Origin of the sequence: Algoriphagus aquaeductus (assembly GCF_003253485.1) — a bacterium.
Lineage (GTDB): Bacteria > Bacteroidota > Bacteroidia > Cytophagales > Cyclobacteriaceae > Algoriphagus > Algoriphagus aquaeductus.
This window is the reverse complement of record NZ_QKTX01000002.1, coordinates 57,672-173,014: the sequence shown is the minus strand read 5'-3', so window position 1 is coordinate 173,014 and position 115,343 is coordinate 57,672. Positions and strand designations below refer to the sequence as shown.

At 44.8% G+C, this 115,343-nt stretch carries 106 protein-coding genes and 1 riboswitch (2 of these 107 cut by a window edge); of the genes, 63 read left to right on the top strand and 43 right to left on the bottom strand.

The genetic code is table 11. The features are described from left to right. Positions 1-34 carry the final stretch of a hypothetical protein gene (locus CLV31_RS21775; RefSeq protein WP_181452560.1) on the top strand. The gene continues 137 nt to the left of window position 1, outside the view, so the window shows 34 of its 171 coding nt (coding positions 138-171); its start codon lies off the left edge, out of view; its stop codon occupies positions 32-34. Positions 35-100: 66 nt separating this feature from the next. Beyond that, complete coding sequence (locus CLV31_RS03100) at positions 101-682, top strand: RNA polymerase sigma factor (protein ID WP_111391417.1); 582 nt, start codon at positions 101-103, stop codon at positions 680-682. A gap of 409 nt (positions 683-1,091) precedes the next feature. On the opposite strand, the gene CLV31_RS03095 is transcribed toward CLV31_RS03100, so the two are convergent. Both CLV31_RS03095 and CLV31_RS03090 read right to left on the bottom strand, forming a co-directional pair. Further along, positions 1,092-3,416 carry a PKD domain-containing protein gene (locus CLV31_RS03095; protein WP_111391416.1) on the bottom strand — a complete coding sequence of 775 codons (2,325 nt, stop codon included), beginning with the start codon at positions 3,414-3,416 and terminating at the stop codon, positions 1,092-1,094. Between the two features lie 239 nt (positions 3,417-3,655). Next, positions 3,656-5,221: a M20/M25/M40 family metallo-hydrolase gene (locus CLV31_RS03090; RefSeq protein ID WP_111391415.1), complete on the bottom strand. Its 1,566-nt coding sequence runs from the start codon at positions 5,219-5,221 to the stop codon at positions 3,656-3,658. A 161-nt stretch (positions 5,222-5,382) separates the two neighbouring features. Between CLV31_RS03090 and CLV31_RS03085 the strand changes: the two genes are divergently transcribed. Together CLV31_RS03085 and CLV31_RS03080 are read left to right on the top strand one after the other, a co-directional pair. After that, on the top strand, positions 5,383-5,586 hold the full coding sequence (locus CLV31_RS03085; protein WP_245943318.1) for a type II toxin-antitoxin system HicA family toxin: 204 nt from the start codon (positions 5,383-5,385) through the stop codon (positions 5,584-5,586). Then, the gene (locus CLV31_RS03080) at positions 5,583-5,930 is read left to right on the top strand and encodes a type II toxin-antitoxin system HicB family antitoxin (RefSeq protein ID WP_111391413.1); all 348 of its coding nucleotides are present in this window, start codon (positions 5,583-5,585) and stop codon (positions 5,928-5,930) included. The genes CLV31_RS03085 and CLV31_RS03080 overlap by 4 nt, the downstream gene beginning before the upstream one ends. A gap of 6 nt (positions 5,931-5,936) precedes the next feature. Here CLV31_RS03080 and CLV31_RS03075 read toward each other — a convergent pair whose 3' ends face one another. After that, positions 5,937-6,512 (bottom strand): sugar O-acetyltransferase, encoded by a 576-nt coding sequence (locus CLV31_RS03075; RefSeq protein ID WP_111391412.1) that lies wholly within the window; start codon positions 6,510-6,512, stop codon positions 5,937-5,939. Positions 6,513-6,902: 390 nt separating this feature from the next. Continuing rightward, on the bottom strand, positions 6,903-7,043 hold the full coding sequence (locus tag CLV31_RS21770) for a hypothetical protein (RefSeq protein ID WP_181452559.1): 141 nt from the start codon (positions 7,041-7,043) through the stop codon (positions 6,903-6,905). 168 nt (positions 7,044-7,211) lie between these two features. Between CLV31_RS21770 and CLV31_RS03065 the strand changes: the two genes are divergently transcribed. From CLV31_RS03065 to CLV31_RS03015, 11 genes are all read left to right on the top strand, one after another. Continuing rightward, on the top strand, positions 7,212-8,099 hold the full coding sequence (locus tag CLV31_RS03065; RefSeq protein ID WP_111391410.1) for an EboA domain-containing protein: 888 nt from the start codon (positions 7,212-7,214) through the stop codon (positions 8,097-8,099). A gap of 45 nt (positions 8,100-8,144) precedes the next feature. Then, complete coding sequence (locus CLV31_RS03060; protein WP_111391409.1) at positions 8,145-9,062, top strand: TatD family hydrolase; 918 nt, start codon at positions 8,145-8,147, stop codon at positions 9,060-9,062. A gap of 3 nt (positions 9,063-9,065) precedes the next feature. After that, positions 9,066-9,980 carry a UbiA-like protein EboC gene (gene eboC, locus CLV31_RS03055; protein WP_111391408.1) on the top strand — a complete coding sequence of 305 codons (915 nt, stop codon included), beginning with the start codon at positions 9,066-9,068 and terminating at the stop codon, positions 9,978-9,980. Positions 9,981-10,050: 70 nt separating this feature from the next. Further along, entirely contained in the window at positions 10,051-11,205 is a 1,155-nt protein-coding gene (locus tag CLV31_RS03050) for a 3-dehydroquinate synthase (RefSeq protein ID WP_111391407.1), read from the top strand. 15 nt (positions 11,206-11,220) lie between these two features. Continuing rightward, positions 11,221-12,438, top strand: a complete 1,218-nt coding sequence (gene eboE, locus CLV31_RS03045) for a metabolite traffic protein EboE (RefSeq protein WP_111391406.1) — start codon at positions 11,221-11,223, stop codon at positions 12,436-12,438. Between the two features lie 183 nt (positions 12,439-12,621). Then, the gene (locus tag CLV31_RS03040) at positions 12,622-13,992 is read left to right on the top strand and encodes an alkaline phosphatase family protein (protein WP_111391405.1); all 1,371 of its coding nucleotides are present in this window, start codon (positions 12,622-12,624) and stop codon (positions 13,990-13,992) included. A 72-nt stretch (positions 13,993-14,064) separates the two neighbouring features. Further along, positions 14,065-15,207, top strand: coding sequence for a DUF4221 family protein (locus tag CLV31_RS03035; RefSeq protein WP_111391404.1), 1,143 nt, complete (start codon positions 14,065-14,067; stop codon positions 15,205-15,207). Between the two features lies 1 nt (position 15,208). After that, a complete protein-coding gene (locus CLV31_RS03030; RefSeq protein WP_111391403.1) occupies positions 15,209-16,357 on the top strand; it encodes a DUF4221 family protein in 1,149 nt (382 codons plus the stop codon). A 4-nt stretch (positions 16,358-16,361) separates the two neighbouring features. Further along, positions 16,362-17,468 carry a DUF4221 family protein gene (locus tag CLV31_RS03025; protein ID WP_181452558.1) on the top strand — a complete coding sequence of 369 codons (1,107 nt, stop codon included), beginning with the start codon at positions 16,362-16,364 and terminating at the stop codon, positions 17,466-17,468. 6 nt (positions 17,469-17,474) lie between these two features. Beyond that, entirely contained in the window at positions 17,475-18,617 is a 1,143-nt protein-coding gene (locus CLV31_RS03020) for a DUF4221 family protein (RefSeq protein WP_111391401.1), read from the top strand. Beyond that, complete coding sequence (locus CLV31_RS03015) at positions 18,614-19,735, top strand: DUF4221 family protein (protein ID WP_111391400.1); 1,122 nt, start codon at positions 18,614-18,616, stop codon at positions 19,733-19,735. Before CLV31_RS03020 ends, CLV31_RS03015 begins: the two co-directional genes overlap by 4 nt. On the opposite strand, the gene CLV31_RS03010 is transcribed toward CLV31_RS03015, so the two are convergent. The 5 genes from CLV31_RS03010 to CLV31_RS02990 all read right to left on the bottom strand — a co-directional run bounded on the left by CLV31_RS03010 (position 19,732) and on the right by CLV31_RS02990 (position 23,773). Continuing rightward, a complete protein-coding gene (locus CLV31_RS03010; RefSeq protein WP_111391399.1) occupies positions 19,732-20,313 on the bottom strand; it encodes an HD domain-containing protein in 582 nt (193 codons plus the stop codon). The genes CLV31_RS03015 and CLV31_RS03010 overlap by 4 nt on opposite strands. After that, entirely contained in the window at positions 20,313-21,206 is an 894-nt protein-coding gene (locus CLV31_RS03005; protein WP_111391398.1) for a YitT family protein, read from the bottom strand. The genes CLV31_RS03010 and CLV31_RS03005 overlap by 1 nt, the downstream gene beginning before the upstream one ends. Before the next feature lie 139 nt (positions 21,207-21,345). After that, positions 21,346-21,948, bottom strand: coding sequence for a trimeric intracellular cation channel family protein (locus CLV31_RS03000; RefSeq protein ID WP_111391397.1), 603 nt, complete (start codon positions 21,946-21,948; stop codon positions 21,346-21,348). 321 nt (positions 21,949-22,269) lie between these two features. After that, the gene (locus CLV31_RS02995; RefSeq protein WP_111391396.1) at positions 22,270-22,884 is read right to left on the bottom strand and encodes a class I SAM-dependent methyltransferase; all 615 of its coding nucleotides are present in this window, start codon (positions 22,882-22,884) and stop codon (positions 22,270-22,272) included. Then, the gene (locus CLV31_RS02990; RefSeq protein WP_111391395.1) at positions 22,871-23,773 is read right to left on the bottom strand and encodes a patatin-like phospholipase family protein; all 903 of its coding nucleotides are present in this window, start codon (positions 23,771-23,773) and stop codon (positions 22,871-22,873) included. Before CLV31_RS02990 ends, CLV31_RS02995 begins: the two co-directional genes overlap by 14 nt. Before the next feature lie 58 nt (positions 23,774-23,831). Between CLV31_RS02990 and CLV31_RS02985 the strand changes: the two genes are divergently transcribed. Genes CLV31_RS02985 through dinD form a run of 4 tightly spaced genes read left to right on the top strand, consistent with a single transcriptional unit; the run spans position 23,832 to position 27,450 of the window. After that, a complete protein-coding gene (locus CLV31_RS02985) occupies positions 23,832-24,254 on the top strand; it encodes a VOC family protein (protein WP_111391394.1) in 423 nt (140 codons plus the stop codon). Between the two features lie 8 nt (positions 24,255-24,262). Further along, positions 24,263-25,327, top strand: a complete 1,065-nt coding sequence (locus CLV31_RS02980; RefSeq protein ID WP_111391393.1) for an aminotransferase class I/II-fold pyridoxal phosphate-dependent enzyme — start codon at positions 24,263-24,265, stop codon at positions 25,325-25,327. Continuing rightward, complete coding sequence (locus CLV31_RS02975) at positions 25,324-26,556, top strand: serine hydrolase (RefSeq protein ID WP_111391392.1); 1,233 nt, start codon at positions 25,324-25,326, stop codon at positions 26,554-26,556. The genes CLV31_RS02980 and CLV31_RS02975 overlap by 4 nt, the downstream gene beginning before the upstream one ends. 57 nt (positions 26,557-26,613) lie before the next feature. After that, on the top strand, positions 26,614-27,450 hold the full coding sequence (gene dinD / locus CLV31_RS02970; RefSeq protein ID WP_111391391.1) for a DNA damage-inducible protein D: 837 nt from the start codon (positions 26,614-26,616) through the stop codon (positions 27,448-27,450). 316 nt (positions 27,451-27,766) lie between these two features. On the opposite strand, the gene CLV31_RS02960 is transcribed toward dinD, so the two are convergent. Next, positions 27,767-29,209, bottom strand: a complete 1,443-nt coding sequence (locus CLV31_RS02960; protein WP_111391389.1) for a DASH family cryptochrome — start codon at positions 29,207-29,209, stop codon at positions 27,767-27,769. A gap of 171 nt (positions 29,210-29,380) precedes the next feature. Here CLV31_RS02960 and CLV31_RS02955 point away from each other — a divergent pair, with 171 nt between their 5' ends. Further along, complete coding sequence (locus CLV31_RS02955) at positions 29,381-31,786, top strand: alpha-L-rhamnosidase-related protein (protein WP_111391388.1); 2,406 nt, start codon at positions 29,381-29,383, stop codon at positions 31,784-31,786. Positions 31,787-31,824: 38 nt separating this feature from the next. On the opposite strand, the gene CLV31_RS02950 is transcribed toward CLV31_RS02955, so the two are convergent. From CLV31_RS02950 to CLV31_RS02940, 3 genes are all read right to left on the bottom strand, one after another. After that, on the bottom strand, positions 31,825-34,065 hold the full coding sequence (locus CLV31_RS02950; protein ID WP_245943307.1) for a DUF5916 domain-containing protein: 2,241 nt from the start codon (positions 34,063-34,065) through the stop codon (positions 31,825-31,827). A 68-nt stretch (positions 34,066-34,133) separates the two neighbouring features. Continuing rightward, positions 34,134-34,562: a secondary thiamine-phosphate synthase enzyme YjbQ gene (locus CLV31_RS02945; RefSeq protein WP_111391386.1), complete on the bottom strand. Its 429-nt coding sequence runs from the start codon at positions 34,560-34,562 to the stop codon at positions 34,134-34,136. Between the two features lie 4 nt (positions 34,563-34,566). Further along, entirely contained in the window at positions 34,567-35,412 is an 846-nt protein-coding gene (locus tag CLV31_RS02940) for a fumarylacetoacetate hydrolase family protein (protein WP_111391658.1), read from the bottom strand. A gap of 92 nt (positions 35,413-35,504) precedes the next feature. Then, a riboswitch (TPP riboswitch) is annotated at positions 35,505-35,601 on the top strand. Positions 35,602-35,743: 142 nt separating this feature from the next. On the opposite strand from CLV31_RS02940, the gene CLV31_RS02935 reads away from it, so the two are divergent. Continuing rightward, positions 35,744-38,131, top strand: coding sequence for a TonB-dependent receptor (locus CLV31_RS02935; RefSeq protein ID WP_111391385.1), 2,388 nt, complete (start codon positions 35,744-35,746; stop codon positions 38,129-38,131). 300 nt (positions 38,132-38,431) lie between these two features. On the opposite strand, the gene CLV31_RS02930 is transcribed toward CLV31_RS02935, so the two are convergent. From CLV31_RS02930 to CLV31_RS02905, 6 genes are all read right to left on the bottom strand, one after another. Next, entirely contained in the window at positions 38,432-39,499 is a 1,068-nt protein-coding gene (locus tag CLV31_RS02930; protein WP_111391384.1) for a Fic family protein, read from the bottom strand. 465 nt (positions 39,500-39,964) lie between these two features. Then, positions 39,965-40,597: a YceI family protein gene (locus CLV31_RS02925; RefSeq protein ID WP_181452557.1), complete on the bottom strand. Its 633-nt coding sequence runs from the start codon at positions 40,595-40,597 to the stop codon at positions 39,965-39,967. Next, a complete protein-coding gene (locus CLV31_RS02920) occupies positions 40,590-41,237 on the bottom strand; it encodes a dioxygenase family protein (RefSeq protein WP_111391382.1) in 648 nt (215 codons plus the stop codon). Before CLV31_RS02920 ends, CLV31_RS02925 begins: the two co-directional genes overlap by 8 nt. A 59-nt stretch (positions 41,238-41,296) precedes the next feature. Further along, positions 41,297-42,133 carry a LytR/AlgR family response regulator transcription factor gene (locus CLV31_RS02915; RefSeq protein ID WP_111391381.1) on the bottom strand — a complete coding sequence of 279 codons (837 nt, stop codon included), beginning with the start codon at positions 42,131-42,133 and terminating at the stop codon, positions 41,297-41,299. A gap of 105 nt (positions 42,134-42,238) precedes the next feature. Then, positions 42,239-43,351 (bottom strand): amidohydrolase family protein, encoded by a 1,113-nt coding sequence (locus CLV31_RS02910; protein WP_111391380.1) that lies wholly within the window; start codon positions 43,349-43,351, stop codon positions 42,239-42,241. A gap of 94 nt (positions 43,352-43,445) precedes the next feature. Beyond that, the gene (locus CLV31_RS02905) at positions 43,446-45,998 is read right to left on the bottom strand and encodes a M14 metallopeptidase family protein (RefSeq protein ID WP_111391379.1); all 2,553 of its coding nucleotides are present in this window, start codon (positions 45,996-45,998) and stop codon (positions 43,446-43,448) included. 93 nt (positions 45,999-46,091) lie between these two features. Here CLV31_RS02905 and CLV31_RS02900 point away from each other — a divergent pair, with 93 nt between their 5' ends. Genes CLV31_RS02900 through CLV31_RS02890 form a run of 3 tightly spaced genes read left to right on the top strand, consistent with a single transcriptional unit; the run spans position 46,092 to position 46,739 of the window. Continuing rightward, the gene (locus CLV31_RS02900; protein ID WP_111391378.1) at positions 46,092-46,340 is read left to right on the top strand and encodes a PLDc N-terminal domain-containing protein; all 249 of its coding nucleotides are present in this window, start codon (positions 46,092-46,094) and stop codon (positions 46,338-46,340) included. 2 nt (positions 46,341-46,342) lie between these two features. Beyond that, complete coding sequence (locus CLV31_RS02895) at positions 46,343-46,570, top strand: PLDc N-terminal domain-containing protein (protein ID WP_111391377.1); 228 nt, start codon at positions 46,343-46,345, stop codon at positions 46,568-46,570. 1 nt (position 46,571) lies between these two features. Then, a complete protein-coding gene (locus CLV31_RS02890; RefSeq protein ID WP_111391376.1) occupies positions 46,572-46,739 on the top strand; it encodes a PLDc N-terminal domain-containing protein in 168 nt (55 codons plus the stop codon). Here the strand turns inward: CLV31_RS02890 and CLV31_RS02885 are convergent. After that, on the bottom strand, positions 46,736-47,632 hold the full coding sequence (locus tag CLV31_RS02885; RefSeq protein ID WP_111391375.1) for a TIGR01777 family oxidoreductase: 897 nt from the start codon (positions 47,630-47,632) through the stop codon (positions 46,736-46,738). The genes CLV31_RS02890 and CLV31_RS02885 overlap by 4 nt on opposite strands. 156 nt (positions 47,633-47,788) lie before the next feature. Between CLV31_RS02885 and CLV31_RS02880 the strand changes: the two genes are divergently transcribed. Both CLV31_RS02880 and CLV31_RS02875 read left to right on the top strand, forming a co-directional pair. Continuing rightward, entirely contained in the window at positions 47,789-48,997 is a 1,209-nt protein-coding gene (locus CLV31_RS02880) for a voltage-gated chloride channel family protein (RefSeq protein WP_111391374.1), read from the top strand. A gap of 2 nt (positions 48,998-48,999) precedes the next feature. Beyond that, positions 49,000-49,452 carry a GNAT family N-acetyltransferase gene (locus tag CLV31_RS02875; protein ID WP_111391373.1) on the top strand — a complete coding sequence of 151 codons (453 nt, stop codon included), beginning with the start codon at positions 49,000-49,002 and terminating at the stop codon, positions 49,450-49,452. Here CLV31_RS02875 and CLV31_RS02870 read toward each other — a convergent pair. Genes CLV31_RS02870 through CLV31_RS02855 form a run of 4 tightly spaced genes read right to left on the bottom strand, consistent with a single transcriptional unit; the run spans position 49,449 to position 54,566 of the window. Further along, complete coding sequence (locus CLV31_RS02870) at positions 49,449-50,258, bottom strand: ion transporter (protein ID WP_111391372.1); 810 nt, start codon at positions 50,256-50,258, stop codon at positions 49,449-49,451. The two genes, CLV31_RS02875 and CLV31_RS02870, sit on opposite strands and share 4 nt — an antisense overlap. 22 nt (positions 50,259-50,280) lie before the next feature. Then, entirely contained in the window at positions 50,281-52,752 is a 2,472-nt protein-coding gene (locus tag CLV31_RS02865) for a bifunctional UDP-N-acetylmuramoyl-tripeptide:D-alanyl-D-alanine ligase/alanine racemase (protein WP_111391371.1), read from the bottom strand. After that, positions 52,753-53,814, bottom strand: coding sequence for a lysylphosphatidylglycerol synthase transmembrane domain-containing protein (locus tag CLV31_RS02860; protein ID WP_111391370.1), 1,062 nt, complete (start codon positions 53,812-53,814; stop codon positions 52,753-52,755). It abuts the gene before it with no gap. A gap of 2 nt (positions 53,815-53,816) precedes the next feature. Further along, positions 53,817-54,566 (bottom strand): segregation and condensation protein A, encoded by a 750-nt coding sequence (locus CLV31_RS02855; protein ID WP_111391369.1) that lies wholly within the window; start codon positions 54,564-54,566, stop codon positions 53,817-53,819. A gap of 179 nt (positions 54,567-54,745) precedes the next feature. Between CLV31_RS02855 and dxs the strand changes: the two genes are divergently transcribed. Continuing rightward, a complete protein-coding gene (gene dxs, locus CLV31_RS02850; protein WP_111391368.1) occupies positions 54,746-56,659 on the top strand; it encodes a 1-deoxy-D-xylulose-5-phosphate synthase in 1,914 nt (637 codons plus the stop codon). Between the two features lie 14 nt (positions 56,660-56,673). After that, positions 56,674-57,435, top strand: a complete 762-nt coding sequence (locus CLV31_RS02845; RefSeq protein WP_111391367.1) for an alpha/beta fold hydrolase — start codon at positions 56,674-56,676, stop codon at positions 57,433-57,435. On the opposite strand, the gene CLV31_RS02840 is transcribed toward CLV31_RS02845, so the two are convergent. The 6 genes from CLV31_RS02840 to CLV31_RS02815 form a co-directional block, all read right to left on the bottom strand. Continuing rightward, positions 57,407-57,814: a HEPN domain-containing protein gene (locus CLV31_RS02840; RefSeq protein ID WP_111391366.1), complete on the bottom strand. Its 408-nt coding sequence runs from the start codon at positions 57,812-57,814 to the stop codon at positions 57,407-57,409. The two genes, CLV31_RS02845 and CLV31_RS02840, sit on opposite strands and share 29 nt — an antisense overlap. Further along, positions 57,811-58,128, bottom strand: a complete 318-nt coding sequence (locus CLV31_RS02835) for a nucleotidyltransferase domain-containing protein (protein WP_111391365.1) — start codon at positions 58,126-58,128, stop codon at positions 57,811-57,813. The genes CLV31_RS02840 and CLV31_RS02835 overlap by 4 nt, the downstream gene beginning before the upstream one ends. Positions 58,129-58,155: 27 nt before the next feature. Beyond that, positions 58,156-58,638 (bottom strand): GAF domain-containing protein, encoded by a 483-nt coding sequence (locus CLV31_RS02830; RefSeq protein ID WP_111391364.1) that lies wholly within the window; start codon positions 58,636-58,638, stop codon positions 58,156-58,158. Then, positions 58,631-59,650: a bifunctional diaminohydroxyphosphoribosylaminopyrimidine deaminase/5-amino-6-(5-phosphoribosylamino)uracil reductase RibD gene (gene ribD / locus CLV31_RS02825; protein ID WP_111391363.1), complete on the bottom strand. Its 1,020-nt coding sequence runs from the start codon at positions 59,648-59,650 to the stop codon at positions 58,631-58,633. Before ribD ends, CLV31_RS02830 begins: the two co-directional genes overlap by 8 nt. Then, on the bottom strand, positions 59,647-60,441 hold the full coding sequence (locus tag CLV31_RS02820) for a DUF4382 domain-containing protein (protein ID WP_181452556.1): 795 nt from the start codon (positions 60,439-60,441) through the stop codon (positions 59,647-59,649). The genes ribD and CLV31_RS02820 overlap by 4 nt, the downstream gene beginning before the upstream one ends. Positions 60,442-60,578: 137 nt before the next feature. After that, positions 60,579-61,388, bottom strand: coding sequence for a DUF4382 domain-containing protein (locus tag CLV31_RS02815; RefSeq protein WP_111391361.1), 810 nt, complete (start codon positions 61,386-61,388; stop codon positions 60,579-60,581). 108 nt (positions 61,389-61,496) lie between these two features. Here CLV31_RS02815 and dgt point away from each other — a divergent pair, with 108 nt between their 5' ends. Then, complete coding sequence (gene dgt, locus CLV31_RS02810) at positions 61,497-62,840, top strand: dGTP triphosphohydrolase (protein WP_111391657.1); 1,344 nt, start codon at positions 61,497-61,499, stop codon at positions 62,838-62,840. Between the two features lie 121 nt (positions 62,841-62,961). On the opposite strand, the gene hflX is transcribed toward dgt, so the two are convergent. Next, positions 62,962-64,230, bottom strand: coding sequence for a GTPase HflX (gene hflX, locus CLV31_RS02805; RefSeq protein ID WP_111391656.1), 1,269 nt, complete (start codon positions 64,228-64,230; stop codon positions 62,962-62,964). 199 nt (positions 64,231-64,429) lie between these two features. Between hflX and rfbC the strand changes: the two genes are divergently transcribed. From rfbC to purU, 8 genes are all read left to right on the top strand, one after another. Beyond that, the gene (rfbC, locus tag CLV31_RS02800; RefSeq protein ID WP_111391655.1) at positions 64,430-64,984 is read left to right on the top strand and encodes a dTDP-4-dehydrorhamnose 3,5-epimerase; all 555 of its coding nucleotides are present in this window, start codon (positions 64,430-64,432) and stop codon (positions 64,982-64,984) included. Next, positions 64,984-65,733: a tyrosine-protein phosphatase gene (locus CLV31_RS02795; RefSeq protein WP_111391360.1), complete on the top strand. Its 750-nt coding sequence runs from the start codon at positions 64,984-64,986 to the stop codon at positions 65,731-65,733. Before rfbC ends, CLV31_RS02795 begins: the two co-directional genes overlap by 1 nt. 7 nt (positions 65,734-65,740) lie before the next feature. Further along, positions 65,741-66,700, top strand: coding sequence for an NAD-dependent epimerase/dehydratase family protein (locus tag CLV31_RS02790; protein ID WP_111391359.1), 960 nt, complete (start codon positions 65,741-65,743; stop codon positions 66,698-66,700). 164 nt (positions 66,701-66,864) lie between these two features. Further along, a complete protein-coding gene (locus CLV31_RS02785; protein ID WP_111391358.1) occupies positions 66,865-68,280 on the top strand; it encodes a tetratricopeptide repeat protein in 1,416 nt (471 codons plus the stop codon). Positions 68,281-68,409: 129 nt separating this feature from the next. Beyond that, positions 68,410-69,180 (top strand): phosphosulfolactate synthase, encoded by a 771-nt coding sequence (locus CLV31_RS02780; protein WP_111391357.1) that lies wholly within the window; start codon positions 68,410-68,412, stop codon positions 69,178-69,180. A 60-nt stretch (positions 69,181-69,240) separates the two neighbouring features. Beyond that, positions 69,241-70,176 (top strand): DUF368 domain-containing protein, encoded by a 936-nt coding sequence (locus CLV31_RS02775; RefSeq protein WP_111391356.1) that lies wholly within the window; start codon positions 69,241-69,243, stop codon positions 70,174-70,176. Then, positions 70,173-70,910: a shikimate dehydrogenase family protein gene (locus CLV31_RS02770; protein ID WP_111391654.1), complete on the top strand. Its 738-nt coding sequence runs from the start codon at positions 70,173-70,175 to the stop codon at positions 70,908-70,910. The genes CLV31_RS02775 and CLV31_RS02770 overlap by 4 nt, the downstream gene beginning before the upstream one ends. A 24-nt stretch (positions 70,911-70,934) precedes the next feature. Continuing rightward, positions 70,935-71,789, top strand: a complete 855-nt coding sequence (purU, locus tag CLV31_RS02765; RefSeq protein WP_111391355.1) for a formyltetrahydrofolate deformylase — start codon at positions 70,935-70,937, stop codon at positions 71,787-71,789. Here the strand turns inward: purU and alr are convergent. Further along, positions 71,786-72,964, bottom strand: a complete 1,179-nt coding sequence (gene alr / locus CLV31_RS02760) for an alanine racemase (RefSeq protein WP_317048770.1) — start codon at positions 72,962-72,964, stop codon at positions 71,786-71,788. The genes purU and alr overlap by 4 nt on opposite strands. Positions 72,965-73,042: 78 nt before the next feature. On the opposite strand from alr, the gene CLV31_RS02755 reads away from it, so the two are divergent. Continuing rightward, positions 73,043-73,621 carry a DNA-3-methyladenine glycosylase I gene (locus tag CLV31_RS02755; protein ID WP_111391354.1) on the top strand — a complete coding sequence of 193 codons (579 nt, stop codon included), beginning with the start codon at positions 73,043-73,045 and terminating at the stop codon, positions 73,619-73,621. Here the strand turns inward: CLV31_RS02755 and CLV31_RS02750 are convergent. From CLV31_RS02750 to CLV31_RS02740, 3 genes are all read right to left on the bottom strand, one after another. Next, positions 73,618-75,144, bottom strand: a complete 1,527-nt coding sequence (locus CLV31_RS02750; protein WP_111391353.1) for a sodium:proton antiporter — start codon at positions 75,142-75,144, stop codon at positions 73,618-73,620. The two genes, CLV31_RS02755 and CLV31_RS02750, sit on opposite strands and share 4 nt — an antisense overlap. A 180-nt stretch (positions 75,145-75,324) precedes the next feature. After that, complete coding sequence (locus CLV31_RS02745) at positions 75,325-76,551, bottom strand: Glu/Leu/Phe/Val dehydrogenase dimerization domain-containing protein (RefSeq protein WP_111391352.1); 1,227 nt, start codon at positions 76,549-76,551, stop codon at positions 75,325-75,327. Between the two features lie 75 nt (positions 76,552-76,626). Beyond that, on the bottom strand, positions 76,627-77,700 hold the full coding sequence (locus tag CLV31_RS02740; RefSeq protein ID WP_111391351.1) for an anhydro-N-acetylmuramic acid kinase: 1,074 nt from the start codon (positions 77,698-77,700) through the stop codon (positions 76,627-76,629). A 91-nt stretch (positions 77,701-77,791) separates the two neighbouring features. Between CLV31_RS02740 and CLV31_RS02735 the strand changes: the two genes are divergently transcribed. From CLV31_RS02735 to CLV31_RS02685, 11 genes are all read left to right on the top strand, one after another. Beyond that, positions 77,792-78,508: a type III pantothenate kinase gene (locus CLV31_RS02735; RefSeq protein WP_111391350.1), complete on the top strand. Its 717-nt coding sequence runs from the start codon at positions 77,792-77,794 to the stop codon at positions 78,506-78,508. Continuing rightward, positions 78,498-79,781 carry a hypothetical protein gene (locus CLV31_RS02730; protein ID WP_111391349.1) on the top strand — a complete coding sequence of 428 codons (1,284 nt, stop codon included), beginning with the start codon at positions 78,498-78,500 and terminating at the stop codon, positions 79,779-79,781. The genes CLV31_RS02735 and CLV31_RS02730 overlap by 11 nt, the downstream gene beginning before the upstream one ends. A gap of 79 nt (positions 79,782-79,860) precedes the next feature. Then, positions 79,861-81,162 (top strand): hypothetical protein, encoded by a 1,302-nt coding sequence (locus CLV31_RS02725; protein WP_111391348.1) that lies wholly within the window; start codon positions 79,861-79,863, stop codon positions 81,160-81,162. A gap of 88 nt (positions 81,163-81,250) precedes the next feature. Then, positions 81,251-81,796 carry an LPS export ABC transporter periplasmic protein LptC gene (gene lptC, locus CLV31_RS02720; protein ID WP_111391347.1) on the top strand — a complete coding sequence of 182 codons (546 nt, stop codon included), beginning with the start codon at positions 81,251-81,253 and terminating at the stop codon, positions 81,794-81,796. A gap of 284 nt (positions 81,797-82,080) precedes the next feature. Beyond that, entirely contained in the window at positions 82,081-82,293 is a 213-nt protein-coding gene (locus CLV31_RS02715; RefSeq protein ID WP_111391346.1) for a hypothetical protein, read from the top strand. Positions 82,294-82,295: 2 nt separating this feature from the next. Next, entirely contained in the window at positions 82,296-83,576 is a 1,281-nt protein-coding gene (locus CLV31_RS02710) for a hemolysin family protein (protein WP_111391345.1), read from the top strand. Between the two features lie 86 nt (positions 83,577-83,662). Beyond that, entirely contained in the window at positions 83,663-85,771 is a 2,109-nt protein-coding gene (locus CLV31_RS02705) for a peptidylprolyl isomerase (protein WP_111391344.1), read from the top strand. 82 nt (positions 85,772-85,853) lie between these two features. Continuing rightward, the gene (locus tag CLV31_RS02700; protein WP_111391343.1) at positions 85,854-86,120 is read left to right on the top strand and encodes a DUF493 domain-containing protein; all 267 of its coding nucleotides are present in this window, start codon (positions 85,854-85,856) and stop codon (positions 86,118-86,120) included. 10 nt (positions 86,121-86,130) lie between these two features. Further along, on the top strand, positions 86,131-86,364 hold the full coding sequence (locus tag CLV31_RS02695; RefSeq protein ID WP_111391342.1) for a 4a-hydroxytetrahydrobiopterin dehydratase: 234 nt from the start codon (positions 86,131-86,133) through the stop codon (positions 86,362-86,364). Further along, entirely contained in the window at positions 86,361-87,107 is a 747-nt protein-coding gene (rsmI, locus tag CLV31_RS02690) for a 16S rRNA (cytidine(1402)-2'-O)-methyltransferase (RefSeq protein WP_111391341.1), read from the top strand. The genes CLV31_RS02695 and rsmI overlap by 4 nt, the downstream gene beginning before the upstream one ends. A gap of 86 nt (positions 87,108-87,193) precedes the next feature. After that, complete coding sequence (locus CLV31_RS02685) at positions 87,194-88,024, top strand: inositol monophosphatase family protein (protein WP_111391340.1); 831 nt, start codon at positions 87,194-87,196, stop codon at positions 88,022-88,024. Here CLV31_RS02685 and CLV31_RS02680 read toward each other — a convergent pair. Both CLV31_RS02680 and CLV31_RS02670 read right to left on the bottom strand, forming a co-directional pair. Then, on the bottom strand, positions 87,999-88,907 hold the full coding sequence (locus tag CLV31_RS02680; protein WP_111391339.1) for an AEC family transporter: 909 nt from the start codon (positions 88,905-88,907) through the stop codon (positions 87,999-88,001). The genes CLV31_RS02685 and CLV31_RS02680 overlap by 26 nt on opposite strands. A gap of 327 nt (positions 88,908-89,234) precedes the next feature. After that, positions 89,235-89,609, bottom strand: a complete 375-nt coding sequence (locus tag CLV31_RS02670; RefSeq protein ID WP_111391652.1) for a UDP-glucuronosyltransferase — start codon at positions 89,607-89,609, stop codon at positions 89,235-89,237. A 445-nt stretch (positions 89,610-90,054) separates the two neighbouring features. Here CLV31_RS02670 and CLV31_RS02665 point away from each other — a divergent pair, with 445 nt between their 5' ends. Genes CLV31_RS02665 through rpiB form a run of 3 tightly spaced genes read left to right on the top strand, consistent with a single transcriptional unit; the run spans position 90,055 to position 92,637 of the window. Continuing rightward, positions 90,055-91,323 (top strand): serine hydroxymethyltransferase, encoded by a 1,269-nt coding sequence (locus CLV31_RS02665; RefSeq protein ID WP_111391651.1) that lies wholly within the window; start codon positions 90,055-90,057, stop codon positions 91,321-91,323. A 16-nt stretch (positions 91,324-91,339) separates the two neighbouring features. Continuing rightward, a complete protein-coding gene (gene tatC, locus CLV31_RS02660; protein ID WP_111391337.1) occupies positions 91,340-92,194 on the top strand; it encodes a twin-arginine translocase subunit TatC in 855 nt (284 codons plus the stop codon). A gap of 5 nt (positions 92,195-92,199) precedes the next feature. Beyond that, the gene (gene rpiB, locus CLV31_RS02655; RefSeq protein WP_111391336.1) at positions 92,200-92,637 is read left to right on the top strand and encodes a ribose 5-phosphate isomerase B; all 438 of its coding nucleotides are present in this window, start codon (positions 92,200-92,202) and stop codon (positions 92,635-92,637) included. 62 nt (positions 92,638-92,699) lie between these two features. Here rpiB and CLV31_RS02650 read toward each other — a convergent pair whose 3' ends face one another. Then, positions 92,700-94,325: a S8 family peptidase gene (locus tag CLV31_RS02650; RefSeq protein WP_111391335.1), complete on the bottom strand. Its 1,626-nt coding sequence runs from the start codon at positions 94,323-94,325 to the stop codon at positions 92,700-92,702. 94 nt (positions 94,326-94,419) lie between these two features. Next, positions 94,420-95,685: a hypothetical protein gene (locus CLV31_RS02645; RefSeq protein ID WP_181452555.1), complete on the bottom strand. Its 1,266-nt coding sequence runs from the start codon at positions 95,683-95,685 to the stop codon at positions 94,420-94,422. A 211-nt stretch (positions 95,686-95,896) separates the two neighbouring features. Between CLV31_RS02645 and rbfA the strand changes: the two genes are divergently transcribed. Then, positions 95,897-96,277, top strand: coding sequence for a 30S ribosome-binding factor RbfA (rbfA, locus tag CLV31_RS02640; protein ID WP_111391333.1), 381 nt, complete (start codon positions 95,897-95,899; stop codon positions 96,275-96,277). A gap of 14 nt (positions 96,278-96,291) precedes the next feature. Beyond that, positions 96,292-97,518: an FtsX-like permease family protein gene (locus CLV31_RS02635; RefSeq protein ID WP_245943306.1), complete on the top strand. Its 1,227-nt coding sequence runs from the start codon at positions 96,292-96,294 to the stop codon at positions 97,516-97,518. A gap of 172 nt (positions 97,519-97,690) precedes the next feature. On the opposite strand, the gene CLV31_RS02630 is transcribed toward CLV31_RS02635, so the two are convergent. Beyond that, on the bottom strand, positions 97,691-98,890 hold the full coding sequence (locus CLV31_RS02630; RefSeq protein ID WP_111391332.1) for a tetratricopeptide repeat protein: 1,200 nt from the start codon (positions 98,888-98,890) through the stop codon (positions 97,691-97,693). A 222-nt stretch (positions 98,891-99,112) separates the two neighbouring features. On the opposite strand from CLV31_RS02630, the gene CLV31_RS02625 reads away from it, so the two are divergent. The 3 genes from CLV31_RS02625 to CLV31_RS02615 all read left to right on the top strand — a co-directional run bounded on the left by CLV31_RS02625 (position 99,113) and on the right by CLV31_RS02615 (position 102,908). Beyond that, the gene (locus tag CLV31_RS02625) at positions 99,113-99,712 is read left to right on the top strand and encodes a hypothetical protein (protein WP_111391331.1); all 600 of its coding nucleotides are present in this window, start codon (positions 99,113-99,115) and stop codon (positions 99,710-99,712) included. A 203-nt stretch (positions 99,713-99,915) separates the two neighbouring features. After that, positions 99,916-101,034: an N-methyl-L-tryptophan oxidase gene (gene solA / locus CLV31_RS02620; RefSeq protein WP_111391330.1), complete on the top strand. Its 1,119-nt coding sequence runs from the start codon at positions 99,916-99,918 to the stop codon at positions 101,032-101,034. Between the two features lie 86 nt (positions 101,035-101,120). After that, positions 101,121-102,908 carry an ABC transporter ATP-binding protein gene (locus CLV31_RS02615; RefSeq protein WP_111391329.1) on the top strand — a complete coding sequence of 596 codons (1,788 nt, stop codon included), beginning with the start codon at positions 101,121-101,123 and terminating at the stop codon, positions 102,906-102,908. Here CLV31_RS02615 and CLV31_RS02610 read toward each other — a convergent pair. Further along, complete coding sequence (locus tag CLV31_RS02610; RefSeq protein ID WP_111391328.1) at positions 102,905-103,576, bottom strand: methyltransferase domain-containing protein; 672 nt, start codon at positions 103,574-103,576, stop codon at positions 102,905-102,907. The genes CLV31_RS02615 and CLV31_RS02610 overlap by 4 nt on opposite strands. A gap of 156 nt (positions 103,577-103,732) precedes the next feature. Here CLV31_RS02610 and CLV31_RS02605 point away from each other — a divergent pair, with 156 nt between their 5' ends. Beyond that, positions 103,733-105,103, top strand: coding sequence for an exopolysaccharide biosynthesis polyprenyl glycosylphosphotransferase (locus CLV31_RS02605; RefSeq protein ID WP_111391649.1), 1,371 nt, complete (start codon positions 103,733-103,735; stop codon positions 105,101-105,103). 116 nt (positions 105,104-105,219) lie between these two features. On the opposite strand, the gene CLV31_RS02600 is transcribed toward CLV31_RS02605, so the two are convergent. Next, the gene (locus CLV31_RS02600) at positions 105,220-106,134 is read right to left on the bottom strand and encodes a universal stress protein (protein WP_111391327.1); all 915 of its coding nucleotides are present in this window, start codon (positions 106,132-106,134) and stop codon (positions 105,220-105,222) included. A 104-nt stretch (positions 106,135-106,238) separates the two neighbouring features. Here CLV31_RS02600 and CLV31_RS02595 point away from each other — a divergent pair, with 104 nt between their 5' ends. The 4 genes from CLV31_RS02595 to CLV31_RS02580 all read left to right on the top strand — a co-directional run bounded on the left by CLV31_RS02595 (position 106,239) and on the right by CLV31_RS02580 (position 112,346). Continuing rightward, complete coding sequence (locus CLV31_RS02595; RefSeq protein ID WP_111391326.1) at positions 106,239-106,793, top strand: 2'-5' RNA ligase family protein; 555 nt, start codon at positions 106,239-106,241, stop codon at positions 106,791-106,793. Positions 106,794-107,281: 488 nt separating this feature from the next. Beyond that, positions 107,282-110,356, top strand: coding sequence for a SusC/RagA family TonB-linked outer membrane protein (locus CLV31_RS02590; protein WP_111391325.1), 3,075 nt, complete (start codon positions 107,282-107,284; stop codon positions 110,354-110,356). A gap of 25 nt (positions 110,357-110,381) precedes the next feature. Then, positions 110,382-111,926 carry a RagB/SusD family nutrient uptake outer membrane protein gene (locus CLV31_RS02585; protein WP_245943305.1) on the top strand — a complete coding sequence of 515 codons (1,545 nt, stop codon included), beginning with the start codon at positions 110,382-110,384 and terminating at the stop codon, positions 111,924-111,926. 105 nt (positions 111,927-112,031) lie between these two features. After that, on the top strand, positions 112,032-112,346 hold the full coding sequence (locus CLV31_RS02580) for a DUF202 domain-containing protein (RefSeq protein ID WP_111391324.1): 315 nt from the start codon (positions 112,032-112,034) through the stop codon (positions 112,344-112,346). A gap of 327 nt (positions 112,347-112,673) precedes the next feature. Here CLV31_RS02580 and CLV31_RS02575 read toward each other — a convergent pair whose 3' ends face one another. Further along, a complete protein-coding gene (locus CLV31_RS02575) occupies positions 112,674-113,924 on the bottom strand; it encodes an Ig-like domain-containing protein (protein WP_111391323.1) in 1,251 nt (416 codons plus the stop codon). A 1,202-nt stretch (positions 113,925-115,126) separates the two neighbouring features. Between CLV31_RS02575 and CLV31_RS02565 the strand changes: the two genes are divergently transcribed. Then, on the top strand, positions 115,127-115,343 hold the start of the coding sequence (locus tag CLV31_RS02565) for a S8 family serine peptidase (RefSeq protein WP_111391321.1). It continues 1,169 nt past the right edge of the window; 217 of the gene's 1,386 nt are visible here — the first part of the coding sequence; the start codon lies at positions 115,127-115,129; its stop codon lies off the right edge, out of view.

The following is a 115,343-nucleotide window of genomic DNA, read 5'->3' as shown; positions in this document are numbered from 1 at the left end:
AAAAGCCGTATCCCAACCCAGACAAAAAGCGTGAAAACGCTATCAGCCAAAGCCCTTTTGAAAATGAAACCAACTTTTGAAAACTATCCAACTATCTATTATGAAAACTACTTTGGCAACTCAGGAGGCTTGTGCCTCCTTTGCCCCACAACCCCTAGAGCAGCTTTTTTTGGGCTGTTTGGCACAAAATCCCCGGACCCAGCGGGAACTGTTTGAGAGACTCTCACCGAAAATGCTGGGAATTTGCCTCAGGTACATGAGAAGTTCAGCAGCAGCCGAAGATGTGCTTTTGGTAGCATTCCGAAAGGTTTTTGACCGAATCGGACAGTTTAAGCAAACGGGAAGCTTTGAAGGCTGGATCCGGAGAATCGTAGTCAATGAATGTCTGATGGCTCTGGAAAAGGAAGCCCATTGGAAAAATCAGACAGACCTTGATAAAATACATACTCCCGCAAATCAATCAGGCCCTGAGGATATGCTTTATTGGGAGGATTTGATCAAAACGATGGAGCAGCTTCCTACCGGTTATCGCTGTGTTTTTAAGCTGTTTGTGTTGGAGGGGCTGAGCCATGAAGAGATCGGTAAGCGATTGAGTATTTCCGAAAACACGTCCAAATCTCAATTGAGCAGAGCAAGGCTTCAGCTTCAGCGTATGTTGAAGTTGGATCCAAGACAGAATTGATTTAGGCTTTAACCTGACTTTTTATTTTAAATTTTTGATCCGAGGGCGTCTTTTGAAGTCCTCGGATTTTTTTTGGGGAGTTCCTTGGCTTTCCAGCAGGTTAAGAATGCAGACCTTAACTCATCCATTGGCAAACAGGCACTAGGCATGAAGGTCATTCAGGACTCAATGATTTTTCCTGACCTTCGAACCTGGAGTTAGGCTTGCTGTGTTTCTTAGGGTTTCATTGCAATAGGTAGGGATTCGCAGAAGAATAAGTGGAATACCCGGAAAGTAGGTCTGAGCATTTCATAATCGAAGTCACTTTGCGACTTAAAACCATTCAGAAAGTTGGCCGGGCTATCTTAATTCCACAAAAAAGCCTCTACCCAAGGGCAGAGGCTTTCGAAAAACAAAAACCCAAAAACGCTTACTCCCAGGCGTAGACTTCCTGACCGGAGATGCCTTCAAAACTCAGATTGCTAATCCGTAAGAAATCCTGGAACTGTTTGGATACAGCCAGTCCGTGTTGGCCTGATTTGATCAACTTGGAATTTCTGATCATCAGCGAACCCTGGGGCACATTGTCCACGGTAATGGCCGCGGAGAAATTGTTGCTCATCGTTTTGCCGGCATTTTGGATGATGGCTTGATTGATCACATTTTGAGCGTGATTGGTAGAATAGGTAATGCCGTACCAAGACCCCGCTTGATCGTTTACGCCTTTGATGATCACCGGCCGACCTTCTATTCCCTCGATATTTAGGTAAGCAAGTCTGCCATTGGCATCTTGGACATCCATGCGGGAACCGTCTTGCATTTTGATGACCACCCCGGCTTTGATCCGCATGCCGGACTGGATGCGGAGGTCTTTTCCAAGTCCTTTGATGACAAAAGGAATCTGCTCGGCAAATCCTTTCCAGATGATTTCTCCCCCGTCTTTGGCCAAAGGATTGAACCCATCCACGGCTACTTCATGAACTTCATTGTTTTCAAATCGGGTCAGATAGTCCAAGTGCTCGACCAATTGGGCCGTGACAGAAATAGGATAGCTGAGGTGATTTTTGATCGAGTTATCGGTCATTTCCAAAGTCACATTACTGGCGACCGCCTCAAGCCCGATTCCTTTGCCCTGGTCAAGTATGCTCTTGAAAAGAGTTAATCTACCCCCATTCCCAAGTTTGATGGTCGCTGGTGCTTGACCGGCAATGGGATTGCTTCCTGCATGGCGAATTTCAGCGAAACAGATACTGCTGATTCTGGACTGAGAATTTTCAATAAATATGCCGCGCCAAGCGCCGGGAGATTTCGTTTTTCCTTCGATAATTACCGGATTATTTGCTTCTCCCAAAATCCTTAGCACAGAACCGGAGATGACACGAATGGCTTTGTCATTGGCCATGTTGAGTTTTGTCCCAACGGTTAATACCAAGCTCGATCCATTGTAAATCACTAAGTCCTCGAGGATATCATAACCTACAGCAAAGCTTGGCCAGAAGTTTTCCAATCCGCTTAAGATTTTTCCCTCTGTGACCTGAATGGCATTACCCTCGATTACTGAATCCCAGAAAATGGACTCCATTAATCGGGCAGGTATTCGCAATGGAGCTTCTGTGTTTTCGTTGATTTTGTTCGATTTGAATTCCGTAATCAAAGACCCGATTTCAAAGAGGATACCTACCCCACTGTTGTGATGGATTGTAGAGTGGGTCAGGAAAAGTTTAGCACCAGCTCCCACTTTAAGTCCATATCCCAATTTTCCTGCGTCCCGAATCGTAATTCCGCTGATATATTCTGCCGGGTTTTGAGACAGTATCTGGATTCCGTCCCAATAGCCCTTTTGGGCTTCTTTACCCTGGAAAATGATCGGCAAAGTTTCGAAGAGCATGGTATAAGCTTTTAAGGAGCCGTTTTCTGCAATTACCAATCCGGCACCTTCCTCAAAACCAATCCTAACTCCGGGCTCAATGGTAAGTTTTGCCCCGCGAACTGCAACATCTTTGGTGACCAAATAGTCCAGTTTTTCTGAGTCCGTCACAAAGACATTGGTCAAGGTTCTGTCCTGAAGAATATCCGAATTGATGATAATCGGACCTTGTCCGGAATTACTTTCCAAAACCGTAATTTTTACCAGATCCTGAGACTTAAGGTTACCTGAAGTCAGGCTAAGTTTGAACAGGTATTCTCCGGCGATACTTGGCTTAAATGAAGCCTCCAATAAGCCTTGATTTTGAATGGTCACCGTACTGTTTTCCGGTTTTGACACATTTTCCCAGAGGATTTGAACTCCTGTACCTTTCAAGACAGACGCAGATCCATTTAATGCGATTGATTCGCCGATTTCTTGAGAGCGATCTTCCCCAGCTACCGCCAAGAGGTCTGGTTCTGCACCATCACTGAGGATGATTTGCACCATATCTGTGTCGGTCCAGGTCAGATAGGTGATCGTGAGCTTGACTGTATATTGTCCCGGGAGATCCCCAAAGAACTTGGCCAACATTTGATCTTGACCTTCGATAGTCACTACCGCTCCGGAAGGTTTGGAAGTAACTTCCCAACGGAAGTTCATTGGCTTTCCGGTAGAATTGGTAGAAAGGCTACCGTCCAAGATGGTAGAATAGTCTACAAGTCCGGCGGTTTCTTCTCCGGCATCTGCTTGAAGAGGATTGATGGGGATGTTTTCCTCTTCTTGACAACTTGCTAAGGCGAAAATGGCCACCAGCAATAGCGCCAAGGGTTTTAGAATGAGTTTCATTGAATAAGTTGGTTTAGTTGGTGAAAAGTAGTTTCCAGTTGGAGATTGGAAAAACCCAAAGCAGGTTGCTTCTAAACCAAAAAATTCTGAAAAGAAAGAGGCTGTCTCATAAAGGAATATAAGTGTCAGACTAAGCACATGACTAACTCTTGTTAGTCATGTGCTTAATGCGACAAGATTCCTTGTAAGACAGCCTTGTTCAAAGATTCAGCCGGTGGAAATTCTCGGATTGACCGGTTTTATCTCGCGATACGTTGAAACAGAATTCCGCCTTGGCGAGTAGGAGATCTCTTGCTCGGCCATTCGGTAGGTTCGCCGGTGCGGAAATCAACCGGAATTCTCATTTTTTTGGATACCATGTTTTCCTCTTCGCAAGCCATATAGACCATGATGGCGGTTAGGATGGCGTTATTTTTAATGTCGTCGAAGACCAATTTGTCGTAGGTATCCAGGTTGGTATGCCAAGTGATCGTGCCATAATCCCAAGCCAAAGAGCTTAGGTTAAAGGCAGGAACTCCAGCAGCCACAAAGGAAACGTGGTCTGTTCCGCCCGAACCCGGATTGCCAGGAAATGAAGTCTCGATGTCTCTGGTGATTTCTCTTGGCACTTTGTTGAGCCAGCGACCGAGGTATTCGTAGCTGTCCACGAAACCTTGGCCTGAAATATTGGCAATTCGGCCAGTTCCATTGTCTTGGTTGAAGAGTACTTGGATTTTTTCCAACATCTCAGGATGATCTTCTACGAAAGCTCTGGAACCGTTAAGTCCTTGCTCCTCAGAACCCCAATGTCCGACCAAGATGGTGCGTTTGGGATTTGGGTAGACTTTTTTCAGGATACGCATCACTTCCATCATCAAAATGGTACCGCTACCGTTGTCCGTGGCTCCGGTGCCGCCCTGCCAAGAATCCAAATGTGCAGAAAGCATGACATATTCCTCTGGCTTTTCGGTTCCTTTGATCTCTGCGATGGTGTTAAATGTAGGCTGCAATCCGGTCTCTTTGGATTGGGCGTTGACATGTATTTTCGGTTTTTTGCCGCTTTCCACTAATCTAAACAGCATCCCATAGTCCTCGATCGAAAGATCAATAGTGGGCACTTGTCTGGTCGAGGCAGAGAAAATTTTATTTGCACCCAGAGCCCTAGACCAATAGGAAGTGACCACACCGACCGCACCGGCATTTTCCAATGCTATCGGAAGTGAGGTTCGGTTTTTTCCGGTCTTTTGGGTGCGGTCAAGCCAGGCTCTTTCCAAGGCAGCTCTTTTCTCTTTGATGGCTTCGAAAGATTCTTCGGTTCCCCATTTTTCCCAGTTGTCATCAGGACGCCCGGTAAGCTGTGGAGCAGAGATCATGACATATTTCCCTTTTACGGACGGTAGCCATTTTTGGAAAGCCACCGAGTCCTCCAAATCAGGCAAAACGATTACTTCGGCAGTCAAGCCACCCTCAGGCGAGGAAGGACTCCAGGAAAGCTGGGTTCCAGCCAAGGTTCGAACCCATGGTTCGATCATATCGATGTGGGTGGTACCACGATCCCAACCTCTCCATTCCCCCCATTTTTCATTTTTGGCTTCGATTCCCCAGTTTTGGTATTGCTTCACAGTCCAGTCATGAGCCTGCTGCATTTGAGGCGTACCCACGAGCCTTGGGCCAATCCCGTCCAGAAGTTCATGGGCAAGCGTTTCCAATTGGGAATTTTCTTTGGCCTCTTTGATAATGGCGTCAATGACTTGTTGATTTTGGGCCTGTACTTTGACAGACACCAAAAGCAAAAGCCCAAGGCCGTAGCGATAGATTTTTTTCATAGGAATCTAGTTTAGGTGCTAAAAATAAAAGTGTGGGGTAGATTTCGGCTAACCGTTGGTGGATATCAATCGAATTCTAAAATTATTTTTGCTTTTGCAACTATATATAGTTACATTAGGTTGTGTCAAAAAAAGAAAAACTTCTAGCTCGATTTCTGGAAATGCCAAAAGACTTTCATTTCGATGAGTTGGTAAGTCTATTAGGATACTTCGGTTATCAAGAAGTCCGAAAGGGAAAGACAGGAGGATCTAGAGTCCGTTTTGAAAGTGAAGAGGGTGCACCAATCATGCTACATAAGCCACATCCTAGTGGCATTTTGAAACATTATCAACTGAAGCAAATCAAAGAATTATTGAATCTATGAAGTATTTGGAATATAAAGGATATACAGGAAGCATCGAATACAGCCCCGAGGATAAGCTGATGTTTGGGAAAGTTGTTGGTATCCGTGGCTTGATTTCTTATGAGGGAGAAACAGGTAAGCAGTTGGAAGAGGATTTCAAATCTGCTATAGATGAGTACTTGGCGATTTGTAAGGAGGAAGGAAAAACTCCTGAGAAGCCATTTAAGGGGAGTTTTAATGTTAGGATTTCTGCCTCTTTACATCAAAAAGCAGCTTTAAAGGCAATGGAAGAAAAAACTTCTTTAAATAATTTGGTTGCAGAGGCTATTCGGTCTCATTTGAGCCGAGAAGAAGAAATGGCTTAATTTTTCTTATAACTTTCTAACCATCCGACAGGGATTCCCAAAGGCCAGCACATCATCCGGAATGTCATTGGTCACCACCGAACCCGCTCCGATGGTCACGTTATTTCCGATTGTGACACCGGGAAAAATGATCGAATTTCCTCCAATCCAAACATTATCTCCGATGGTCACGGGTTTGGTGGAGGTATGGTATCGAGTGCTGTCGCCCTCCTGATAGATCCGGTCGGAAGCTTTTAGCGGATGGGTCGCGGTATAAATCTGCACATAGGGAGCGATCAGTCCATTTTTTCCAATGGTGATTTTGTTGTCATCGAGGAACATGCAATTGGTGTTCACAAAGGTGTTTTCACCGATTTTGATGTTGACCCCGTAGTCGCAGAAAAAGGGAGTTTCGATCCAGACGCCCTTTTCCACTTTTCCCAAAAGCTGAGACAAAAGCTCATTTCTCCGCTCCAAATCCCGGCTATCACACGTATTGTAAGCTAAAATTAAGGCCCGGGCTCGATGGTAAAGCTCGAGGAGTTCGGGATCACGGGAGTCATAAGCCTCTCCGTCTAGCATTTTTTGGAGGTTGGTTTTCATCTGTTTATAATTTGATTTTTAATGGCCAGATGGAATGCCCCGGATAATCATTCCCCTGTGTGAGAAGCATTTTCTCATGGGCATTTCATGAGTAAGAAATTTATGATCGAAGACAAATCCAGCCTTTCCCTTTTGGGAAAAATAAACTTTAATTCTTTAATGGTTCAAAATGATCGATGGAAAAAGGCTTTCACCATTAAGAAATTAAGGCTAGGGAAGTTTTATGAATTGAAAATTACGCCAATCTTTTCCCCCAGGGAATGGAAATTCTTAATTCTCTCAATTTTCTTAATGGTTCATAATCATACGGAAAAAGTAATTCTAGGAAATACTTTACCACCTCCAAGAATTTCGGTTTAATCCATCTTCATACTATCCTTTCTACGAATTTTATTTTTCAAAAAGGGTTTTTCTGTCACGAAGGATATCTAAATCGACAGGAAGTTCAATTGTTCCTTTTGCCTGAATCAACCTTTCGACCTGTTTTCTTCGCTCTTGATTATCAGAAGGGCTTACTTTTTTCTTTTTCATCGGAAATGCGTTTCTCTTCAGAAAGTTAATTTTTTCAGGCAAAACTACTCTCCTAAATACCTGATCTTTATCAGAAACAGCCCTTTTTCACTCCTTTCACCAAATTTCCCTTGGCTTTTCTAAGGCTTTTGGATTTACTTTAACTCCGCTTCAAACCCGGAGGAAAACATGCAAACCCAAACTGACTTACTTGCTTTTTTTGAAAGCGTCTTGGCGTCACGAGCAGAGACCAAAGCGCTTGATTGGCTAAGCCCCCAAACCGAAAAAATCAATGCTGACGCATCGCTCACCAAGTTTTTCTTGGCGTTTTCCCAAGCTTCCCGGTTTTTCAAAAAGGACAATCTCAATTTATCAGAGACCGAGAAAGAAACTTCAGGTAGCTTGGTCTCAGGTTTCGATCCAAGTCATTGGGATGTGCTACAGACAGCAAGAACGTATTTACTATTAAAATTTGCCCCGGGAAAAGAGGCTTGGCTGAAAGCAATCAATCAGCTCTTTGAGACCGGCGATATGCATGAGCAGCAGGCGCTTTATGCAGCCTTGCCTGTCATGCCGTATCCAGATGACTTGTTGACAAGGGCGATTGACGGCTGCCGAACCAATATGACCCTGATCTTCGATGCGATTGCACTGAACAATCCGTATCCATCGGCCCATTTCCCTGAGGCCAACTGGAATCAACTGGTTTTGAAGTCCATCTTTATGCAGCGCCCGATTTATCGAATTCAGCAATTGGACGAAAGGAGAAATCAGGCTTTGGCGGAAATCGCTTCTGATTTTGCACATGAGCGCTGGGCGGCTGGACGACCTGTGATGCCGGAACTTTGGCGTTTGGTGGTTCCTTTTCTCAATGAGCATTTGCTGGAAGACTTGAAAAAAGTCGTCTTTTCAGAAGACCAATTGGAATGCGAAGCCGGAGTCTTGGCCGCTTATCAATCGGGCTTTGCACCAGCCAAAGACCTGCTCAAATCTTTCCCTGAGACGGTCTCTGCTATTGAATACGGAGAAATCTCTTGGGAGAAAATCGGTAAGGATTTTCAGGACAAAAAAGCCTAAACAGGCCAAATTCGATTAATTTTAAAAAACTAATTCCCCAAAGCCATGAGCAAGGAAATGTATATCGATCCACATATTCACCTCGTCTCCCGTACCACAGATGACTACGAAGCCATGCGAAAAGCTGGTATCGTTGCCACTATTGAACCTGCCTTTTGGCTGGGTCAGCCTCGTACGGAGGTAGGATCCTTCAAAGACTACTTTTCCACTTTGGTCGGCTGGGAGCGGTTCCGCGCCAGTCAGTTTGGAATCGTGCACTATTGCACCATGGGATTGAATTCCAAGGAAGCCAACAATGTACCTTTGGCCGAGCAAGTGATGGAATTGCTTCCGCTTTATGCCGGAAAAGAAGGCGTAGTAGCTATCGGGGAGATCGGTTATGATGACCAAACGGAAGCCGAAGACCGATTCTATCGTCTTCAACTGGAGTTGGCGAAGGATGTCAACTTGCCAGTACTCATCCACACTCCTCACCGAGATAAAAAGAAAGGAACAACCCGCTCTATGGACGTGGCCGAAGAGCATGGCATGGACCCAGGATGGGTGGTCGTCGATCACAATAATGAGGAGACAGTTAAAGAAGTGCTGGATCGTGGATTCTGGGCAGCATTTACTATTTATCCACATACCAAAATGGGTTCGGAGCGGATGGTCGAGATCGTCAAGCAATATGGACCTGAACGGATCATCGTGAACTCAGCAGCGGATTGGGGGATTTCTGACCCGATCGCGGTGCCAAAAACGGCGGCCTTGATGCGCAAAATGGGAATTCCTGAGGAGCATGTGCGTCTGACTACTTATCAAAATGCATTGACGGTATTCGGTCTTAGCGGTCAAATGCATGAAGACGATTGGCTCAAGGCGCCTCCGATTGATCAGACCAAAAAATTGGGAGGAAATTCCGTACTTCGCGGAGGTCAGGTGCCCCGTGTCGAGGGTCCTGCCGATCGGGTAGAAAATTAATCCATGAAAAATACCAAGCTTTTCGCTTATCTACAGCTAACCCGCCCAGCCAATGTGATCACTGCGATCGCAGACATCTGGGCGGGTTTTGCCATTGCAGGTGCCTGGGATTATATGGCCACCAACTGGATCTATGGTGACCAGCAATTTTGGTGGAATTTGCTCTGGCTTTCATTGAGTACAATTGGTTTGTATGCAGGTGGAGTAGCCTTCAATGATGTCGCAGATGCAGACTTGGATGCCATCGAGCGGCCTGAGCGCCCTATTCCGAGTGGAAGAGCTTCTAAAAAAACTGCTTTTTGGATGTCTTCCTTGCTTTTGGTTTTTGGAATTTTCTGTGCCTTTCAAGTCAATCAAGTGGCCGGATTTTTAGCTATCTCCGTGGCCGCCTGTGCTGTGCTTTATGATTATTGGGGCAAGCATCAGCGGATCCTCGGCCCGATCAATATGGGGCTTTGTCGCTCTGGTAATTTATTGCTGGGCGTCAGTGTGGCTCCGGAAGTGCTGGAAAAAATCTGGCCTATCGGTCTTTTACCTTTGATTTATGTAGCTGCCATCACCATGATCAGCCGGGGAGAGGTGCATGGAAAAAACCGAAAAGCACTTTTCGCAGGTGCAGGAATGTATGCATCCATTTTCGTGGCAATTTTTGGCTTGGCCTATCTGGAGAGTCCGGGATACCTGCAAGTGATTCCTTTTTTAGCTTTGCTGGGCTATATGATCTTTCCTCCTTTGGCAAAAGCCATCCGAACTCAAGAACCCAAATTCATCGGCAAATCGGTGAAAGCAGCTGTGATTTCACTCATCATTGTCAATGCTTCTTTGGCTTCGGCCTTTTCGGGATGGCCCATTGGAATCATCGTTTTGCTGCTTCTTCCCATTTCCCTTTGGTTAGCCAAAAAATTTGCTGTAACCTAGGCCTGATTTAAACCTATTTCTTTCACAACTTGTATTGAAAGAAAACCCGAATAACCTATTGCCTTAAGCCATGAATACGATTCTCGAACAGTCCTTTTCGGTTCCCTTTCGCTACCCGGTAGCTTTTACCGAGAATCTATTTGATCCACAAAATCAAATCCTAGCCAATGTCCTTCGTGGCGAGCGCGTGCCCAAAGTACTCTTTGTCATCGACAGCGGCGTGGCCGATACGCATCCCCATTTGATCACTGAGGTGAAAAACTATGCTTTGGCACATGCAGATGTCTTCACCTTAGCCGCCGAACCAATGATTGCAATCGGGGGGGAAGCCTGCAAAAATGAGGAATCCGAATATCAAAAGATCGTAGAAGCGACGCATCTCTATGGCATCGACCGTCATTCCTACATTGCAGCCATCGGTGGGGGTGCCGTGCTGGATATGGTGGGCTTTGCAGCGGCTATTTCCCATCGGGGCATTCGTCTGATTCGGATTCCGACCACCGTTTTGTCGCAAAATGACTCCGCTGTAGGAGTCAAAAACAGTGTCAACGCCTTTGGTAAAAAGAATTACCTCGGCACGTTTGTTCCTCCTGTGGCCGTTTTGAACGATTTCAACTTCCTCAAAACATTGGATGATCGGGATTGGAGAGCAGGAATCTCAGAAGCCATCAAAGTGGCTTTGATCAAGGATTTGAGCTTTTTCGAGTGGTTGGAAAATGCGGGAGAAGCACTTGCCCGCCGAGAAATGGAACCCATGAAAGTCCATATCATTCGCTCTGCGAAAATGCACATGGACCATATCGCTGGCGAGGATCCATTTGAGTTTGGAAGTTCCAGACCCCTGGATTTCGGACATTGGGCCGCACATAAATTGGAAAAATTGAGCGATTTCCGCATCCGTCACGGGGAGGCTGTGGCCATCGGGATTGCCTTGGATTCTGCCTATTCCTATTTACAAGGCCGAATCACCGAGTCGGATTTCAACCGAATCATTCAACTGATGCATACACTGGGTTTTGAACTTTTCGCTCCGGAACTACAAGGTGAAAATCTGATTCAAGGGCTAAAAGAATTCCAAGAGCACTTAGGCGGTCAGTTGACCATCATGCTCTTGGAAAAGTTGGGCAATGGCGTGGAAGTCCATGAAATGGATCACGACTTGATCTTTAAATCTGTGGAAATTCTCCGTAGGTTAGAGAAAAAGTCTGCCGTTCACGCTTCCTGATTTTTTTCCCAGCCTATGAAAATCCATGACTTTCACCTCAGCTATTGCAGCAATATCCATCCCGGAGAAACCTGGGATTCGACCTTCGAAAACCTCAAGATCTATATTCCTGAGGTCAAAAATCGCCTCAAACATAAAGGCTCTTTTGGCATCGGGCTTAGGCTTTCCCACGAGGCTTCCTTGATTTTGCAGCGTCCGGAGCGGATGCGGGAGTTTCAGGACTGGCTGAAAAAGGCCAATGCCTATGTGTTTACCCTGAATTGCTTTCCCTATGGAGGCTTTCACCGGACCAAGGTGAAAGAAAATGTCCACATGCCAGATTGGACTACACCGGAACGAAAGGATTACACCATCCGGAGTTTTCGGATTTTAGCCCAACTGCTTCCTGAGGGAATGGAGGGAGGTATTTCCACTTCCCCACTTTCTTACCGGCATTGGTTTTCCTCCGAAAAGAAAAAAAATGAAGCGATCCAAAAATCTACGGATCACCTGATCGAGGTAGTGGAGGAGTTGGTGAAAATCCATCAGGAAACCGGCAAGCTCTTGCATTTAGATATTGAGCCCGAACCGGATGGGATTTTGGAAAATTCCGACGAGTTGGTCAGCTACTTCCAAAATTGGCTGTTGCCAAAAGGGAAAATGGCTTTAGCCGAAAAGCTAGGAGTTTCAACTGTTGAAGCGGAAGAGCTGATCAAAACCCACATTCAGGCTTGCTACGATGTGTGTCACTTTGCGATCGTGTATGAAAATCCGGCCGATACTTTCCAGAAATTGGCATCCGCAGGGATTCAAATCGGAAAGATACAGATTTCGGCTGCGCTGAAGGTGATGATTCCGGAGTCCGCCGTGGAGCGGTTTACACTCAGCAAACGATTGGAAGAATTTGCCGAATCGACCTACCTGCATCAAGTCGTCGCTCGAAAAAAAGACGGGCAGTTTGCCTCTTATCCCGACTTGCCTCAAGCCATCGAACACTTGGGAAAAACCAAGGATTTGGAGTGGAGAATTCACTTTCATGTTCCGGTCTTTTTGGAAAATTATGGCTCATTCCAATCCACGCAGCGCGATATTTCCCTTGTACTCAATCAAATTTTAACCAACCCAACCCTCACTAAACACTTGGAGGTCGAGACCTATACCTGGGAAGTTTTGCCTGAGGACACACACCTGACCCTAGGCGAGTCGATTGCCAGGGAACTCAGCTGGGTGATCGAAGAGATGAGGAAAGAGTAACCTTTGAGGTTTATTTCTTAACCTCGAAGGTTTTAGCTAAAAGTGAAGTGTAAGTTTATTTTAAACATTAAGAAATTAAGGGAATTAAGATTTGAGGCTTATAAAAAGATTAAGTAATTGATTATCAACCCTTAATTTCCTTAACTCCCTAATTGGTTCAAAACCCGTCAGGGTATTAGAAAAATGAAAAAAACCGTAGTCCTGGATATTGTTGCTTTGTCTCCCCGAGTAATCGGAGAGCACACGCCTTTTTTGAAAAAATGGATCGCCTCCAAAAATCAAGCCGTGGTCGAACCCGTACTTCCTGCAGTGACTTGCTCGGCTCAATCCGTGTATCTGACCGGAAAGTGGCCCGCCGAAAACGGCATCGTGGGCAATGGTTGGTACTTTCAGGATGAGTGCGAAATCAAATTTTGGCGTCAATCCAACAAGCTGGTGCAGGCTGAAAAAGTGTGGGAAGTCCTTCGGAAAGAGAATCCTGGGTTTACTGTAGCCAATATGTTCTGGTGGTACAATATGTACTCCTCCGCCGACTATGCCGTGACTCCCCGTCCGCTGTATCCGGCAGATGGGCGCAAATTGCCTGATTGCCATAGCCAACCCATGGAACTTCGGGACCGGCTTCAGGCCGAGTTGGGCCAGTTTCCGCTTTTCACTTTTTGGGGGCCGAATACGAGCATCGAATCCAGCAAGTGGATCGCCGAGGCAGCCAAGAAGGTGGAGGAATGGTACAATCCCACGCTCAATCTGATCTACATTCCGCATTTGGATTACAACCTGCAGAAGTACGGCATTGACTTTTCCAAAATCTCCAAGGATCTCCGTGAAGTGGATGACTTGGCCAAGGACCTGATCACCTTCTTTGAAAATCGGGGTGCCGAGGTCCTGCTACTTTCTGAATATGGCATTACGAGTGTGAGTAAGCCGATTCACCTCAACCGGATTTTCCGTGAAAAAGGCTGGATTCAGGTGAAAAATGAGTTGGGTCGGGAGACTCTTGATGCCGGCACCTCCGCTGTATTTGCGGTAGCGGATCATCAAGTCGCCCATGTCCATGTCAACGATCCCTCCAAACTTGCCGAGGTCAAAGCCCTGCTGGAAAAGACTCCTGGTGTGGAAAAAGTCTTGGACGAAGCCGGAAAAAAAGCCTATCACCTAGACCATGAACGATCCGGGGATTTGGTTGTCGTGGCTCACCAGGATTCCTGGTTTACCTACTATTTCTGGCTGGATGATGCCAAAGCGCCTGACTATGCTAGGTGTGTGGATATCCATCGCAAACCAGGGTACGATCCTGTCGAGCTGGTTCTCGATCCCGCAATCAAAATTCCGATTCTGAAAATCGGCTCCAAGGTGCTTAAGAAAAAACTGGGTTTTCGCTACCTGATGGATGTGATTCCCTTGGATGCGACTTTGGTGAAGGGAGCTCACGGGCGAATTCCCGAGTCTGACTTGGACAAGCCGCTTTTGGTGGGAAATTCAAGTATTATCGACTCCGACCGTATTCAACCCACAGCCGTTTTTGACTTGATTATCAAGACCGTGAATCGTTGAAATTTGAAATAATCTGAGCTAATTCTTTGATCTTAGTTTATTCTCGCTTTCTTAGTAGAAAACTTATTTTCTATGAAAAAGCTTTTTTTGTTTCTTTTAGCGCCCTTCATTTTTTCCTGTGGAGGGAATACTTCTGAAAAGGCCGAAACAGGCAATATTTTGGAGAACCTGACTTTTGCGGTAGATACCATAGTCATGGATCCGGGTGATCAAGTGGTCAATGTCCAATTTGGACCTTCTCTTTTTGGACTTTCTCCAGACCAAAAGCGCTATTATTTTATGCATCGGAATTCGGGAGAATTGACCGTTTTCGATTTGGATGAAAAGAAATGGATCAAGAAGATTCAGTTTGAAAAAGATGGACCCAATGCCATTCCCAACTTTGTGTATGGTTTTCAGCTTTTTGACGAAAACCGCTTTTTAATTCTAGACTCCCGAGATATCGCTGTCTATGATTCCTCAGCAGTAAAAGTGAGTAGTATTCCTTTTGGAAAAGACAAGTTTCAGGACTTAACAGAGGAGGAAGGGTATAGTTTGGTCACTGGTATGCAGGCAGATCAAAAGAAACAGTTGTTCGTCTCTCTGCCCAATGATCCTGAGAAGGAACGGATTAGTTTAGCAATTTGGGAAAATGCAAATTCTCAAAGCCGGTTGGTCCTTCTGCCTGAATTTGGATTTTTGACCAAGTTTACGCTGATATTTCAGGAAGGAAACTCTTTCAGTGCTGCGGGTTTTGCCAGTCAAAATCTGAAAGTCGAAAAAGACCGGCTACTGGCCTTCTCTTCAGGCACAAGTAGTATTTATACCTACGATCTAGGTATGGATTCCCTTTCCTACAAAACTTATAGTCCCAAATTGATTCCTTCTCAAGCTGCAACACCTGAGGTAAGTAAATTTTCTACAAAGGAATCTTTCGATGAAGGGATAAAACTAGCCCAAGCTCAGATTTTCTTTGGGGACTTGCTGTGGGACGAAAGCAGAGGAATTTATCTTCGGTTTGCTTCTATTACCAAACCCGTTACTAATCCAGAGCTTCCCAAAAGAAGCGAAGTGTTTCTGCTTGCCTTTGATCGGGAGCTGAATCTGATCGGTGAATCCAAAGTGGAGGAACTTCCTTCCCAACCCAGTTGGCCATTTTTCAAAGACGGCAAGCTCTGGTCTTATGTCAATGTGGCCGATGAATTGGGCTTTGCAGTGATTGACTTTAAATTTTAAGATGATGAGAAAACTGGCTGTACTCTTTTTGCTTCCCTTGATTTTTTCCTGTGGAGGCAGTTCTTCTGAAAAAGCTGAATCTGGAAATATCCTTGAAAATCTGACTTACACTGTGGATACCGTGGTTGTGAATGCTAAAGGAAGAATTTTTGATTTGTCGATGGGAATTCATAATTCCTCCATTTCTTCAGATCTAAGCACTTTTTACCATTTTGACATTAAAAAATTCTTCATGAACGAGGTGAATTTGAATCGCCTCGAACTGACCGGAATTCACCCATTCACTACCGAAGGTCCTGATGGAGTAGGTTTTAATCCTCCGAGAATTCAATCGCTCGGGAATGATCGGGTTTTTATGGCATCGACAGGAATTGGCGCAGGCATTTTTTCTAAATCCGGGAAAAAAGAAAAGAGTCTGAAATTCAATTTTAGAGAAATAGATGGCTTGACCCAGTTTGAGGAGGGCTTGATCACCAATCAGGTGATTTTAAGCGATGATGAAAAGTACATGTTTTCTACAACGAGAAATCTGCCTTCAAACGAGGAGGTCTTTTTATATGTGATTGATACAGAAAATAAGTCTGGAAAAAATATTGCTCTCCCTGCCCTGAATTTAGCTTTGGAATCGACGATTTGGTTAGTTAGCGGAAATAGCGGTACTGTTCATCAAGAGGCGATTTTTACTCAACTAGTGGATGGAAAAATTTATATCAGTAGTACGGTAACTTCAGACGTGTACTACTACAATTATCTACAGGATTCATTGCAGCTTTTTGAATTTCCACATCAATTAGTAAATCCAAAAAAAACCGGTTCCGTCCAAAGGCAATATTCTGACGAAAAGCCATTCGATCTTGAGCGTGCGAAATTACTTTATCAAACAGGTTTTGAAAAGCTCCTTTGGGACGATGAGAGGAATCAGTTTTTCCGTTTTGCCCGGAAGCCAATTCCAGATGAAGAGAGAAAATGGTACGAAAGAGCTGACATTTACCTTTTTGCTTATGATAAAGATTTGAATTTACTAGGCGAAAAATATTTACCCGAATTGAATGAAGTCCCTGAATTCCCCTTCTTCAAAGACGGCAAGCTTTGGTCTTATGTGAATGTGGAAGATGAGTTGGGCTTTGCAGTGATTGACTTTAAATTTTAAGATGATGAAAAAACTAGCAGTACTTTTTTTGCTTCCTTTGATTTTTTCCTGTGGAGGCACTTCTTCTGAAAATGCCGAATCAGGCAATTTCAAGGTATCAATTGACACTGTTCTTATCGATGCTGGCGATCAATTAATATTTCACCAGTCTGGTTTGAGTCATACCAGTCTGTCAAAGGATCAAAAGAAGTTGTACATTTTTAGTCCACGGGATCAAATTCAAATTATTGATCTAGATAGTCTAAAGTTGGACCAGGTTATTCCCACCCAAAAAGAAGGCCCTCTTGGTACTGGCATGTCTTATGCCATTCACCTAGATCAAACAGGAAGGTTGATTTTTCTTGGCTTTAGTGAAGTGAGGTTTTTTAGTTCGGACTTAAGTTCCATGGATCTTTATCGAATTGGTTCTGAATCATTAACAGGCCTAGACCCATCGGATGTTTTTGGGGTTAATACTAAAATGGCAGCTGACGGGAAAGATTTTTACATTATCTATGAAAATTCTGAGCGGCTTCCTCAAGGATTAGCAAGGATTTCATTTGAGAATAAGCAAGTCAAAAAGATTCCCTTCGATATAGCCAGTAAAGTCCAGCCATACATTTATTCCTTAGTAATGGATGGAAGGTTGATGTCCCGAGGTCATGATGGTTTGTTTTTAGAATTGATAGAAAATCAACTCCTACTTTCCACACCGTATTCCAATGAGGCCATTCTCTTTGATTTGGAAAAAAGTACCGTAACCATCAAAAAATTTAACTCTGAATTGACTCAGGATTCAAAACCTATTCCCGTCAAAACAGAGGGCGGATCATTTTCAGAACTCCAAAATCTTCGACAAGAGGCTAAGAAAAGTGTCACTTTTGGCCCATTTATTTTTGATAAAAAAAGTCAAAGGGTGTACAGGTTTTCCCAAGATTTAGATCGGGAAATCGGCGACTCCTTGGTTTTTAAAAGTATTCTTACCGTTTTTGATCAGGATTTTAATCAACTCGTCGAGCAGGAGGTTTCTGTTGATCCGCTTTCAAAAAAATTCTTCAAAGACGGCAAGCTCTGGTCCTATGTCAATGTGGCCGATGAATTGGGCTTTGCGGTGATGGAGTTTAAGTTTTGATAGCTTATGAAAAACTTCCCTTTAATTCTTTTGGCAATAGTCCTACTTTTTGATTCTTGTAAGCACTCAGAAAAGCAATCTAGCCAAAGTTCTGTAGTGGTCGAATCTTTCGAGATCGATACGGTGATGATCGATTCCAAGGGTTATTTCTTTTACCTTAAAGAGGCCTTAGGCAAATCTTTCCTCTCCAGGGATACCGACATTCTATACAATTTAAACCAAAAAATCCCGCTACTGGAGCTAGTTGATCTTAACTCCCTATCTCTGTTGGACTCCATTCCATTGGAAAGGGAAGGACCCACTGGAATCGGGAATTATCCGGTTTTTGATGGGTTTCAACTCACCGAGAATGGAGATATCTTCTTTTTTGCCTGGGAGGAATTGGTCAAATTAACCCATGATCGAACCCAAGTGGTCAAGTATAGATTTGACAATCTTCCCTTGCAGGGAGATGTTCCCTTACCTGGAGAAGTCATTCGGTATAGAGGATTGGTCACGGATGACGGAAAGTATTACATCGGTTTTTATGGAAGTGCTGAGGATACCCACTCCAGGTATGGATTGGTGAAAATCGATCTGAAAGAATTCACCGTGGAGAAAATAAACCTCCCTATTTTCCAAGAATTGGTGTCTTATGAAATTAAAACCAAGATCTCAAGCGACTATCCATCCACGTATGTCGAGCCTGTTTTTTTGACTCAAGCTGGGGATAAGCTTTTGGTATCTGCTGCACCTGTCAATGAAGTTTATCGAGTGGATTTGGAATCCGGAGAATTTGACCGGATTTCCTTCAACTCAAAACTGACGTCAAATAAAGTAGAAATCACCTATCCCACGGTCAACCCCCAGAACGAAGGATTGTACGAGCGCTGGAAACAGGTTTCTTTTTATGGATTCCATTGGGACGAACAATCCCAACTGTTTTGGAGAAATACCAATCAGACATTTGTAGAGTCGGAAACTAGTCCAAACAAGGTTCATCTTACCTTTTTCGATAAAAATCTAAATCAAGTCGGTGAATTTGCGCTTCCGGATGACTGGAAAATTCAAGGAGCTCAATTCTTTACGCAGGGGATGTACTGGCAATTTATCAATATCGAAGACGAAATGGCCTTTGTGCGCTTAAAACCAAAATTTGAAACACCATGAAATACGCATTTTATATCCTTTTAGCGATGCTCTTGTGGGAATGCGGTGAGCAAAAAGCCGGCAATGAGTCCGCAAAGTTGGATTTTATAGTAAATCTTGACACGGTCAAAGTTGATGCGGGAGATGAGCTGATTTATGTCGCTTGGAATCTCTCTTCATCCGGAGAGTCACCCGATGGGAAATACTTATACAATTTCAATCGAACCAAGCCAGTTAGATTGGAAGTGATCAATCTGGAGAATCTAACCTTGGAAAAGGTCATTCCTATGGAAGTGGAAGGGGCAAACGGTTTGGGTACCCAGTATATTTCAAAGGTTCATCGTACTGCCGGGGGCAGTTTCATTTTCACTGATGGATATCAGGTTTTAGTTTTTGACGACCAACTCACCAAAATCCGAACCTACCGTCTGGATAAAGACGAATTTATTCTTCAAGCCCTCCCCGAAGGAAAAAGAATCTGGCTTGATCAGGATCTGTCTGATGATGGCAAAAAGTTAGTGGCATTCTATGGAGGACAAGAAATGATGGATCCCAAAGAAGGTGTAATCTGGGTTGATTTTGAGCGTGAAAAAGCTCAAATTTTCCCCTTGGCCGTGTTGAGTGACTGGACAAAGTTTCAGACTACCTTTTTATACAATGGCGAATTTCCCGTTAATGCAATTTTCTCCCCAGCCAATCTTCTCATAGGAAAGGACTCCGTAATCTTTTCGGTAGGAGCGGAAAATAAAGTTTACTTTTTGGACGTCAATACTGACTCAATCAGTTCAAAATCCTTCGAAAGTAAGTTTACAAGTCCTGTATCGCGAAATGTATTTCCCAAAACTGTGGACTCAGAAGAAGAATTCAAGAAGATTTCAGATGAAAAACTGAAGGAGGTTCGATACGGAAATTTCCTCTTTGACGAAAAAAATAAAATTTACTGGAGAATTACCCAAGAGGCTGAAAAAGCTGTTTTAACCGCATTTTCTCGGGATTTTGATCAACTGGGAGAATTACTTTTACTTGAGAATTTTAAGCTGCCTTCTAAGGTTTTTATCCGCGATGGCATGATCTACACCTATCTCAATCAGGAGGACGAAGTGTATTTTGTCCGTCTCAAGCCAGAGTTTAAAAACTAAACCAACCCCAACCGCTTCTTTACCAATAGCAGGTTCTCCTGCTTTTTGGGCTCGCGGTTTTGGCGGCAATACTCAGTATGGTAGTGATGCTTTTGCATAAAGACCAGCTGAAGTTCATCCCAAGCCTGCTCGGTAAAGTTGGGGTTGAAGTGCTTTAGTTCTTGGAAGAGGTTCTCACCGATTTGTTCAAAAAGATCCGTACCCAAGTACTCCAAGTCGGCATCCGCTAAAATATTTTCCAGGTGATTGGTTGGACTTTGGGGGATTTTGGTGGCCATGATCATCCCGCTGATTTTGAGAAGTTGCTCCTCAGAATACTCCTCTGAAAGATACGATCGTGCGATCACACAGCCCTTTTCTTCGTGGTCTTTGGGATTATCGATGAATCCGGTATCATGGAATAGGGCCGCCAATTTGAGCAATTCCAAGTCAGAAGCATCCACTTGGGATTGATTTGCCAAAAAAATCGCCTTTTCCAAGACATAGGCGGTATGGTCCAGATTATGGTAAGTAAGGTGGGAAGGCAATTTTTCCAAAATGTCTTCGTAAATCCTGTTTTTTATTTCTTCGAAAACCATCAGCTGTGTTTGCTTCCTATTTGTTTGATGACTCCTCCTTTGACTTCTTTTATGGTTTGCACGTAGAAGAACGCCTTAGGATCGATTTGTTGTATGGCTAGTTTGATTCGGTGGACTTCCAATCGGGTCACCACGGTCATAATGATATCACAGGGGTGGTGAATATCAAACGTGTCCGGGAGGTATCCCCGTTCGCCTTTATAGACTGAAATGGCTTTGCCGAATTCCTTTACAATCAGCTCTTTTACTTTATCATCCTCTTTGGATATGATTGTCAGCGCGGTGTACTCTTCGAATCCTTCTACCACGTAATCGGTCATTTTGATGGCAGTAAAATAAGTCAAAATCGAGTACATCGCGGCTTCAATTCCAAAGAACAAAGCTGCAAACAGCATGATCAGGGAATTGAGGAAAATCGTGATTTCACTTGCTGATAAGGCTGAATTTTTTTGGAAGTAGGTCGTAATTACCTCAAACCCATCGATCAATCCACCTCCCCGAATAATCAGTCCAATGCCCACCCCCATCATCACTCCTCCAAATACAGCGATGAGCACCTTATCATCGGTTACAGTTGGGATTTCCAAAAATTCCAAGACAATCACCAGCAAGAACACAGAGAAAATGGACTGTACGGTAAAGGTCTTTCCAATTTTTTTCCAAGCAATAAAGAAGAATGGGGCATTGATCAACACCAAAAGCAAATTGAGATCGACATCATAATGCAGATTGACAATGATGGCAATACCGGTGACTCCTCCGTCCAAGAAGCTGTTGGGAAGCATGAATGCTTCGAGGGCAACAGCAGCACAAAACACGCCCAAAATGATTAAAATCAAGGAACGGGGATCAAATACGGCTTTCCAGTTTACTCTTTCGATTTTTGGACTCATGCAGTGAGTTGAGAAAAATGGCCTGATTAAAGCTTGATAAAGTTCATTTCAATCAAGGAAAGTGATTGTTTTTTGGGAAATTAATTCTTTAAACTATTAAAAAATAAACAGGACTGAAAAAAAATAACCAAGCTTCCTATCAATCTAGCGTAGGTAGGCTCAATTTGTACTTCATGGCAATCAGTCGGATAGCAATAATCACACTCATCGACAGCAGCAGATTATAGTCCCGATCCATGCCCCAATAGTTGAGCAGGAGGTAAATCACGGCCCCTGCAAGACAAGCAGAAGCATAGATCTCCTTTCTGAACAAAATCGGAAGGTCATTGGTCAGCGTATCCCGAAATACTCCCCCCATCACCGCGGTAAACATGCCCATAATAGCAGCGATCTCCGGTCGTACACCCAGGCTGAGTGCTTTTTCTACTCCCAAAACAGTGAAAAACCCGATACCCAAAGTGTCAAAAAGAAAAAAAGTTTTCCGCAATCGACTGAGCAGATTGGGGAAAATAAACGCCGCCAAAATGCCCAAAAGTATCGCATAGAGAAAGTGAATGTCACCAATCCAAACCAGCGGATAGCTGTCCAGCAAAATATCCCGAAGTGTACCGCCTCCGATTGCCGTGATAAATCCTGTAAACCCAGCCCCAAACATGTCATGTTCTTTTTCTCTTACAGCCAATGCCCCCGAAATGGCAAAGACGAATGTACCGATCAGTTCAAGGGCGTATTGAAGGGTCATGAATTTTGAAAAGATTAAAGGGCGAAGATATTGAAATTGAAGCTATTTCATAGAACCAAGAGATTGGATGCAAGATACCAGAACCAAGATGCAAGACATAAGACACTAGCTATCAATATTCAGTTGGCAGTCGCAATAAAAAGGTTTCCAATGAACAATTCTCAATGATCCATTTCCAAGGGAAAAGGGGATTATCTCTTAACATTGAGCTTGTTCATCGAAAATTGAAAAGCTCTAACCTTTCCAACCTATCTAGTTTAAGAAGCAAGACCAAGATTGAAGACAAGATCAGTCTTGTTTCTGGTCTCTCGCTTCTTGTCTCTAAATTCTCTCCAACACAAAAACTCCCATTTCCCGCTGCCCCGGAATCAAGACAGTTTTTAATGGTTCTAGAAACTTGAAGCCAGTTTTTTCCAACTTATCCACATACTCAGGAAGAAACAAAAACCGCTCTGAACCATCAGGAAGCCCATATTTTCCATTTCCAAGGTCTTGGCTTTGGTCCAGAATCCCTCCAAAAGCCGTGGTCATTCGGAACCAAAATAAACCTCCTGGTTTTAGCACTCGGTGAATTTCGTGGATCATTTCCCAAAAGTTATCCACACTATCTGCAAAGTGTAAAACAGCCGAGCAAATCACCGAATCAAAAGCTTCGGCATGAAATGGGATTTCCTCCAGCCTTCCGACTTGAAATCGGTGGATATCAAAATTTGGATTTAAACTCCTGGACAAAAAGCGACAATATTGGATCGCGGTCTCATTCGTGTCTATGCCAAAAATCTGATAGCCTTTCTGAATAAAATAGACTGCGTTTCTCCCTTCCCCGCATCCGGCATCAAGAATTCTTGTTCCTTTGGGGAATCGACCCTTAAGAATTTGATCCAAGAGGTAGATATCCACATTGCCCAAAAGACGGTTCAGTTCATTGATTTCCATTTTCGAGTTGGTCTAGGGCTTCTTTGGCTTTTATACGACCTATTTCGATCATTTCAGAGGAACGATAAAACTCTAAAGTTCCCGCCTGTTTTCTGGATACTTTGATACTGACATCCACAGGATATTTTTCCAAAATCAATTCACAAAATCGGTCTTGGAGCAAGTCAAATGAGCGGGTGACCAAATCCAGCGCAGAATATGATTCCTGTTTTTCCGTTTTTTTCTCATCGGGGAAAAACTGCTTCATTTTTTGTTGATACTCCTTGACCCACGAAGGTAGTTTGATGAAGGACTTTCCCTCCGAGTCCTTTTTGGGAGGGCTGATGTAATCTGCCGCCGGACCGTTGACGTCCACTACTACCAAAAGAGTGTTGGCGGGGTCCGAAATCAGCGAAATCGGAACGGGATTTAAAACGCCACCATCCACATAGTGGTACTTATCCACCCGAGCCGGTAAAAAAACGGAAGGAATACTGCCTGAGGAGCGAATGGCCTTATAAAGGCTGCCTTGACGAAAAATATGCTCTTTTCCACTGTGTATTTCTACGGCATTGCAAGAAAAGGGAATCGATAAATCTTCAATTTGGCAATCCTGTACCACTTTCTTCAAGGCGTTGTACACTTTCTCCCCTTTGATAAATCCCCTGCTCGAAAAGGTAAAATCCATCAGTGAAAATACATCCACCCGATCCAGATTGCAGATCCAGTCTTTGAATTCCGGCATTTTGCCGCTCGCATACATGCCTCCTACCAAAGCGCCGGCGGAGCAGCCGGCGATTTCTCCGATGGTATAGCCTCTTCGTTCCAACTCCTCGATTACACCCACATGCGCCAAACCTCTTGCTCCACCACTGCTCAAAACCAATGAAACTGTTTTCTTTTTTGACATATATTTAGGCTTCAAAAGTTGTCAGAATATTCAAAAATCACCTACAATACTAAGCAAAATGAGCGAATTTAAACCTTTTCACCTTGCTTTCCCGATCCGTGATATCGAAGAAACCCGCCAATTCTACGGAGACTTGTTGGGTTGCGAAATCGGCCGAAGCACCGACAAATGGATCGATTTCAACTTTTTCGGACATCAGCTTTCTGCCCATATCAAGCCTGAAGAATTGGCCAATGCCAAGACCAATGAAGTCGACGGCAAGAATGTTCCCGTCCGTCATTTTGGAGCCATTTTGGGCTGGGACGAGTGGCATCAGCTTGCTGACAAACTGAAAGCCCATGGGATGGAGTTTGTCATCGAACCCTATATCCGGTTCAAGGGAGAAGTCGGCGAACAGGCCACCATGTTCTTCCTCGATCCTTGTGGAAATGCGCTGGAGTTTAAATCCTTTCAGGATCCTTCACAGATATTTGCCAAATAGGCCCATCGGTGAAAAATATTAACCTCGATCAGCGTATTGGCCCGACTATTCAGGTCGGGAAAAAGAGTTACCTCTTTTTCAGTGGGACGTCCTATCTGGGTATTGATCATGATCAACATTACCAAGCAGTATTATTAGACTGCATCCGACAATACGGATTCAGCCATGGGCTAAGCCGTGTCAACAATGTTCGATTGAAGGTTTATGAAGCGTTTGAGCAGTATTTCGCAAAAAAAGCTCAGGCTGAAGATGCTGCAGTGATGAATTCGGGATACCTGTCGGGGATTACCGCCATTCAGTATTTGTTTCCAAAATCGGATCTCTGTTGGGCAGCACCGGACACGCATCCTGCTATTCTGCCGGCAAGCTTTAAACCTGATGTTCAATTGAATTTTACACAATGGAAAATTCAGTGTTTGGACCAATCAGAGCAGCTTTCACCTAGGAAAATTCTTATTTTAGGGAATGTGGTTGATCCGCTTCGAGCCGAGATTCATGACTATTTATGGGTTCAGGAAGTAGCCAAAAAGCATGAGGTCACACTCCTGATTGATGACAGTCATGCCTTTGGGGTTTTGGGAAAAAATGTTTTCGGTACTTATGCTGAAAATTCATTTCAGAATGTGAATTTGGTCATCTCCGGATCCTTGGGTAAAGGCTTGGCCATGCCGGCTGGTATTATTTTGGGAAAAAAGGAAGTGATTGAGGGAATCAAAGCACAGGCGATCTTTGCAGGAGCTTCGCCTTGTCCTCCAGCTAATCTTCAGGCATTTCTGGAAACTCAGGATATCTACAAAGCCCAAAGTCAAAAAATCAAAGACTTCTCCGCTATTTTTCATCAGGAAACAGCCGACTTATCTACAGTTTCAGGTTTGGCAAAATTCCCGGTTTTTGTGCTGAAAGATCCCACTTGGTCGGATGAGTTGGAGAAAATGGGATTTATCACGTCCTCTTTTTCCTACCCCACCCCGGAAAGTCCCCGTATCAGTCGTATCGTCCTTTCCGGTTTTCATTCGCTTTTTGACCTTATGGCACTTGTTGAAGCGATACATTATCTCGACGAAGAATTATGAAAAAGCTACTCTATCTCCTCGCCGTTTCTTTTGGGATGATTTCTTGCGAGAGCAAAGATCCTGTGCTTTTTGAGGAAGGATTGGAAAACTACCCGACTTTGAAAAAAGTACTTTCGGATACTGCTAAGTTCCAGGTTCAGATTATCTATACGCAGATTGACCGCAATGAACACGGGAATCCGCTTTTTACAGACCATTCCTTTAATCTGAACGATAATCACTATTTCTATCCCGCATCCACGGTGAAGCTACCGATTGCTTTGTTGGCCTTGGAGTGGCTCGAGGAGCGAAATATCGAGGGCTTGACCTTGGAAACAACCATGCTTACCGATTCGGTAAGGCCCTCACAACTTCCTGCATTTACTGATTCCACTTCACAAAATGGTCTTCCTAGCATCGGGCATTACATCAAGAAGATTTTGCTGGTTTCTGACAATGATGCTTCCAACCGACTCTATGAGTTGATGGGGATGGACTATATCAATCAAAAGCTAAGGGAAAAGGGTCTATTGAACACGGTCATCACCCAGCGCTTGAGCTTTCCGATTTCTCCGGATGAAAACAGGCATTTCAACCCGGTTCGATTTGTGGATAACTCTGGAAAGACCTTGTTGGAACTTCCCGAAAGACATTCGGACAGTGTCTTTGTGGTGCCGGGGAATCCAAAAATAGGTCAGGCTTTTTACCGCAATGATTCTTTGATTCAGGGAGGAATGGATTTTTCCTATAAAAACAAGTTTGCCCTCTCGGATCTTCATGGAGTAGTTAAGCGAATCGTCTTTCCAGAAGCTTTTGTAGGGATCGAGCGGTTTAATCTGAATGAGGAGCATCGCAACTTTGTATTGAAGTACATGCGTATGCTACCCCGAGAAAGTAGTTTTCCCAAGTACGACACTATGGAATACTATGATAGCTATTCGAAGTTTTTCAAGTTTGGGGCCGACAAAACCCCGATTCCTTCCAGATTTCGGATTTTCAACAAAACAGGCTGGTCTTATGGATTCCTGATTGACGGGTCCTATTTTGTGGATTATGAAACAGGCGTGGAGTTTTTTGTTTCCGCAGTGGTCTATGTCAACGAGGATCAAATTCTCAACGACGACAAGTACGAGACCAAAGAAATCGGATTACCTTTTTTCGCAGAGTTGGGAGACTATCTGTACCAGAGAGAATTGAAAAGAAAAAAGCAGATACCGGCGAAGCTGCCGAATATTAGTTGGAATGATTAAATTGGTTAATCCTATTAAGTAGGAATTAAGCTATTTTTCAAACAAACTTTTATTGCTATGAAGTCCGATGAAATTAAAAAACTGTTTGCTCAGTTTGAAGCTGCGGCTGCTGAGTTGGAAGGTGTAGAATGTTGGAGTGCCAGGGAATTGCAAAAGCTCTTAGGCTACAGCAAATGGGAGAATTTTGAAAAGGTAATTCAAAGAGCAAAGGAAGCTTGCCAACATGCCGGAGAGGAAATACAATACCATTTTCCTGACGTCAGGAAAATGGTCAAAATTGGTTCTGGGGCAGAAAAAGAAATCGATGATATTCTTTTAACCCGATATGCCTGCTATCTGATAGCACAAAATGGGGATAGCCGTAAAGAGGAAATCGCCTTTGCTCAAAATTACTTTGCTGTTCAGACAAGAAGGGCAGAACTAGTTGAGCAGCGATTATTGGCTTATGAACGTGTAAAAGCAAGGGAAAAATTGAGCCAAACCGAAAAACAACTCTCAGGGATTTTGTATGAAAGAGGAGTCGACAGTCAGGGCTTTGCGTTGATTCGAAGCAAAGGAGACCAAGCTCTTTTCCGTCTATCCACCCAGCAGTTAAAAAAGAAATTGGGAATACCTGATAGCCGCCCGGTTGCTGATTTTTTGCCCACGATAAGTATTAAAGCCAAAGATCTAGCCAATGAAATGACGGGGTTGAATGTGCAAGCCAAAGACTTGAGAGGCCAGAACAAAATCGAAGCGGAACATGTGGATAACAATTTGGCTGTGAGAGATATGCTAACTCAAAGGGGGATTATTCCTGAAAATTTGCCTCCGGCCGAAGATGTTAAAAAATTGAGGAGAAGGCTTGAAGGGGATGAGAAAAGTGTGTTGAAAGAAACTAAGAAGAAAAAGTAGTAACTCATCATTCAAGACCGAATTTAAAATTTAGATAGAAAAATGAGAGATTTCATCGACTACCTTAAATGGAAACCAACTTGGATAGGAATAATAACTTTCAGTATATTTTTCTTTCTTCTTGGACAAGCTTATGTTTATCCCACGCTCAGTTTTGATTTTTCGGTGATATATGAATGGGAGACTTGGTTTCAGTTAATTTTTATAAATACAGGAATGACTGTTTTGAATTACTTATGGATTGGAAGGTTTAACAAGGATAAATTCCAAAAGAAAAAACCCCAGAACTCTGAGGTTTAATGGGTAATCAGCAACCTTAATAAGACTTTTCAAGCGTCGGAATTTTTACTTGAGGCTGTGGATAAGTATGGCCGAGTTGAATCTTTAATGCCCTCAATTGGGATGTGGATAACTCCCAAGGCTGATGGATATCAAATCCCTTAATCGACTGTAATTCAGGAATCCAAAGCCTTACAAAATCACCTTTTTTATCGTAATTATTTGCCTGTCGGAGAATATTGAAATACCGATTTTCCCTAGGGTCATTTCCTACGCCTCCCACATACATCCAGTTGCCCCAGTTAGAGCAGACATCGTAATCAATCAGCTGACTTTCGAAGTAGCTTGCTCCCCAAGTCCAATCCATCCCCAGGTCATTGACCAAGTAGCTTGCCACATTTTGCCGACCTCGGTTGGACATAAATCCAGTCGTTTTCAGTTCCCGCATATTGGCATCCACAAAAGGAACTCCCGTCAACCCCTCTACCCAGCGCTGAAACTGCGCCTTGTCTCTCCTCCAGGAGTCCTTTTGAGATCGGATGCCTTGAATTTCAAATATTTTGTCTCCGTGTTTCTTTGCGATAAACCGGAAATAATCTCTCCAAATCAGCTCGAAAATCAGCCAATAGGTACTGTCGTTTTTCTTTCTCTCCCGCTCGTACTTTTTGACTTCTTCATAAATCGTCCGAGGCGAAATACAGCCCAAAGCCAACCAAGGAGAAAATTTGGAACTGTAGTCCATTCCGATCAGCCCATTTCTGGTTTCCTTGTACACTTTGAGCAAATCTTTTTCCCAGAAATAGGACCGGAGTCGCCCCAGCGCAGATGTCTCTCCACCTTTCATCTCCAACCACGATTTGACATCCTGCTTTGGTTCCTCCAGTCCATAGGTTTTTAGGTTTGGCAATTCTGATGCTACAGAACTCAGTGCCTTACTTGGGTAATTTATTTGGGTAGGCTCAGGAAAAGTCAGTCGAATTTTGCTCTGTTTTTCAACTTCCTTTCTGAACTGGGTAAATACTTCGGGAGTTTGTTTAGCCGGAAATGGAAGATCGTCCAAATGGTAAAGCGTACTCTGCCAGAAGCTTTCGCAGGCAATTCCATTTGAAAATGCAGCTTTTTCCAAAGACTTATCCACATTTCGTTCTTCGGAAGTGACTTCTTTCGAGAAGAAAATGGCCTTGGCTTCCACTTTTTTGGCCAGCTCAATGACGGCTTCTTCCGGCTTCCCCTGAAGAATCGCCAAATCTCCGCCAAGCCTGCGAAAAGACTGACGCAAATCGGCAACAGATTCCAACAGGAATTTGGCTCGAATGGACCCCGTTTTCGGAAATCCCAATTCGGTTTTTCCAAACATCCCAGGATCAAAGCAATAAACAGGAATAACTTCAATTCCCTGCTGAATTGCCCGGGAAAGTGTTTCATTATCTCTTAGCCTTAGGTCGTTTCTAAACCAAACCAGGATCCTGTTGTACTTCATGATTGGCGAACAGGCTGTTTAAGAAAAGTGTTTGGAAACTTCCACAAAAAATATTTTTGGCTTTTTTGGGGCCGTGAGGAAATCGATTTCTCCAGTTCTTACGCATTTTATTTTTTGGTAGAACCTCCATTATTCAACCCTATGGCCTAATTTGAGACAAATTGATGAAGGATGATACGACATATTCTCTTTGTAGTGGTAGTGGGATTCCTGCTTTCTTGCCAGCCCACCTATTCTCCCGAACAAATCTTGTTTGAGGATTTAACTGCTCAAGAAGGGCTTAAAGGAAAATCCGAATACCTCGCTTCCCCATTCGTGGCTGCCGGTGATCGGGTATATCTGATCGGTCATCAAAACGGTTCTTTCCCGGATTTGGGTTGGCACGTGGAGGGCGAGATGGGTGGTATTTGGCTTCATCCGATCAAACTGATGGATGGATTTACAGCCTCTATAAATGTGGATGGTGAAAATTATTGTCTGGACAAAGCCACCTCATTTACCAATTATCCTTTTTCGAATGTACTTCAGTTTCCACTGGAAAGCTCAGGGATAGAAATAGAACGCTTGCATTTTGTGCCCGATGGGAAGGAAGGTATGACCGTTCTTTTCAGGATTAAAAATGTGGATAAGTCTGAAAAAACAATCCAATTTCAATTCAACGCATTCGTGGATTTGATGCCGGTTTGGCTTGGAGAGCGAACCGGAATGATTGATCAAGCCGATGTCATTTCATTCGATGAAATGACAAATACCTTTTCGGCAAAAGATCAAGGGAATCCTTGGTTTGCCGTTTTGGGTACAGCTGAGGGAATTTCTCTTCTTCCTCAAGATGAACTGGCTTGTACCTATTCTCCCAAAGGAAATGGGGCGACTGCTGGATTTTCTCTGGAAGTGAACTTGCCTGCAGGGTCTGAGCAAATTATTCCTGTCTTTATTGCTGGTTCTACCGAAAGCGAATTAAAAGCCATGGAAACCTTGGTAGATCTTAGGCAAAACTTGGATACCGACTGGTTTGCCAAGAAGAAGCGTTATGAAGATCTAGCCCAACAAGCGGAAATACAGATTCCCGATGCGGAATTGCAGCAAACCTTTCAATGGATCAAGTATAACACAGATTGGCTGGTGCGTGAGGTACCGGGTATAGGTCGGGGTTTCGGAGCAGGCCTGCAGGATTATCCTTGGTTTTTTGGAGTCGATAGCGAATACACGATTCAGGGATTGATTGCTACAGGTAGAAAGGACCTCGTTTACTCTACGCTCCAACTTATCCGCAATCTCTCCGAAAAAGAAAACGGAAACGGCCGAATCATCCATGAGGTAAGTACCAATGGAGCGGTATTCAATCCAGGAAATATCAATGAAACTCCGCAATGGGCATCCACGATTTGGGAAGTGTATCGATGGACAGGAGATCGGGAATTCTTGGAAAAGTATTTTCCATCGATTGAAAAAGGATTGGATTGGCTACTTCGTGAAAATGACAAAGATGGGAATCTCCTAGCCGATGGCTATGGAATGATGGAAATCCACGGGCTCAAATCCGAAATGATTGACGTAGCCGCTTATTCCCAAAAAGCCTTTGCAGACGCCTCGAAAATGGCCGAAATCCTAGGAAAAACAGAACTTTCCAAAAGTTATCAACAGACTGCTGATGCCTTGGTTGTAAAGATCAATTCTGATTTTTGGGTGGAGGAATTCGGGAGCTATGCGGATTTTATTGGGACGGTAGACGAGGCTTTGCACCTGATTGATGACGCGATTATTCGTGCGGATACGCTGAAAAAACCTTGGGCGGTTGAGGAATTGAAAGCAACTAAAGCCAAGTTATCCACATTGCCCAAGAATCAGAAACAGGGTTTTGTGCTCTTCCACAACTGGGTAGTCAATACCCCGATGGAAACCGGAATCGCTGATCGGGAAAAGGCTAAAATCGCTTTGGCCACTGCTAAAAAATACACCAATCCTTTCGGCACTTTTGTGACGGGTATCGATCGGGACGAACAGGCGGAAAATGAAGATGGGTCCTTTGCAGGAAGCAAGAGCTTTTCCTACACGGGTGCAGTAATGACCTTGCCCACGGGAGTTTCTGCCATTGGAGAAAATAACTATGGCAATCCGGATGCAGCTCTGGACTACCTGAAGCGGATGACCCGAAGTTTTGGCTTTGCTTTGCCGGGATCGATGTATGAGGTTTCTCCGGATTACGGCATGTTTACGCAGGCGTGGAATATGTACAGCTTCGGGGTGCCGATTGTGATGCAGTTTTTTGGCATACAGCCTGATGCCGGAAATAAGGTGATCCACATCCGCCCTCAGATGCCTTCGGCTTGGAAAGAAGCCGCCATTCAAAAAGTCATCGTGGGAGACAATGAAATCAAACTTACTTATGTGGATAAGTCTGGTGTTCGAGCCATTGAAGTGGAACAGATCCAATCGAAATGGGGCATTTCCATTGAGATTCCTGATGAATTTTCGAAAGTGAAAGTCCTTGGGAAAGAAGTCAGCTCGGATACCAAAGATGGCTATCGAAGGATTTTGATGACGGGGAAAAAAGTACGGGTGGAGGCGAGTAGGTAATTTTCAGACCTTCCAGGTTTTCAAAACCTGGAAGGTCTTCACCGTTTCAAATTCAACCAATAATTCAGCTTAAACACCAGCGAGCGCTGCTTCGGCATAAAATCCCCCGGGAAATAATTGTCGGTGTACACCAGGAAGAAATCCGAAACCGGAGCGTATCTCCATTGCAGTCGGGTGTTGATATTCAGGTTGTCGATCTGATTGTTGTACTGGATAAAGGTCGTCCAGAATAGATTTTTTGTAAAAGTCAGGTCAATTCTAGGCCCTACAAGGATCAAATCCGCATCGTTTTGTGGCTTGGGCATCCGGATTCGGGCATAATTAAAATTCATGGAAATATTGGCCAAATAACCCAATCGAATTCCGGTTTGCGTAGTGACACGCTGGATATTTCCTGTAAAGTATTGCCCAAATTCCCCAAGCAATTGAAGGTTGAACATATTTCTGGGGTTGCTTCGGTAATCCACCAGAAAATTTCTGAAAGTATAGTCGGTTCCGGCAGCTAAGGGTTCTCCACCGGTTCGTGTGGGATCAAAATTTCCGAAAAGATACACATAGCGATTTCGCTGAGTCACCTCCAGTTCGGCAAGAGAATTGAACCTGACAATATACCCCAAATTGATATCGCGGTCTGTGGTTCCCAGGGTTTCGTTCCAATAGCCTTCAAACTCCAGTTTCGGGCCATGTCGGTTGATCAGTTTGGATTGAGGATAGAAAAGGTAAGCCAAATCAGGATTGATTCGCTTAAAGTCGACCCGGGGGACAAAACCTACCTGTGGGTTAAAGGATTTTCCCACATCCTGAATACTCAGTGACCAGTTCCAATGGATATCGGTAAAGAGTAAATAGGCATTGAAAGAATAGGGCTTGTCCACCTCGACTGATTCAAACGTACGGTGGTAAAAAACCTTGCCCGTCCATTTCCCATTGGCCGAATTCAGGTTGTAATCTACTCCCAGCAGCCGATTGTAGGCTGTCGGATCAAACAATTGCCGGAATTCATCTAAAGCCAAGGACTCCTTATTCACATAGATCAGCCCGATATTGGATCGGGTAAACACCTTTTTTTGAAGGGCAAGGACGGTAAAATTTTTTCCGACAATCCCGGCACTTTCGTCGGTGGCGGTTTGCATGTTCATCGCACCGATGCGTAGATTTTCATTCAGTTTTCCACTGATTCTTGCCCCATAGATAATCTTGCTTTGGACATTTTGGCCGGTGGCTGAGTCAATATCTACGCCGATTCTTCTGGAGAAAAACGGGCGGGAACGCATCTGTCCAAAACTTTCGAAGAGGTCGGCATTCTCTAAGAAAAATTGTCTTCGTTCCGGGAAGAAAATCTCAAATCGATCCAAGTTGGTTACCTGCTGATCTACTTCCACTTGGGAAAAGTCCGGGTTGAACGTCAAGTCCAAATTCAATGCAGGTCCAATTCCGATTTTGGCATCCCCCCCAATGGCTGGGGTGAGATTTTCCTGAGTTCCTTCCAAAAAATTTCTGGAAGTCCTTCCTGCGACATAAGGAATAACAGAAATATTCGAGGAGCCCTTCTTCATCAGGGGTTCTTCGAAAATTAACTTTCTCAGAAAAGCGGTACTGATGATTGGGATATTTCTTGGAATAGGCGACCAGGTACTTCGCTCCCCATAATGGCTGTCGATGCGATAGAAATTGACATTCCAGTTTTGTGTACCCTCATTAAATCGAATCGTGGATAGAGGAATGATCACTTCGACTTGCCAATGGTTTTCGAATATTTTTGACTCAGAAAACCATTTGTTATCCCAGGCCAAGCTTAGATCTTCTGATCGAGTACCCCCGTTAGATACCAATCCTTCCCGCTGTACGCCATAGGGGTTGACTCCAAACTGGAAAGCATTGGTCTTGTCGTTGAAGGTGTCCAATACAAAAACGATGGCATCGTTTTGTTCTCCACGAAAGTCTCGTCTCAGGGAAGTGGAGACATAGTTTCGGGGACCGTTATTTTCCATCACCGCAGCGATATACAGGTTGCTTTCGTCAAAGGCAACTTTAACACGGGTGCTGACGTGGGATTTGGAGGTGTCAGAGGGGAAATACTGTCTAAAGTTTCCATTCCACCCCTTTGAATCTATCCATATCGGTTCATCAAGAATTCCATCTAATGTGATGGGTTCCTGAAGCTTGAAAGCAAAGGCATTCTCTTGTGTCAAACTTTGGGCATATACTTTTGAAACCAAAAGAACAAACGCCAAAGCGGCAACTATTCGGGTACTTTTCATGTAAGGTCGGAGCTTCACAAAAGTAAGTTTGCCGATCGACCCAATCCAAGGAATTTTATCAGTGGTGATCTTGGATTTTCAACGGATCAGGGAGTGCCAAATGCCGTGAGCACCAGGTTTCTAGCCCCTCCTTCATGACGGAACTCGCAGAGGTAAATGCCTTGCCAAATCCCCAGGGCGAGTTTTCCACCAGCGATCGGCACTTGTACATTCGTACCGAAAAAAGCACTTTTGATATGCGCAGGCATGTCGTCTGCCCCTTCGTAGTTGTGGACAAAACGTGGATAAGTCTCTGGTATTAATTCATTTACGAAGGTTTGGAAGTCTTTTCTTACCGTGGGATCGGCATTTTCATTGATACACAGACCCGCGGAAGTATGCTGGATGAAAACCTGCAAAAATCCGATTCTGATTTCCCGGATTTCCGGGATAGCACGCACCACCTGATCAGTAATCAGGTGGTAGCCCTGTGGATAACTCGGTAGTCGAAGCTGTTTTTGGAAATAAAGGGACATGATATTAGATCAAGCCAACTTTGTTTTCTAAAGTCCCGATACCATCAATCGTGATTTTCACCAGATCTCCTTTCTGCAAAGTAAAATTATCCGGCACGATGCCTGTACCGGTCATCATCAGGCAACCGATCGGAAACGTATTTGCCCGGAAAAGCCAATCGGCAAGTTCCTGTGGTTTGCGCTTCATTTGTGCCAAAGTCGTCTCGCCCGAAGCTTCGGTTTTTCCATTGCGAAGGATTTCCAATCGGATTTGGGTGGAATCATCCAGCATTTCTTCCTGAATCAAAATGCAAGGTCCAACTGAGGCGCATCCCTGATAGACTTTTGCCTGTGGCAAATAGAGTGGGTTTTCTCCCTCGATGCTTCGGCTGCTCATGTCATTTCCGACGGTGAAGCCCTGCACTTTTCCCGAAGGGGAAATCAAAAGGGTCAACTCCGGCTCGGGCACATCCCAAGTGGAGTCTTTGCGGATATTGACCGTCTCTCCGGGATTGGATACCCGACTGGCAGTGGCTTTGAAGAATAGCTCGGGTCTATCGGCTACATACACTTTGTCATAAAAATCAGCCCCGCCTGCATCTTTGGATTCCTCTATGCGTGCGGTTCGGCTTCGGTAGTACGTCACTCCCGCTGCCCAGATTTCCTGATTACCCATCGGCGCCAAAAGGCCTTCTGACTTCAGTTGCTCGGCCTCTTTTTCGGAAATTTTCTCCCAATGTGCAGCCTCAGACTTGAGCAACTTGGGTAGATGTTCCCGTCCAAGAAGTTGATCCCAATCGAGCTCGGGTCCCAGAAAAATCTCAGTATCAGTTTCTAAAAGCGTTCCAGCGGTCAGTTTGTAAAGGCGCATAAGGTTATGGGTTTGAGGTTTGGATTTGAAGTTATAAAAAAGCGATTGATCAGCAGGCCTTGGAAAAAAACTTTTCGCTCGTACCTTTGCTTCCAGATCATAAGGGGTGCCTTAATACAACGGGCTGAGATCATACCCATACGACCTGATCCGGGTAATGCCGGCGAAGGGAAATGAGAAAGCAGAGTAAGAAGTCTGGAAAACAAGCCGAAGCGGTACCATTCGTGCCTGATTCTGATTTTGTGCTTTGCATGCGGGTAAAACAATCACGGAGAGCCTCCCCTGGGTTTTCTAATGTTTCACTCAAACACCCGAAAGGGGAAAAGTAATCATGAAAAAAATAGTAGTTGGCCTTGTTTTGTACTTGGCCAGTTTGACCGCTTGGGCTCAAAATAGCCTCAGTGGAAAAGTAGTGGATGCCCAAAGCAATTTGCCTTTGGTAGGTGCATCGGTATGGACCGAAACCGCCAATCGAGGTACGGTCACTGATGCAAATGGTCTGTTTACACTCAGCAGATTACCCAATGGGAATGTGGAAATCCGGATTTCCTATTTGGGTTATGAGACAGAAAGAGTCACGGTTTCAGTTCCTTTCTCAGGAGATTTGGAAGTCAGGTTGGAGCCCAAAGATTTCCTCACAGAGGAGTTTATCGTATCGGCAACAAGGGCTTCGGCAAGTACGCCTACGACCTTTTCCAATGTGGATAAGTCCGAAATCGCCAAACGAAATTTGGGACAGGATATTCCCATTTTGCTCAATTTCACACCCTCGGTGGTAAGCTATTCCGATGCCGGTGCAGGCGTGGGCTATACCGGATTGCGGATTCGGGGCTCAGACCAAACCCGCATCAACGCCACGGTCAACGGGATTCCGCTCAATGATGCGGAGTCGCATGGAGTTTTCTGGGTAAACATGCCAGACTTTGCCTCTTCGGTAGAAAATGTCCAAATCCAGCGCGGGGTAGGCACTTCCACCAACGGGGCAGCTACATTTGGCGCCAGCCTAAATTTCCAGACAGACACCAGACGGGATGAAGCCTATGCCGAGTTGGACAATGGTTTCGGGTCGTTTAATACCTGGAGACATACGGTCAAGGCAGGAACTGGCTTGTTGAATAATCGCTTTGCAGTCGATGCCCGACTTTCCAAAATCACATCGGATGGCTATGTGGATCGGGCATTTTCCGATCTGAGCAGCTGGTTTGTTTCCGGAGGATATTATGGAGAAAAAAGCGTGATCAAACTCGTGGCTTTCTCAGGAAAGGAACAAACGTATCAAAGTTGGTATGGCCTTCCTGAGTCAAAGCTCAAGGACGATCGAACCTACAATTTCTACACCTACGACAACGAAACTGACAATTACCAACAGGATCATTACCAGCTGATCTACACCGGAAAAGTAGGCTCTAACTGGAAGACAAACCTCGCACTTCACTACACCTATGGCCGAGGCTATTATGAGCAATTCCGGGAAAATGATCGCTTTTCCCGCTACAATTTACCTGATGTAGTAGTAGGTGATCAGGTAATTTCCAGGTCTGATATTATTCGCCGCCGGTGGCTGGACAATGATTTCTATGGCTTTGTCGGTTCCGTCAATTATGTCTCTACAGATGGAAAGCTGGATTGGATCATCGGAGGCGGGGCCAATCGCTACGATGGCGGGCATTTTGGCGAAATTATCTGGGCTAGATTTGCAGGCAATACCAATATCCGTGATCGCTACTATGACAACAATGCCATCAAAGATGACCGGAATATCTACACTAAAGCCACTTATGAGATTAAACCCGGTTTGAATTTGTTTGGTGACTTGCAGTTGAGAGGGATCAATTATTCCTTTATCGGTGTCAATGATGACTTGCGTATTGTGGATGGGCGAGCCGATTACACCTTTTTCAATCCCAAGTTTGGATTCTCTTACGAAAAAGGAAATCAAACTTGGTATGCGAGCTATGCGGTTGCTAACCGTGAGCCCACCCGGTCGGATTTTACAGACAATCCCATCACCGAAGTGCCTAGACCTGAGCGCTTGAACAACGTGGAAGCTGGTGTTCGTACCAAAGCCGGAAGCTTCAGTTATAACGCCAACTTCTACTACATGGGCTACCGGGATCAACTTATCCTGACTGGGCAAATCAACGATGTGGGTGCCTATATCCGTGAAAACGTAGCCGCTTCCTACCGTGCAGGGATCGAAGTGGATGGAGCGTATCAGCTTTCAGGTTCTTGGACTTTGGGTGGAAATATTGCCCTGAGTCAGAATAAAATCCGTGAGTTTACGGAGTATATCGACGACTACAGCGTGGAGGATTTCCGCCAGGAAACCTTTACCTACACCAATACGGACATTGCTTTTTCTCCCAATGTGGTGGGTTCAGCGATCATCGAGTACAAGCCAAGCAAAAATTTGTCCCTCAACTGGCTGAGTAAGTATGTAGGCCGACAGTTTTTGGACAATACGGCCAATGAAGCAAGATCTCTGGATGCGTTCTTTACCAATGACCTGCGAATCAGCTATGCGGCAGCTCCAAGATTCTTCAAAGGATTGGAGGTCAACCTACTGATCAACAATATCTTCAATGAGCTGTATGAGCCAAACGGATATACGTTCAGTTACTTTGTACCGGGAGGAAATGGTCGTGAACTGGTAACGGAGAACTTCTATTATCCACAGGCAGGGACCAACTTCCTGTTGGGTTTGAGGATGAAGTTTTAAAGGAAAAAAGCCACAGATGCCCGGATAAGCAAAAGATCTGTGCATCTGTGGCAACTCTTCCAGGCTGTCCTGCTTTTCCGAAAGCAGGATTTTTTTATTCAATATTTTCCCACAGATCTTCACGGATTAAAATCACAGATTCTGTTTGCTCCCCATCAAAAAATCAGTGATCATCTGTGTACTTTTCTGTGGAAATCTGTGAGGAAGAAGTAGTTTCAATAGCTTTTTATGATCATCCAACACTGTTTGAGATCTGCGATGATCAGTGAGGTTAATCCTCGCAAATCAGCGGGAAATCCATCATCGACTACTCAACAGCTCAAAGAGCTTTTCATTCACATAATAATTTCCTGTTCCCAGCCTTTCTTTTCGAAGTACTCCATCGGCAGCCAACTGATTCAGATAATTGGCGGCGGTGATCCGGGAGACGCCCAGATCGCGCACGAGAAACTCGATCTTGGTGTAGGGATGTGTGAAGAGATTGTTGAGCAGCTCTTGGGAGTAGAATTTGTAATTATCCCTCAACTGATTTTTCATTTCTGCCATTAGGACTTTCAATTCTTCAATCAGCAGAATGGTCTCCTTGGCGGTATTTTCCACACCTTTGATCATGTAGCTGATCCAGCTTTCCCAATCTCTGTTTTCTCTCACTCCCTGCAACAATCGGTAATAATCCGGTTTGTTTCGGATGATATGACTGCTGAGGTAGAGGATCGGAAGTTTTTGCAGGCCGGTCAAGACCAAATAGAGAATATTCAGAATCCTTCCTGTTCGTCCGTTTCCATCGTAGAATGGGTGGATGCTCTCAAACTGAAAGTGAATAATAGCCATCTTCACCAAGGGATCGTAGTCGCTCAGCTCCGGATCGTTGATAAACTGCTCTAGATTGGTCATCATGCTGAGGATTTCATTTGGATCCTGAGGAGGAAGATAGACTGTTTCTCCGGTTTGGACATTTTTCAAGGCAGTGCCGGGCAGCTTCCGAAACCCCGCATTGTTACCTTCCAAGGTCTCCTGAATCTTCAGGATCGTCTGATTGGTGAGTAGTCCCTGAGTCTGAACCAGTTCAAATCCGCGCTTCATCGCGGCCACGTAGTTTTGTACTTCTTTGACATCCGGAGAGATGCTGACCTCAAAATTCAGATTGGCTTTGTACAAGTCGTCGTGTGTAGTAATGATGTTTTCCACGGAGGAGCTATCCTTTGCTTCCTGGATTCCCAGCGTGTTGAGCAGGATGATTTGATTGGGAATGGATTGGACTATTCCTTTCAATTCTGCCAAAGCTGCATGCGCGGCCGGCAGCTGCTTGAGTATGGATTTGGTTTCCAAATCCTCGGAATAGGGTAAAGGGATCAGCTTCCAAGTCATACTTTGTATAGAAAAGTCAAATTTCTTTACAAAGAAAGATCTTTATGTAAAGAAAACAAGCATTTGCTTTACATATCCTTTGATATTTGTAAAGATTTTTCGATTTTCTTTACAGAGTAAGTGCGTGATGTAAAGCAACTTATCATTTAAGAAAAAAGCCACAGATGCCCGGATAAGCAAAAGATCTGTGCATCTGTGGCAACACTTTCGGGCTGTCCTGCTTTTCCTCCGATGGCTATCGGAGCAGGATTTTTTATTTAAAGCCTTTTTATTGTTCCCGCAGATCTTCGAAAAAAAAGTCGCGGATTTTAAGAGATTTTCTAAAATCTGCAGATATCAGCGAAAGCAATCCGCGAAGATCAGCGGGAAAGAAGTAATTCCAGCTGACCTGAACTTCCCAATCCTGCCTTCAAAAAAGCTGGACTATTCCGTCACAGAGGCCAGGGAATCTTCCTCCAAATCCCTTTACACTGGAATCAATTTTACCCGAAAGAGGATGTCCGGATCCACCAGCGTTTGGTCTACCCACGAGCCGCGATAAGCAATATCCCAGTCAAATCGATTGATCTGAAATTCGCCTTCAAGAATGTTTCCTTTCCGTTGGACAGTAAGCTGTAAGGGTTTGGAGATTTCTTTGATTTTCATCTTCCCCCGAATGTTCCACACATTTTCTCCCACCAGACTACATTCGGTCCACTCAAAAGAAGCGATTGGGAAGTTATCCACATCAAAAAAATCCTCATTTTTCAAGTGTTCGGTCAGATTCTTTCTCGGAATTGGATCGGTTTCAGGAATGTCGGTGACTTGGATAGTCTGCATGTTGACCTGAATCAAGCCCGATTGGGGCATGCCTTTTTCAAAGATGAGGTGTCCATATTCGATGTTTACCACCCCTTCATGGCTTCCCAATCCACGCATTTTGGTTCCTTTCCAATACACCAAGCTTTTTGTGCTGATCGACAGCGAATCCGTAAGATTTTCAAGCCTTGTACTTGCGTTAGAATTGTGGATAAGTTTAGCCTCATCCGATGAAATCTTTTGCTCTTTTCCACACGCTACTATTGATGCCATGAGTAAAAACCAGAGAATTCTATTCATAATCCGGAATATTGAGGCCAAGGACGATGTCACGCTTGATCTGAAAAATCCCATCTTGGTAGATGGGAAGAAAAACTCCGCTACCGCCTCTTTGGGGAAAAGATTGTTTCTTTTCAGGTGTAAGCAAAGGATCATCTTCGAAGAGAAAATCATCTAAATAGTAGGCGGTTTTCCCGGGCTCCTTGACGGTGAGATGAATGTGTTCGGGTTCGCTGCGATCCTGATATGCTGCTGGGCGAAAAGTGTAAAAGGCATAGTTCCCGCTTTCATCCGTTTTGACCCACCCTCTGAGATAGCCGTGTCTTTTTCCCCAACCGGTTTCATTGCCTTTTCGTGGATAAACACCGGTCCGATCAGTATGATAGATGTAAAGGATTACTCCACCAGCTGGAGTCTTGCCGTCCTTTTGATAGACCTTTCCGAAAAGTTTCAATTTGGGATCGCTGAACATAAATCCAGGCAGGGTATCCACCGGGTTCAAATCCCGGTCACCAAATTCAAACACTGCCTCGCAACCTTCGCAGGCACCGCCTATTGGTTTGTCGCTTTTCGAGAACTTTGGACTTTGACCATTGCAACTGATGGATGTAAAACCCAACAGTGTAATAAGTGTCCATGAGAGAAATGCTTTTGTGACCATCGCCTTGAAATTTTTCTTACAAGTTGGTGGAGTATTTTAAGGCTAAAAAAGAGATTGGTTCAACCTGAGTACTTTTCGGCTTGTGAGGAGGACCGGTCTTGTTTCGCTCTAAATCCTGCCACATAGTTTCGGCTCAGTCGAAGGATTTCGCCTGTGCTGAGTAGGACGTCATAATCTCCGTTTAGACGTGATTTTAGTTGCTGAACCTTGTCTAGGTTGACCAACGTGGATTTGTGAATTCGGACAAAAGAGCTTTGATCCAGTTTTTTCTCCAAGGATTTAAGGGTATCCGTATGCAGGTATTTTTTTCCTTCAAGATAGATTTCCACGTAAGGAGTGCTGGCCTGGATATAAGTGATCTCCCGGGTAGAAATTTTTTCAGATTTTCGGCCAGATGTGACCCAAATAAATTCAGTAAAATCCAGAGGTTCTGTGTGTTTCTTTTTTTCTATGGAAATAGGGAGAAGGGAAATAGCCGAATAAACAAAAAGATATTTGTATAGGTCCTGAGAAAGTGTGTAAGTAAGGTTTCGCCAGAAGTGGAAGGTGTGGGACATGAAAATCCACGAAATCAGGTGGATGAGCAGGGCATAAAAAACAATATGAATCACCACCGTGGAAAGGATAAAGAAAGTTCTGTAAGTCCACTTATTCTGTAATAGTCGGGGAGATTTTTGAAAAAAATGTCGGGTTCCTAAAGTAATCGGAACAAAGAGGATCCAAAGAATGCTGAAAAGCAAAGATTCTGAAAAGTAAAAAGAGTAGGATTGGTAGCGGGATTGCAAAAAATCCTGGACGACTGTAACTCCCAAAATCCCAATCAACACCAAAAGAAAGATTTTGGTCTTCTTGATCTTGGACATTTTATGCTCGAATAAGGCTCTTTGGGCATCCATTATTTAATCATAGGGTTTTTGAAAGTTATAAGTTTGCTTGAGTAAATTTCAAAAAAAGAGGCATTCCTTGAAAGAAACGCCTCTTTTATACTCGGTTTTGATGAGTTAGTCCGGAAAAAGTGTCTTATCTAATCCCGGAACGATCCGTAGAGCATTTTTGTAATACACTTTTTTCAAGACTTCGTCAGGTAGGCCCAAGCCATACATGCTCCAGAAGGCGTGGTACTTTTTGTAGTAGGGGAAATACTCGTCCTCGGTCTCCAACACGCGGAAATAGGTGTAAAACTCCTCCTTGTTGTAGGCATCTTTTCCGAAAAGAATGCGATCCTGATACTTGGCAAAAAACTCCTTGGCTCGACGCGGTTGACGGCCCAGCTCGGCGATGATGGCGCCAATTTCATAATTCACGTTCGGATATTTGTCCAAATGAGTTCCTGCGGCATCAAGATCATTAGCCATCCAACCCATGTGGGCATTGATAAAGGTGGTTTTGGGGTGCTTGGCAAATACCCTGTGCTGCTCAGCGATGATCTGATCAAATGGAGCAGGATCCGTATCCGACCTTTTTCTGTTAGGATTGAGCTTCAGTTCCAGCCATCTTTCGTTATTGGCATCCATAGGTTGCCAAAACTGGGCTGGATCGGCAGAGTGGATCAGCACAGGGATACCGAGTTCACCGGCTTTTGCCCACACCGGATCCAAATCTGGATGATCCACCGGGATGCGATTGCCTTTATTGTCTTTGGAGTTTAGACCTAGACTTTTGTAAATCTTGAGTCCAACGGCACCGGCCTTTACATCTTCCTCCAGTTCTTTAACTGCCAAAGCAGTCCAGTTGGGATCGCCAAAACCGTTGAAGTTCAAATTGGTGAAGACCATAAACCTTCCCGGCGCATGGGTTTTAAACTCACTCATCATTCCCCGGATATATTCCTGCTGGGCGTTGCTGTTGCCTTGACCAAATCCCCGTCCGCTCAGGTTGATCATGATGCCCATGTTGAGCTCGTCCATTTCGGAGCGCAGCTGATCGATTTTGGATTTGTTGATTCCTCCCTGATGACTGTGGATGTCAATAAAGGGGAACTTTGCCCGTGTCACCGGGTTTTGAGGGACTTTGAGGGTGGAGGGTGGATTGTATTCTTCAAATCCCATTTCTTGTGCGGTGAGTATTCCTGCAGAAAGAAAAAGGGTTGCGAAAAGGTATAGAGCTTTCTTCATGAGCGATTAAACATACTTATTGAGTAAATGGATTTGAAATTTCCTTGAGCGGAAAAAAAGAAATCCCGGTGGAAAAGCCGGGATTTTAACTGTCTTATCGAGTAGTGCCGCCATCGATCACCTGACCGAAGAAAATGGAGTTCATAAACAGCTTGTTTGTACCAAACCAGAATGCACGGAAGTTCGGATTGTCTGCAAAGCCGATAATTCGGCCCCTGCCTTGACCTGCCACGCGGATGACTGCGCTTTCCTTTACTCCGGGCAGATTGCTTGGGTGAAGGTATCCGGAAGCCAAAGGATTGGCGGTGTACACCAGTGGATTGGCATATGGATTAGCCGAAGGCTCCAGGAAGAAATTGTCATTGCGGAAGGTATAGATTTCCTTTTCAGAATACCCGTAGCCTATCGGGTGGGTAGTATCCAGGTTTGCTTTGAAGATCGCTCCAAAAGTCTGCTTGGATCCGGTGGCATTTTCAAAGTCTGCATAGTTTTTTTGAAGCCCTTTTTCGGCATTGTCCACTGTGCGGAAAGTGAAATTCCCTATTTCATTCTGAGCCAACCAGCGCAAAGCCCCGCCTTTGGCTACCAGCGTATTTCCTTGACTTACCCAGTTTTTAATTGCTGTAGCTCCTGCCTGACCCAGTCTTCCGTAGTTTCCATCTGCCATCAGGATGACATTGTATCGGGAGAGATTTGCACCGGATACAGCGTCGAGAGGAAGCAGGGTTACCGGCATTTTCATTCGTTGATCGAGCAAGTGCCAGATCTCTCCTGCCTCACCACTATCCACTCCGCCATCTACCAAGAGTGCGACGTTTGGCGTTTTCAGAGGAGCCATAAACGTGGATCCCAAATTTGCTCCACCGGTATATCCGGTCGTAAGTGCATGGATATCCACGTGGGATCCTAGAGCGATTTCCCGGAGCTTTGCAAAGAAGGCTTGATTATCCATTCCGCTTTCTCCTTTGTCAATCAAAAGTGTCCCTCTGCCAAAGGTTTTTCCTTCGGCAGTCGAAAACTCCGCATTGGAAACTCTCACCAAAAATCCAGCTTTCAACAACTGGTAAGCCGCTTTTGGAGCATAATAATCCGTCCATTCCAACGCATACTGATAGGCTCCTGCCTCACCGATTACCTTTCCAGGGGCTTGCGCAAAGTTGTTTTTATCGACTTGTGTTACGCTTGCCAAATTCAGGATTCGGCTGTTGAGGGCCATAAAGTCCAAATGAAAAGCCATCGGATAGGTCCATGCAGAAATATCATAGAACAAGCTGTCCTGAAACGTGGTCCTGGTCTCAAACATTGCCTTGATCAAACGGTATTGGGGCTGATCGGCAGGCACGATGTAGGAACTTTCTTTTTTGAATTGCTTTCCATTCACCGTGATGTCCTCTTTCAAGGCAAACACCTTGATGTCGTGCTGAAGAATCAGGTCTGCCAGGTGAAAGCTTCGGGCGTCATCCTCTTTAGCTCCGAAAATATAGGCTTTGTTGACATCCGCAGTGGTTTCGTTTTTGATTTCGGTGTAGAAATCTTTCATCCATTGATTGAGCTCCACCCGCATTTCCTTCGCTGCTTGATAGGAGGAAAGATTGGCGGTAAACTGATTTCTGATCGTGAATGGGAAGCTCAGCATGCCGTTGGCGCTTTCCTGCAAATGGCCTCTGGAGCTGGCCTGCTCAAACAAAATCCCGATTGATCCCTGCACATCCGGATAGGTGGAGCCTTTTCCGTAGTAGAAATCATCGTAATTCTCCTGATTGTAATAGAGGGATCCGATTTGGTCGAGTGCCTTGGCATGATAGGTGCCGATTTTCTCCGTGAGCTCAAAATTTTTCTTCGGAGTCAAAGGGTGGACTCTCGAGGGAACTCCCGGCTGAAAGAAGAAGGTACTGTTGGTGCCCATTTCGTGAAAGTCCAAATGAATGTTGGGGAGCCAGCTTTGGAAGACTTTCACCCGGTTTCTGGACTCCGGATGCTGTACAGGCAGCCAGTCACGGTTGAGGTCAAACCAATAATGATTGGTCCTTCCTCTAGGCCAGGCCTCGTTGAGTTCGCGCTGTGCAGGGTCTCCGTTCATCACATAAGCTTTGTGGGAATTGACCCAAGAAGCAAATCGATTCAGCCCGTCGGGATTGATGGCAGGATCTAGAAGCAGCACGATATTTTCCAGATCGGCGGCGATTTCATTGGCTGCGGCAAAGTGATACGCCGCCAGCAAAGAAGCATTGGCTCCACTGGGTTCATTGCCATGGACCGAATAGCCCATAAACATGACCACAGGCATATTTTGGATATTCACTGCGGAACCGGGCTCGCGGAGTTTGGCTCGCTCTGCTTTGATTTGATCCAGCTTACCCAAGTTGGAAGGAGAAGTGATGGTTAAGAGCGTCTGAGGACGCTTCTCGTAAGATCTTCCGGTTTCTTCAAATTTTACCCGATCCGATGCCGCTGCAACAGCTTTCATATACATGACCAACTGATCATGCGTCACGTGCCATTCCCCAACTTCATAGCCCAACACCTGCTTGGGAGTGGGGACGGATGGATTGTAGGTGTAGCCTTTGGGCAGATAATAGCTTAGGTCTTGGGCCCAGCTAAGGTTGGCAAGAAGTGCCAAAAGAAAGACAAAGGAAAATCGTCTCATAGGGTGGTTTGGTAAACTTTCGACTAAATTCTTGTTTAAAACTTTAGAAAAAAGCTATTTTAGATCGGTGGTAAAAATAATAGAAGAAGCAATATGGATTTGATAATTCCAGGATACGGATTGATCCTCTGGCAACTTTCGGGCCTGATTTATCTGGCTTTTTGGGTTTATGCCTTGGTTGATTGTGTGAAAAGTGAGTTTCGAGGACCTAATCAAAAACTCATTTGGCTGATTCTTATTTTGTTTGCTCCCATTATCGGAACTTTTCTTTACCTCAGCATGAATAGAAGAACGAAAGAAAAGCGAAGATTCCAACCTGATTTTAACTCGAAAAGACCGTAATCATGATGTTAAGTTTTGTTCAAAACATGGGAGGAGGATTTTTGCTGATCATCCTCTTATTTTCTTTGGCCTATTTTATTCTCTGGGTGTATTGCCTGGTAGATGTGATCCGGTCTGACTTCAAAGATCAGAACATGAAGGTCATCTGGATTATTGTGATTTTGTTTGGACAGGTGATTGGTCCAATCGTCTATTTGATGTTGGGTAAAAGCACCAAAGCCTCTTATTGATATGTGGAAAGTTTTAGGATTTCTGGTTTATGCCTACACCATTTATGATGTGGTGACGAGTCGGTTTGCCAATCAAAACGACAAATTGATCTGGATATTGATTGTCTTGCTGTTGCCTTTTTTGGGGACAATTCTATGGTTTGTGATTGGGAGGGGTAAGCGGGTTTAAGATTTTCTGGAAAAGACATCTTTAAGCGCCCCCTTTAACTCCGGAAATTCAAACTCAAAACCTGCTTTTTGGATTTTTTGGCTGGAAACCCGATTTCCGCCCAAGACCATGGCAGCCATCTCGCCCAATACCAACTTCAAAGCAAACCCTGGCACGCCGATTCCTATGTACGGTTTTCCTTTTGCCGCAGCGGCTTCTTTGGTCAACTGCTGATTGGTGGCCGGATTGGGACCTACCGCATTGTACACACCTTGTAGGGTAGTTTTTTCCAAAGCATATACAAACATTCTGGCCAGGTCCTCGATGTGGATCCAACTCATCCACTGATCACCGGAACCCAGGGGCGCAGCTACTGGCGGCTTGAGCATTTCTCCCAAAGCCCCGCCTTCCGCATCCAATACGATTCCGATTCGAAACAGCACGGTTCGGAGATGAAGGGCCTCCATTTTTTTTACCTCATTTTCCCAGGCAATGACTACCTGAGCCAAAAAATCTCCCCCCGGCATACTGTTTTCATCCACCAAGTTGGTGCCGGTGTTGAATCCATAGTATCCTACTGCAGATGCGGATATACAAGTGCTTGGCTTTTTTGCTGACTTTTCGATGGCCGAAAAAAGCAATTGGGTACTGTGAGTTCTGGAATCCAGAATGAGGTTTTTTCGATCGGGCGTCCAGCGTTTTTCGGCTACGCCCGCACCGGCCAAATGAATGATGGCGTCTGCCCAATCCATGGCTTCCGGGTCGATTTCCTGTTTTTCCACATCCCATAAAAAGGATTTCCTGCCTTGCCGACTTCTGCTAAGCCAAGCTACCTCATATCCTTTCTTTTCCAGAAGTTTGGTGATTCGCTGACCTACTAGCCCGGAACCGCCGGAGATCAAAATGTTTTTCATGGGTATTTTTTTACTAAAACCCGAATATTCGGTTTTGGTTGGCTTGTACGGATTTGAGACAATCGACCGATCAGTTGGGTTTGGGTTTATATTCTGATTTAGTTTCGGTTATTTTGGCCTAATCTTACTAATTAGGAACACTAATCCTATTTCTCTTTGATTCCTTTTCTGAGATACCTATTCATTTGGCTGGGTTTGGGCACTTTGGTCGGTATTTTGGCAGGATCGGCTTCTGCCGGATTTCTTGCCTTGCTTGATTGGGCGACCCAAACCCGCGATGCTCATCTCTGGCTTTTGGCCTTTTTGCCACTAGCCGGATTGGGTATCGGGTATGTCTATCACCATTATGGGGCCAATTCGGTGAAAGGAAATAATTTGCTGCTGGAAGAACTGTACCGAAGCAATAATCCGATTCCGCTTCGGATGACTCCTTTGGTGCTTTTTGGGACTATTTTTACCCATCTTTTTGGAGGTTCGGCAGGACGGGAAGGTACCGCTGTCCAAATGGGTGGATCCCTTGCCGATCAGCTGACGAAGTGGTTTTCTTTGGATGCGGAGCAAAGAAGGATTATTCTAATCTGTGGGGTGGCAGGAGGTTTTGCCTCAGTATTTGGAACTCCCTTGGCGGGAGCGATTTTTTCATTGGAGTGGATGCTCAACCGGAAATTCCGACCCAAATCTGTTTTTCCGGCTTTTTGCGCGGCATTTGTCGCGCATTGGATATGTGAATTGGGATGGGGAATCGGTCATACAGCTTATTCCATTCCCGAAATTGCCCCACATACCTTGACCAACCTGTTGTGGATTATTCCGGCTGGAATTGCTTTTGGTTTGGCGGCAAGACTGTTTGCCGAGACTGGGCATGGAGTGGGTGAAGTATTTAAAAAACACATTGCGTATCCCCCGTTTCGACCGGTAATTGGGGGGATTTTGGTCGTCTTGTTGGTCTATTTCACAGATGCTTACACTTACATCGGCCTGGGAGTTCCCCGGATTGTGGAGGCATTTGAAGAGCCTTTGCCTTGGTATGATTTTTTGGCAAAAACCGGATTGACCGGCTTGACTTTAGGTTCGGGTTTTAAAGGGGGGGAAGTGACTCCGCTTTTTTTTACGGGAGCAACACTTGGAAATGCGCTATCAGCTTGGATTCCACTTCCATTGGCTTTGCTGGCAGGATGTGGATTTGTGGGCGTTTTTTCCGGAGCTACTAACACGCCGATGGCTTGTACCGTGATGGGCATGGAGCTTTTTGGCTTTGAGGCCGGGATTTATTTGGGTTTGGCGTGTTTGGTTTCTTTTATTTTCAGCGGAAAGGGAAGTATCTATTCAGCTCAGCAGATTGGGTGGAAATCTAGGCTTCCTTAATCATGCTTCTTGATAATTTTTCCATTCAGTCTTATCAGCCTTTCCATAGGGAGCAACTATTAATGGTTTGGGAGCGCTCGGTGAGAGCCACGCATCAATTTCTGGATGAAGACGATTTCGAGAAGATCAAGTTGCTGGTTCAGGGTATCGATTTCACCCAATTGGAAGTCTTTTGCTTAATGGGGGGAACCAAGGTCTATGGATTTCTGGGAGTTGCAGAACGCAAGCTTGAAATGTTGTTTTTAGATCCAGATTTGTTCGGGAATGGATATGGCAAGCAAATGCTTGACTTTGCTATTTATCGATTACGATGTGAAACAGTAGATGTCAACGAGCAAAATGAAAGTGCCAGAAGATTTTATGAAAAGGCAGGATTCGTGGTGATTGGCAGATCAGAAACAGATGGTGAAGGAATGCCCTATCCCATTTTGAACATGCAGTTTAAGGAACTTTAATTGATTTCATTCCCGCATTTACGGCAGAATTTGTCCCCTTCTTCTATTCGCTCAAACCCGCAAAATGTACAGCTTTTGAGCTTTTCGAAGTGTTCTGGACGCTTTCTTCGGGCCATTTCCGAACTCACAATCCCTGTGGGTACGGCGATAATTGCGTAGCCTAGGAGCATGATCAAGGATGCCATCAACTGCCCGAGTGGAGTGACCGGAGTAATATCCCCAAAACCCACCGTAGTCAAGGTCACGATAGCCCAATACATGGCCACTGGAATGCTGGTAAACCCACTTGATGGTCCCTCTATCACAAACATCAGCGTACCCATCACCAACACAATCGTCAAAACGGTGAAGAGGAAAAGTTGGATTTTGGTAGCCGAGGCCTTAAGAGATTCCCGGAGGAAATCTGCCTCAGCCAAGTATCTGCCCAATTTCATAATGCGGATCACCCGAAGAAGCCGTAAGGCCCGGATGACAGACAGAAGTTGGGTATTGGCGATGAAAAAGCTCAGGTAAACCGGTAAAATCGCCAGCAGGTCAATGATGCCATAGAAGCTTGTGACATATTTCAAAGTTCGGCTGGTCAGCCACACCCGAAGAATATATTCAATGGTAAAAAGGAAGGTAAAGCCAAGTTCCAGCAAGTAAAACCACCTCCCGTAAGCTTCATGCAGGCTCTGGACCGAATCCAGAACGGCGACGATGATGGATCCAAAAATAATGGCAAGAAGAGCGATGTCAAAAGTTTTGGACGCCGGATCATTGGATTCGAAAACCACATGGGCTAGGTATTTTTTGCTCAGCTTCATGTCGGAAATTAATAAAAAGTGACTAGTCGAGATAATACACCCGCTTGACCCGCGTACTGATATTGGTCAAAAGCTCGTAGGGTATCGTCCCGATCCGATCAGCGAGTTCCTTGAGTGAAATTTGCTCTCCGTAGATGATCGCCTCCTCCCCTGCTTTCACATCAGGAAGTGGCGTCACATCTACCATGACCATATCCATACAGACATTGCCGATCACAGGAGCTTTTTTCCCTTGGATGATCACGTATCCTATACCCTGAGAAAATCGGCGATCGTATCCATCCGCATAGCCGATCGCGAGTGTGGCGATTTTTCCTCCTTGAGCTAAAACTCCTTTTCGAGAATACCCAACTGTGGCACCCGCCGGCAATTCTTTTACCTGAGAAATGGTGGTTTTCAGCGTACTGACCGGCTTTAGCGAGGCGTCGTATTTTCCGGTCACCTCTACTCCGTACAGACCGATCCCCAATCGGACCATGTCCATTTGATAGTCTGGGTAGCGTACGATTCCGGCAGAATTCAACGCATGAATTAACGGCTTGTAAACTAAAACTGCCTCGACCTGTGACTTCATCTCCATAAACTGATCCAGCTGCTGGATAGAAAAATCATGGTGAACTTCCTCATCCGCCCCGACGAGATGGGTATAGAGACTGGCGATTTTCAGCTCAGGGTAGGCTGAAATCAGTTTTTTCAGCTCAGTAAGATGCTTGGGTTCAAAACCCAATCGATGCATTCCTGTGTCCAAATCCAGGTGAATGGGTATCTGGATCGCATGATGTCTCGCAAAAAGCCCCAGTTTCTTGAAAAATTCCGGACTGAAGACTACTGGCTCCAAATTGTATTCGCGAAGAAGGTCAAATGACTCCTCTACCGGATTGAGCACCATGATTGGCAAGCGGATTCCTTGTTTTCTAAGCGCCACACCCTCATCTGAAAACGCTACCGCCAGGTAGTCTGCTCCCAACGTCTGAAGGTGGTTTGCGATTTCCGCAGCCCCTCCTCCGTATGCAAACGCCTTCACCATGACCATGACTTTGGTGCCGGGTTTGATCTGTCTTTTGTAAAAATTGAAGTTGTGCGTCAAGGCATTCAGATTGATCTCCAACGTGGTGCCGTGGATGCGTTGCTGAAGTCGGTTGACGATTTTTTCGAAGGCAAATGATCGGGCTCCCGTGATCAGGATTAGATCATTTTGGAAGCTCTCAGGGTCAAGTTGCTGAAGAAAAGCCTCGGTGCTTGGATAGATGTGGGTTTTTCCGGGGAAAAAGTGTTCCAAGCGTTTGATGTCCTGACCTACACCGATCAGCTGATCGATTCCATAAGATTTAACCAATTCGGCAACTTCAGAATAAATTTTTTCCGGAAGCCCCTGTTGGAGGAGATCGGAAAGAATCAGGATTTTTGATCGCTTGGGCCGTTGCTGGCTGAGAAATTCCATGGCTACCTTTAGCCCGGCCAAGTCATTATTGTAGGTGTCGTCGATGATCAGGGAATCGTTGATTCCGGGCTTGAGCGTCAGCCGCATATCTATCGGCTTGAGATGATCCAGTCCCTCTTGGATATCCGGCATATCTTGTCCCAAAGTCAATGCGGCCACAATCACATGAGTGACATTTTCCACAGAAGCCTTATCGGTAAAGGGAACCAAGAAAGTATAGGCTCTCAGATCATGGGCAACTAAAAAGAGTCGTGTTTTGGATTCAATGATTTTATGGGAAACGGTAAAATCTGATCCAGGACTCACGGACCAAGCGACCAATCGGTCTTTTGGAAAGGAGGCTTCTATTTCTTTGGCTATTTCTACCATATCTTGGCAGTAGATCAGAAGCTTGGTGTCTTGGAAAAGTTGGAGTTTTTCCTGGATTTTATCTTTTAAACCTGAAAACCCCTCCTCATGAGCAGAACCTATCGTGGTGAAAATCCCCAGTTCCGGCTTGATCATCGATTCGAGACTTTTCATTTCCCCGCTTCGGGATATACCTGCTTCCAAGATCGCTACCTGATGATAGGGCTGAATTCCAAAGATGGATAAAGGAACACCCACTTGGGAATTGTAGCTTTTTGGACTTTTGGCCACCGTAAAACTTTGTCCCAAGACCTGTCCCAGCCACTCTTTGACGATCGTTTTTCCATTACTTCCGGTGATCCCAACCACAGGTTTTGAAAATTGGCCCCGTTGGTATGAAGCAATTTGCTGGAGCGCTTTTCGGGTATCTGGCACCAAAATGAAGGTGGCTTGATCTTGAAAAACGTTTACCTTTTTCCAATCCTGATGAACCAAAAACATCCGGATTCCCTGCTCCATCAATTCGGGGATAAATTCTGCCCCATCCGCCTTGGCTCCCCGGAGGGCCACAAATAAGGTTTGATCTGGATGGATGATCTGTCGGGAATCTATACTGATTTGCGAAATCTGGGGTGTCCGGTTTTTGCCAAGGACTTCTCCATGGGTAATTTGCCGGAGTTGATCTATGGAAAGGGAGGTGAGCATTTAGGATTCTTCGGTTTTCTTTTTGAAAAACACCTGTCTGATCCATTTTGGCAGAAAAATGGCGCCAAGCAGTAGGTAAGGATAATACGAAAGCAATCTCCAAACGATACTGGTGACGAAGGTATATTGACCTAGAAATTGGGTGAAAAACTGCCCATAGAAAAACTCAGCGGTTCCACTGCTTCCGGGAGTGGGTGAGATCATCATCACGATCCACATGATCACTTGCCTGGCAAACACAATCACATGGTCTAATATATCCAATGGGACAAAGGCAGAGATCAAGGCATTGAGCATCAAATAGCGCGAAGACCAAATGAAGATAGTGGCTCCAATGATGGGCAACCAGTATCGGAATGATTTACCGGAAAGTTGACGAGAAGCCTCTATGATTTGATTGCCATATTCCTGGGCGTCATGCTTCCATTTGCGGAGGAATTTGATGGAAAAGAGTTTGATCAAAATCCACTTAAACACGCGAGGCCGATAGAAAAGTGCCGCTGCCATGACCAAGCTGTACGAGGCGTAAAGCGCATAACTCAGCCAAAAAATGGCCTCCAAGCTGTCCCCAAGTTGCGACTCTAACAGTTTACTGTTGGGAAAAATGTTTCCCTTGGCAAAATAAAGAATGATAGGTGCCCCAATGACGAAAAATAGGTTGTCTAAAATTGCAGTCACCATCACGTAAGCAATGGCTTTGCCCATTTTGATTCCTTCTTTGTTGAGAATAAACATCGCTACTGCGGTACCACCGACTACAGAGGGTGTGACTGCTGAGGCAAATTCCCAGAGGATAATGACATAAATTGACCTCGTCCAGGTGAGTTGGCGATCGGTAATCTCCCGGATTCGGTAGACATACCCAAAGTCACGAAAGAATATTACCAGTATGGCCAGAAAAATAAAAATCGGAGACGCGTCAAAGACTACTTTGAGATTGGCCGCAGTCAAGTTGGGATCCATGTAAAACATGGCAAAAACAATAGCCAAGCCAATGATGACCGGAACCCAGACCTTGTTTGGGTTGAGTGTTTGGAAGATCTTTTTGTTATCCAACTTCATACCTAGGCTGCAGCGATTGGCTCAGTCTTTTCAACCCAAAAATTATTGTACCCCTCACCGATGATGATGGTAACTTGAGATAGCTGGAGAAGTTCTAGGATGGCAAGGAATGTATAAATCACAAAAATCTTATCGGGTTTGTAGGTGATGAATTCAGTAAAAGGTACTTGTTTTTTGAAGCTGATTTTCTCCAAAACAAAGTCCTTTTGTTGCTCTATAGTATAGGGATACTGAATTACCGTGTGTTTGGTTTCCTCTGACCGTGCTGCAAGCCTGGACATACACTTTTGAAATACCTTCAAAAGCTTGTATAGATCCACATGCTGCATTTCAGCTTCTACATCTTCTACTTTGCTCAGCTCTTGAAGTTCTCTGAGAAGGTTGCCTCTTTTTTCCTTGGACATTTGGTCTTGTTCCATATGGGCAAGCTCCTCTACCACGGACTTGTATTTTTTGTATTCCAATAAATTTCTGACCAATTCCTCCCTGGGATCAATTTCCTCTCCCTGCTCATTGAGTTCAGGTCTGGGAAGGAGCATCCTGGATTTGATCTTCATCAGGGTGGCGGCAAAGAGGATAAATTCGCTGGCTACCTCAATTTCCATTTTTTCCAAGTGGTGGATGTAATCGAGGAAGTCATTGGTAATCTTGGAGATCGGAATATCATAGATATCCAGCTCGTCCCGCTCGATAAAGAAGAGCATCAGGTCGAACGGTCCTTCGAACAAGGGTAATTTGATCTCGAAACTCACCGGATATTTAAATTATTGGGTTAATTTTGCCTCTTCGTAGCCAAAGATATTCAATTAAGATAAATTAATTGGAGATGAGGGAAATAATGGAAAGATTGGTAGGGTGTGGCATTTTACTTGAGTTCCAAACAAACTACCTATCCTGAAGTTATCCTTTTTTGACACCAACCCGACATCAAATGCAGATCACACCTGGTCCACTTCTAGCCCAAATACAGACTCCAGAGGATTTAAAAAAGTTTCCAAAAGATAAATTGGTTCAAATCTGCGAGGAATTGCGCCATTTTATTGTGGATAATGTGTCCGTATATGGAGGTCATTTTGGAGCGAGTTTGGGAGTCGTAGAATTGACTGTTGCTTTGCATTATGTCCTGAATACACCTCAAGATCAATTGGTGTGGGATGTAGGACATCAGGCCTATGGGCATAAGATCTTAACGGGCCGAAGAGATCAGTTCCATACCAATAGGGTTTACGGTGGTCTTTCGGGTTTTCCAAAAAGAAAAGAAAGCGAATACGATACGTTTGGAGTGGGTCATTCCAGTACTTCTATTTCGGCTGCCTTAGGAATGGCAGTTGCCTCCAAATACAAAAACAATCCGATTCAGCATGTGGCAGTGATCGGAGATGGATCCATGACCGGAGGGATGGCTTTTGAAGCCATGAATCATGCCGGTGTCAGTGATACCAACCTGCTTATCATTCTCAACGATAACTGCATGTCCATCGACCCAAATGTCGGTGCACTTAAAGATTACCTCACCGATATCACTACTTCCCATACCTACAACAAGGTCAAAGATGAAGTTTGGAAAATGCTGGGTAAGCTCAGCAAATTCGGAAGTAGTGCGCAGGAGGTGATCTCCAAAGTCGAGGGAGCGATCAAGTCTGCGGTGCTTAAGCAAAGCAACCTGTTTGAATCACTCAACTTACGGTATTTTGGTCCTGTAGATGGTCATGATGTAGATCATTTGGTGGAGATTCTTAAAGATTTGAGAGATATTCCCGGTCCAAAAATTCTCCATTGTGTCACCGTGAAAGGCAAAGGCTACGGACCTGCCGAAAGCGGAAATAAAACGACTTGGCATGCACCGGGCACCTTTGATAAGGTTACCGGTGAGATTTTCAAAAAAGTACCTACTACGCCTCAAGCACCCAAATACCAGGATGTATTTGGCCACACACTGGTTGAGTTGGCGGAAAAGGATCCCAGAATCATGGGCGTGACTCCAGCCATGCCATCGGGATCTTCGCTCAATATCATGATGAAAGCCATGCCTGACCGTGCTTTTGATGTAGGGATTGCCGAGCAGCATGCGGTCACGTTCTCTGCCGGTATGGCCACTCAAGGACTGGTTCCATTCTGTAATATTTATTCCTCATTTATGCAGCGAGCCTATGATCAGGTGATCCATGACGTTTGTTTGCAGAATTTGCCTGTGGTCTTCTGCCTGGACAGAGCCGGATTTGCCGGTGCAGATGGACCTACTCACCATGGGGCCTATGATATCGCTTATTTCCGCTGTGTACCAAATCTGGTAGTTTCTGCACCGATGAATGAGGAAGAACTTCGAAACCTGATGTATACAGGTTCGGTATACGGAGGGCCATTTTCTATCCGATATCCGAGAGGAAACGGGGTGATGCCGGAGTGGAAAACCCCGCTCAGAGAAATCCCCGTTGGACAAGGCCGAATTGTACGGGAAGGTGAGGATGTAGCCATTCTATCTTTAGGTGCTATTGGAAACTATGCCGTGGAAGCCTGTAAGACCTTGGAAAAAGAAGGCCTAAATCCTGCCCATTACGACATGCGATTTGTCAAGCCTTTGGATGGAGACTTATTGCACGAGGTGTTTTCGAAATTCAAAAAAGTAATCACAGTAGAGGATGGCTGTCTCATGGGAGGTTTTGGATCAGCCGTACTCGAGTGGATGATGGATCACGGCTATCAGGCTCAGGTGAAGCGATTGGGAATTCCTGATGATATCATCGAGCACGGAGAGCAGATCGAGCTTCATCGTGAGTGTGGATTTGATCCGGATGGAATTGCCGCAACAGTCAGAAGCCTGGCAGAGCAGGTTTTAGTTTCTTAAAAATCAATTCTCTAATGATTCATTTTTTTGAAAAAGGCTCCGGTCAGCCTTTGGTTCTTATTCATGGCTTCTGCGAAAGTGGAAGGATGTGGAATTACTTTGCAGAGGAGCTTTCCGCCTATTTTCGAGTGATTTGCCCTGACCTTCCCGGCTTTGGAGATTCCCCGATTTTTGGAGATCAGATTTCTCTGGAAGAAGTAGCCGTGCAGTTGGAAGAGTGGATGGAGGAAAATCACATCCACGATCCGATTGTCATCGGTCATTCGTTGGGAGGTTATGTGACTTTGGCCTTGTTGGAATTGATGGGCAGCGGACTCAAAGCAATCGGGCTTTTTCACTCCACGGCTTTTCCAGATGATGAGGAAAAGAAGGAAATGCGCAATCGTACCATTACTTTTTTGAAAAAGAATGGAGTAGAAAAATTTGTTACTTCTTTTGTCCCCCCTCTTTTTCCGGAAAACCGAAGAGAAGAACTATCCGCTGAAATCCAAGCTGCCATCGAAGACGCCAAACGATCCAGTTTGGACGGCCTGATCGCTTATGCAGGTGCCATGCGGGATCGAAAAGATCGGGTAGAAATCCTGAGAAATTTCAAAGGGCCGAAACTCCTGATCGCAGGCACAGAAGACGGTGCGGTGAAAATTGAAGCCAGCCGGGCGCAACAAGATGCCTTTTCTCACTACATCGAACTCCATGGAGTCGGCCATATGGGGATGGTGGAGGAAAGAGAGAAGACGGTGGAAGTGGTCAGGGAGTTTTGTCTAAGGTCTCTTTAATCAGATTACCAATCCTTTCAATCAATTTTTTAACTGGGTCGAGATAAGGTAAGACGGTTTCTTCGTCAAAATCAAATAGGTCGTCGTAATCCCCTTTTTGCCTCCAAGAGAAAAGTTGAGAGTATAATTTGCCGTAAAAAACCTCAATTAATCCGGTTTTTATAAAGCGTACTGAAAAGGAAATTTTTACTCCATTATGGGTAAAGGAGGTTTGATTTTGCAAAAGAATAAGAGCCGAAACCGCATAAAAGGCCGCATAATAAAGTCTGTTTATTGCCGAATTCCATTTTTTGTTGGTGGCTAATAGCAAAGCATCCTCATAAGTTTCAAAGGCTCTTTCAAGTCGGTATTTGACGAGATCCCTTTTGGAAGAGCTCATTTTATTCGAATTGCCTCTTTTGAGATTTGTTGGTAAATTCTTGTAACAGGCCTTGTTTTATTCCAAACTGACTTACTGTAAATCAAAGGAGAAATGACGTTCCCGGTTTTTAATTCCAACTCATAAAAATCATCCATGATAGATTTTTCTTTTTCCGGACTAATTTGCTCTTGATCTAAAAGAACCAAAATGTCCCAATCTGAGTCAGCATTTGAAGTTTCTTTTGCTCTCGAACCAAAAAGGAATACCTCTGCATCAGGTAATTTTTCTGATACAAAATCGGTAAGAGCTTCAAGAACAGCAGTCTGGGTCATAGTTAAAGTTAAGAATTTGGGCCTAGCTTACAAGGTCTTCCCCAAGATCCCCATCAGCTCTTCCAGGTACTTCTGATCCGTTTCGTCAAAGTCAGCCAGCTTGTCGCTGTCCACATCGAGCACCATGGCAACTTCCTCTCCTTTGAACACAGGTACTACAATCTCCGACTTGGAAGCCGAGCTGCAGGCAATATGACCCGGGAAAGCATCCACATCGGGTACCAATTGGGTTTTCTTCTCTTTCCAAGCGGTGCCGCAAACTCCTTTTCCGAAATTGATCCGGGTACAGGCGATTGGCCCCTGAAAGGGTCCGAGGACCAATTGCTCATTTTTCACCAGATAGAATCCTACCCAAAAAAAACCGAAGGCTTCCCGTAATGCGGCGGCTATATTGGCCAAGTTGGCGTAGAGATCGGGTTCACCGGTAATCAAGGCTTCAATCTGAGGAATAAGCGCCTCGTAGGATTCTGCTTTGGTTGCGTTTTCGGGAAGAATTAAAGTTTCAGCCATGGTAATAGATATCAAGTCGGTCTGTGCCGATAGAAAGAGTTTCTGATGGATTTTGGTTCAGTTCGGGAGCGGAAATTCCCCGACCAAATCGAGTCTGAGCCTTGAAAATTCTTTCTTCATCCCAGAGACCGGATTGGATAAATTGGGTAAGGACTTGGCTTCCGCCTTCCACGATGAGACTTTGGATTTTGCGTGAATGAAGTTCTTTTAAAACTGTTTCAGGGGTGATTTCGGGGACCTGGATCAGTTCTAGGTTTTCTTCAGTTTCTGATTTAAGTGTATTGAAAACCAAAGTAGGAATAGAATGGTCGAAAAGATTCAATCCTTTGGGAAGGAATAACCTGGAGTCAAGTACGACCCGAATCGGATTTTTCCCTACCCAATCCCGGACATCCAGTCGTGGATTGTCGTAGGCAGCTGTATTTTTCCCAACCAAAATCGCATCTTCCTCCGCTCTCCACTTGTGAACGAGCTGTCGGCTTTGGGAATTGCTGATCCATTTGGAATCGAAATTTTCCCTGGCTACAAATCCATCCTGAGTTTGTGCCCACTTCAAGATTGTATAAGGCCTTTGCTTTTCGATTTGGGTGAAAAAGCGGCGGTTTTGCCAACGGGCTTCTTTTTCCAAGACTCCGGATTCTACTTCGATTCCGGCATTTTTCAGGATATCGATTCCTTTTCCTCCGACCAAGGGATTAGAATCGGTGGCTGCGATGACTACTTTTTTGACCTTTTTTTCCACCAGAAGATTGGCACAGGGAGGCGTTTTTCCCCAATGGGCACAAGGCTCGAGAGTGACATAAACGGTCGAATCTGAAAGAAGGGCTTGATTTTCAACTGAATTGACCGCGTGGACTTCAGCATGTGGACCACCGTATTCCCGATGCCAGCCTTCGCCGATGATCCGATCTTCATGCACGATCACACAGCCTACCATGGGATTGGGACTGACATGACCTCTGCCCCATTCGGCAAGTTCCAAGGCTCGGCGCATATATTCTGGATGACTCATCTTCGGGTAAGTGTGATTCGGTCTAGCGTAGTTCGTTGGCCTGATTTTACTTCTACATTGAAAAGAGTGTCAGCGAAATACCGATTATCCTTGGGATCAAAGTATAGGGTATAAATTCCCGGAACGAGTCTAAAAGCAAAACTGCCGCTGGTGTTGGTATGGGTGCTGACTGAATCCATCCCTTGGATGGCATAAATGACAGGTTTGAAATCCGTTGGAGCGATGGTCCCCGAAAGCTCTCCTCTACCGATACCTGTAAAGACTGAAAAGGTGGGATTATAACTCAACCTCAATGGATTGGATTGGGTCATGGAAATGGATTTTTCAAGATCAAAATCCAAAATCAGATCATAGGAGATGCCCGGCGCGAGATCTAGATTGAAATCCTGAGTGTAATCGGTGTTTTCTCCAGGTAAAGCCAGATCGAATCGGGTGTCTCCCTGATATAATGCATGGGAACGTCCGAGTTTCAAGGTAACTCCTGTAATCTGTCCAATCTGAAATTCCCTTCTGGAAATAGTAAGTGCGATGCCATTGACCAGGCGGGAGAGGTTGATGGTTTTCTTGGCGAGCTCATAAGGCATCCAGATTTTTTGAATCTCTCCCTGACGGCCATTTGGTACAAAATCGATTTCTACGCCTTGGATTTCTACTACGACCGAATCCCATTTTGCCGGGGCATCGATTAACAGCACGTTTACCAAAGCCTTTGGACTGGTGTCCGGACCGTCACAAGCGGTACCGAAAAGAAGAACGAGGCCGATGAAAAAAAGGAGTATAGAATGCTTCACGAGGTAAATTTAGGTCAATTCTTCTCATTGTAAGAGGGAAACAGTCGAATTAGGTTAATAAAATTGCCCCCAAAGAGTACATCGCTCATTGGGGGCTATTCTATTACTTGGAATTAGGTCTTTTGATTTTCAGCGGATTAGTTTTCCACCAAAGTGACCGTGCTCATCGTGGTTATTTTTCCTTGTTCCACCACCACATCGGGTACTGATTGAGCGGCAAAGTTTTCATTGGGGACAATGGAAACGGTGTAAGGGCCCGGGCTCAATCCCAAAATCGAGAATTTGCCCTCTCCATTGGTAAATGTGCTGGCTTCTATTCCGTTGCCTGTTACGGTAATTTCGATCGGTTGGGCAGCCGATGGATTCACTTGACCTTGTATCCCCTGACTTTCTTCCAGAAAAGCCCGCAACACAGGTTTTAAAATAACATTGCCCGAATTACCAGCTACCACAATGGATTTGGAAACATCAAAATCAATGATCAAATCATAGACTACACCGCCAAAGATTTCTTGGTTTACTTTGATTTTTAATCCGCTTTGTTGTGCACTTGGAGTCTTCAATTCGGTTCTTACCTCTCCTTTCATCAGGTAATTGTTTTCGCCAAGAATCAGTCGGATTTGATCAATTCTACCTTCTGGCAAGTCTTCGGAACCTAACAGAATGGAGTTTCCGCCAATCAAATCCAACAAATTAACCATCTTGGATCCGTTGTAAGGAATCTCTTTCCAGGTGGATTCATCCTCACCCATATCACTTCCATCGTAGTCTGCCTTGACCCGAAGAGCGATGACTTCTACCCATACCTCGTCAAAATTGGCCGGGGCATCGACTAGTCGGAAGTTGACTCGAGCCTCATTGGCATTTGGACCATTGTCGTTCATTTCACAGCCGAATGCCATCAGTAGCATGGCAAAAAAGCCAGAAAGATATTTGAGTTGTTTCATAGTAGTTGATTGTTGGTTGGAGGGATAAAAGTCCAAGGTCTGTGCCAAATCCTGAATCTTTTTTTGAATTTCCCCATTTGTTTCCAGAGCTTCTTAATTTTGGGGATGATGAAATGGGAAAAATTGCTGGCTTCTGGTCGATTTGGTGAAGCCTTAAAACCGGCAACTTCGGATACAATACGTAGTGAGTTTGAAGTAGATTATGACCGGATTATTTTTTCCGCCCCTTTTCGCAATCTTCAGGATAAAACGCAGGTTTTCCCCCTTCCCGAGCAAGCTTTTGTGCATACGCGCTTGACTCATAGCTTGGAGGTTTCGAGTGTAGGAAGATCCTTGGGCAAGTCCGCCGGTGAGTTTTTGCTTGAGAAATACCCCAATCTTCAATCATTGGGCATCACCTCTTCTGCTGTTGGGTCCATTGTAGCGGCTGCTGCATTGACTCATGATATTGGAAATCCTCCTTTTGGCCATGCTGGGGAGGAGGCGATTTCTGATTTTTTCAGATTGCATCCTGCCGGAAGAGTTTGGGAAAAACATGTAAGGGTAGACCAATGGGCTGATCTGATCAACTTTGAAGGGAATGCGCAAGGATTCCGAATGTTGGTATCCAAGCAATTTGGATTGAAATTAACCTATGCCACCCTTGCGGCATTCACCAAATACCCGCGACCGAGTCTGATAGCTCAGCGAGATATCGCCCGAAAAAGTCAAAAGAAATTTGGCTTTTTTATCAATCAGCTGACGGACTTTGAGCAGATGGCTGCAACCTTGGGAATGGAAAAAATCAGCCAAGACTCTTGGGCAAGACATCCTTTGGCTTTCCTTGTGGAGGCAGCCGATGATATCTGCTACAGCATTATCGATCTGGAAGATGGATGTACGATGGGCTTGGTTACCTTTGAGGAGACTCTGAAGCTGCTCAAACCGATTTTGGGAGAAAAATTTGATAAAGAAAAACTGAAAGACCGGACCCAAGCTCAAAATCTGGGAGCATTGAGGGCTTTGACCATTGGGCAGTTGATCCGGGAAACTGTGGAGGTTTTTGCACAATATGAGGAGAGTATGCGCAAGGGAAACTTCGACAAGGCACTTACGGATATGATTCCATCAGCCAAAGCCCTGGCAGAGATTTCCAAGGTTTCCGTTCAAAAAATTTATCGATCCAAGGTTGTTTTGGAAAAAGAGGCTGCCGGATTTCAAGTGTTGGATGGTCTGCTTTCAGTATTTTCACAGGCCTTGTATCATCAGTTTTATGCCACTGACTATTTCTCCGGTCAGGACAAAAGCATCCTGAGACTTCTTCCCGAGGACTTTCCCCTTAAAGGTTGGGGTGCGGCTGTCAATCCCTACCCCATGCTTCGGGCTTTGGTGGATTTTATTTCGGGAATGACAGATAAATATGCCTTGAATCTGTATCGAAGGGTGAAGGGGATTTCTTTTCCGGGAGGGTGAGGTGATTTTTTTTCATACAAATTCCCCGAGAAACCAAAACTCATTTCGGATTGGCTAAAATCAAAAAATCCTGCTTCTGGAGAAGCAGGATAGCATGACTGAAATTGGACTGCGTTAAGCCTTACTCACTCTCCTCCCATTTCCCGCTCCAATCCACCACTTCATCTTCGAGGTAATGTGGGTAGATTTTGCGATGTTGTTTCTTGACTTCAGCGACAAGGGCTTCGCGAAACCCTTCTACATTTTCTCCCAATCCTGCCGCCATAAATACCGGTTTGATTCCGTTTTTCTTTTCATAGGCATCGGATAGCGCTTTGAAATCCACATACCGTGTCTCTTGTAGCTCATGCTCGCTGATGTGCTGAGATTCCTCTTCCGAGGGCATTTGTTGGACCTGATCGATTTTATTGAACACCAACAAAATGGGTTTGTCTCCTGCCTTGATTTCCTGTAGGGTTTGGGTAACCACGGCAATGTGGTCTTCAAAAGCATGGTGGGAAACGTCCACCACATGCACCAATAGATCTGCCTCCCTTATCTCATCCAAGGTAGATTTGAATGACTCAATCAAATGGGTGGGCAATTTCCGGATAAACCCGACAGTGTCTGAAAGCAGGAAAGGAATATTTTCTAAAACGACCTTTCTCACCGTGGAATCCACTGTCGCAAAAAGCTTGTTTTCCGCCAAAATATCCGTCTTAGTAATCAGGTTCATCAGGGTGGACTTACCTACGTTGGTGTAGCCGACGAGGGCTACCCGTACGATTCCTTTACGGCCTTTACGTTGGGTAATCCCCTGCTTTTCGATCTCGCGTAGTTTTTCTTTGAGCAGGGTGATTTTGCCTCGAATATCCCGCTTATCGGTTTCTATCTCCTTTTCACCGGCACCACCCCGAGTTCCGGTACCTCCTCGCTGACGTTCCAGGTGAGTCCACATGTTGGTCAATCGGGGTAGCAAATATTGAAATCTCGCCAATTCCACCTGGGTTTTGGCTTGGGCGGTTTGTGCTCGTTGTAGAAAAATATCCAGAATAAGAAGAGAACGATCATAGATCTTGACCTTGAGTTCATTTTCAAGATTGCGCATTTGTGAAGGAGTGAGGTCGTCGTCAAAGATGACCATGTCCACACCAAAGTGTTCAAGATAGGCTTGGATTTCTTCCAGCTTCCCTTTACCCACAAAGGTCCGGATATCGGGTTTTTCCATCCGCTGGGTAAAGCGGTAAAGAGTCTTGACGCCTAGAGTTTCAGCCAAAAAAGCCAACTCTTCCAAGTGCTCTTCTATTTCCTGATCGCTTTGTTGCTGTCGGATGAGCGTGACAAGGACTGCGGTTTCAATTTTGGGAGCGGTATCGTGAAGTTTTTGAAGTTTTCTGGAAAATTTACTCATAAGTAGGTTTTGTCTAGTTGGAAAGACGAATTTTGGAAAAATGGTTCCTTCGTTCTGTTTGGGCCTTACATTCCGGCACTCCCAGGGATTGATTTTCAATAAGATTGCCCCAAATTTGGGCATAATTCCTCAAAATAGATTAGGATACTCGATTAGCGAGTGGTTATTTTACCGGTTGAAGTAAAACATGGTCGCCAAAATGGCAGAAGTACATATCACCCCAATCCCAGGAGTAGTCGAGATTTTCCCTAAAGTATACCCGGACAACAGGGGGTATTTTTTTGAATCATTCAGGCAAGATTGGCTTGAAAAGGAAGGGATCACCGAAACTTGGGTTCAGGATAACCAATCCTTTTCCCAAAAAGGTACCGTCAGGGGCTTACATTTTCAGAGAGCGCCTTTTGCCCAAGCCAAATTGGTTCGGGTGATATCAGGAAAAGTTTTGGATGTTGCCCTGGACCTGAGAAAAGGCTCACCGACATTTGGCAAAATTTATTCCACCATTTTGGATGCCGAAAAGAACAATTTGCTTTATGTGCCCAAGGGTTTTGGCCATGGATTCTCGGTGTTGGAAGACGCCATTTTTGTGTACAAATGCTCCAACTATTACAACAAACCTGCAGAAGGAGGAGTCCTTTGGTCAGATCCTGCTCTGGAAATCAACTGGATGGTAGATGAGCCGATCATTTCGGAAAAGGATCAGGAATGGCCAACCTTGGCCGAATTCAAGAATTTAACCGGAGGTGGGTTGTAATGGGCTGGCTGGACTTCTTAAAGAAAAAACCGGAGGAACTCGAAGAGCTGGATTTATCCTGGCTGCAGGTTGATATGCACTCCCATTTGATTCCGGGAATAGATGATGGTTCCAAATCGATGGAAGAGTCAGTTGGACTGGTGAAAAGACTGGCTGGATTTGGATTGAGAAAAATCATCACCACGCCTCACATCATGTCCGAATACTATCGAAATACCCCTGAGATCATCGAATTGGGACTGGAGGATCTGAAAAAGGCAGTAAAGGCGGAGGGAATCCAAATCGAAATCCAGGCAGCGGCAGAGTATTACATGGATGAGATTTTTTTGGAAAAAGTAAAGTCGGGTGAAAAGGTCCTCACCTTTGGAGAAGATTACATCTTGGTGGAGACAGGTTTTATCAACAAGCCTCAAATGCTGCTGGATATTATTTTCCACTTGGAGATGGCTGGATACAAACCCATCTTAGCTCATCCCGAACGGTACCAATATCTTATCGCAGACAAAAAGCTTCAGGAAGAACTGATGGAAAGAAATCTACTTTTTCAGGTCAACCTTCTTTCACTTACCGGGTTTTATTCCAAACCTGTTAAAGATTTTGGAGAGATGTTGATCGAAAAAAATGCAGTAGCCCTTCTTGGAACGGATTGTCACAATTCGAGGTATTTGGATATGCTGGAGACTTTGCCTAAGTATCAAAAAACCTATGAAAAAATAAAGAAGCTGGAGCTAATCAATCATCAACTTTGATTGAGCAATGAATATTTTAATCACCGGGATTACAGGATATTTTGGAGCTCATCTAGCACAGGAGTTCAGCGGATTGGGGAAAATACATGGGCTTAAAAGACCAAATTCCAACTTAGATCTTCTCCAAAAAGCCACATTTCCCATTGTATGGCATGAAGGAGATATTGCTGATCTTGATTCCCTGATGGATGCCATGAGTGGAATCGATCTGGTAGTACATGCAGCAGGAATGGTTTCCTTTGCGACGAAGGACGAGGATCAACTCTATCAGGTCAATAGTCTCGGCACTGCTCAGGTCGTCAATGCCATGCTTTCTACTGGAGTCAAGCGTCTGGTTCATATCAGTTCCGTGTCGGCCATTGGGAGGACTACAGAGGTCAAGGAGTATAATGAAGACTTTAAATGGATAGACTCTCCTCTAAATTCAGGCTATGCAATTTCCAAATATTGGGCGGAATTGGAGGTTTGGAGAGGGGAACAAGAAGGCTTGGAGCCTATTGTGGTCAACCCGTCAGTGTTGTTGGGAAAGACTAATTATCCCAAGAGCAGTGGAACTCTTTATAATTACCTCCTTCAAGAACCGATATTTTACCCAAAGGGAAGCCTCAATTACATTGATATTCGGGATGCCGCCCGAATCACGCGTTTGTTGGTAGAGAAAAATGCCTGGGGAGAGCGATTTATACTAAATAAAGAAAGCCAGTCCTATCAACATTTTTTTACTCAAGTAGCCAAAGCCCTCGGAGTGAAGGCGCCAAGGATTCCGGTTTCCAATGGTATGTTGAAGCTGTTTTTGCCTTTTCTCAGCCTGTTCAAGTGGATCGGTCTTTCAAAAAGTCAGCTCAGCAGTCAAATGGCAAAAAACTCTCAAATGAAAATCAACTATTCCAACTCCAAAATCCAAGCCCTTCTGGATTTTAAGTACCGAAGCCTTGAAGAGACATTGGATTGGGCAAAAATGCCCTAAACAAACTAATTTTTGGAAGGGAACGTTAAGTCCATCTGACCTAGCCCGTAATTCTCCCAAGCCGGAGGAAGATTATCCATAGTCGGAATTCAAAAAATTTATACAAAACCAACTGTTAGGATACCCGAATAATTGGTATCTTAAAAAAACCATAACACTATCGAATGACCGGAGATCACGATCACGACTGGGAAGAAGACAAAAAGCTTGTGGAGCGGTTTGAAAATTCCCTGAAATCCAACCTGGACCTGTATTTCGAAGAAGAAGAGCTGGAAGACATCATCCGGTTTTACTTTGACCAGCAAAAATTCCTCAAAGCACTGAGAGCCTCTGAATATGCCTTGGAAAAGTTTCCTTTTTCGGTGGAAATCCGATTGCTGAAAGCACAATGTCTGATTTTCAACGATGAGCTGGAGGAAGGTTTGGACATCCTTGAGCATCTCAACAACCTTTCGCCCAACAATGAAGACATCGTTCTTGCCTTGGCCAATGCCCAAATTTTGGCTGGAAATATTCAGGACGGGATAGATTTATTGGAAAATTACCTTCCGATGGCGGAAGACAAAGCTGAGGTCTTTTATTCTTTGGGCAATCTATACCGGGCCAAAGGAGACAATGACAAAGCGAGCCATTATTTCAAAGAAGCGGTGAAAAACCGCATCAACCACGAGGATGCGCTTTTCCAATTGGCCATGATCACAGAGGAAGAAGGCTCATTTGATGAAATTCTGGAATTTTACCAGGAGTTTATCGATCAGGACCCCTATTCCGCCGGAGCCTGGTACAACCTGGGCGTGGTCTACAATCGACTGGGAAGATTTGAAGAGGCGATTCAGGCCTATGAATATGCGCTGCTGATCGATGATGCCTTTGCCTCAGCATATTTCAATTTGGGCAATTCACTCATGAATACCCATCAGTTTGAAGCGGCATTGGAAGCATACCAGAATACCATCAATTGTGAAGGTGCCAATGCAGAAAACTGCTGCTACATGGGGGCTGCTTATGAGAAGCTGGGAAAGATTGACGAAGCTTTTAAATATTTTAAGAAATCGGCCAAACTCGATGAGGAATATGATGACGCTTGGTTTGGTTTGGGCATGTGTATGCTGAAGAAGGAAAAGTTTTTCGAAGCCATCCATTACTTTAAAAAAGCCATTAACCTCAATAAAGATAACCCAAACTACTGGGTAGGCTTGGCAGATGCCGAATTCAACCTGGGCAATATGCAGGCAAGTTCGGAGGCTTATGAAGAAGCCATCAACCTCGAACCGGGGATCATGGAGACCTATGTCAATCTTTCAGTGATCTATTTTGAGCAGAATCGTTTCGAAGAGGCTATCGATGTGATTCGGGAAGGAATTGAAGAATCGCCTGAGGAAGCTGAGCTATATTACCGCATTGTCGTGTATTTGGTCAAATTGGGTAAATACAAAGAGGCCTTCACATATTTGGAAAATGCGTTAACTTTGGACTTTGATCGTCATACCATCTTGTATGAATTGATGCCTGAGTTGAAAAAACAAAAGGCCATTTATAAGATCATTGACCAATATCGGGATAATACAACCCAGCTCTAAACATAAAAACCTAGCAAATGAAATCGAGCATGAACTCAAAGTCACGTAATGTGATAAATACCCTTCACCTGCCGGCCGGCAGGCAGATGCAAAGATTCCATTTGGCAATTAAAATCAAATAATAATCACATGAATTATGTGCTGAAGAATCTCCCCGTACGGACTGAAAAGCCACGTACCACGGGATTTACTATGGCGATGGACAAAGGTCTCAGCCTCAGAGAAACTGAAGATTTTGTAGAAAGCTGTTCGGAATATGTGGACATCGTGAAGTTGGGATGGGCCACTTCCTTTGTGACCAAAAAACTTAACGAAAAGTTGGCAGTATACCGCGAAGCCGGAATCCCTGTCTATTTTGGAGGGACACTTTTCGAAGCGTTTATCGTCAGAGGTCAATTTGATGATTACCGCAAAGTGCTTGACACCTATGGATTGGAATATGCCGAAGTATCGGATGGTTCTATCTCTCTCAATCACGATAAAAAATGTGAATACATCAGTACCCTTGCCCAGCAAGTGACGGTGCTTTCCGAAGTCGGTTCAAAAGACGCAGCCAAGATTATCCCCCCATACAAGTGGATCGAGCAGATGCAGACCGAGCTCAATGCCGGTGCATGGAAGGTAATCGGCGAAGCACGTGAAGGCGGAAATGTCGGCTTATTCCGAGATTCAGGTGAAGTGCGCCAGGGATTGGTAGAGGAGATTCTTACTCAGGTGCCTGAGGAGCGTATCATTTGGGAAGCTCCTCAAAAATCCCAGCAGGTCTGGTTTATCAAATTGCTGGGTGCCAACGTCAACCTTGGGAATATCAGTCCTTCCGAGGTCATTCCGCTCGAAACGATCCGATTGGGACTTCGAGGCGATACATTTGACCACTTTCTCGGAGAAATCAAGCTTTAATTAGTCAAAAACTTAATTTTGGAGGCTGATCGAAAATTCGGTCAGCCTTTACTTTTATCCATGAAAACAATCAAACAATACGGCTTGGTGTACCTCAAGGGCATGGCCATGGGAGCTGCCGATATAGTTCCCGGTGTATCCGGTGGCTCGATTGCCCTGATCGCCGGGATTTACCAAAAGCTTCTCGATAGCATCAATTCATTTAATCTCGAAAACCTGCGTCTGATTCCAAAACTGGAACTCAAACAGTTTTACAAAGCGGTCAACGGGACATTTTTAGTAAGTCTCTTGCTGGGAATTTTGACCAGTATTTTTGCGCTCTCCAAGGTGATTACCTTTTTGATGAGTGAGCATCCCATTCCGTTGTGGTCATTTTTCTGCGGACTGATCTTGGTCAGTGCGTTTATGATCCTCAGAGATATCAAACGGTGGCATTTGGGAGTGGTGTTGGCCGTAGCCATTGGTACAGCGATCGCCTGGTGGGTGACCAATCTGCCTCCCACTACTTCTCCGGATGCCAAGTGGTTCATTTTCGTATCGGGTGCCATCGCGATTTGTGCCATGATCCTTCCGGGGATAAGCGGAAGTTTTATTCTCCTGATTTTAGGAAAATACGAGACGATTCTAAAGGCGGTATCCGAAAAGGATATTTTCACCTTGGCCCTCTTTGCTTCCGGTTGTGTGGTAGGTATCCTTTCGTTCAGCCGGGTAGTTTCCTTTTTGCTGCGCAAATTTCACTCCGCTACCATCGGCTTGCTTTCGGGATTTATGCTGGGCTCGGTCAATGAGCTTTGGCCCTGGAAAATCGTTACCGCTTGGCGTACCTCCTCCAGCGGGGAGCAAAAGCCCTTTTTGACCGAAAATATCCTGCCGACTGATTATCTGGCTCAGGTGGGACAGCCGCCCCAATTGCTTTCGGCTGTTTTGGCTTTTGCCTTTGGCATCGGACTGGTTTTGTTTATCGAATGGCTGGCTTCCAAACTTCAGGAATCATGAGAAAATTCGGATTGATCGGGTACCCACTGGGGCATTCCTTTTCGAAAAAATACTTCACGGCTAAGTTTGAGCGGGAAGAGATTCGGAATTGCATATTTGATCTGTATGAAATCCCGCAAATCGAAGATTTTGTCCATGTTTTGAGCGAAAATCCAGAACTGGAAGGCATGGCCGTGACGATTCCCTACAAAGAGCAGGTAATCCCATTTTTAGATGAGCTGGATCCTGCCTGTGAAGTGATCGGTGCGGTCAATTGTATCCGAATCAAAAATGGAAGGAAAACCGGCTTTAATACGGATTATATCGGTTTCAAACACTCGCTTCAAGCCTGGCTCGGATCGGATATTCCCCAGGCATTGGTATTGGGTACCGGAGGCGCCTCCAAGGCCGTCAAACAAGCACTTCGGGATCTAAGTGTTGATTTTTTGTCTGTATCACGGACAGCCAACGAAGGACAAATCACGTATCAGGATTTGGCCCAAACCCCGGATTTTCTCCGTGATTTTCCACTCATTATCAATACCACTCCACTCGGTACTTTTCCCAAAACGGAGGGAATGCCCGATATTCCTGTGGATCAACTGACCGATCAAAATCTCGTCTATGATTTGGTCTATAATCCGCCGGTGACCCGACTCATGCAAGCATGTCTTCAGCGAGGAGGCAAAGCCAAAAATGGGCAGGATATGCTTGAATTGCAGGCTGAAGCAGCGTGGAAAATCTGGAATGCCTAACTTAAGGCTTTCAAACCTATAGCCATGAACCAAGCCATTCTTATCGTTCAATGTCCCGATCAAAAAGGGATAGTTGCCGCCGTATCCCGATTTCTGTACCAATACAATGGAAACATTCTCGAAGTCGATCAGTATGTCGATGAGGAAATAGGCCGTTTTTTCATGCGGGCAGCTTGGGAATTGGACTCGTTTGATTTGGAGAAATCCGCGATTCCCGATCGCTTTCAGGTAGAAGTTGCAGACCACTTTGGAATGGAGTTTACCCTTCATTTTAATTTCCCAAAGCCAAGAATGGCCATTTTTGTGAGCAAACTTTCCCATTGCCTTTTTGATATTTTGGGGCGCTATCATGGAGGGCAGCTGGAGGTAGATATTCCGCTGGTCATTTCCAATCATCAGGATTTGAAAAGTGTGGTGGAAGCATTCGGGATTCCATTTTTCCACATTCCAGTCAGTGCTGCTCAAAAGGAATCCGCTGAAGCAGAACAACTTCGTCTTTTGGAAGAATACCAAGTTGATTTTGTGGTCCTCGCAAGGTACATGCAGATTTTGTCAGGGGATTTTATCCAGCGTTTTCCAAATCGGATTATCAATATTCACCATTCCTTTCTTCCGGCCTTTGTGGGTGCCAGGCCCTATCATGCAGCCTACGAGCGGGGAGTGAAAATCATCGGTGCCACGGCGCATTACGTAACAGAAGAGTTGGACGCTGGGCCGATTATCGAGCAGGAGGTTGCCCGAGTGCGCCATCACAATACAGTTGCCGAACTGGTTCAGATCGGACAGGATGTGGAAAAAGTCACCCTTTCGAAGGCAATCAAGTATCATGTGAATCGTAAGGTGCTGGCGGTCAGAAATAAGACCGTCATTTTTTACTAATCGATCACCCTTCTCGGAATCTCACGGGGAAGTCGGGTCAGCATTTCGTAATTGACCAAGTGGGAAGTCTCAGCAAAAGAGGCCACGGTAATTTCATTCTGGCCTTGATTTCCGATCAGGATTACTTCATCACCGGGTTTGGGTTGGGTGAGTAAGCTGACATCCACAGCGATGGCATTCATATTGACCGTGCCGATCACCGAGCAAAATACCCCATGGATCAAAACTTGTCCCTGATTGCTCAGGTTTCTGCCATATCCATGAGAATAGCCGACAGGTACGATCCCGAGTGTCATGTCTTCAGTGGCCTGAAAGCTTTTTCCGTAACCTACATATTCGCCACTTCTAACCTGCTTTAGACTCATCAGTTCGGACTTCCAGGTGAGCAATCTACGAAGCGGGTTTTGATCGGGACCGATTTGATTTTTGATCAGGTCAAACGTCTCCCGAGTGGGCCAAAAGCCATAACCCAGTATGCCGATCCGGACCAGATCGAAGTGGGTTTCGGGAAAAAGGAGCGTGGCTGCCGAGCAGGCCGTATGGATTTTTTCAGGATAAATGTCCTGAGCGGTGAAATAGGTTTTGGCTGCCTGAAAGCGCTCGATTTGGCACCGGATTCGGGGATGATTTTGGGCGCTTTCGGCTCCCGCAAAATGGGTACAAATTCCCTTGATTTGAAAGTATTTCTGATTTTGCTTTAACATCTGACTCAGCTTTTCAAAATCACGTTCAGCGAAGCCTGTCCGGTGAAAACCAGTTTCCACTTCCAGATGAATTTGGGCAGGTTTGCCGATAGATTTGGCAGCAAGAATAGCCGCCTCCAGCCGATGGAAGTCAAAAACAAAAAATTCGATACCTGCTCCGATCAATTCCGGCAATTCCTCCAAATGAAGCATTCCCATGATCATCACCGTGGAAGCTTGATTGGAAGCGGTCTTGACTTGCCAGGCCTCATCTGAGCTGAAGGTGCTGAAGTGTCGTACCCCCGCTTGCTCGGCGATCCTTACGAGTTCGGAGATTCCGTGCCCATAGGCATTACCTTTGACTACAGCGGAAATTTCAGGTTTTGGGCCGATCCAAGAGCGGATAAACTGTAAATTTTGACGGTAGGCCTCTGCGCTGATTTCCAGTCGGGAGGTGTAACGCATGGATTCTTCGAAGTTGATGAGCTGCAAAAAGTAAGGTCTTTTGGCTGTGAATCCCAAAAATTAAGCTTTTTTAGGACTGAATTTCGCATCATTCCTCTTATTCAAATGGAAACAGACCAGAAAAACCGTTGCCCTTGGTGCCTGGGCTTTGCCGAATATATGACCTATCACGATACGGAGTGGGGCGTCCCGGTCCATGATGACCGGGTCCATTTCGAATTTTTGGTGCTGGAAAGCGCCCAAGCGGGACTAAGTTGGGCTACAGTCTTGAAAAAGAGAGCAGGATATCGCAAGGCATTTGCTGATTTCGATTACCAAGTGGTGGCAGAGTTTCCCGAGTCCTATGTGCAGGAGCTCTTGCAGGATAGCAGTATCATCCGAAATGCGCAAAAAATAAGAGCCGCCATCAATAATGCTGCACGATTTATGGAAGTGCAGCAGGAGTTTGGGTCTTTTTCGGATTACATCTGGAGTTTTGTAGGCGGAAAACCCATCCAAAATTCTCTTCAACGAGGGCAGGCCTATCCTGCTACTTCACCAGAATCAGATGCCTTGGCCAAGGACCTTAAAAAGCGGGGATTTAAATTTCTGGGAAGCACGATTGTCTATGCACACATGCAAGCCACCGGATTGATCAATGACCATCTGGTGGATTGCTTTAGGTATGAACAGGTCAAAGTTTAGACGAAAGCGATAAATACCAACCAGACCAAAAACAGGATGGGAAGCAAAATCGGAATGGTGAATCGGATGATGTAGCCAAAGAAGGAAGGCATTTTGATACCATTCTGCTCAGCGATGGATTTTACCATGAAGTTGGGGCCATTTCCAATATAGGTCATTGCACCAAAAAATACCGATGCAATCGAAATGGCCAAAAGCTGAAATGTCGTATCTGAGTCATTCATCGTATTGGCCGCAAACTCACGAACCTGGGCAATATTGCCTATATCCGAGCCCTCAGAGGCCATGGCAGCAGCAAGGAAGTTAAGGTAAGTCGGTGCATTGTCCAATACGGCAGAAAGCGTTCCGGTACCCCAATAAAGCGTGTTGGGTGTGATCAGTGCAGCTCCTTCTGGGGATTTGGCGAAGTTGCCTACCAGCTCCAAAGCCGGCATCATGGTACCGAAGATTCCGATGAAGATAAAGGCTACCTCGCGAATGGGTTCGAAGTTGAACTCATTGCCTTTCAGTGCTCGCTGATCGGCAAATTTGTAAGACAGAAAGGCTACTGAGAGCATAATGACCTCCCTGAGATAGGAGAATTTTTGCCCATCATACACGATAGCAGGAACTCCCTCAATGACATTGGGATCTAAAAAAACTGCACAAATCACGACCAGGAGCCAACCGAAATTTTTGGTCCCCACCATAGAAAATTTATTGGTATAGCTGATCTCTTCGCTGTACTCGTCTTCACCTGCCCTGCCAAATTTCTTATCCACAAAATAAAAGATGGTGGCAAGCAAAGCCAAAGCCATTGCCCAGGCAGGCCAATTGTGCTCAATGGTCCAAAAGAAAGGGACTCCTTTCAAAAAGCCTAAAAACAAAGGTGGATCACCGATTGGAGTCAAAGATCCTCCCACATTACTCACCATCAGAATGAAGAATACGATATGGTAAGGTTGAATATTTGCTTTATTTAATCGGATAAAAGGTCGGATCAAAAGCATGGAAGCTCCTGTGGTTCCGATCAGATTGGATACCACTGCACCGATCAACAACAGGGATACATTGGCGATGGGAGTTGCTTTTTTGTCAATTTCAATCAGAATGCCTCCAGAAGCCACATAAAGTGAAGCCAATAAAGCAATAAACTGAACATACTCGGCAAGGGCATGGACGGGAGCATGCACATTACTGAGTACAAAAAGATAGTATAATACCACTAAAACGGCGAATCCAACGGCGATTTTGGGATAATTGTGGTGCCAGAAATGCTCATAAAACAAAGGGCCCGTGGCAATCATCAATAAAAGCGTAATGAAAGGTATCACCAACCAAGCCGGAGCGGAATGATGATCTTCACCGTGTTCTCCCTCTTCATGAATTTGGTCAGATTGGGCAGTATCGGCCGCACCAAGATCAGCCTGGGCAAGCAGTTCGGTATGTTGATCTAAGGAATTGGCCAAGCTCTCGGTAGCTTCTACCATTCCAAAAAATAATATTCCGAAAAGTATGGACAGACTTACAATATATTTCTTCATTGGTGGGCTTAATAGGCTGGGGTTAACTTTTCGGCAATTTATCGAATTATTGTTAGGGTTTTAAGTCGATATGGCTTCCGCTAAACTACTGATTTTGATGGAAACTCTCCAAGAGTGGAGGGGTCCCCTGCCGAATTTCATCAAAAATTAACTCAGGCAGGGGAATTCCAAGCGGTCCTTTTACACGAGTTGTGTCAAAGCTATTTTAAAGGAAGTTTGAGCAAGGTTTGTGTGGGAGGGACTTTCTTTAAAGGTCTTTCTTAAGGCGTTTGCAATCGTTTGGGAAACATCACCAAAGATGGCTTCATCCGTCACCTCGGCACCGTCACTCATCAGGTAAGCAAATACCCTAGCCATCCCACAGTTTGCGATAAAATCAGGAATAACACTCACCCGCTCATCCGTCCATACTCCGGTAGGACCGAAAAAGATCTCCGGATCAGCAAAGGGAACATTCGCCCCACAGGAAATGACTTCCAAGCCGGCATTGACCATTCGCTCAGCCTGATTTCGTGTGATCAGTCGCGAAGCTGCGGCTGGGATAAATATTTCACTTGGCAGATCCCAAATCTTGGCATTGACTTCTTCAAATGGCATCAGGTTTTCAGCTACGAGTTGATTGCCTTCTCTTTTGAGAAATAACTCACGGATTTCGTCCAGGGAAAAACCCTCCTCTTGGATCAGACCTCCGGCCCGATCGATGATGCCGACGATTTTCACTCCTTCTACTGCCAAAAAACAGGCTGCAGCGGCGCCGACATTTCCCCAGCCTTGGATGACGGCTCTTTTGCCTTGGAGTTGGCCTCCCCAGATGGAATAGTAATGGCGGACCGCCTCCGAAACACCGTATCCTGTGATCATGTCTGCTACGGTATATTTCCTGGGGCCATTGGGGGTGAATTTTGGATCTTCCAATACCTTGGAAACACCCTGTCTCAACTGACCGATTTTTCTGATTTTCTGAGGTTCATTGGCGTGGAAGTGTCCATTGACAATTCCTTCCTGTGGATGCCAAAGGCCATAAGATTCGGTGATTGGGATGACTTCATGAATTTCGTCCACGTTGAGATCTCCACCGGTACCATAGTAGTTTTTCAAAAGTGGCATTACCGCTTTGTACCATCTTTCCAAGACTCCGGATTTTCTTGGGTCGCTAGGGTCAAAGTTGATTCCTGATTTGGCACCGCCTATGGAAGGTCCGGATACCGTAAATTTTACTTCCATAGTTTTGGCCAACGATTCTACCTCTCGCTTATCCAAACCTTTTCTCATTCGGGTACCTCCCCCGGCTGCACCCCCTCTGAGGGAATTAATTACAACCCATCCTTCTGCTTCGGTTTCGCTGTCGCTCCACTCGAACACAATTTCAGGTGTTTTATTCTCAAACTTTTTCAGCAGATCCTGCATTTTTCTTTGGGTTTATATTCGGGCCCAAAAATAGAAAAATAAAACTGCAGTACTCAAGCCGCTTAGGATGATTGGTTAACCATAAATGATTCCACCGCAACTGTCCCTATCTGCCCCTGTCACAGAGGACAAGCAGTTGATTTCTCCTCTCCACCTCAACACTCCCAAGAAGGCAAATATCAATGCTTCCTTAAATTCGATCAGTTCTTTGGAAGCCTTCACCTCTTTCCAGTTTTGCCCCAAAAAGTGGTCTAAGCGTGCTATGAAGTACTGATTGTGCGCTCCGCCTCCGGTGATCAACACCGCTGGGTGGGTTGATGATGCGTAGGTTCGGATCACTCGGGCGATTTGAAAAGCAAAATGTTCTACCAAGGTGGACAGCGTGTCTTTCGGATTCAATCCACTTTGGTCCAAAAGCGGGATAAAATCTCTCTCCATATCTTCTCTTCCCAGGGACTTGGAGGTATGCTTGGTGTAAAAAGGCAGCGCATTCAATTTTTGGTAAAGGGACTGATTGACTGATCCTTCCTTTGCCCAATTCCCATTTTCATCATAAGGTTTTCCCAATTTTTGGGCTTCCCTGTTCAGCAGTAAATTAAAGGGACTGGTGTCAAAGGCCAACCGAACTCCATTTTGTCTCATGGAAATATTGGAGATACCTCCCAGATTGATGCAAAAATCCAGTTGAGGAAAAAGTAAATGGTCTCCGATCGGAACCAAAGGGGCTCCTTGACCGCCAAGTTGTACGTCCAGCATGCGAAAATCTGTGATTACTTTTTGCCCAGAAGCTTGGTGCAATGCCCAGCCATTTCCGATTTGCAGGCTGAGCTTTTGATGAGGTTGATGAAAAACTGTGTGTCCATGCGAAGCGACTGCTATTGGCCTCACCTGATTTTTCTCGCAAAAATGGGCTACTTTTTCCCCCATCCATTTCCCAAACTCCACATCAAGCAGGGAAAGGTCCAAACCGGAAAGTAAGTGCGCACCGGCCAGCCGCTCCCCAAGAGGATCAGGAAACGGGATCGTTTCGGCGCTGATGATTTCAAAATTCCAGCTTTCCAGATACTCAAAGTGGCAGAAGGCAAGGTCCAATCCGTCTCCTGAAGTTCCGGACATGAGCCCGATCATAGTATAGCTTGTAGGGTGCATGGGTTAAAGATTGTTAAGTAGACGATCGAATCAAAGATAATTTCAGCGATGGAAAAGTCCCTTTTTTATTAATGGCTATTTTGCAGGCCACATGCAAAATCTTCTCATCGATATTGGCAATACCCAAATCAAATCTGGCCTCTTTAAAGACGGTCAGCTGGTGGGAGACCACAGGTTTGATTCTATGGAAGAGGGGATCCAATTTTGGAAATCCATGAATTTTGAATTTTGCCTGGTCAGTTCGGTAAAGGATTCGGAATCTTCTCTCAAAGCGCAATTGCCCTTTTCTTTTGTTTTTCTGAAGCATTCTACGCCTACTCCCTTGGTCAATGGATATGGTACACCCAAAACACTGGGATTAGATCGTTTGGCTGCAGCAGTAGGCGCTTGGCATTTGGCCGGAAGAAAGCCCGTTCTCGCCATCGATATGGGAAGCTGCATCACCTATGAGCTCGTGGATGACTTGGGGGTGTATCGAGGGGGCGCGATCAGCCCCGGACTGAAAATGCGAGCCAAAGCCATGCACCATTTTACCGCCAGTCTTCCGGAGATTTCATTGCTTCCGCCACCGGAGACTGATTTTGGTGATTCCACACTGACCTGCATGAAGGTTGGGATTTGGTCGGGTGTACGATTCGAGATGGAAGGGTTTATCGCTGCCTATCGTCTTAAATTTCCTGAAATATCAGTATATATCTGTGGGGGTGATTCCCAATCTTTTGATTCAATGGCAAAAGACCACATATTTGTAGTCCCAAATTTGGTTCTCCATGGACTGAATTGTATTCTAAACCACAATGTTGAGTAAAATAGGGTTCAAATTGATGGGTGTGCTCTGCACCCTTTTCTTATTTCATCAGGTCCAAGGCCAGACCAGTTCGTCCACCTACAGTGCGTTGGGGATCGGAGATTTTAATTTTGGAGGGCTATCCCACAACCAGGCCATGGGTGGTCTGGGGATTAGTTTTGGCACAGGCTGGAATGCCAACGTGGTCAATCCTGCATTGACTACCCAGAATACCATTTTTAATTTTCAGACTGCCTTCAACTACAAAAGAATCAATGTGGACAATGGTTCCAGCAATTCTTTGGTTGATGGAGGCGGATTGTCTTATCTGGCGATTTCTTTGCCGATCAAATCCGGCAAATTCACCACGGGAATGGGGCTGGGGCAGATTACCAGCATCAACTACCGCCTTAAAGTTGAAAGTCCGGTGAATAATTCGGATCTCAAAGCCTCTAATTTTTTGGAAGGAGATGGAGGTATTTCAGAGGCTTATGTCAACTTCGGATACCTTTTGGCCAAAAATCTCAGCATTGGATTTCACGGTTCGTATCTGTTTGGCTCATCCATTCGGTCCAATCAATTGATCGTCTATGATCAAAATAATGTGGAGGTAGGGCAGCCGTCAGAATATTATGAAAGATTAACAGTTTCTGATGTGGGCTTCAAAACCGGGATTCACTACGTTTTAAAGGCTTCCGAGAAAAGTAATTTTCACGTAGGCGCCATTTATCAGAAATTAGGCAACGTTAATGGAAGCGCGTTTGCAAAATTGGCCGCAATTGGCCAAGCTAGCAGGCCCAATTCCGATGGAGATCTCATTGCAGACAATGAGAAGGGAAGTATTTATATACCAAATCGTTACGGATTCGGCCTAACTTATGAAAAAAGAAATAAATTCGTGGTCGGATTGGAAGGTCAGTACCAGGATTTTGCCGAATTCACCAACTTCTTTGGAGATCCTTTGAGTCTCCAAGCGGCTCAAAAAGTGGGTCTTGGAGTACAGTTTATCCCCGATTACCTTTCCTTTGACAGCAGATGGAAAAGGTCAACCTTCAGGGCTGGATTGGAATGGATGCAGACTCCTTACTACATCAACCAAACCACCATCAATGATATTGGCATCAACTTTGGAACCTCTATACCTGTAAACCAATTGTCCTTGCTGAACCTGACCTTCAAAGCCGGCAGAAGAGGGACACTGGACAATGGGCTGATCAGAGAAACCTATTTCAATGTTGCCATCGGGTTCTCATTGAATGATAACAGCTGGTTCTACAAAAGAGTATTTGAGTAAACAAATTCTAGAAAAACAAATTAACCAAATTAAAGGGGCTTGTCTCCGCAGTCTAAAACCGAATAAAACCTAGACGAACATGAAAATTAAATCAACCCTTCTTGTCCTTGGAGCATTGCTCATGGCCGGTTTTGCTCAAGCTCAGGATGGCTGGAACTGGCCTTCTGATGCTGCACAAGAAGCAAAAGCGAGAGAACTAAACGCGGCCTACACTGACTATATGAAGTCAGAGCAATTTGTAGAGGCAACCAAGCCTTTGTACTGGTTGCTTGTCAATGTGCCAAACTTAAATGAGTCATTATATATCAATGGAGTTACCGTTTACAAAGGGGCTGCTGATAAGACTACCGATGCTGCACAAAAGCTTGTATATCAGGATAGTGTGATGGCCATCTACAATAAAAGAGGTGAGCTTTTCAATAACACCCCCAAGTGGATTGAAAACAAAGCTTACTTTGGCTACCAGTTCTTTAAAGGAGATAAAACCAGAATCCCTGGGGTTATTGCTGATTTCGAAAAGGCAATCGAACTTAATGGAAATATCAACCACCAGTTGGTAGCGGCCTATTTCGATCTGATCTACCGAAATTATGCTTTGAACAAGGCATATACCGGAGAGCAAATCCTGGCAATCTATGACAAAGCCAACAAGCTTCTTGACCAATCAGCTGCTGATGGAAAGGATGTAAGCGGAGCCAAATCTACGCTCGAGACCTTGTTGGTAAATATGGAATTGATCGACTGTAACTTCATTGAGACCACAATGGGTCCAAAGTTGGCGGCAGATCCGACCAATGAAGAAATCGCCAATCAGATCTTCAAGTATTCAGTACAATACAAGTGTTATTCTTCCAATTCGTTCTTGGCCGCTCTGGAGTTGATTGACTCTAAAAAACCGACCTTCGCTACTTCTCAGGTAAGAGCGATGCGATACATGGCTTCGGGGGACTTCGAAAAAGCCCAGCCTGTATTGGAAAAGGCTATGACCTTGGCAGAAAACAATAAGCAAAAAGGTGAAATCCAGATGGAATTGGCAAAAATTCATACCAATGCGGGAAGAAAGTCGGCTGCTAGAACTGCCGCAAGAGAAGCGGCAAGCTTGGACGCAGAATTGACTACCTCTGCTTACTCGCTGATCGGGGACTTGTATATGTCTTCCTTCAATGAGTGTAGAGGTGGAGAAAGCCGTGCAAAAGATTATTCGATTTTTATCGCAGCATACAACGCCTATCAAAGAGCGGGTAATTCATCTGGTATGAATCAGGCAAAATCTCGATTCCCATCCAAGGAAGAATTATTTACTGAGGGTCTGACTCCTGGCTCTTCTATCAGCACAGGTTGCTGGGTAGGTGAGACAGTGACTTTGGCTACCAGAGATTAATATTCACACATTACTGTAAAAAAGGCAGCTTTTAGGCTGCCTTTTTCGTTTTTCAGGGTATATACTTTACTTCTTATCTTTGTGACCCATGAATAGAATCATCCATTTTATTTTCGTTCTGATTACGGTAGGTTCCCTGTTGTCCTGTCGGGAGTCTATTGATCCGGAATCTGCTCTCATTTATGATGGGCCGATCAATACGGCGATAGATATTCATATCATCCATAGTGATTCGGCGACGCACCGGTCAGAAATAATGGCGCCACAGCAATTGGAATTTGCCAATGGAAACCTTGAATTTCCGGATGGAATTGAAATCAAATTTTACACCTCAGACGGCCAATTGGAAACTACTATGCGTGCAGATCGGGGATATTTTTTGAGCGAACAAAACCTTTATCGGGGAGAAGGAAATGTTCAGATCAAAAATCTCATCAAAGACCAGCGTCTTCAAAGTGAGGAAATTTTCTGGAATCAGGCCGAAAAGAAGATTTACACGGACAAGTTTGTCACAATCCAAGAAAGACAGACGATATTTAACGGAACGGGAATGGAAGCCGATGACAGTTTTTCCAATTACCAGCTCAAGCAGGTGAGAGACAGTCGGACTTTGCTTCCCGGCGAAGGATTATGAGCTATTTTGAAGGTAAATCCTCCAACTGGAATCTCCACAACCTGAGTAATTCACTTTGCTCTCGACAACTAAGTGTAATCGGATGAAATGCCCATGAGTAAATGCTTCTCACACAGGGGGATGATTATCAAGGGCATTCTCCCGATGAAAGATCGGGACAGGCTATGTGGCAAATGAAAATCAAATTATAAACAGATGAAATGCCCATGAGTAAATGCTTCTCACACAGGGGAATGATTATCCGGGGCATTCCATCTGGCCATTAAAAATCAAATTATAAACAGATGAAACTGACAGAAGTTTTAATTTTATCGCTTTCTCTAGCATTCATCGTGATAGGTATTCATCAAACCCTCACCCAGGGAATCGGTGCCTCTTATGCTATATTTATGTTTGCGGTAGGGCTTTTGTTTTGGTTTCAGCTAAGAAGAAGTCAGCCTCAAGCGCCAGAAAAAGAGGTCCCGCAAAAGTCAATTAAATCCAAAAAGAAAAGCTGATCATGGACACCACTTATTTATTTTATGTCTTGATCACCCTGGTTTTTTCGGCATTTTTCTCGGGTATTGAAATTGCCTATATCTCGGCAAATAAGCTTCAGATCGAACTTCAAAAAAAACAGGGGAGCTTCAGTGGCAAAGTGCTGAGTGGCTTTATCCAACGCCCGGGGCAGTTTATCGGGACCACGTTGATAGGCAATACCATCATGCTGGTGCTGTATGGTACCTTTATGGCGTTTTTGCTGGATGACCCCTTACGGTCCAACCTTCCTCCTTCGCTCAATAATGAAGCAGTCATATTGATATCGCAGACAGTATTGTCTACCATTATTGTTTTGATCACCGGGGAGTTTTTGCCTAAAAGTCTCTTCATGCTCAATCCCAACAGCATGTTGACTTTCTTCGCGTTGCCTTTTTTGGGGATTTATTACCTCATGTACCCGATTGTTTGGTTGACGGTAGGATTGTCCAGACTTTTCATAACAAAGATTTTACGCTTGGATTACAGCGAGGAAAAGCCTGTTTTTACCATTACGGATCTCAACTCATTTATCAAAGATCAGATGAGACAGGATCGTACTCCGGGAAAAGTAGAGATTGATTCCAAAATCTTCGACAATGCGGTGGAGTTTAAAACAGTCCGTGTGCGCGAATGCATGATACCCAGGACAGATATTGTGGCCGTTGAGGTGGATGATTCTGTGGAAGAACTGAGAAAAGTGTTTGAAGAAAGCGGGCATTCCAAGGTAATCGTCTACCGGGATTCCATAGATGAAGTCATTGGCTATTGCCATCAGTTGGAACTCTTCAAAAAACCCAAATCCATCGAAGACATCCTTAATCCGATCATTATCGCTCCAGAATCCGCTTTGGCCAATGAGCTGTTGATTCAGTTTATTCAAGAGCGAAAAAGTCTCGCGTTGGTCGTGGACGAGTTTGGTGGAACGAGTGGAATTGTTTCGATGGAAGATATTATCGAGGAGATCTTTGGGGAAATCGACGATGAATATGATAATGAGGCCCTGACCGAACAAATGCTGGGAGATCAGGAATTTCTGCTCAGTGCCCGCCTGGAGATTGATTATCTCAACGATAAATATGGATGGAATTTTCCATACGGGGAGTTTGAAACGCTCTCCGGATTTATTCTTTCCCTCACAGAGAATCTGCCCAATAAAGGCGAAACAATCACCTATGGCAGGTTTACCTTCACCATCGTATCCAAGCAGGCCCACCGTATAGAAACTGTCCGACTGAAAATCAGCGGATCAGAAAGTTTTTAGGCTTTGACAATGTTCGGGGGGAAATTTTGAATTTCGCCCCCAATCCTATTATTTTGCGACACTTCAAAAAAAGCGTAGTATCAACAATGGCGTTAATTAAGCAAATAAGACAGCGAACAGGTCTCGCAATCGGTGTAATCGCCGGCGGGTTGATTTTATTCCTCTTGGGTGGGGATCTTCTCAGTCCTAATTCTTCCCTGTTGAATACCAATAAGAATATTGTCGGGGAGATTGCAGGTGAAGAAATCACGCTGGAAGAGTTTGCCCAAAAAGTAGAGGAATACAAAATTTCTTTCCAGCAGCGTTCCGGGCGGGTGCCTTCAGAACCGGAGATGGTTTCCGTTCGTGAGCAGGCATGGCAAGCCTTGATTGTCGAGCGAGTATTTGACGAGGAGTATGAAAAATTGGGATTGAAAGTTTCCAATGCCGAACTCATCGACATGGTACAGGGCAAAAATATCGTCCCTGAACTCAGAGCGCAATTGATCAATCCACAGACAGGACAGTTTGATAAGTCTCAATTGATTTCTTTCCTTCAGACTTTGGAGACCGCCGATCCGGCTCAGCAAGCCGCTTGGGCTCAACAGGAAAAACTTTTTGCTCAGGCAAGAAATCGCGTCAAATATGACAACCTCTTGGCTACTTCCGAATATGCGACTACCGCAGAAGCCAAATTGGAGCATAAATCTGCCAACTCCATTGCGGAAGCTACCGTTTTATTTGTCCCTTTCTATGTGATTCCTGACGGGGATGTCACGATCCAAGACAGCGAACTTTCTGCGTATTTGTCCAAAAATCAGGAAAAATTTAAAGTGGGAAATTCTGCCAACTTGGAGTATGTGTCTTTCAGCATTCTTCCAAGCGGTGAAGACTCTGTGGCAGTGATCAGCCGAATCACAGAATTGACAGAAGGTTTAAGAAATGCTGAAAATGATTCCGCGTTTGTAAGCCAGAATTCAGAGCTTCAGTTTCCTTTTGTAACCATCCAACCGGGCGATCAACTTCCAGCTTCATTGACCTCCAATGTAGAGCAAATCACCAAAGGTGAAACCTATGGTCCATTTGTCACTTCCAATTCCTCCTACGTGACCTACAAAGTCACAGATCAATATGAAGGCACTCCAAAAATGAGGGCTTCTCACATTCTGTTCAGCACAGAAGGAATGGATGATGCAGGGAAAGCATCTGTAAAAGAACAAGCTGAAACAGTACTCGCAGACATCAAAGCCAATGGCAATTTTGCTTTGGCCGCTCGCCAGTATGGTCAGGATGGAACTGCTCAAAACGGCGGAGATTTGGGATGGTTTGCAAAGGCAGACTTCGTAGAGCCATTTGCCAATGCGGCCTATGCTGCTAAATCAACCGGTGTTCTTCCCAATTTGGTGGAGACAGAATATGGGTACCATATCATCGAAGTCACTGAACTTCCTCAATCCTCTTACACCAAACTTGCGGTCTTGGAATTGGAGTTGGTCGCTTCAGATATGACCCGTAATGAGGCATTCCGAAATGCGGATTCATTTGCTGCTGAAAGCGGGAATAGAAATCAATTTACCGAGAACGCCACGGATAAGAATTACAGAATCCTTCAGGCTAACAATGTGGATGCTTCTTCGAGAAATATCAACAACATCGCCAATGCAAGAGAAGTCGTGATTTGGGCGTTTGGTGATGCTTCAGTTGGACAGGTTTCTCCGGTATTCGAATTGGACAATTCCTACGTGGTAGCCACTTTGGTAAGCAGAAAAGAAGAAGGCAAAGCCAAGCTTGAAGATGTGAAAGACCAAGTCAAGCAGCTCGTGCTGAATGACAAAAAGACGGCAATGATTCAGGAGAAACTTGCAGGAAAAACCACCTTGGAAGAGATGAAGGCCGTATTTCCGGATGCTTCTCTCAATGATGTTCCCGGTTTAAGATTGAGCACTTCGGTGATCCCGGGGATCGGATTCGCGCCAAAAGCAATCGGTTCTATTTTCGGATTGGGAGCAAGTGGTCAGATCACCAAGCCTATCCAAGAGGATATCGGCGTAGTAGTTGGTCGATTGAACAGCCTTACTCCTGCCTCTGAAATCGGTGATTACACCTCATATCAGGCTCAATTGAGTCAAAGCGCTTCTCAGAGAATGACTTATCAAATCATGATGGCCCTACAGGAACTGGCCAATGTGAAAGATTATCGATACAAATATTTCTAATTCGAATACTCCAAGGAACCCATGTTGAAAGACATGGGTTTTTTGTTTTATAGAATCTTGGAAGAAAGGAGTATTTTCGATTATGAAAAGTAAATTTGATAAGCAGGCCTTCAAGGAAAAGCTCGAGTCAGTGGGCCAATTTCCCATGCTTTACATGTTCAAATTCATTGTTCCTGCCGGTAAAGTACAGGAAATAGAGGCCTTATTTCCCAGTCATGAAGTGAGTCTCAAGCCCAGCAGTGGGGGAAAATACGTGAGTACCACTGTCCAAATGATGGCTGTCAGTGCAGATTTGGTCATAGAAGTCTATGAGAAGGCCGCTCAGATCGAAGGTGTCATTTCGCTTTAACGTTTAGGATATGTGGATAGAAGAAAATAACCGGTTGAAAAAGAAGTTCATTTTTGGGGATTTCCAGGAGGCATTCGCTTTTATGACAAGAGTGGCATTTCTTGCCGAACAGCATAACCATCACCCCAATTGGAGTAACGTGTATCATACAGTAGAAATCGAGCTGACTACGCACGACGCAGGCAATGTGGTCACTGAAAAAGATCGCCAACTCGCGAAGGCCATTGATGGGATTCAAAAATGAGTGAAGTGACGGTCAGTCTCTATTTGGTTCCTACTCCGATTGGGAATCTCAAAGATATTACCCTAAGAGCCATTGATACGCTCAAATCAGTGGACGTGATTCTTGCGGAAGATACCCGAACAAGTGGTATCCTTCTGAAACATCTTCAAATCACGAGGCCACTCCAGAGCTATCATATTTTCAATGAGCACAAGGCCGTGGAAAAGCTGGTGGATCGGATGAAAAAAGGCGAAGTATTTGCCTTGGTGAGTGATGCGGGGACTCCTGCCATTTCTGATCCGGGTTTTCTGTTGGTAAGAGAGGTGATTGCCTCAGGGCTGCATGTCCAATGTCTTCCCGGTCCCACTGCGTTTGTTCCCGCATTGGTCAATAGTGGATTGCCCAATGACCGCTTTGTGTTCGAAGGGTTTCTACCGCACAAAAAAGGGCGAAAAACCAGGATCGATTCGCTCTTGGAGGAGTCGCGCACCATGATTTTTTATGAATCGCCACATCGACTGATCAAGACCCTGGAGCAGTTGGCGGAGGCATTCGGGCCTGACAGACCAGCATGCGTGTCCAGAGAGCTTTCCAAGCTTCACGAAGAAAATGTCCGAGGGACCTTGACCGAACTGGTTCATTACTATGAGACTAATCCACTGAAAGGAGAAATTGTGCTTGTCGTAGCCGGATGCCCTGAGGTAAAAGAAACACGCGAAGAAAAGCAGGAGAAAAAACATGCTGCTTGGAAAAAGAATAACTAGGGCAGAAGAATCAAGAGACTCGACTTGAGATACAAGAAATTGTATTCAGGAAGCTAGACAAACTTTGTAATTACCATTATCTCCATATGATTACCCAAGAAATACTCAGTCAACTGCTGGAACAAACCCAAGAAATCGCCAAAGAGGTCGGAGCTTTTATCCGAAAAGAAAGGCAACATTTTGACGTGGAAAAGGTGGAGCATAAGGGGTTCAATGACCTGGTGTCTTATGTGGACAAACAAGCAGAACGTCAGATTGTGGAGAAGTTGAGTGTGATTTTTCCTGAGGCAGGATTTATTACCGAGGAGGGAACGAATACTACGCAAGGAGAAACCTACAACTGGGTCATCGATCCCTTGGATGGGACTACCAATTTTATTCATGGGATCCCTGTCTTTGCAGTCAGTATTGCCTTAATGGAGAACGCAGAAGTAATTATGGGCGTGGTCTATGAAGTGAATCGGCACGAGTGTTTTTATGCGATGAAGGGAGGAGGCGCATTTTGCAATGATACCAGAATCCGGGTGAGTCAGGCTCCAGATCTTTCGGCTTCACTCATTGCCACGGGCTTTCCCTATTACAATTTTGACCTGATCGACCGTTACCTCAATTCGATGAAGTCCCTGATGCAAAAATCACATGGGCTCAGGAGAATGGGTTCAGCTGCCGTCGATTTGTGCTATGTGGCTTCCGGAAGAACCGAAGGCTTTTTTGAATACAATCTGAATTCTTATGATGTCGCAGCCGGTGTGATTTTGGTTCAGGAAGCGGGAGGAAGCGTGACGGATTTTGCGGGAGGAGATGATTTTGTTTTCGGGAGAAATATCGTCGCCAGCAATGCGAAAATCCACGGGGAGTTTCTGGAAGTCTTGGGACAGTTTTGGGATGGGGTTATCCTAAAAGAAAATACCAAATAGCCAACGAAATGGCCGAAATCGGCATTCCAAGCCCTGAGAGTAGACTGGCCAGTCGAGGCTGAAGCCCAAACTGGATGGCAATGATAGAACCCGTAATCATGGGAGCCATTCCGCTTTCCAAGACGGTCACTTTAAATTCCAGAGAACGGCTGTCCATCACCTGAGAATAGATAAGCCAAACCAGGGCTGGAGCCAAAATCAGCCGATATCCCAGTCCATACCAGAAAAACTTGGAAGAAATGGATTGCAGATCCACCGAAAACCGCAAGCCGATCACAAGCAAAGCCATGGATGGCATCGTTTTACCGATGATTTGAAGACTGGGGATCAACACCTCCGGCGTTGGGATCTGAAACAGACTCATCATCAGCGTTCCGACTAAAAATCCAAAGGGCGGAAACTTTAAGATTTTTAGCGGGACTTGTTTCAGGCTTTCACTGTGATTCCCATACAGGGATCCTACCAAAATTGACAGCGAGGAGACTAATAAAAACGAACCTCCTTGATCGATCAGCAACGCAATGGGTAATCCTTCCCTTCCATATAAACCTTCGATCACCGGGAAACCCAAAAAGGAGGTATTGGCTAAGCCCGCCACGATGATGAGACATCCGGTTACATTTTTTCCCCAATTCAATTTTTTTCCCAGGTATCCAAAAATGCCCCAGGAAAGTAAAAAAGTAAACCAAGCAGCCGAGACAGGGATCAATAATCCCCAAGAAGGTTGGATTTTAGGAATATACAGGAGTGCTAGTGCTGGAAGGACGATATAGATCAGGTAGGCTTGTACCCAATTGGCTGCCTTTTCTGAAGGGAATTTGTCCACCTTTTGAAGGACCAAACCCAAGAATAAGCACAGAAAAGCGACCAAAGCTCCAGTCATGTCCGAATATACTGAGGAAGGATAAGGTTTAACATAAAAATAATTTGGAATTCGGCTAGTATACTGATTACCAGCGTACTTTTGAATTGAATTTATTGAACCGATGACGAAACTTATTCCCGTTTTTATCCAAGGCAAAAAGTGGATCCAAATTTCTCAAATGTCTTTCGACCAAGCGGCTTCACTTCGGGCGTGGTTGCCAAAGGATCAGCTGAAAAAGCTAACGTTTCAAGGGATCACACTTAATGACTGCCTTGATTTTGAAATCTACGAGTGCTGGTTTCGTCAAAGCATGGCTTTAGGCTTTACCACACCCGTTATGGACTTTTAATCTAATCCATAATTTTTTCGCTTTTCTAAAAAGTATTGTTCCAACTGTGGATAGTAGGTGCTTTCTGCCTGAGGTATCCCGTCCAGTACCAATTCCATGGAGCTATCATGGGTGTCGGTGTTGAGTTGCATGCCTTCAATCAGGTAAATCATATCCTCCAAATTTAGCGGCTCCCAGCTGCTTCCCGGATAAATGACATAGTCATTTCCGTAAAAATCCACTGCCTCGTATTGGATTTTGCCTTCGACCCAATGGGCATAGAGACTGATTTGTTCGCCCCAGGTACTTTCGGGATAATGAAGTCTGACCAGTTGGACAGAGGTGGTTTCTTCTGTGAAAAAATGGCTTGGTCTGAATTTGAAATCAATCATGGTCACGGAATGGTGAGATAAAGGTTCATTGCGGTAGGGCAATCCTGAGTATTTCTCTCCCAAATCTAACGGTTCATCCCGGAAGCTAAAAACGATGATCTATAGGCTTCCGATAAACTATATCCACCAATGAAAATTCGGAAAACTACCTTTTCTGACAAAAACCTATTTAGCTCATGTGTTCTTGATTTTATTCTGCCGGGATATAATCTGAGCAATCCAAGCTTCTCCTTGCCTCTGATATTCGGAAGGAATTTAGGCCTCAGTACCCATTTCTGGGACATTTCCCAATCCCGGTTTTTGTCGGCCGATAACTTTTCTTCTTTGCTGGGTCACATCTGTTTTTCCACATTGGATAATAAGGACTTTCGGGCTATTTTTGGGCTCCTATATCAAGGACTCCAGAGAAGTCCATTACCATTTCATTGCTTTCAAACCCCCGATTATGAAAAGAGATTCGCTTGTTTTTGATCTGATCGACAGAGAAGAAGACAGACAGAAGAGAGGCATCGAACTGATCGCTTCCGAAAACTTCACCTCCAAGCAGGTCATGGAAGCTGCAGGGAGTGTACTCACCAATAAGTACGCCGAAGGACTTCCCGGGAAGCGCTACTACGGCGGTTGTGAAGTCGTCGATCAAATCGAACAGATTGCTATCGATCGAGCCAAGAAACTCTTTGGGGCAACTTGGGCCAACGTTCAGCCTCACTCCGGAGCTCAGGCAAACGCCGCGGTAATGTTGGCTTGTCTGAAGCCTGGCGATGCCATTTTGGGATTTGATCTCTCGCATGGAGGTCACCTGACGCATGGCTCTCCGGTCAATTTTTCCGGAAAACTTTACCAGCCTCATTTTTATGGAGTGGAAGAAGAAACCGGTGTCATTGATTACGACAAGGTGGAAGAAAAGGCCTTGGCCGTGAAACCCAAAATGATCATCTGTGGTGCTTCTGCTTATTCCAGAGACTGGGATTATGAAAGACTCAGAGAAATCGCCGATGAGGTCGGGGCACTTCTTTTGGCAGATATTTCTCATCCCTCTGGCTTGATCGCGAGAGGATTGCTCAAGGACCCCTTGGAGCATTGCCACATCGTCACTACCACCACACATAAGACCCTCAGAGGACCTCGAGGTGGTTTGATTATGATGAGAGAAGACTTCGACAATCCTTGGGGATTGACCACACCAAAAGGAGAAATCCGTAAAATGTCTGCTTTACTGGACATGGGCGTTTTTCCGGGAACTCAGGGTGGGCCTTTGGAGCATATCATTGCGGCCAAAGCAGTGGCTTTCGAAGAGGCGCTTTCAGATGAGTACATGCATTATGTGATTCAAGTCAAAAAGAATGCATCCGTTATGGCAGAAGAGTTCGTATCTCGTGGATATCAGATTATCTCCGGTGGGACCGACAATCACCTCATGCTGATCGACCTTAGGAATAAAGAGTTGACAGGAAAGCTTGCGGAAGAGACTCTTGGCAAAGTGGATATCACGATCAATAAAAATATGGTGCCTTTCGATACCAAGTCTCCTTTTGTGACATCAGGCATGCGTGTGGGTACCGCTGCTGTCACCACCCGAGGTCTGAAGGAAGAGGACATGCGGAAAATCGTCGCATTGATCGATCGCGCACTTCAAAACCATTCCAATGAATCTGAGCTCGCAGCCATCAAAGCGGAGGTCAATCAGTGGATGGTACAATTTCCCCTATACTAATTACTAGCATCCCAACGTGGCATTAGATCAATATCAAGAGGAGGAAGAAGGAATGTCCTTTTTGGATCACCTGGAAGCATTGCGCTGGCACTTGCTTCGATCCGTAGCAGCAGTTTTGATTTTCACAGTTGCTGCTTTTTTAGCAAAAAGTATCGTTTTTGGGGTAATTATCCTGGGTCCTTCCAAGGTCGATTTCCTCACGTACAGAGTGCTGTGTGACCTGGGCAATTCGCTTGGTATTGCTGCTCTTTGTATCGACGAACTCCCATTTACGATCCAAAGCAGACAGATGACAGGGCAATTTTCCATGCACATGACTTCCAGTTTTGTGGTGGGGTTCATTGCTGCATTTCCTTATGTCTTTTGGGAGGTTTGGAAATTCATCAGCCCGGGATTGTATGATAAGGAAAAAAATGCCGCCCGTGGTGCGGTGTTTTTCGTGAGCTTGTTGTTTTTGACAGGTGCTGCCTTTGGATATTATGTACTTTCCCCCCTTTCCATCAATTTCCTGTCCAACTATCAATTGGATCCGAGTATCACCAATGAGTTTGACATTACCTCCTATGTGACTACACTGACCATGTTGGTGCTGGCATCTGCGATTATGTTTCAGCTGCCGGTGGTGGTCTATTTCCTTTCCATGTCTGGGTTGGTGACCTCCAAAATGCTAAAAGCCTACAGGAGACATTCTATTGTGGTGATCTTGGTCGTTTCGGCGATTATTACACCTCCTGATGTGATCAGCCAATTATTGATTGCTATGCCTATTTTGGTGCTTTATGAAGTCGGAATTATGATTGCCAAAAGGCTGGAAAAAAAGAGGGCACTCAAACAGGCTGAGTTTGATCAAAACCGTGAATCAGAATCGTAATTGAAATGGGAAAGAAAATCGCTATCGGCGGGGATCACGCCGGATTTGAATACAAAGGAAAATTGGTGGAGAAATTGACCTCCTTAGGGTATGAAGTGAAAGACTTTGGCCCATATTCTTCAGCTTCGGTAGACTACCCTGATTTCGTGCATCCCCTCTCTTCTGCCATTGAAAAAGGTGAATTTGAATTGGGAATCGTGATTTGTGGCAGTGGAAATGGCGTGGCGATTACGGCAAACAAGCATCAGGGAATCCGCGCTTCACTCTGCTGGAATGAAGAGTTGGCGGCCTTGGCTAGACAGCACAACAATGCGAACGTCTTGGCTCTCCCGGCCCGTTTCATTTCGTATGAATTGGCAGAAAAACTGGCAGAAATCTTCCTGACCACTCCATTTGAAGGCGGAAGGCATCAGAATCGGGTCAATAAGATCGCCTGTCAATAAAAAACGCACAAAAAAGCCCTTGAATTAAACTCCAAGGGCTTTTTTGTGAGCAGGGGCTTGACTTACAGGGAGTCTTGCCCGGCAGCCACTTTTCCCGCCAAGATCAGTGCATTGTAGAGATTGGCGATTTTTCCGGATTTGCTGAGTTGGTCTAGGGTTTTTTCCTCCTCTCCCACTTTCACCCGGATCGGAACCGCCAAACCGGATTCCATAATGACTTTTTTAACGTCTGCTGCCGTAAGTTGTGGATAGTACGAACGGATCATGGCGGCGATTCCTGCTACCGCAGGGGCGGCCATGGAGGTTCCACCCTGGAAATCATACTCGCTACCAGGCATAGTCGAGTAAATCTGATCTCCCGGAGCAAAAATATCCACGTTCTCTTTTCCATAGTTGGAGAATGAGGCAATCATATTGGATCCGTACACCGGTGACAATGCCCCAACGGTCAGGTAATTGTCCACAATTTCCGGAGCGTTTTTGCCCAAATGGTCATTAGGGAAGTTGGGATTTTCAGGGTCATCGAGATTGTTTCCGTCATTTCCCGCGGCGTGGACAAATAAGACGTCTTTGGATGCGGCATATTTCAAGGCGTCATACACCCATTCCGAGTTGGGGGAGAATTTTTTGCCAAAGCTGGCATTGATTACTTTGGCGCCGTTGTCTGCCGCATATCGGATCGCGTATGCGATGTCTTTGTCATATTCATCCCCATCCGGCACGGCTCTCAGGCTCATGATTTTGACCGATTGAGCCACACCGTTTACGCCCTTTTTGTTGTTTCGGACAGCAGCAATGATTCCGGCCACATGGGTTCCGTGGCTTTCTTCCCCGTTTCGGATATTCGGATTGCCATTGCCGTAAGGAGTGTCGGCATAGTCATAGGGATTATCCCCGACTGGCTTCCTTCCGTCAAAGTCAAGGTTCAGATTGTAGTTTACCTGGGATTGGTAATACTTGATACCATCTTGGAGATCCGACAGCGCGGAAGGAATGTCCTGCCCCATGCCGATCACCTGACTCAAAATCCCAACCTGCTGTTCTTCTTGGGGAGATTGAGGTCGATACTGTTCCAGATCGTCCAAAGAGTAGTAGGCTTTACCGAGTTTCTTTTGAATATTTTGATGAGCCTGATTGACAAATTGTTCTATTTGCTGGAGTTGGGGAAGTGCGGCTTTGGCTTCGGGAAGTTTGGCTTGAAGCTCCTCTTGGGCTTTTTGCTGAAGGGCTTCATCACCCAATTTCAGTCTCAGGATTCGGGCAAATTCCAATTGCTCGTGATAGGATTCTCCCAGAAAGTTATATCCGTGGACATCATCCACGTATCCGTTGCCGTCATTGTCTATTCCATCTCCCGGTTTTTCTTCCGGATTGACCCAAAGGATGTCTTTTAAATCTTCATGATATAGGTCTATGCCTGAATCAATCACCGCGACAATGACCGGCTGGCCTTTCTTTTTTTTGATTAATTCTTCATAGGCCCGATTGACACTCATCCCCGGGACTGTATCACGGACCAAATCCAGGTGCCCCCAACGCTGGGACTGAGCTTCACTCAATTCAGATATTCTGGGGCTTGTGCTCTGGTAAGAAAGTGAGTCGGCCGTAATCCAGGCCGAAGTGCTGCATCCTGATACCATTCCTCCGATACCGAGGACTGCAATTGACTTTATTAAAGACTTATTCATAGACTAAATGTAACGACGTATAACCGGTTTTGTCTTTTATTACTTTGTTAAAAAAGGTAAATGGACCAAGCTTTAGGATAGGTCATGACTCGCCTTATTTGGAAGAGAAAACACCTGGACTTATTTCCTGATAATATTCCTTCAAAGCCGGCAATTCTTCTAACAAGGATTTGAACTGACCATCTTTATCCAAAACAAAATCCGGGTTTTGTTGGGTGATTTTTTGAAAGATCTGAGCTTTTTGAGCCAATGTTTTTTCTTTTGACAGGTAGGATTTAGACAGATGATAGTTGAGAAAAGGACCGCCTAAAGGAGTTTCTTGATACCCGGATGCGTCATTACCCATAATCATAAGGCTTCGGCCTGCCGGAATAGAAAGATCTTTAACCGGGTGAATAAAATACCGAGAGTCTGTCTCCACTCTTGAATTCCAATAGGCAATTCCTCCGATGGGAAGGCCAAGCACCAATAAAACAAATGAAAATCTGGCAATCATGCCGGTTTTGAAATGTAGAAAAAACTGAGTGATGAGATAGGTGAGTCCCGGAATGAAAATCAGCAATTGGTAAGAGGCTTGTCTTTTGACCAACAGAAACACCAAGGCTGAAAAAATCAACCAAAGGATGATCAATTGTCTTTGTTTTTGCTGATTGATGGTCGCTCCTCTGAGGAAAGAGCCGACAAAAAAACCGGCCAAAGCAAGTGAAATCGGTAATATTCCCGGGACTGCCCAGCTGAGGTAGGGCTGGTAATCATATCCCTCATAAGAAAAAATCATAGGCCAGATTTGAAGCGCTTCCTCCAGTCCGTCATTCCAGAAATAAAACACCAGAATCAACAGAATGGGAAGGAAAAATCCAACCAGGGCCAGGAACAACTGCCGGATTGAAAAACCGGAAATCAGAAGGCCCGTGAAGATGATATAAGGCAAAAACAGGATAAAGTTCAGGTGAAAGCCTGTCGCCAATCCCCCATAAATGCCAATCAAAAGGGTGGATTCACTGGTTTCTTTTTGAAGGACAGTCTGAGAAAAAAGCTGCCCAAGTGCCAGCATCAAGAAAGTGCTCCCCAACAAAGTGGGAGACAAGCTCATCATATCGAAGGAAAAATGATACAGTGCAGCCATGATGATCGCTGGTAAGTAAGTGTTTTCGTCAAACACCCGGTAACGGATCAAGATGGTATTCCAATAAAAGACCTGGGAAAACACCAATAATCTTCCCAGAATATCATAAACCAACTCATTTCTACCAAAGAGGTAATGGATGGCGGTAAACATGCCGGCGGACAGGGGGCCGGTGTCATCCATGACATCCTGATACAGGGAATACCCTTGGGTCAATCGCTCTCCGAGGACCATCCAGAGCAATTTGGGTTCGGTAGTGGGAAAAGGAAAGAACCACAGCACAACCATCCCGAACAAAATCAGGTAGAATACTATTCCTATAAGTCGAAAGGGATCGTTTACTTTAAAAAAACTGAGCAAGGTATATCAGGGAGGTTGAGTTGGATTGGGTCGAAATTAAAGCTTGCCCAAGTATTTCGCTAAATTTGTACCACAAATACTTTATATGGAAAGCAAAAGACAACAAAAATATGCCAAATTGATCCAAAAGGAGCTTGGAGACATCTTTCAGAAAGAAGCAAAACCACTCGTGGGAAGAGCAATGGTGACCATCACCCGGGTTATGATGAGCCCCGACTTGGGTTTTGCCAAGGCTTACCTCAGCTTTTTGATGGCAGATTCCAAGACGCTCTTCGATTCGATCAATGATCACAAAAAGGAAATTCGCCATGCCCTTGCCAAGCGTATTGGCAAGACGGTTCGTGTAATTCCTGAGTTAGCCTTTTTTCCTGACGATTCTGCCAGCTATGCGCAGCACATGGATAAGGTGATTTCGGATTTGAATATTCCCCCTGCACCAGAGGAGGAAGAAGAAGAGGAAGATTAATCCTGTTTATCCTCGTGAATACCAGTTCCTTCATTGCCGGGCGATATTTTCGCAGTAAGAAAAAACGAAATTTCATTACTGTGCTTTCCATTATTTCCATGGTGGGAGTAGCCATCAGTACCATGGCCTTGGTCGCGGTAATGTCGGTTTTCAATGGACTTGAGGATTTGATCCGAAGTATCTTTGCCAGTTTTGATGCGGAGCTGAAGGTGGAGCCTGTCAAAGGAAAGAGTTTTGTGGCAACAGAGGAGTGGCTGGAGTCTATCAGAACGCTGGAAGGCGTGGATATCCTCACCGAAGTGATCGAAGACAATGCCTTGCTTGAATATCGGGGAAATCAGCAAGTGGCTCGACTCAAGGGGGTATCTGAGAATTTTCTGGAGCAAGGCCGTTTTTCCAAAGGGTTTTTCTGGGGAGACACTACCTTGGGGACTCCCCTTCGCCCGGGTGCCATTATGGGTAGAGGACTTGGTTTTTTTCTCTCTGTCAATTTGGGAGAAGTCAACTCCTCCCTCAAAGTATATTATCCCAAGGCGCCTCGATCAGCGGGCAGTATTGATCCCAACCAGCTCTATACCAGTGCACAGATCGAGCCTCGGGCATTCTTCAGCATTGAACAGCGATTTGACAATGAATTTGTAATTGTTCCGCTGGAATTTGCAAGAGACCTTTTAAACTATGGGCAAAAGCGAACTTCCCTTGAGATCAAGGTGAAAAAGGAATACAAAATAGCTGAAGTTCAAAAAAACCTGGTCAGGCACCTTGGCCCTGATTTTTTGGTGAAAAATGCTGACGAGCAGCATGCCGGCTTGATCCGCACCGTCAAATTGGAAAAGCTTTTCGTTTTCCTCACGTTGACCTTCATTTTGGCAATCGCCTCATTCAATATTTTCTTTTCCCTGAGCATGCTCGCGATCGAGAAAAAGAAAGACATCGCCATCCTGAAATCCATGGGAGCGAAAGACAGCCTGATTCGTGGCGTTTTTTTGAAGCAGGGGGCTATGATTGCTTTTTCAGGCGCTTTATTGGGATTGGTGTTGGGTTTTGTGGTCGTCTGGGTACAGGAGACATTTGGGCTGATCACCTTGGGAATTTCTTCCGGCGTGGTGGATGCTTATCCGGTCAGGATCAATGTCGTTGATTTCGTCTGGATAAGCCTTGCAGTAGTGTCGATCACGCTGCTTGCTTCTTGGAGGCCGGCTTGGATTGCTTCTCAGGTGGAGACTGTCAAGGAGTTGTAATCTAAGGTGATGGTCCCCAAATGCACCACCGGCCAAATCCACATTGATTAATGGGTCGGGTGCTTCCACAACGCTCTGCACAGGCGACCGAAGATACCCAAAAACTTGAGGCTGACCTGGTCTTCTACACCTTAAGATAAGCTTCGGAAAAAGACACGGACATCCACAAAATCTAATTCGCCCTGCAGATTTTGTTCCAGGCGGTTTGTGCTTCGGGCATCCCCATTTCCATTGCCTTTTTAAGATCTGCACACGCAGACTTGCCACCGGATATCCGATGAATGGTGATTCCCTTATGATAGTATCCGCTGGCCAGATTTGGATCGTAGAAGGTCACCAATGTAAAATCCGCCAAAGCACTTCTGAATTCATTCATTCGATACCTCGATTGACCTCTGGTGAGAAGAACTTCCACGTTTTGAGGGTCCAATTCCAGCGCTTTTGCAAAGGCACGTTCCGATTCCCTGAAATTTTTCAGATCTACCCAGGATTTTCCCAAATAAAACCAAATCTGATCGTCATTGGGATCGAGCAGGATGGCTTCGAGAAAATCTTCCTTGGCGCCTTTAGGATCCTGATGACTCAGCCGATAGAATCCTCGCTGTTTGTAGGTTTCCGGATTTTCGGGTGCACTGGCAATCGCCAGGGTGAGTTCTTCCAAAGCTTCTTCGTCCGTATTTTGGCTCAGGAAGACCATCCGCTGTCGGGAAATAAAATGGTCAGGGTTAAGTTCGAGGGCTCTTAGGTAGTTCGTTTTGGCCTCGGTTTTTTCCCCCATCAGTGCCAAGACTTTCCCCTTTTCGGAATAAAAATCCGGATCATCGGGCTGGTAGTAAATGGCGGAGTCTAAATAAGTCAAGGATTGGGTATACTCCTTCAGTTGCATGCTGCATAGCCCCAAATGGTAATAAGCATGCGCAGGATTGGGAGTTTGCGGTGTAAACATCCTCGAGAAACCGCTTCCTGTGGCCGATTTCTGGTAGATAATCTGGGTGGTTTCTCCCCTGGGCAATTTGAGGTAGGCATTGAAATCTTCTTTTGCCAATTCATACCTTTTTTGAAGATACCTGATCCGGCCCCGTTCCAGATATACTTCTCCCTGCTCAGGAAAGAAAGTAAGGTAGGCCGTCAGATCAATTTCAGCGAAATCATATTCTTTAAACCGCTCTCGTATTCTTCCCCGGTAAAGGTAGATTTCTCCATCATTGGGATGATCCCTCAGCCAGGAATCCAGTAGGACGAAGGCCAGTTGGAGATCGTTTTTTTCATAGGCGTCCAGTCCGACTTTCCTTCTTTGAGGATCGGGAACGATCTGTTGAGCCAAGCTCTTAGCCATCAGAAAAAACAGGAGCAAAAAGCAACAGGTGCGCATCCTTCAAATTTGGTATTCCTTTCGTCATTTTCAAGGCAATCCTTCGAATTATGTTTTTTGTGCTGTAAAAGACGGATTGTTGTGTTGGAAAAGTGTAAAAGCTTGGTTTTCAGAATTCCACCGGAAAAAAATTTCCATTTGGGACTTTAAAAACTCGATAACATGTCAATAAAGGCACGTTTATTGAAACCCAAGGTCCGATAGTTTAAATTCAATCGCCCCATGATAAAATTAATACCCCCAACCCTCGTCGTGGTTTTCTTCCTTTTTCATTCCGCTGTAAATGCCCAAGATACCACCACCACTCAGAATTCGCTCAATTCTGGAACCATTGCCAGTCAGTTTGAATACATCTATCGGGTTTCCAACAATTTTCAAGAATATGAAGTGGTAAAAAAAGCCAATCTGGAGAAGCTAAAATCAAATATTATGGATTCGCTGAAAGTTCTTCGAAGCGAGGTGGTAGACCTAAAAACCAATCAAGCCGTATGGAATGATTCTATTCAAGCCATGGCTGAGAAGTTGGAAAAGGCCGAAATTGAGAAGAATGAAGCAATCAAAGAAAAGGACAGCTTTTCCTTTCTCGGCATACCTATCCAAAAAACCGTCTACTCTTCCATGATGTGGATGCTGGTGGCGGGTCTGGGAATTGCACTTGGGTTTTTCTCTGTCCAGTTTTTCAGAAGTTTCGGCCGAATCAAAAAGGCGCAGCAAGATCTGGAGCTCGTGCAGGAAGAATTTGATCAACACCGTAAAAACACCCTGGAAAGAGAGCGAAAGCTCAAGCGGGAACTCATCGATGCACAAATGGGAAAGAATTAATCCCTAAGCCGGAATATTTCTCCGGCTTTATTTTTTATGGATATACGAAACTTTGCCAGTCACTCATCTTAAACATTTGAAGATCAAGATTACGACAAGTTTTTGTACATCTTTGGTCTTCGGCCTTCAGACCCAAAATCAAAGGGAATTCGTTGACAGGCAAAATAGCGTATAATCAGAATTTTTTGTCTTATTATTCTGGGATGGAAGCGGAAATCTTTGACGTGGCTGTCGTGGGCTTAGGTGCAGTGGGTAGCTCGACCCTTTACCAATTAAGCCGAACCGGTGCCAAAATCATAGGAATAGACCGATTTGAACCTCCTCATACTTGGGGCTCAAGTCACGGAGAAACTCGTATCACCCGTTTGGCGGTGGGCGAAGGGGAAGAATATGTCAGTCTTGCCAAGCGTTCCCATGAAATTTGGGAGGAGGTGGAGCTGCTTTCGGGTCAATCCATCAAAACCCGGACAGGAGGTCTGTTGATTGATTCGGGTCAGGATCCTTGGTCCAAACATGGATCGGAGGGGTTCTGGGACAGGACGGTACGTTTTGCCAACAATCAAGGCGTTGAACATCAGCTTCCTACGCATGCAGAGCTCATGAATCAATTTCCGGCATTTCAAATTCCTCCCTCCGGTAAAGTGTATCATGAGCGAGAGGCGGGTTTTCTCCGACCCGAATTGGCGATTCAAACTCAGCTCCAACTGGCTAAGGAAAATGGGGCAGAAATCCGATACCATGCTCCGGTTCTTTCCGTCAGGAAATCAAAAGACGGATTTCACCTTCAATTGGAAAATGCGGAGGTAAAAGCAAAAAAAGTAATCTTGACCGCAGGAGGTTGGATCAAGGATTTTTTACCTTCTAATGAGCTCCCACGATTCAAGATTTGCAGACAAGTGCTCCATTGGCTAGAGATTGAGCCGGGTATCACGGACTGGGCTTCCTACCCGGTGTGGATGTGGGGTTTTGGTCCTCAACCTGAGGATTTCATCTATGGTTTTCCCACCTTGGATGGGCATACAGTAAAAATCGCCTCCGAATCATTCTTGGATGTGGGCCATCCCTCGGCAGTAGTCCGTGAAGTCAGCTCAGAAGAGCAGGATTTTTTTTGGGAGAAAAAGATAAATGGGAAGATCAAAGGCTTGAAAAGAAATTTTGTCCGCTCCAAGGTTTGCTTTTACACCGTGACTGATGATGCCAAGTTTGTCATCGAGCCCATGGAAGGCAATTCTGATTTTCTTTTTGTCTCAGCTTGCTCTGGTCATGGCTTCAAGCATTCGGCTGCTTTGGGTGAGGTATTGGCTCGAAGAATTGGATTTTAAATGCTGAGGTCGAACACATCTTTGTCTTTATTGCTAATTAAATTTTGAAAGTTCTACTTTTGCCAACTTAATTACACCTGATAGAAATGGCCAAAAAACGCGGAACTGCACTGGAGCCTGAGGAAAAGCGGAAGTTGAATAAGCAGAATCTGAGCAAACTGGGTGGGATATTTCGGTTTCTGATGCCCTATCGTTGGGCATTTTTTTCCGGCCTTATTTTCCTGCTTTTTTCTTCCCTCACCTTACTGACATTTCCCTTTGTGGCAGGGAAGCTGATTGATACCGCTCAGGGAGGGGAATGGGTTGTCAGCGACGTGAACAGTATAGCCTTGATTCTGATCGGAATTTTGGCCGTCCAAAGTATATTTTCATTTTTCAGAGTTTGGCTTTTCGCTTGGGTGTCGGAGCGGTCGATGCGAGACATCCGATCAGCCCTGTATTCGCGATTGGTCCGTCTTCCGATGAGTTTTTTTGACAAAAGAAGAACAGGAGAATTGATCTCCAGGATCACTTCGGATGTCAGTCAGCTTCAGGATACATTTTCCACCACCTTGGCGGAGCTTTTTCGACAGGTTATCACTCTCGTTGCAGGCATTGGATTTTTGTTGTTTAACACACCCAAACTTACCCTGTTCATGTTAGGCACATTTCCGGTGCTGATTCTTATTGCGATGGTATTCGGCAAATTTATCCGAAGGCTTTCCAAGAAGACGCAAGACGAACTGGCTGCGGCCAATGTCATCGTGGAAGAAACCCTTCAATCCATCACCACAGTAAAATCCTTTGTCGGGGAGTCATATGAGTCAAATCGCTATAGCAAGGGCTTGGAAAAGGTCTTGGGTGTCGCTTTGACGACGGCCAAATATCGAGGCGCTTTTATTTCCTTTATCATTTTTGCCTTATTTGGAGGAATCGTCGGGGTGATGTGGTACGGAGCCAGCCTGGTGGCTTCAGGTGAGATGAGTGTGGGCGAATTGGTGTCCTTTGTCCTTTACACCACCTTCATCGGCGGATCGATTGCAGGATTGGGAGATATCTACAGTCAGCTACAAAAGGCCATCGGGAGCTCTGAGCGGGTACTGGAAATCCTGAATGAGAAAGCTGAAGAAGAGTCCGGGATTACCTCTACCAATTTTTTGGGAGAAATTCAATTTGAAAAAGTAAGATTCAGATATCCTACACGGCCCGAAGTGGAAGTGTTGAAAGAGGTTTCGTTTCACATAAAACCCGGAGAAAAGGTAGCCTTGGCTGGACATTCCGGTGCAGGCAAGTCCACGATCATCCAGTTGCTCTCTAGATTTTATGAAGTAGATCAGGGTAGTATTCAAGTAGATGGGCGAGAGGTCAAGGACTGGGATTTGAAAGCATTGAGAAGCAAAATCGGCATTGTCCCCCAGGAAGTGTTGCTTTTTGGCGGATCAATCCGGGAAAATATCGCCTATGCCAAACCGGAAGCCAGCGAAGAGGAGATCATATTGGCTGCCAAAAAGGCCAATGCCTGGCAGTTTATTGTCCAGTTTCCGGAAGGCTTGGATACCTTGGTCGGTGAGCGTGGCGTGAAGCTTTCGGGAGGTCAGCGGCAGCGGGTAGCCATTGCGAGGGCGATTTTGAAAGATCCGGCCATTTTGATCTTAGATGAAGCGACTTCGTCTCTTGATGCCGAATCTGAATCCCTGGTGCAGGAGGCATTGGATGAGTTGATGAAAGGGCGGACTACCCTGATCATTGCCCATCGATTGGCTACCATTCGAAAGGTGGACTGTATCTATGTGCTCAGCGAAGGCAAAATAGTGGAGCAGGGAAGCCATCAGGAGCTTTTGCAAAACTCCGCCGGATTCTATTCCAATTTGGTGAGATTGCAGTTTGCAGACTAGCGCAAGGTGTGGGCTGTGAGCGATTTGGTGAGTCCCAGGGCTTTTTCCCTGAGTATTTTTCCCTCCGGAAACAGCGCTCTCATCTCCTGCTCATCAAGCAGGCGGATTTCATCCAGATACTGTCGTGCAGCCTCTTTTTCCCAGCGTTTCAGTCGGCTGAGTCTGGTCTTGGTTAAAAGAAAAAACACGAGCCCCTTGGGAAGAAACTGAGCAAAGGGCAAGGCGTAATGCGCTTCGATGGGAAAATATTTATCCGGGGTTTGAATGAAGTATTTCCTTCCGACCCGGCGGATTTCAGCGGCCATTTTATGTTGATTTTCCAGCGTGAATAGGTGCTCAATCACGGAATTGGAAAAGACCAAATCGAAACTTTTGTCGGCAAATTCCTTCATATCGGTGGCATCTCCCTGGACGGCCTGAATATGCGGATGGGTGGTTTTTTCGGTGTGAAGGTTGAGCAGCGTGATGCGTACGCTCGGAAGGGATGGAATTTGACTGTTTTTCCAGAAATAATCTGTGCCGCCCACATCGAGAATTCTGATCTCTTTTTCGGGATTAAAGTTCCTAAAGAATAGCTTTTCAAATTTTTTGAGCCTTTTGGCTCTGAATTTTGCCCCAAGTGAATTTGGGTTATCCGATGAGGAAAAAAGTTCGTAAATAAAACGCATGAAAGAGGGATGGGAGATCGCAGTATGATAAATAAAGCCAAAAGTAATAATGCTTGAGAATTTCTTTCTTAATTTTATCGCGCAATTCTATTCAAGAACTTCTGAATTGTCTGGTTTTTGCTACGGCGAGAATAGTGCTTGTAATTGCAAATTTTTATGAAGAGAAGATTTGATACGTATTTCCCTTGGCTGTTTACTGCGAGTGATTTTTTGGCCTCATTGCTGACTTTGGCAATGGCCAATTGGTTCATGCAAAAGATGGGCATCTTCCAAGGTGTTGAATTTCCTGCGTTTTTACCCCTTGGGCTTCTTTGGATGCTGATTTCCACCTTGAGGAAAGACTACAAAATCGGAAGGACGGATGAGTACGATCAGACACTCAAAAGCTTAGCAGTTACGCTGCTTTGGTTTTTGGGAGTCACCTCCATCCTTTGGACGCCCTTGCAAGCTGGTCCATACCGTTGGATTCAAATTGTTTCCTTAGGCCTCACTTTGGGGATAATCATGGGGACTTTTCGTGTCGGGGTACACATGGTCTTGCGTCAATATCGGGCCAAAGGAAATAATTACCGCAATGCAGTCATCGTGGGAAAAGGAGGAACGAGTCCCAAACTGGCGGATGTGTTCAAAATCAGGAAGGATTTTGGAATCAATTTTCTGGGATACTTCGACGATCAGGCAGATTGCCATCAGACTCGAGGAGGGATTGTGTCTTTCTTTGAAGAGGCTCCCCATCTTGATCTAGACCTGATTTACATCCATGAGCAGCTAGATTCTATTTTGGTCAAGAAAATCATTGCATTTGCAGATGAGAATTACATCAAGGTAAAAATGATCCCCGGAAGAAGTCTGCAATTGGAGAAGAATCTTTCCTTCTCCCGATATGGAGATTTTTTTGTCATCAATGTCAATGAAATTCCACTTGACAACCCGCTGAACAGCTTTGCAAAGCGTGTATTTGATGTGGTTTTTGCAGGGTTGGTTACTCTTTTCATCTTGTCTTGGCTGATTCCTTTGGTGGGATTGCTGATCAAGTTGGAGTCTCGGGGTCCGGTCTTCTTCATTCAGAAGAGAAATGGCATCAACAATCGGGTATTCAATTGTCTTAAGTTTCGCTCGATGACTCCCAATGACTATGCGGACACCCTTCAGGCGACAAAAAACGACCCCAGAGTCACCAGAATCGGTTCATTTTTGAGAAATACCTCGTTGGATGAGATGCCTCAGTTTCTCAACGTACTTATGGGAGACATGTCGATTGTAGGCCCCAGGCCTCACACCATTCCAATGAATGAAACCTTCCGTACTCAAATTGAACGGTACAACTCCAGGCATAAGATTAAGCCGGGCATTACCGGTTTGGCTCAAGTGAGAGGCTTCCGGGGAGAAATTGAGAATCCTCATCAAATCCGATCCCGTGTGCGTCTGGATTATTTTTATATCAATAATTGGTCTTTTCTCCTGGATATGGAGATTATGGTGAAAACAGTCTATGAACTGCTTTTCAACCGGGAGAATGCCTATTGAGCGCAGATTCTTTTCGGATTTGATTTGCTCGAATTCTTAACTCAAAACCTTTGTCATACAAAAGCCCTCCTGTTGATTCGGGAGGGCTTTTGTGCAAGTTTTTTGATTTCTGACTCCTAGATTTTGAACAAGGCATCAAAGAATCCCATGGTTTCTCCTTTCTTTTTGAAGATAAGCATGGGGAGCAGTTTGTTGGCATGGATGAGCTTTTCAGCGGTGCTGCCAAGGAGGATAGCTGCTGAGGCAGTTCTTCCTCTCGAACCCAAAAGAATCACATCCGCTTCCGCCTTTTTGGCAAATTCAGTGATTTGTATTCCGATATTTCTTCCATCATTGAGCAGCAGCTCACATTCCAAATCTGTTTTTTCGTGCTTGGAGACAAATTTTTTGAAATCCTTCCTGGCATTTTCCTTCATGATCTCCGAAAATTCTTCATAGGTTTTTCCGGTCTTTGAATAGCCGGTGGGTACCTCATACACATGCAAAGGAATAAGTTCGGCTCCGGCAGTGGATGCAACCCGCTCCGAAAACTCATAAATCATGTGGTTGTGTGATGAAAAATCCGTGAGGATGAGGATCTTTTTTGGGAGTTTGACAGGCCGTTTTTCCTGGAGAAGTAAGATGGAGCATGGCGCCTTTTTGGCCACACCATCAGCTAAAACTCCATTTCCGGGCAAGTCTTCTTTTCTTCCCATGACGATCAGGTCGGCGTCCTTCAGCTTGGCCCATCTGAGAAAAGTATCCAAAGGATGACTTCCTTCTTCTACAAATGCTTCCACCTCGATATCTTTTGGAAAAGAATGTTCTTTCAGCTTGTTGTGAATCATTGCCTCGATCGATTCATCAGTAGGGGAGATCAGATCGGGATATAGGGCAAGTATTTCTTGAGGAATTTCGAGGTTTTTGGCCACATGTACGAAGTAGCATTTTTCGATTCCAAGAAATTTGGAAAGGGCTACTACTTTTTTGATCAGGATATCATCCATCTCAGTGAGGTCCAGGCCTACCATGACCTTTGGAAAGTACTGCATAGTTAGGGTTTTAAATCCGCCTTAAGTTAAAGGATAGATTGGGGAAATTGAATAGTTTTTTACGAATTAGATGTCTCAATTTGATTTCGGGTATTTTTGAAAGGATGAAAAGTATTCAAAAATATTTCCTTGCCCTTTTGCCCCCCGAACCGCTCCTTTCTAAATCCACCCAGATCAAGGAGCAACTCAGAGATCGGCATCAGGTCAAGTATGCCCTCAAGTCTCCTCCGCATATCACGGTGAAGATGCCTTTCTCCTACAACGAAGCCAAAGAGGATCTTTTGGCGGAAAAACTCGGTGAATTTTTAAAAGATCAAGCCCCGCTTGCCATTTCGATTGCCGGGATAGGGACGTTTGGTAACAGGGTTATTTTCCAGCAAATCATCTCGGATGAGTTGCTTTGGGATTTTCAGTCTAGGCTGGGGGTGTTTTGCAAAAGGGAGTTGCTTCTTACCAACGAATTGAGCGATAGGAACTTTCATCCGCATATGACTTTGGCTTTCAAGGATCTTAAGCCAAGTAAATTCTCAGCAGTATTGGAGACCTGTAAAGCGCTGCAGTTCTCTGGAAATTTTCTGGCCGATAAGCTCTTTCTTCTCAAAAGGTTAGAGGGAAAATGGAAAATCTGCCGCGAACTTCAGTTTGGACGAAGTTTTTGAAGAAACCCGGTGTTTTTTTCGATTTGAACCAAAAAATGAACATTTTTTCAAAAAAATATGCCCTAAAGGAAATTTTGAGTATTTAAGATTTAATAAGAAAAGATTTTGAATCAGTTTTTCGGGTTTTGGTCCCGTGCCAAATTTTTGTTCGTTTTTTAAGGAATTATTAAGAAAATAAGAATAAAATCCTCAGAAATACATCCAGTGGTTAAGGTTAGCTATCTTTTGATTTCGATCACCAAAGAATAAAAGGAGGTTTTTGTCGCTCTTTTTGAAATTATCTTCTGAAAAACCGTCTATTCTTCAGTTTTTTTTAGAAAAGTTTGTTCCTCCTGTTCCCAAAACGAATTTAATTCTTCGTTTAATCTAATTGACGGAAATTAATTTCGATTGGGGTCTTTTCTGTAATCTTTTTACCATTTGTATCCTTCCATCATTTAAGTACATATTCGCTACTTGAAATGTTAAAATGTCTAAATAATCAACCTATGAAGAAAGTTTTATTAGGTTTTGCGCTCAGCTTCCTGACCATCGTGTCAGTTCTCGCGCAATCTAAAACGATCACTGGTAGGGTGACTTCTTCCGAAGAACCGGAAGGTGTGCCTGGCGCCAGCGTAGTAGTAAAAGGTACTACTCAGGGAACCGTAACCGATCTGGATGGATCTTATTCCATCTCTGTCCCTGCAGATGCAAATGTTCTTGTATTCAGCTTTGTCGGATACTTGACCAAAGAGGTGAACATCGGTTCATCTACCACGATCAATGTGCAGCTTGATCCGGATGTAAAACTGTTGAGCGAAATTGTCGTGACGGGTTATGGTACTCAGGAAAGAAGAGACATCACCGGTTCGGTAGCTTCCATCAACAACACGGCCATTGAAAACTTGGTTGCTCCTTCCTTCGATTCGCAATTGGCAGGTAGAGCGGCAGGGGTTTCGGTAACTGTTCCAAACGGTATTTTGGGATCCAGACCGATCATCCGTATCCGTGGGGTAAACTCGCTTTCCGGTGGTGCAGATCCTCTGATCGTAATCGATGGGGTGCCTGTGGTAGACTCTGACCGTTCCGGTGCAGTAGCGTCCAACCCATTGGCCAACATCAACCCAGCGGATATCGAATCTTATGAAGTATTGAAAGACGGTTCGGCTACGGCCATCTACGGTTCTAGAGCTGCCAACGGAGTGATCTTGATCACCACCAAAAGAGGAAAGACCGGAAAAGCTCAGGTAAGCTACAACACCAGCTTTGGTGTGAATGAAGCAGTTAACCGGTTTGATCTGTTGACCGGTGATGAGTGGGTAGTAATTGCGAATGAAAAAAGAGCAAACGTCAATGCTTCCGCTTTGGCTAACCCGGGAGTAAACACCGACTGGCAAGATGCCGTGTTGAGATCCGGAAATACCCAACAGCACAACCTGTCTATCTCCGGTGGAACTGAATCTACCAAGTATTTCTTCTCTCTGGGATTCACCGATCAGGAGTCAGTAGTAAAAAGCAATGACTTGAAGCGTTATGCCTTCAGGTCAAACATCGATCACTCCATCTCTAAGAAGTTGAGAATCGGAAAGAGCCTTTCATATGCTTACACCGAAATCACCGGCTTGAACAACGGTGCAAACTCCCTTTCAGGAGCGATCTACAATGCAACGCGTGCTTTGCCAAACGTGCCGATCTACGATCCTGAGAATACGGCATTCAATGGATTTAATATCACCGCAAATGGTGCGACGACAGGTTTCGGTGCTAACCTTGCCGGTCCGGACAACAACATCCCTAACATCGCTTATGTATTGGCCAACAACTACTACAGAGGTAGAAACCACAGAATCTTGGGTAATGCCTACGTGGAATTGGATCTTGCCAAAGGCTTGACTGCAAGAACTCAAATCGGTATCGACTTGACCTTGGCAGATGACTTCACAACCCTTAGCCCAAAGCATGGTGACGGTAGAAGCTCCAATGGTTCTGTAACGATGGCATTCAACCCAGCTACCCGTTGGAACTGGCAGAACACCTTGAACTATCAGACCATCTTGGCTGAGAATCACAACATCAACGTGACCGCGGGTGTGGAATATCAGTACACCAATTTCTACAACTTCAGTGCTTCCGGTACGGACTTCTCTGATGAGTTTTTCCGATTGAGAAACTTGATTTCCAACTCTTACAACAACCAATTCTCCGGTGGTGGATTCTCTGAGCAAGGATTTGATTCGTATTTCGCAAGATTCAACTACAGCTTCAAAGGAAAATACCTCTTGTCATTTGCAGTAAGAAATGACGGGATCTCTCAATTGGCTACCGAAAACAGAAGAGGTACTTTCCCGGGTGGATCGATCGGATGGAGAGTTTCTGACGAGTCGTTTTTCAACTCTTCTTTGATCTCTGACTTCAAAGTAAGAGCATCCTATGCTGAAGTGGGTAACGTCAGCTTACCAGGTGGTTCATTCCCTTATGCCGGTGGTTTTGGTCCGGTACAGGCTGCTGCTGGTGCGGGTATCGGTTACACAAACGTAGCTAACGTGGCCCTTCAGTGGGAAACTTCCAAGAAGTTCAACGTTGGTTTGGATATGACCATCGGAAAAGTGACTGTTTCTGCGGATTACTTCAAAAACAACGTCGATGGTATCGTATTGAATGCGCCAACTGCTCCTTCTTTGGGTGTACCAGGCAACACCATCAGTCAGAACGTAGGTGCCATGTTCAACCAAGGTGTTGAATTGCGTGCCTTGGCCAATGTGATTAATAATGGCAAGTTCTCTTGGAACACTGACTTCAACTTCACTTGGATCCAAAACGAAGTGACCAACTTGGTTCAGCCATTGACCGGTACGTTCAACAGAACTGAAGTAGGTGGTCCGATTGCTCAATTGTATGGATTTAAGTGGGCGGGTGTGAACCCTGCCAACGGAAACGCGATGTACTACAGTGGTGACAACATCGTTCAGCTCGTAGGTGCAGCTACTTGGAGAGCTTTCGACCCTGCAAACCCCGCTGTTACTACTACTCCTGGAACTGCGCCTACTCAATTCTTCCTGGGAAATACACTGCCTAAGTATCAGGGCGGATGGTCAAACTCCTTCACCTATGGAAATTTTGACGCGGAAATCTTCGTCAGATATTCAGGTGGCAACTACATCATGAACGAGTCCCTGAGAGGTTTGATGGGTCTTGGATTCTCCAACAATCACAGAGAAATACTTAGTCGATGGACGGAAAGCGGTCAGGTAACTGATGTCCCAAGATTGTATGCCGGTCGTGATGCCAACACTTGGCAGACTTCTGCTTCCAACAGCAGATTCATCGAGAAAGGTGACTTCGTAAGAGTCCAAAACATCGTAGTGGGTTACAGAATTCCTGCTGCTACCTTGAATAATGCTTTCAATGGTGCAATCAGATCAGCTAGATTCTTTGCTCAGGTACAGAATCCGTTGATCTTCACCAAGTATTCCGGAATTGATCCTGAATCAAACCAATACAGCGGTCAGTTGAACTTTGGTGTGGACTGGAACGTGGCTCCGATCATCAGAACCTGGTCTGTGGGCCTTAATGTTGGATTCTAATTTTCAATCCTAAAATCGATCAACAATGAAAAATATATTTTCAAATAAAATAAAGTCAGTTTTGGTGGCATTGGCCATGGTAGGATTTACCTCCTCCTGCGATGTGACTGATCTGCAGCCAGCCAACATTATTCCTGATGCAGAGGCATTTGCCGATGCCAACCGGGTCAATGCAGCAGTGCTTGGTATCTATGAATCCGCCCAGCGTGGTTTTTACCTTGGTGCGGTACAAAGAGGATATCCTTTCGGTGCTGCTTCTACCCAGCAGGGTGATATGAGAGGAGAAGACATGTACAACGATCAGTTGTTCTATGAAATCACCTACATCAACGGATTCAATCCTCAGACGGCCAATAACAACGGTCAGTGGATCTCACTTTACCGAATGATCAACCGTGCCAACATTGTCATTGAAAATCTTGACGGTGCGGTTTCCAGAGGTGCGATTACACAAGCCGTAAGAGACCAGTTTATGGGTGAGGCACTTTTCTTGAGAGCTTTGGCTCACCATGAATTGGTGATCTATTTCTCGCGACCGTACTCTGACAATCCTTCTGCACCGGGTATTCCTTACAGAACCTTCGCTATCAATGACGTATCCAAAGTAGGTCCGGGTGAAGCGGTAGGAAGAGGAACTGTACAGAGCGTGTACGATCAGCTTTTGGCTGATTTGAATCAGGCAGAAACGCTCTTGGGTAATGGAACCAGCCCTTTCCGTGCAAACAAAGGCACTGCAATTGCTTTGAAAGCCAGAGTATTCCTGCACATGAAGCGTTGGTCTGATGTGATCACTGAATACAACAAAATCACCAGCCGATATGCAGTGACTGCCAATCCTTTGGCACCATTCCGAAGCGGTGGTACCAGCTCAGACAACGTATTTTCTTTCCAAAATACGCAGGCCTCTAACCCGGGTGTAAACGGTGCGCTTGCCAACATGTATGGTAATCCTAACTTGGGGGCACGTGGTCTGGTGAAAATAAGCCCATTGATCTGGAGAGCGACTTGGTGGCATCCGGAAGATACCCGTAGAAGTGTAAGAGGAGCTACAGACGGATTTGTAAGTCAAGGTCCTTTGGGAATCTTTACCAACAAGTACACCGATGCGGTGACCTTCTCCGATCCTTCGATCATCATCCGTTTCTCTGAAATCGTCCTGGCGGCAGCTGAAGCGAATGCAAGATTGGGTAATACGCAGGCTGCGGTGACTTTGCTGAACTCTGTTAGAAGCCGTGCGCTTCCTGCAACTGTACCCGCTTACACTGTTGCTGATTTTGCCAATGCTGACGCCTTGATTGATGCCATCATCAGAGAAACCAGAATTGAGTTCCTTGCTGAAGGAAGAAGATTCCCGAATATCCACCGTTTGTCCGGAGAAGGCAGAATGACCGGCATTCCGGCAAAAGCTACCTCCAGATCCATCACCGGATTGAACTTCTACACTACGAATGTGAACATCCCTACGGACCATTCGCTTCCGTATACCAGTCACCTGTTTATCTGGCCTATTCCATTGGAAGAAATCCTGACAAACGCCTCTGCACCTATTGAGCAGAACCCTGGGTATTAATTCGGGAAACCTTTATTTATCTAAAAGTCCGGTCTTCACAGGCCGGACTTTTTTTGTTGTTCCTATCAGAGATGGTTAATTTGGATTTTCATCCAATTTTTGATTATGTCCAAACTCGAAAAAACCATCAACCGGGATTTGATTCTGAGGGAGAATCTTGCCCTTCAACGGACCATTCTAGCCAATCAGACCACCTTTTTATCTTTTTTACGCACCTCGATGTATTTTTTGGTGGGCGGCTTGGGGATCAAAAATCTCCTTCAGGTCGAAGGAAGTATTTATTATCAGGTGATTTTCTACACCATTGCTATCGTGATTCTGGTATTTGGAACAGTGAATTATGTGAGGCAAAAGCGAAAAATCGAAGAAAGCCGGATGCATGTGGGAAATTATAAGATGGAGTATGAGAAAGAAGGGTGACTTGTTTTGAATAAGGGTTTTTAGGGGTTTGATTTTTATGAATACAAATCCTGTGACAGGGCCTCGGGATTTCTATTCCCGGTATACGGATATTGACCTCGAAGGGGTCACAGGTTTCTAGAGAGTTGATTGGAGGGAGATAGATTCGACCCCATCGGGGTCGTAGGGTACGGGATAATCTTTTGCTATAGACATGCAATCCCTTCGGGATTGGGCTTGAATCCTTTTTTGGGTTAGGATGACAAATCGCGAGGAACAGAAAAATAAGGACAAAAAAAATCCCCCGAGGCGGTCGGGGGATTAAAGAGAGTATTTATTTGATTAGTATTATTTTGTAGGACAACCTGAAAAGACAAGGTTATCTAAACCATGTTTTAAGGAATATGGACCTTCATTTTCCGGGGTATTTGGATCATCTACCAAAGTAACTCCATTGATAGCTTTAACCTCAGTACTAGTCCAAATAATGGCCTTACCGTCATTTGCAGTGCTTGGTCCGCAATCAGCAGCAAATTTGAAAGCAAAGGTTGTTGGTGATTCTTTTGAACAGCTTACAGACCCGGTCCATGTTAAATTAGTTCCATTACCACCAACTAGATAAGCTTTACCATCGGCACCATAATAAGTGGTTCCTGTAGCTTGTTCAATTTTAGCTTGGGGTAAAGTAAAGGTCAAAGTTACCAATGCTGCCTCTTTGTAATTGTAAGAGAAGACTATATCCAAATTTTGATTTGTGGCCACATAGGAAAAGGATTCAGCATCACAACCTACAACACACTTCTTTACTTCCACCACCGAAGGACCTCCTATGCTGGCCTTGTAACCATTCGTATTGCTTGGCACATATCGAGCGGAGAAAGAGAAAGATCCTGCAGTAGTCCATGGACCGGAGTAGGTGACAGATTTATTTTCGGCGGTTACAGCTGCATCGGCAACAACCACATTACTTGCATTCAAAATTTCAATAGTTCCGCCTGTGAAGTTTCCATCAGCAGCTACAGAAGCAGTAAGTGTAAAAGATTCACCCTCGCAGATTTCTGCTTCAGTTCCAGCCGAAAGAGTGGTTTCAGTACAGATTCCAATTAGATTGTAGCTAGTCGGAATTATCACAGCTTGCCCACTGCCTTGACCCGAGCAACCATTTCTGCCTACCCAAAAATTTTGAGCTTTTTGATCACCATGTTTCCAATTGCTCAAAGGTACTTTGTATTGGTTTCCTTCGAGTGTGATTTCTGATCCGTTAAAATCAGTCAGTTTAATACAATTATAAGTTCCGCTAAACTCATAAATGATATGGTTCAATGTATTATAAACTTTAATGGAAGCGCTGAAATTTGAATTGTAGTTACCGGTAAAGGTTTGGGCAAACGCAGCTCCTGAATTATCGTCAATGCAAGGGGCATCACTTATCGCAAGATTTTCTCCACCCATCCCAAAAGGACTCAGGTTGAACCCCGCCTTAGCTGAAGCTTGTTCATTCATCAAGTCAGCTGTCTCATAGGTAGCCGTTTGGCTACAAGCACCCAGAATCAACCCCGCCAGGGCCAATCCCAAAAGATTTGTTTTAAAAGTTCTCATAAACTGTTTGGTTTTGATTTAAGACAAATATAAACGCATTTAAATAGTATAAAAATGTATTTCAAATATGATAATGAATATTTGGTGTAATGAAATGCAGAAAATGGGAAAGGAAGTGATTGCCGGGGTAATTGGGATCGGGATGAATTCCTAGGGTTTCTTTGAGCGGTAGATTGTGGAGGTGAGTAGATATTATCTAGGTACTCAAGTTGATTTTCCTTGTTCAGAAACCCGTTGGCTTTAAGGTTGAACTTGGGCTTTAAAAAGAGGAAAAGAAAAATTTTAAGAAATGTCCAATGTGGTTCAAGCTTCTTCTTTTTTAATAAGGTGTATCCGCATGTTTGGACGTAACCGATTTAAATTTTGTTTTGAGGTTCCAAATAGGCGAATTTCCAAGGGCGCAGGGGGATTTTTCATAAACTAAAACTCTGATGTGGCGGGACTTTGATGTTTCGCCCTCCAGGGTTCAAGGCCAATCAATACGTTATTTTCCCTACACTTCGTACAGGGTCATGAATTGTTTGGCTCATTCGGAGCCAATTCACAGGAATTACAAATTTGATAATGCTTTCAACTTCATACTAGAAGGAAAGCGGATAATCTTATCTTAATTTTTGGATATAGGGAACTTTGTGAGTAGCCAAGTTAGAAGTTCAAATGAACTAGAAAATCCCAATTCATGGAATTCTTCGGTCTTCCGTATATGGTCTTCCAGCCTAAAATGAGGGGAATATTCGTCTACTGGCAAAATAGTGTATAATCAGATTTCAATTTAACTTCCTTTCCGGAAAATGAATCAACTCTTTTCTTATTGGTTAACTGCCTCGTTGCTAATAGATCAAGTTTGTTTTCAGAGTGAGGTTAAGGATAAGCTGAATTTTTGGTTAAACTTTTCATCACAGAATTTGGCCAGTTTGCACCATCAAATCTGCGAAACAAGAATTATAATTTGCTTTTAATATTATTTGCAAAATAAAATTCTTTTTTGAGCCAGGTTCATCTTCTAGATTTGGGCACCAAACGGATTCTGAAATCAAGAATTTAAGTATTGCCCAATGAAAAATCTGAAAGTAATCCCGCAGACCCTGTCTGATCTTAGTCTTACGAAAGCCTCCCACCCGGGAGGCTTTTTTGTTGGGTGAAATTTCAAATTCATTTCTCTGTCTACAGAAATCAAAAAACTAATATTCAACGATTTAGCCATGAAAAATCACCTCAAACCAACCGCCACAATTCTGGCCTTGATGGCCGGATTGACGTGGTCCTGTCAGGACATCCATGAATCTACCCCCGTTGCTTTGGAGCAAGATCTGGTTACGCATTTCACGCAACGCATTCCCAACGAGTACATCATTCGTCTCAAACCCAATGAGATCAATTTTAGAAAGTCGGGAGATTATGCAGCAAATCAAGCCGCTA

What these genes read in the sequence shown, in the direction of transcription:
- CLV31_RS03025 (WP_181452558.1), top strand. Translation starts at nt 16,362, where the DNA reads ATGAAAAAACTAGCAGTACTTTTTTTGCTTCCTTTGATTTTTTCCTGT.
- CLV31_RS03005 (WP_111391398.1), bottom strand. Translation starts at nt 21,206, where the DNA reads ATGAGTCCAAAAATCGAAAGAGTAAACTGGAAAGCCGTATTTGATCCC.
- CLV31_RS02955 (WP_111391388.1), top strand. Translation starts at nt 29,381, where the DNA reads ATGATACGACATATTCTCTTTGTAGTGGTAGTGGGATTCCTGCTTTCT.
- CLV31_RS02780 (WP_111391357.1), top strand. Translation starts at nt 68,410, where the DNA reads ATGAATTATGTGCTGAAGAATCTCCCCGTACGGACTGAAAAGCCACGT.
- CLV31_RS02785 (WP_111391358.1), top strand. Translation starts at nt 66,865, where the DNA reads ATGACCGGAGATCACGATCACGACTGGGAAGAAGACAAAAAGCTTGTG.
- CLV31_RS03050 (WP_111391407.1), top strand. Translation starts at nt 10,051, where the DNA reads ATGAATACGATTCTCGAACAGTCCTTTTCGGTTCCCTTTCGCTACCCG.
- CLV31_RS02610 (WP_111391328.1), bottom strand. Translation starts at nt 103,576, where the DNA reads ATGCGTTTTATTTACGAACTTTTTTCCTCATCGGATAACCCAAATTCA.
- rfbC (WP_111391655.1), top strand. Translation starts at nt 64,430, where the DNA reads ATGGCAGAAGTACATATCACCCCAATCCCAGGAGTAGTCGAGATTTTC.
- CLV31_RS02695 (WP_111391342.1), top strand. Translation starts at nt 86,131, where the DNA reads ATGTGGATAGAAGAAAATAACCGGTTGAAAAAGAAGTTCATTTTTGGG.
- CLV31_RS02930 (WP_111391384.1), bottom strand. Translation starts at nt 39,499, where the DNA reads ATGACTTGGAAGCTGATCCCTTTACCCTATTCCGAGGATTTGGAAACC.
- CLV31_RS02905 (WP_111391379.1), bottom strand. Translation starts at nt 45,998, where the DNA reads ATGAGACGATTTTCCTTTGTCTTTCTTTTGGCACTTCTTGCCAACCTT.
- CLV31_RS02895 (WP_111391377.1), top strand. Translation starts at nt 46,343, where the DNA reads ATGATGTTAAGTTTTGTTCAAAACATGGGAGGAGGATTTTTGCTGATC.
- CLV31_RS02925 (WP_181452557.1), bottom strand. Translation starts at nt 40,597, where the DNA reads ATGAATAGAATTCTCTGGTTTTTACTCATGGCATCAATAGTAGCGTGT.
- CLV31_RS02625 (WP_111391331.1), top strand. Translation starts at nt 99,113, where the DNA reads ATGATAAAATTAATACCCCCAACCCTCGTCGTGGTTTTCTTCCTTTTT.
- CLV31_RS02725 (WP_111391348.1), top strand. Translation starts at nt 79,861, where the DNA reads ATGAAAATTAAATCAACCCTTCTTGTCCTTGGAGCATTGCTCATGGCC.
- CLV31_RS02685 (WP_111391340.1), top strand. Translation starts at nt 87,194, where the DNA reads ATGATTACCCAAGAAATACTCAGTCAACTGCTGGAACAAACCCAAGAA.
- CLV31_RS03085 (WP_245943318.1), top strand. Translation starts at nt 5,383, where the DNA reads ATGCCAAAAGACTTTCATTTCGATGAGTTGGTAAGTCTATTAGGATAC.
- CLV31_RS02615 (WP_111391329.1), top strand. Translation starts at nt 101,121, where the DNA reads ATGGCCAAAAAACGCGGAACTGCACTGGAGCCTGAGGAAAAGCGGAAG.
- CLV31_RS03040 (WP_111391405.1), top strand. Translation starts at nt 12,622, where the DNA reads ATGAAAAAAACCGTAGTCCTGGATATTGTTGCTTTGTCTCCCCGAGTA.
- CLV31_RS02585 (WP_245943305.1), top strand. Translation starts at nt 110,382, where the DNA reads ATGAAAAATATATTTTCAAATAAAATAAAGTCAGTTTTGGTGGCATTG.
- hflX (WP_111391656.1), bottom strand. Translation starts at nt 64,230, where the DNA reads ATGAGTAAATTTTCCAGAAAACTTCAAAAACTTCACGATACCGCTCCC.
- CLV31_RS03060 (WP_111391409.1), top strand. Translation starts at nt 8,145, where the DNA reads ATGAGCAAGGAAATGTATATCGATCCACATATTCACCTCGTCTCCCGT.
- rbfA (WP_111391333.1), top strand. Translation starts at nt 95,897, where the DNA reads ATGGAAAGCAAAAGACAACAAAAATATGCCAAATTGATCCAAAAGGAG.
- CLV31_RS02630 (WP_111391332.1), bottom strand. Translation starts at nt 98,890, where the DNA reads ATGCGCACCTGTTGCTTTTTGCTCCTGTTTTTTCTGATGGCTAAGAGC.
- CLV31_RS02735 (WP_111391350.1), top strand. Translation starts at nt 77,792, where the DNA reads ATGCAAAATCTTCTCATCGATATTGGCAATACCCAAATCAAATCTGGC.
- dgt (WP_111391657.1), top strand. Translation starts at nt 61,497, where the DNA reads ATGAAATGGGAAAAATTGCTGGCTTCTGGTCGATTTGGTGAAGCCTTA.
- CLV31_RS02870 (WP_111391372.1), bottom strand. Translation starts at nt 50,258, where the DNA reads ATGAAGCTGAGCAAAAAATACCTAGCCCATGTGGTTTTCGAATCCAAT.
- CLV31_RS03035 (WP_111391404.1), top strand. Translation starts at nt 14,065, where the DNA reads ATGAAAAAGCTTTTTTTGTTTCTTTTAGCGCCCTTCATTTTTTCCTGT.
- CLV31_RS03010 (WP_111391399.1), bottom strand. Translation starts at nt 20,313, where the DNA reads ATGGTTTTCGAAGAAATAAAAAACAGGATTTACGAAGACATTTTGGAA.
- CLV31_RS03015 (WP_111391400.1), top strand. Translation starts at nt 18,614, where the DNA reads ATGAAATACGCATTTTATATCCTTTTAGCGATGCTCTTGTGGGAATGC.
- CLV31_RS02650 (WP_111391335.1), bottom strand. Translation starts at nt 94,325, where the DNA reads ATGAATAAGTCTTTAATAAAGTCAATTGCAGTCCTCGGTATCGGAGGA.
- CLV31_RS03080 (WP_111391413.1), top strand. Translation starts at nt 5,583, where the DNA reads ATGAAGTATTTGGAATATAAAGGATATACAGGAAGCATCGAATACAGC.
- CLV31_RS02670 (WP_111391652.1), bottom strand. Translation starts at nt 89,609, where the DNA reads ATGATTGATTTCAAATTCAGACCAAGCCATTTTTTCACAGAAGAAACC.
- CLV31_RS02595 (WP_111391326.1), top strand. Translation starts at nt 106,239, where the DNA reads ATGAAAAGTATTCAAAAATATTTCCTTGCCCTTTTGCCCCCCGAACCG.
- CLV31_RS02605 (WP_111391649.1), top strand. Translation starts at nt 103,733, where the DNA reads ATGAAGAGAAGATTTGATACGTATTTCCCTTGGCTGTTTACTGCGAGT.
- CLV31_RS02645 (WP_181452555.1), bottom strand. Translation starts at nt 95,685, where the DNA reads ATGGTCCTCGGAGAGCGATTGACCCAAGGGTATTCCCTGTATCAGGAT.
- CLV31_RS02910 (WP_111391380.1), bottom strand. Translation starts at nt 43,351, where the DNA reads ATGAAGAAAGCTCTATACCTTTTCGCAACCCTTTTTCTTTCTGCAGGA.
- CLV31_RS02795 (WP_111391360.1), top strand. Translation starts at nt 64,984, where the DNA reads ATGGGCTGGCTGGACTTCTTAAAGAAAAAACCGGAGGAACTCGAAGAG.
- CLV31_RS02790 (WP_111391359.1), top strand. Translation starts at nt 65,741, where the DNA reads ATGAATATTTTAATCACCGGGATTACAGGATATTTTGGAGCTCATCTA.
- CLV31_RS02960 (WP_111391389.1), bottom strand. Translation starts at nt 29,209, where the DNA reads ATGAAGTACAACAGGATCCTGGTTTGGTTTAGAAACGACCTAAGGCTA.
- CLV31_RS02940 (WP_111391658.1), bottom strand. Translation starts at nt 35,412, where the DNA reads ATGCGCCTTTACAAACTGACCGCTGGAACGCTTTTAGAAACTGATACT.
- CLV31_RS02845 (WP_111391367.1), top strand. Translation starts at nt 56,674, where the DNA reads ATGATTCATTTTTTTGAAAAAGGCTCCGGTCAGCCTTTGGTTCTTATT.
- CLV31_RS02665 (WP_111391651.1), top strand. Translation starts at nt 90,055, where the DNA reads ATGAAAAGAGATTCGCTTGTTTTTGATCTGATCGACAGAGAAGAAGAC.
- CLV31_RS02885 (WP_111391375.1), bottom strand. Translation starts at nt 47,632, where the DNA reads ATGAAAAACATTTTGATCTCCGGCGGTTCCGGGCTAGTAGGTCAGCGA.
- CLV31_RS02995 (WP_111391396.1), bottom strand. Translation starts at nt 22,884, where the DNA reads ATGGAAATCAATGAACTGAACCGTCTTTTGGGCAATGTGGATATCTAC.
- CLV31_RS03065 (WP_111391410.1), top strand. Translation starts at nt 7,212, where the DNA reads ATGCAAACCCAAACTGACTTACTTGCTTTTTTTGAAAGCGTCTTGGCG.
- CLV31_RS02750 (WP_111391353.1), bottom strand. Translation starts at nt 75,144, where the DNA reads ATGAAGAAATATATTGTAAGTCTGTCCATACTTTTCGGAATATTATTT.
- CLV31_RS02710 (WP_111391345.1), top strand. Translation starts at nt 82,296, where the DNA reads ATGGACACCACTTATTTATTTTATGTCTTGATCACCCTGGTTTTTTCG.
- CLV31_RS03075 (WP_111391412.1), bottom strand. Translation starts at nt 6,512, where the DNA reads ATGAAAACCAACCTCCAAAAAATGCTAGACGGAGAGGCTTATGACTCC.
- eboC (WP_111391408.1), top strand. Translation starts at nt 9,066, where the DNA reads ATGAAAAATACCAAGCTTTTCGCTTATCTACAGCTAACCCGCCCAGCC.
- CLV31_RS02990 (WP_111391395.1), bottom strand. Translation starts at nt 23,773, where the DNA reads ATGTCAAAAAAGAAAACAGTTTCATTGGTTTTGAGCAGTGGTGGAGCA.
- CLV31_RS02745 (WP_111391352.1), bottom strand. Translation starts at nt 76,551, where the DNA reads ATGCAGGATCTGCTGAAAAAGTTTGAGAATAAAACACCTGAAATTGTG.
- CLV31_RS02755 (WP_111391354.1), top strand. Translation starts at nt 73,043, where the DNA reads ATGGAAACAGACCAGAAAAACCGTTGCCCTTGGTGCCTGGGCTTTGCC.
- CLV31_RS02890 (WP_111391376.1), top strand. Translation starts at nt 46,572, where the DNA reads ATGTGGAAAGTTTTAGGATTTCTGGTTTATGCCTACACCATTTATGAT.
- CLV31_RS02900 (WP_111391378.1), top strand. Translation starts at nt 46,092, where the DNA reads ATGGATTTGATAATTCCAGGATACGGATTGATCCTCTGGCAACTTTCG.
- CLV31_RS02705 (WP_111391344.1), top strand. Translation starts at nt 83,663, where the DNA reads ATGGCGTTAATTAAGCAAATAAGACAGCGAACAGGTCTCGCAATCGGT.
- CLV31_RS02680 (WP_111391339.1), bottom strand. Translation starts at nt 88,907, where the DNA reads ATGACTGGAGCTTTGGTCGCTTTTCTGTGCTTATTCTTGGGTTTGGTC.
- CLV31_RS03030 (WP_111391403.1), top strand. Translation starts at nt 15,209, where the DNA reads ATGATGAGAAAACTGGCTGTACTCTTTTTGCTTCCCTTGATTTTTTCC.
- CLV31_RS02985 (WP_111391394.1), top strand. Translation starts at nt 23,832, where the DNA reads ATGAGCGAATTTAAACCTTTTCACCTTGCTTTCCCGATCCGTGATATC.
- rpiB (WP_111391336.1), top strand. Translation starts at nt 92,200, where the DNA reads ATGGGAAAGAAAATCGCTATCGGCGGGGATCACGCCGGATTTGAATAC.
- lptC (WP_111391347.1), top strand. Translation starts at nt 81,251, where the DNA reads ATGAATAGAATCATCCATTTTATTTTCGTTCTGATTACGGTAGGTTCC.
- CLV31_RS02915 (WP_111391381.1), bottom strand. Translation starts at nt 42,133, where the DNA reads ATGGATGCCCAAAGAGCCTTATTCGAGCATAAAATGTCCAAGATCAAG.
- CLV31_RS03090 (WP_111391415.1), bottom strand. Translation starts at nt 5,221, where the DNA reads ATGAAAAAAATCTATCGCTACGGCCTTGGGCTTTTGCTTTTGGTGTCT.
- CLV31_RS03095 (WP_111391416.1), bottom strand. Translation starts at nt 3,416, where the DNA reads ATGAAACTCATTCTAAAACCCTTGGCGCTATTGCTGGTGGCCATTTTC.
- CLV31_RS03000 (WP_111391397.1), bottom strand. Translation starts at nt 21,948, where the DNA reads ATGACCCTTCAATACGCCCTTGAACTGATCGGTACATTCGTCTTTGCC.
- CLV31_RS02730 (WP_111391349.1), top strand. Translation starts at nt 78,498, where the DNA reads ATGTTGAGTAAAATAGGGTTCAAATTGATGGGTGTGCTCTGCACCCTT.
- CLV31_RS02830 (WP_111391364.1), bottom strand. Translation starts at nt 58,638, where the DNA reads ATGGCTGAAACTTTAATTCTTCCCGAAAACGCAACCAAAGCAGAATCC.
- CLV31_RS02840 (WP_111391366.1), bottom strand. Translation starts at nt 57,814, where the DNA reads ATGAGCTCTTCCAAAAGGGATCTCGTCAAATACCGACTTGAAAGAGCC.
- CLV31_RS02860 (WP_111391370.1), bottom strand. Translation starts at nt 53,814, where the DNA reads ATGAAGTTGGATAACAAAAAGATCTTCCAAACACTCAACCCAAACAAG.
- CLV31_RS02775 (WP_111391356.1), top strand. Translation starts at nt 69,241, where the DNA reads ATGAAAACAATCAAACAATACGGCTTGGTGTACCTCAAGGGCATGGCC.
- CLV31_RS02975 (WP_111391392.1), top strand. Translation starts at nt 25,324, where the DNA reads ATGAAAAAGCTACTCTATCTCCTCGCCGTTTCTTTTGGGATGATTTCT.
- dxs (WP_111391368.1), top strand. Translation starts at nt 54,746, where the DNA reads ATGCAGATCACACCTGGTCCACTTCTAGCCCAAATACAGACTCCAGAG.
- dinD (WP_111391391.1), top strand. Translation starts at nt 26,614, where the DNA reads ATGAAGTCCGATGAAATTAAAAAACTGTTTGCTCAGTTTGAAGCTGCG.
- CLV31_RS02590 (WP_111391325.1), top strand. Translation starts at nt 107,282, where the DNA reads ATGAAGAAAGTTTTATTAGGTTTTGCGCTCAGCTTCCTGACCATCGTG.
- CLV31_RS02740 (WP_111391351.1), bottom strand. Translation starts at nt 77,700, where the DNA reads ATGCACCCTACAAGCTATACTATGATCGGGCTCATGTCCGGAACTTCA.
- eboE (WP_111391406.1), top strand. Translation starts at nt 11,221, where the DNA reads ATGAAAATCCATGACTTTCACCTCAGCTATTGCAGCAATATCCATCCC.
- CLV31_RS02865 (WP_111391371.1), bottom strand. Translation starts at nt 52,752, where the DNA reads ATGCTCACCTCCCTTTCCATAGATCAACTCCGGCAAATTACCCATGGA.
- CLV31_RS21770 (WP_181452559.1), bottom strand. Translation starts at nt 7,043, where the DNA reads ATGAAAAAGAAAAAAGTAAGCCCTTCTGATAATCAAGAGCGAAGAAAA.
- CLV31_RS02600 (WP_111391327.1), bottom strand. Translation starts at nt 106,134, where the DNA reads ATGCAGTACTTTCCAAAGGTCATGGTAGGCCTGGACCTCACTGAGATG.
- solA (WP_111391330.1), top strand. Translation starts at nt 99,916, where the DNA reads ATGGAAGCGGAAATCTTTGACGTGGCTGTCGTGGGCTTAGGTGCAGTG.
- CLV31_RS02580 (WP_111391324.1), top strand. Translation starts at nt 112,032, where the DNA reads ATGTCCAAACTCGAAAAAACCATCAACCGGGATTTGATTCTGAGGGAG.
- CLV31_RS03100 (WP_111391417.1), top strand. Translation starts at nt 101, where the DNA reads ATGAAAACTACTTTGGCAACTCAGGAGGCTTGTGCCTCCTTTGCCCCA.
- CLV31_RS02945 (WP_111391386.1), bottom strand. Translation starts at nt 34,562, where the DNA reads ATGTCCCTTTATTTCCAAAAACAGCTTCGACTACCGAGTTATCCACAG.
- CLV31_RS02875 (WP_111391373.1), top strand. Translation starts at nt 49,000, where the DNA reads ATGCTTCTTGATAATTTTTCCATTCAGTCTTATCAGCCTTTCCATAGG.
- CLV31_RS02700 (WP_111391343.1), top strand. Translation starts at nt 85,854, where the DNA reads ATGAAAAGTAAATTTGATAAGCAGGCCTTCAAGGAAAAGCTCGAGTCA.
- CLV31_RS02815 (WP_111391361.1), bottom strand. Translation starts at nt 61,388, where the DNA reads ATGAAACAACTCAAATATCTTTCTGGCTTTTTTGCCATGCTACTGATG.
- ribD (WP_111391363.1), bottom strand. Translation starts at nt 59,650, where the DNA reads ATGAGTCATCCAGAATATATGCGCCGAGCCTTGGAACTTGCCGAATGG.
- CLV31_RS02935 (WP_111391385.1), top strand. Translation starts at nt 35,744, where the DNA reads ATGAAAAAAATAGTAGTTGGCCTTGTTTTGTACTTGGCCAGTTTGACC.
- rsmI (WP_111391341.1), top strand. Translation starts at nt 86,361, where the DNA reads ATGAGTGAAGTGACGGTCAGTCTCTATTTGGTTCCTACTCCGATTGGG.
- CLV31_RS02575 (WP_111391323.1), bottom strand. Translation starts at nt 113,924, where the DNA reads ATGAGAACTTTTAAAACAAATCTTTTGGGATTGGCCCTGGCGGGGTTG.
- CLV31_RS03020 (WP_111391401.1), top strand. Translation starts at nt 17,475, where the DNA reads ATGAAAAACTTCCCTTTAATTCTTTTGGCAATAGTCCTACTTTTTGAT.
- CLV31_RS02715 (WP_111391346.1), top strand. Translation starts at nt 82,081, where the DNA reads ATGAAACTGACAGAAGTTTTAATTTTATCGCTTTCTCTAGCATTCATC.
- CLV31_RS02835 (WP_111391365.1), bottom strand. Translation starts at nt 58,128, where the DNA reads ATGACCCAGACTGCTGTTCTTGAAGCTCTTACCGATTTTGTATCAGAA.
- purU (WP_111391355.1), top strand. Translation starts at nt 70,935, where the DNA reads ATGAACCAAGCCATTCTTATCGTTCAATGTCCCGATCAAAAAGGGATA.
- CLV31_RS02920 (WP_111391382.1), bottom strand. Translation starts at nt 41,237, where the DNA reads ATGGTCACAAAAGCATTTCTCTCATGGACACTTATTACACTGTTGGGT.
- CLV31_RS02770 (WP_111391654.1), top strand. Translation starts at nt 70,173, where the DNA reads ATGAGAAAATTCGGATTGATCGGGTACCCACTGGGGCATTCCTTTTCG.